Genomic DNA, 115,343 nt, shown 5'->3' on the forward strand with positions numbered 1-115,343 from the left:
CAGAATCGTCTAAAGGGGTCTATGGAATGCTAAGTGAGATTGACCCAGCAACATTACTGCAACTTGATGGTTATGTTGGTGTACCAGTTCTTAAAGGGCCAACAGGAGAGCGTGCATACAATGCAATGACGAACGGTCTTGGAAACTTAGGTATGTTTGTCTTAACAGATAAAGCGAAAAATCCAGAAGCAATGGTTCGCTGGATGGATTACTTTTATGGAGATGAAGGCAATAAGATGTTCTTCATGGGTTTCGAAGGTGTGACATATGAAGAAAATGCAGATGGTACAGTTAAGTATTTAGATAGCATTACAAATAACCCTGACGGCAAAAATTTAGACCAGGCAGTAAGTGAATACTTAACTTGGCCAGGTGGATACTACCCTGGAATCGTAAGGAAGCAATATTTCCAAGGAGCTGAAGGAAAAGAAGCTTCTGCAATAAATGCTGAGAAAGCGAGACCATATCGTATAAAAGATGAAGATATTCTTCCAGGACTAAACTATACATTGGAAGAAACAGACAAGATTAGTACTATTACCACTGATGTTCAAACATATGTAGACGAAATGACAGCCGGATTTATTACGGGTAAACAAAATTTTAGTAAATGGGAGGATTACAAGAAATCACTTGATAAAATGGGAGTACAAACTTATCTTGAGGTTTCTCAAGAAGCATACGAACGTATGAAAAAAGAAAAGTAATATGAAAGAGCGCATACGAAGTTATTCCTTTGTATGCGTTTTACTATGTAGTATTAAAAATGTTCAGATGGTATTGTAAAGTCATTTTTTTGAGTTCTCAGTACAATAATCATCCATTTTATTAAGGTCTAGTTATTAATTTTTCACTTTAAAATCTTTAAGAAAATACAGAACTAAATCATCATCATTTTCACATTTTGTATATTGTTCTAATTGTTCTTCCTTATACCAAACCCCGGAGCCATCAGGAATATACCCTCGTTTTACATACATGCGTTGAGCAGAACCATATCCATAATGCAATCCAACCGCAAGTGAAACAAAGTTAGTTTTCTCTTTGGCAAGTCCCTCTGCTACATCCATCATTTTGTTGCCTACACCTTTATTTTGAAATTTAATAAGGACATTTAGGTCAACGATTTCCGGTATGTTTTTATTTGCAAAAGGACCAATTTCAGTGTTTGGAAGTAATGTAACGTATCCAGCAACTTCATTGTTTACTTCAGCAACTATTACAGACCTTTCATTCTTCTCCTGCTGATTAAAATAGTTATTAAATAAATCAGAAGGTTTCTCCCAATTTTGCTCCGCGAACGCAGTGACAAACTTTTCTGCATCGCTTTTCAGCATTGAACGAATAAGCACATTATTATCTTTATGATATATCATCAGTATCCACCTTTCGCCAATTCTTGTTTTATATAAGTGATTGTTAATAGTTTATCTTGTTTTACTGAAAGTTTCTATTTATTAAAATATTACCAAAGGTGTGAGGTGATAAGATTTATTGAATAGGTTACAATAATATTATTGAAAAATTACCTTATTTATATATTGAAGGTACAATTAGGGTTTATTTTTGATGAAAAGGAGGGTGTTAAATGCCTGTTAGTGAAGATATTTTAAACAGAAAAGGTGCCAGAAAGGCTAGTGAAATCCCCAATGAAGTTCTAGAATTACTTAATCAAGGTGAAATAGAGAGTGTTAATTTAACTGAATGGCTTTCAATTGATCATAGGTCATTAGTAAAGAGTATTTTACCAGCGATTGGTTTAGAAGATAAAGTAGAATTTGTCATATCTGAATTAGAGCAACAAGAAGCCCACTCTGGCATGAAAGCTATACGTATGACAGGAGCTTTGTTAGATAAAGTGATGGAAGGGCAAATTGATAGAAAAAGGGAAGAAATCATTATGAAATGCTCCACACATATGTCAGATAGTGTAAGGTGTTGGGCAACATTTATGAATAAAACTTCTAATGACTCACTAGAATTTAAATTGAAATATATTGAGACATTCGCAGCAGATCCTCATTTTGGTGTTCGGGAAATTTCCTGGATGTCTATTCGAGAAAACCTTTCAGAGAACATAGAGCTGAGCGTGAATTTGTTAAAGGAATGGGCAAAAAGTGATGATGAGAATATACGCAGATTCTCAGTTGAATCTATTCGTCCACGTGGTGTATGGACGAAGCACATTGAAACACTAAAACAAGATCCTCACCAAGCCCTCCCTATTCTTAATATACTCAAATCAGATTCCTCTAAGTATGTTCAAGATTCTGTTGGAAACTGGTTAAATGATGCTAGCAAAACCCAACCAGAATGGGTAATAAATGTGTGTGAAAAGTGGGAGAAAGATTCAGATACTAGGGCAACGTGTAGAATTATTAAAAAAGCCAAGAGAACAATAATGAAGGATAATTAAATTGAAAATCATTTACTTTCAACTCAATATCCTAAAGACTAATTATTTGACCGGGTTAAATTACTTTCTTACTCAGAGTTGCCAAAAGTGGAATTAGCAAATATAGAGCGGATATTTACAGTAGAAAAGAAATACATAGTCTGACCATTTAGTGATTAAAAGCTAATTGGTTATTTTTTTATTTGAAATAAGAACAAATGTTCTGTATACTAATGAAAAAGGAGTGAACATAGTGAAAGAGCAGCTAATCAAAGCCATGCAGCGCAATCAAATTATTGATTTAATGTATATGTCGAAAGGTGGAGAGATAACTAAAAGGCGTGTAAAAATCATTAAAATGACCGATGGAATTTTCCAAGCTTATTGCTTTGTAAAACATGCTAAAAGAACTTTCATCATAGAAAATGTTCTTGCTACTAGTCCAGTAATTCGAAAAGAGAATGAAGTTGTATGATTCATCAAGATCCACAAATTCATATTCATAATGCAATTATATTAGAACTTACACTTCGCACATTAGAACGTGATAAAAAACATATGGATTCGTTAAAAACAAATTTTGCTTTTAAAGCGTGGATTGATCAAGAGTTAAAAAATTTAACGAGAGATCTAAGAGATGTGAGCCGAACATTGGGTATGCATGGCATGAAGGTATTGGAAGGTATAAAGGAAATTGACGAATATTTCGTCGCTTATACTGTTAAGACTCGAGGAAATGACAAGGAATTACGTTATTCTAAAGTAGCTTTAAGAAATCAAGTAAATGAAGAAGTAAAGAAAAGACTTGGATTGGAATATAGAGGGCAACAGAGTTAAATTACTTAACTCTGTTGAAATGTAATAATAAAAGTAACTATAAAATATAATTACAGAGTGAAATTCGGCATCCTTCGGGGTGCTTTTTTACTGTAGTAAAAAAAAGTATCTAACTAATACTTATTGAATGTTTAATATTCCTTTATTTGAGGGCGTAAATTGGCACCACCCCTACTATGTTCAATTATTAACAAAAGCCTGTTTTAGTATAGATTGTTGCTTTTTTGGAATAGTTGAGAGTGACGAAACCTTTTTTCGTGAGTCTATGAAAGGTCGAGAAATCACTCATAGAAAAGCCAATAAGCGTGGAGAAAAGGACAAGAAAAGGGGTATCTCAAACCTTAAAATTGCTGTTGTGGTGAATCAAGACCGCAATAGTAATAAGTTGCTCGTAAAGCAGGAACAGGGAGGTCAGTAATGGCTTTTGGTTAAGGTTCAACCATTTATAATTCTTACTTACTATCTTTTTTATCTTTTCTAACTTTTACAGCAACCATTATACAGACAAACGCTCCCATAAAACTCGAAAAAATTGCAACAAAAGTACCGTTATCTATTTCCAACACCCCCAACTCAAAGTTAAATCCAACATCTATAAAAAATTTTAGAGTTATTCTATCAAAATAGATAATTTTTAGAAATTTTATTCTACAAGCAAAAATCTTTTAGAAAACAGCCTAACAAAAAAACACCCTATATGGATGTTTTATTAATATTACTGTTGGTTATGGCAAGGTGGGAATCCATTGATATCTTGGACCATGTGCAAGTCGTATTGTTTGAGGGCGAATTGTGCTTGATATAGGTATTCTGTAACAAGAAGCTTTCCGCCTGATACACCACACAAAATACCTGAAGTCCCTTGACCATTTGTGAATGAGATTCCAACAGGTTGACCTATTAAGTACCCAATTTTAAAATGCCAATGCATAATTTTCAATCCTTTTTGCACAGTATATGTTTTTGAGTTACTAGGTGCCTGTACGTTTAAAGATTTTATAAAAGGGAGGCAATGGATGTTTGTTATGTAGCTATGTACTTATGCAAAGTCCTTTGATGTTGAAGAAACAAAAAGAGAGTGAAATTGGTTCTGTCTGTTTGTAAGCTAAAGAAAGCAATTGAAGAAACTGAGGATGAGAGATTTCAAATTATTTTGGATAAACATGAAGAGGTGCAGTAGAACAACTGAAAGTTTACGAAAATAAACAAGCATGTGGGGGAAAAGTTCCGCTATAATTCAACAGTTATAATCAAAAATAGAATTTAAAACTATCATTAAGCACCACGACTGCAAAGCACGTTATATAAAAATGAAACGAATTATTCTTTCAAATTTACACAACTGAATTTTTCATACTATTTCCTATAAGGCCTCTGTTTATTAACTTGATTCTTTAGTTTTTCTAATTCAGTGGTTAAATAATCAATCTGTTTTTGCATATTTCTATTACTTTCCTTATCTTTTTGCTCATTATTAATTTTTTGTCGTTCTGCCTCTAATGCAAGAAATGCTGAAATTGTGGATATTGACTCACCGATTGTAGTTATTGCTACCCCAAGAACGAGTAGCTCAGCGGCCTGAAGTGATAAGTCATTTCCATTATCTTGTCCTAAGCTTTTATTATTTCCCTTCAAACTATTAGCCTCCAGTAATCAATGTCATATCATAACTATTTTATGCTACATATATTTTTTTATGAAGGATTAGTAACGTATCTAATTCTCATTTTGAGAATTTATTGAAACATGGCAGTAATTATTAATAGTATCTTTTACATATGTTCATCACTACTAATTATCACAAATAAGCGTTCGTTATTGCCGTAGTTAAAAAACGCTTCTATTAACAGGTTAATTGAAGAAAAATGGGGAACCTCGACAAATGAAGGTTTCCCTAATTACTAAATAAAAACAAACATTTAAATTTAATAGAGTTTAAATAATCAAGTTATATCTAACTGAAAGAAGTGTGATTTACATCACAGACTTGAAGTCTTTTACAACTTATAATTGGTGTAGGAGGCGAATATTATGTTAGATATCGATTATTTAGAAGATGAAGCATTTGAGAGTGTCGAAGAAATTGTTAGTCAATTTATCGTGAAAATTGGTGATCAGAAGATTAAAATAAGAATTACTAAAGACGCTAATAAACATTTTCAATTTGTAAACAGTCATTACTATCAAGGAAGTAAGCAAGCAGATCCATATATTGCATATATAGCAAATTTTCCTTCTGAAAAAATAGCAATAATGAATGCAAAATTACAAATAGTTTCGTCTTATAATCCAGAAGATAAAAATGGTGTTTGGATAGAAAATGATTCGTTCTAAAATAGAAGCATCCTTAGGGGTGCTTTTTTTTTTTTTGAAAAAACTGAATATATAGAAAAGTGTGATATATTAATAATATCCAATCAGAGATGGGGAAAAGAAAAATGGGAGATCAAACGGTTAAACATAAGGAACAAACGATTTTTACACACATTGGAAACACAATTGTAACAGAAGATCGAGAAATCCAAATTATTTCAAGATTAGAAGAGCCTCTTATTGTCGTGTTAGCAAATGTATTAAGTGATGAAGAATGTGAAAAGTTAATTGAAATGTCTGAAAATAAAATGAAGCGTTCTAAAATTGGTGTTTCGCGCAAAATAAATAACATTCGGACGAGTAGTGGTACGTTTTTAGAAGAATGTGAGACAGTTACTAGAATCGAAAGAAGAATCGCTTCAATCATGAATGTTCCTGTTGAACATGGAGAAGGGTTACATATTTTAAAATACACAGTCGGCCAAGAATATAAAGCACATTATGATTTTTTTGCAGAAAACAGTGAAGCAGCGAATAATAATCGTATTAGTACCCTTGTCTTGTACCTAAATGATGTAGAAGAAGGAGGAGAGACTTTCTTTCCAAAACTCAACCTTTCTGTATCTCCGAAAAGAGGAATGGCGGTATATTTCGAATATTTTTATCAGGATAAATCATTAAATGAGCTCACTCTACATGGTAGTGAACCTGTTATTAAAGGTGAAAAATGGGTTGCGACGCAATGGATGAGAAGACGTTCGTATTAAGATAACAATTTATTGCGATTTTTTTATCGTTTTCGACTTCTTATGCCCAAGGTTTTAGCTACAGGTGCATTGCTAAATGAAGGTACAGCACTTCATGATTCATTCTTGAAAGAAGTTATCTCACGTTGTTCATATATGGGTGCAAGGGTCTTGATAAATACTAACTCGGAGAATCCCGCACATTCAGTTAAAACGGTTTACATTAATAAAAACGGACAGATTTTAGATAGTGGTCGTATAAATATTCGAGAATATCATTTCACATGTTTGATAACATTTATCTGAATCCAGAGTATGTCGAGAGTATTATCGTATCTACACCAACCTGAATGTTTACAGATAGATATATATACATGGTTAATGGGTATCTGCTGCAGGTGTTATTTATAAAGACTTCCGAAAAGATGTTCATTACATTACTGCAGAACAATTCAAGTAGGTTAATATCGTTAAATACTTGGAGGGCATTGACTGGGGTTACAATAAAGTTGTCAAATACGATTTACAATTTTTATAAAATCAGTATAAGCATTACATATAAGATATAATTTAAATAGTCTTTTTAAAGGTTTTGATAATTGAAGAATCAGTATTGTTAAATCGCATAAATACGCTGATAACTGTAGTTTTATATTGTTTTAACATTAAACAACCCCGGCATTTAAAGACTAGCTTAAAGATAAATTATGTTAATAAAGTAAATAAAAAATATATTGACAATTAATATTCAGGATTATATATTGTATTTAGTACCAATTTTCAGAATATAAAAAAGGTATTGATATTTTTTTAATTTAACTTGTACCTACAACCTGTTGACCTAATATAAAGTGAGTAAAAAATTTCCTATACTACTATAAAATATGTTGTATAATAATAGGAATTGAAAACGGTTGCAAGGGAATGAGGTACATAAAATGGTTAGATTAAAAGAAATAGCGGAACATGTTGGTGTTTCAATTACGACAGTTTCACGTGTCATTAAAAATGATCCCTCACGGAATGTGAACCCTGATACAAAGAAGAAAATATGGAAGGCAGTTAAAGAGCTAGGTTATATACCAAATGAATATGCAAGACAACTTGTATTATCTTCAGCGCAAGAGAAGAAACATACAAAGAGGATCGCATGGCTCGCAAGCTCGCGTTTAGCGGAGACTAACCCGTACTTTTCTAAAATTTATTCAGGCATTAACGAAACCTTAAATGATGCGGGCTATACTTTATTGTTAATAAGCAATGAAGATTTAGAAGATGATGTACTTTTTCATCAAATAATCCGAGAAAAAGAAGTAGATGGTGTATTACTGATTGATGAGGTTGACGATGAAAAACTCACTGAAATTAAGGATTTAATTCCAGTCGTTGGCGTTGATTTTAACTATAGTGATCATGCAATTTCTACTGTGGATTACGATAGGGAAGAAGCTGCGTATCAAGCTGTTGAACATTTAATTACAAGAGGTCATGAAAAAATTGGTTTCATCGGCGGTGGAATTGGAATTGAAATGACGAAAGAAAAACGTTTCAAAGGCTTTAAAAAGGCAATGAATGATTTTGAATTAGCAATTGAAAAGCACTGGATCATTAATTCTAATTGGTGCATGGAACAAAGCTACCTGGCAGCAAAAAAAATATTGAGTGAGACAAAAAATAACCGTCCAACCGCAATTTTTTGTGCAGGTGATTTACTTGCAATAGCAGCTATGCGGGCTGCTCATGAACTTGGACTTAATATTCCAAGTGATATTGCATTCATAGGAATTGATAATAACGAAATGGCCCAATACATTGTGCCTGCGTTAACAACTATATCAGTTCCACAATATGAAATGGGTGTAATAGCAGCAAAAACGTTAATGAGTCAAATCGAAGATAATCCGAATATGGCATTAAAAACTTTATTACCATTCGAATTATTAGTTCGCCAGTCTACATAATAAATCGTAAATTAATTTTTAAAACTCTTTGGGAAAACGTTTTCCGGAAATCAGGAAATATCCCCCCGTTATTTAAATAATTAAAAAATAGATGAGGTGTAAAAATGAAAAAAGTAAGAATTGGTGTCATTGGTGCAGGTTTACGTGGTGGACTAGCTCAGTATTGGCATAAACCAGATGGTGAATCAGAGGTTGTTGCACTTGCTGATTTATCTCAAGAACGATTAGATAAGTTTCAAGAAAAAATCGGCTCACCGTTATTTTTAACAAAAGACTACAAAGAATTATTGACTCGTGATGATATCGATGCAATTGCAGTATTGTCTCCAGATTATTTACATGAAGAACATGTAATTGCGGCTCTTGAAGCTGGAAAACATGTGTATTCTGAAAAACCACTTGCTATTACGGTCGAAGGTTGTGACCGAATTATTGAAGCTTGGGAAAAATCAGGAAAGCATTTAATGGTTGGTTTCAACATGCGTTATATGAGCATGTACCAAACTATGAAAGACATTATTGACTCAGGTGCTATCGGCGAATTGAAAACTATTTGGGTTCGTCACTTCGTAGGATTTGGTGGCTATTTCTACTACCACGATTGGCACGGGAATTCAAAAAATACAACGTCTCTTCTATTACAAAAAGGTTCACATGATCTTGACGTTATCCATTGGATTTCAGGAAAGTACGCGACAAAAGTTTCGGCATTTGGTTCACTTGATTACTATGGTGGGGACAAGCCAAACACTTTAACATGTCCTGAGTGTGATTTAAAGAATACATGTCCTGAATATGTTCCTCATACATTTACGGAATGTGCTTTCCGAGAAGAAATCGATGTAGAAGACAACAATATGCTTATTATGGAACTTGAAGGCGGCATTAAGGCATCGTATCTGCAATGTCACTTTACACCTGATTATAACCGTAACTATACATTCATCGGTACAGAAGGTCGTATAGAGAACGATGATGTAAACGACAAAATATACTTAAAAACGCGTAAAACTAACACTGTGAAAGAGTTTAGTAATGTAACGTACGAAATGAAACCAGAAGAAGGAAGTCATGGCGGTGCAGATCCGAAAATTGCACAAGATTTTGTTGAATTAATCTTACGCAATAAACAACCACTTACAACTCCATTTGCTGGAAGAATGAGCGTAGCAGTTGGATGTGCAGCTACTGAATCTATCCGTTCGGGTGGTAAAGTAGTCAACATTTCTCAAGAATCTACTATCGTACACAGTTAATAAGTTTGTAAGAAAAGGGGTGTGACCATGACTAAACTGGATGAAGGTGTAGGTTATGTAGATGAAATAGAGAAAAGTGAAATAAAGAAGCCATTAAAAAATAGACCGAAAGTGAAGAAAAGTGCTCGAATTGAATGGAAAAAATCATTCAAGAAAAACTGGGAGCTTTATCTATTACTTACACCTGTTATTTTATACTTTGTTGTATTTCATTACTTTCCTCTTTATGGTCTGCAGATCGCATTTAAAGATTTTATCGCGACAAAAGGGATTACAGGGAGTCCTTGGGTAGGATTTAAACACTTTGAGAGATTCTTTGATAGTTACTATTTCTGGAGACTTATTAAAAACACTATAGGAATTGGAGTATTCACGCTTTTAGTTTCATTCCCAGTTCCTATCATTCTAGCTCTTATGCTAAATGAAGTGAAAAGCTTACGATATAAGAAATTTGTTCAAACAGTAATTTATGCTCCGCATTTCCTATCAACAGTTGTTGTCGTTGGGATGCTTCTATTGTTCTTAAAATCAGATGGTCTTGTCAATCAAGTGATTATGTTATTTGGAGGCAATTCAATTGATTTTATAACAGAACCAGGTTGGTTTAAAACGCTGTTTGTATTCTCTGATGTATGGCAAACAATGGGGTGGAGCTCAATTATTTATATTGCTGCACTCGCTGCGGTGGATCCTGCTCAACACGAAGCGGCAATGATTGATGGTGCTTCTAAGTTCCAAAGAATAATTCATATTAACATTCCGGCAATTATGCCAACAATTGTTATTTTGTTCATTTTGAATGCAGGATCAGTTATGGCTGTTGGATTTGAAAAAGTATTTCTTATGCAAAATGATTTAAATATGTCGACGTCTGATGTTATCTCAACTTTCGTATACCGAAGTGGTATCTTGGAAGCTCAATATAGTTTCTCAGCTGCAGTTGGTCTGTTCAACTCGCTCATTAACTTCATCATGCTCATCATGGTAAATCAAATTGCGAAAAAAGTGAGTGAGACAAGTCTATGGTAAGGGGTGACTAAATTGAGAGAAACGAAAACAGATCGCGCGTTTAATATATTCAACATTGTATTTCTTGCAATTGTCGCTTTACTAGTAATCTATCCATTGGTTTTTGTTCTCAGTGCATCGCTTAGTAACCCACAGTATGTATTATCAGGTGAACTGTGGTTATGGCCTAAAGAATTTACATTAGATGCATATGAAAAGGTATTCAAGAACGAGGATATTATTAATGGTTTTGTGAACACGTTGAAATATACAGTATTTGGTACTATCTTGAATGTTATTATGACCATTCTAGCTGCATATCCGTTGTCACGTAGAGATTTAAAGGGACGCGGATTCATTATGGCATTTATCGTTTTCACAATGTTCTTTAGTGGGGGGCTAATCCCTACATATTTACTTATTCGTGATTTAGGAATGTTAAATACGTTTTGGGTTATGATCATTCCGAATGCTGTTGCAGTTTGGAATATTATCATAATGCGTACATTCTTCCAGTCTATTCCTCATGAGTTAGAGGAGTCGGCAATGATTGATGGTGCAGGGAATTTCAAAATTCTTTGGAGTATTGTACTACCATTATCATTTCCTGTAATCGCAGTAATGGTACTTTTCTATTCAGTAGGCCATTGGAATTCATACTTCCAGGCATTGATTTATTTGCAAGATCAAGATAAGTTCCCACTTCAATTGATTCTTCGACAAATACTAATTCAAGGTCAAACTGATGACATGATTAAAGCAACTTCTGAAAGCTTTTTAGCTCAACAATTAAGTGTTGAAGGTTTGAAATATGCAGTATTAATTGTGGCAAACTTGCCGATGCTTATGCTTTATCCGTTTTTACAACGATATTTTGTAAAAGGCGTTATGATTGGTTCATTAAAGGGGTAACAAAGAAAACAGATATACGAGGGGGAGATTGTATTGAAGAAAAGGTACTTTGCTGGTATTGTAACAAGTCTATTATTAACATCTAGTATTTTAGGAGCATGCTCAAGTGATGAAGGAACAACTGGAAAAAGTGGAAATGTAGATAACGTTAATAAGACGGGTATGCCTATCGCTAAAGAAAAAATCGAAGTTGATGGTTTTGGAGCAAAATTCTTTGCATCACAAGATTGGAATAAACTTATGCTTTGGGATGAGTACGCGAAAAAGTCAAATATTGATGTTAACTGGAAAACAGTACAAGTTGAAGCATTAGCAGAGAAAAGAAATTTAATGCTTGCAGCTGGGGATTATCCAGAACTATTCTTTGCTTCAGCTTTTCCTAAAACAGATTTAGTTAAATACGGACAGCAAGGTGTGTTTCTACCATTAAACGACTATATTGATGAGTATGCGCCAAACTTTAAGAAGATTATGGAAGAATATCCATCAGTGAAACAAGGCGTTACAATGGCAGATGGCAATATTTACGGCTTCCCTACAATTTATGATCCGAAATTTGAATCACTTCGTGCTGGAACACCTTGGATTAACCAAGAGTGGTTAGATAAGTTAAACCTAAAAGCACCTGAAACAACGGATGAATTATATAAAGTATTGAAAGCATTCAAGGAAAAAGATCCGAATGGCAATGGTAAAGCGGATGAACAAGCTTGGGGTGGCGGATATGGTATTCTTGAATTCATTAATTATTTACGTGGTACGTTTGGCTTAAATAAGCAAGGAACGATGAATATTAACCTAGACTTTAAAGAAGGAACTGAAGAATTCCGTTTTGTTCCGTCTACGGATGAATATAAAGAGTTACTTACATTCTTGAACAAGCTATATACAGAAGGTTTAATTAACAAGGATGTTTTCACTACAGAACCGCAAACGTTTTCTGCTGAAGCATCTAAAGGTAACTTTGGTATGTTAAACGAAGTTGACCCTAAAGAATTGTTGAAACTTGATGGTTATGTTGGTATACCAGTTTTAGAAGGTCCTACTGGAGAACGTGCTTATAACGCAGTTACAAATGGACTTGGAAACCTTGGAATGTTTGTTTTAACTGATAAGGCAAAAGATCCAGAAGCATTAGTTCGCTGGATTGATTACCTTTACGGTGATGAAGGTACGAAAATGTTCTTCATGGGCTTCGAGGGCGTAACATATGAAGAAGATAAAGACGGAAACTTCAAATTCCTACCGGAGATTACTGATAATCCAGACGGTAAAAATATGGACCAAGCGATCAGTGAATTTTTAACTTGGCCAGGTGGATATTACCCTGGAATCGTAAAACAGAAATACTTCCAAGGTGCTGAAGCAAAAGAAAACACAATTAAAAACGCTGAGCAAGTTCGTCCATATCGTATTAAAGACGAAGATATTCTACCAGGACTGAACTATACACTTGAAGAAAGTGATAAAGTTAGTGCAATCATGACAGATATTCAGACATATATTGATGAAATGGCTGCAGGCTTTATTACTGGTAAACAAGACTTTAGCAAGTGGGATGACTACAAGAAGACTCTTGATAAAATGCAATTACAAGATTATCTTAAAACTGCTCAAGGAGCATACGATCGCACTAAAGGTGAAAAGTAAATTTATAATTGCTCATACAAGGACCCCCTTGTATGAGTTTTACCCTTTAAGGGAGGTAGTATAATTGAACATGAACGGATGGAAAGGGAAGCTTTATTGGTTTGTAGAATTTGTGACGATGCTAGCTGTGCTGCAATTAATGTGGATTGGATTAACTTTACTAGGTCTAATTATTTTTGGTATATCACCAGCTACTGTTGGTCTATTTTCAATAATGAGAAAAAGATTACATGGTCAGGATGATTTAAAAACACTTATCAAAAATTATTGGAAAGTTTACAAAGAAGAGTTTATTAACTCAAATAAGATTGGTGTTATTTTAATTGGTATTGGTTATTTTTTAATAATCAATTTGAAAATTGTTTTAAATATGAGTGGTAGTTATAGTTTATTAATGTTGACGTTGGTTGTCATGATTGCGATTTTGTATGCTGTAATGGTAATGAATATATTCCAAGTGTTTGCACATTACGACCTGCCATTCTCTCGTTATTTTTCGACATCTCTTCTATTAAGTATCTCATTTCCACTCCAAATGCTTGGTTCTATTATCGGTCTCTATGTGTTGTATCGAATTTTCTTATTCATACCAGGGTTACTGCCGTTTTTCGGAATAAGTGTAACGATATTATTTCTTACATGGATGTCATCACAAATTTTCAAGTTAAAAGGGGAATCGGATGGTTCTATACTGAAAGAAGATAAAAATACTAAACAGAAATTTGAAGAAGGAACTATATCATGAAAAATATACTATTAATTAACGCAACAGTTGTTCTTGAAAAAACAATTGTTCAAAATGGATATGTTTATATAAAAGGGGAAAAGATTGAGTCAGTTGGAGAAATGGTAGATTGTCCGGTATATAGCGAAGTGGACCAAGTATTTGATTGTACCGGAAAACAATATGTTATTCCAGGTATGATCGATATACATATACATGGTGCTGCCGGATATGATTTTATGGATTCGACTAAAGAATCTTTTGAAGAAATAGCCCATGCACTTGCCAAGGAAGGAACAACTTCTTTCCTTGCAACAACGATGACAAATCCAATATTACATATAAATGAGGTTATTGAAAATCTTGCAAGCTATATGAAAGATCATAATCTTTCAGGAGTGGCTGAGATGCTAGGTATTCATGTTGAGGGACCATTTATTAATAAGGTACAAAAAGGGGCCCAACCGGAAGATGCTATTCTAGTACCTAATGTTAGTTTGTTTAAAGAATGGCAAACGCTATCTGGAGACAATATTAAAGTTTTAACTTTTGCTCCTGAATTAGATAACCATTTTGAGCTGCTAAAGGAACTTAAAAGTAACGGTGTTATTCCATCAATGGGGCATACAGATGGTTCATACGATGAATGTTTGCAAGCTATAGATCATGGAGTTGAACATGCTACGCATCTCTTTAATGGGATGAGAGGATTGCATCATCGTGATCCGGGTGTCGTAGGAAGTTCACTTTTAAATGATAATGTTTATGTTGAAGTCATTCCTGATGGCATTCATTTTCATCCAGACTTATTAAAAATGGTTGTAAAAATGAAAGGGCTTGAAAGAATGCTCGTTATTACTGACGGAATTCGAGCAAAGGGAATGTCCGATGGGGTTTATGATCTAGGTGGTCAAAGTGTGAAGGTTAATGATGGAAAATGCGTTTTAACTTCTACAGGATCACTTGCAGGTAGTATAGTAACGATGAATAATGCACGTAAGAATCTTATTAAATGGCTTGGACTTACTATTCATGAACAATTACAGGTCACTTCTGCTAACCAAGCTAAACGTCTAGGTTTATACGATCGAAAAGGATCTATTCAAGCTGGTAAAGATGCTGATATCGTAGTCCTAGGAGAAAATGATGAAGTGGAATTGACAATTTGTAGAGGATTAGTTGCTTTTCAACAGAAAGATGCATTCAAATAATGTCAATCTTTGTGAAATGATGATATATTGAATTTATGAAGAAGTAAGAAGAGGATGAGTAACGTATGAAACCGTTAGATCAAAAAAGTATTATTCCATTATATCATCAACTAAAGCAACGTTTAGATGCGCGCATTAGAGGAGGTGAATGGAAGCCAGGTGATAAAATCGATTCTGAAAATCGTTTAATGGAGTTGTTCCAAGTAAGTAGAAATACTGCGAAAAAAGCGATTGAAGAATTAGTTCAAGAAGGTACATTGTATCGTGTACAAGGAAAAGGAACTTTTGTTTCGAAACCTAAATTTGAACAATCACTAGGTGGTTTTTATAGTTTTAGTCGAGTTTTACAAGAACAAGGTCTACATCCAAAAGATCATGTGCTTGAAGTGAAGGAAGTCGAGCCATCAGCGACTGTAAGGCAAGGACTACAGCTTCCAGAAGGTGAAATGGTCGTTGAAATAAAACGACTACGCTGTGCAGAAGACGAACCTATTATTCTTGAATCATCATTTTTGCCAAAATCAGTTATTCAAGATATGTCCGTTTTGCATGAAGTTGGCACGTTTTCCCTTTATGATTTATTAGCTGAACGTTATAACGTGATAGTTGTTCGAGCAAAAGAGGCTTTTGAACCGGTTCTAATTCGAGAGGAAGAAAGTATACTGTTAGAGACAGAAGTCGGAAAGCCTGCTTTACTATTGGAACGAACAGCTTATGACACAAATAATCGCCCAGTAGAATTTTGTATTTCAATTGTACGTGGCGATCGTTGTAGATTTTACACTGAGCTTCATTAATACTCATAGAATTTTCTATGAGTTTTTAAATAATTTAAGTTAACCCAACAACCCATCTATAGGAGGAGAAAATTATGTCATTAGTTACAACGAAAGAAATGTTAAAAGACGCTTACGATAATCATTATGCAATCGGTGCATTCGGTGCACACAATTTAGAAATTATTAAAGCAGTAATTGCAGGAGCTGAAGCAACAGGTTCACCAGTTATACTGCAAACTACTGCAAGCACATATAAATATGTAGAAATGCCATATATGATTGCAATGGCAAAAGCAGCAGCCGAACAAGCAAAAGTACCAGTAGCACTACATTTGGACCACGGTGAATCATATGACGTTGTGATGGAATGTTTACGCGCAGGTTATACATCTATTATGATCGATGGATCAAGACTACCATTAGAAGAAAATATTGCGCTTGTCCGTAAAGTAACGGATGCAGCAAATGCTATCAATGTACCAGTAGAAGCAGAATTAGGAACTATTGGTGGCGTAGAGGATGATCTTGAACTTGAAGAGTCTAAAGCATTTTTCACTGATCCGATAATTGCTGAACGATTTGTACGAGAAACTGGAATCTATTCATTTGCCCCTGCATTTGGAACAGCACACGGAAATTATAAAAAAGAGCCTAAGTTACAATTTGATTTACTAGAAGAAATTCAAAAATTAACAAATATCCCTCTAGTAATGCACGGAGCATCGGGTGTACCGGATGCTAGTCTAAAAAAAGCATTAGATTATGGTGTTGCAAAAGTGAACTTCTCAACTGAATTGAAAGACATGTTCGCAGAAGAAGTTCGAGCATTTTTCAAAGAAAATCCTAATGAAAACGACCCACGCAAATATTTCATGCCTGCACGTGAAGCACTTATTGACTTAGTAAAAGCAAAGATTGTTACTCTACAAAAATGATAACAACGATCACGTTAAATGCAGCAATTGATCAAGTGTATGAGGTTGATTCGTTAGCTGTTGGAGGTACGAATCGAGTTTCAACCATAATTCAAGAAGCGGGCGGTAAAGGGATTAATGTTGCAAAGGTTCTTAAGCGTTCTGGAGCTGACGTTACTGTCGGTGGGTTTGCAGGTGGTATTAATGGTGAGAGAATTCGTCAGTTACTTTTGAAGAAAAGTATTCCAAGTGAGTTAATTCAAGTAGAGGGTGAAAGCCGTGTCTGCTTAACAGTGCTAGATTCAAAGAAAAGTAAAGTAACAGAATTACTTGAAAGTGGTCCCCAGATTACAAAGCAAGAATGGCAATCAATGCTCAATTGGATAGAAGATCAATCTCAAAGTGTGAAGTGGTTCGCATTATCAGGTAGCTTACCAAAAGGTTTACCAACAACGGCGTATGCTGAACTTATTGATATTATCAATGCAAACGGAGCAAAAGCGATTCTTGATTCAAGTGGAGATGCTTTGCAAAATGGCATTAAAGCAAAACCCTATGCTATCAAACCGAATGAGTTTGAAATTGCGACAATTCTCGGTAAAGCAACTGTAAATGAAACGGATCTACTTGATGTAGGAAAACGATTTGTAGATGATGGAGTTGAGCATGTCTGCTTTAGTTTAGGAGAAAAAGGTGCGATTTTTGTCAATCAAGAGGGTTATTTCAAAGCAGATGCACCAAAAGTAGAGGTCATTAACACAGTAGGAAGTGGAGATGCCTTTGTAGGTGGTTTGTTATATGGATTAGCTAATGGTGAAGAACCTTTAATAGCTTATAAAAGAGCATTAGCATGTGGTTCAGTTAACGCAATGTATAGCAAAATTGGTTTCATTGATTCGCAACAAGTTGAAGAATTAATGGCACAAATTACAATCATAAAATTATAGATTGGGGAAAAGAAATATGTATACTTATAAAGAAATAACTGGTCAAGGTGAACAACTTCAAAAGACTCTTGAGATTGTTGAGAATTTAAATCTTGAAATCGGAAATGTAGATCAAGTTTTATTTACAGGTTGCGGAACATCATATTACATAGCAGCTTCTGCAGCTAAATATTTCCAAACTGTGACAGGCGTTTTTGCTTCAGCAATCCCTGCATCAGAATTATTCCTTCATACATCTTCATGTATAGTACCAGGAAAAAAATATCTTATCGTTGCAATTTCAAGATCAGGAACTACTTCAGAAATACTTATTGCACTTGATCATTTAAAAGGCCATGCTGACCTTAGCACAATGGCAATTACATGTAACGGTGATACGCCGATGGCAACTGCAGCAGATAAAGTAATCGCTCTTGATCATATTTCTGAAAAAAGCGTCGTAATGACACAATCATTCTCGAATATGTTATATGGCCTACAAGTATTTGCTGCAACACAAGCAAATTCAACACACAATTTAAATGAGTTAAAACAAATACCACAATTAGTTGCAGAAGCGTTAACAAATGAAGACCTAACAAAAGTTGTTGCTGAGGATCTTTCTAAAACACGCATTATCTTCTTAGGATCTGGTTCATATAACGGAATAGCAAAAGAGGCGACATTAAAATTAAAAGAGATGACGCAAACAGAATGTGAAAGCTATTCTAATTTAGAATTTAGACACGGACCTATTTCAATTGTAGATGAAACAACAGTTGTAATCTTGATGACTCAACTAGAAACAGCTGATTATGATCAAGCACTAGTTAAAGATATTCAAAAACTTGGTGGTTGTGTTCTTACTATTGGTACAACACCTGAAGGATTTGAAGCGGACCATATTATTAAATTAACTGATGAAATTAGCGATTTAAATAGACATGGAATGTATGTTCCTTATCTACAATTGCTTGCGTATCAGCGTGCGATTCATCTTGGATATAATCCAGATAAGCCTCGTAACCTTACTCAAGTTGTTAAATTGGCGTAATTGGATGGTGAATGAAGATGGAATACATTTTAGCAGCTGATGTTGGAGGCACTAAATTAGCTACAGCTTTGTTTCGCAAAGATGGAACTGTAGTGGAAGAAATCGTAATACCAAGTGAAAAACATGACGGCGAAAAACTATTCCATTCACTAGTAGATTCTTTTAAGAATCTACTAGTGAATTCATGTGTTTACATGGATGATGTGATGGGAATTGCATTAGGAATTCCCGGAATTGTAGATTCTGAAAATGGGATAGCAGTTTTTCAAAATAATCTACCTTGGAGAGACTTCCCATTAGCAGATAGATTAGCTATTGAGTTTCCCGAAACACAGATTAAAATAGACAATGATGTGTATATGGCTACTTGGGGGGAATATACGAACCGTGGGTTTTCTAAAGAGTCTATGGTTTATGTGACACTGAGTACTGGCATTTCTTGTTGTTCGATTCACAGAGGAGAGTTTTTACGAGGCGCTGGCATGGCAGGGGAAATTGGATTTAGCCTAACAGACAATCCAGAGACAACGCTTGAACCTCTAGTTTCTGGTCCTGCATTGGAATCAAAAGGGCGAGAACATTTTAATAATCCTACATTGAAATTACATGAAATGATGGAATTATACTATCAAGGTGACGATGCAACAGTCTCTATAATAAATGAGGCAGTTACTTCGTTAGCTAAAGAAGTACATCATATTATGGTCTTTTTAGATCCGCACTGTATCGTTCTTGGAGGTGGTGTTTTCAATCATCATCCTGAGTTGATCAAGGCAGTTAAGAATGAGGTCAGAAAGTACCTTAGCCATCCATTATTAAAAGGCAAAGAAGAACGTATTGAAGCAAGCGTACATAAGGACGAAGCTGTATTACGTGGTGTTGCCTCAACAATAATAGAAGAAAAAAGATAAAAAATTAAGAGGTTGGGACAAAACAACTAACCTCAAAAATGAAAAGCCTAGAAAATTTTACGATTAGTAAAATCTTCTAGGCTTTGTTTTTTAGTCTACTTCGTAGCCGTTGTTCTCCGCTACGGCGGACGCTTTCCGCGGGCACGGCTCCAGCCTTCTCCCTCGCTTCGCTCAGTCCGGGTGCTTCTGCTCGTGCTGTTCCCTCAGGAGTCGCCGCCTTCGCTCCGAACATATAATGAACACTTCTATTTCAATTAAATCTATTCATAATTTCAGGCATGAAAAAAGACATCTTCGGATTAAATTTAAGTACCCTTACAAAAATTAACACAGAAAGTGAAACAAGTGTATGAGTGGATTACACGCAAACAAAAGAATGAAAGAGGTTTTGAGATTTTTGGCACACGTAATAGTTATTCAAAAACGGAAAATGATGCGACATCTATGCGCATGAAAGATGACTACATGCAAAACGGACAACTAAAGGCGGGATATAACGTGCAAGTTGCGACGGAAGGACAATTTACGTTGGCGTATGGCGTTTTTCCTAATCTAACAGACATGAAAACACTTATACCATTCCTTGAGCTGTAATTTATCGTAAACGTAAAATTGACATAGAACCAATTTTTGGATTTCTGAAGGCTAATTTAGGTTTCACGCGATTTTCTGTTAGTGGAAAATCGAAGGTTGATAACGATATTGGTCTCGCATTAATGGCCATAAACTTAAGAAAATAAGCGGTACGCGGATAACCTTCCATCACATATTGTCAAAATTAAACGTAAAAATCGAGATTGCATCATGCAATCTCGATTTTTTACGTGAACTGAAACTATTTATGTCCCAACCTCTTTTTTTATCTAATGCGACTCTTACTTTCTTTATCAAAGAAATGACTTTTTGAAAGATCGAATGCAAGCTTAATTTTTTGACCCGGTTGGATTAGTGAATCTGAAGATAATCGAGCAATATATTGTTGACTATCTAATGTAGAATAGACCATTAATTCGGCTCCTGTTAATTCAGATACTTCAATATTTGCCTCAACTGTAGACTCTGTATGTTGAGCTAGTACTAATGGATCTTCAGAAATATGTTCAGGTCTAACACCGAGAATAATTTCTTTACCGTTATAGCCTTGGCTAATTAAGATTGCTAGTTTATCTTGAGGGATTTTCAATAAGATACTTCCAGCTTTGAAGTAACCACTATCGATTGTGCCTTCAAAAAAGTTCATTGCAGGTGATCCAATAAAGCCGCCTACAAATACGTTTTCGGGATTCTCATATACATCTTTTGGTGTACCAATTTGTTGAATTAGACCGTCTTTCATAACAACAAGGCGTGAAGCCATTGTCATCGCTTCAGTTTGGTCATGTGTTACATAGATTGTTGTCGTTTTCAAACGCTTATGTAATTTTGCAATTTCAGCACGCATTTGAACACGTAATTTTGCATCCAAGTTTGATAATGGTTCATCCATTAAGAATACTTTTGCATCACGAACGATTGCGCGGCCTAGTGCAACACGTTGTCGTTGTCCACCTGATAATGCTTTTGGTTTACGATCTAAGTAGGGCTCAAGATCAAGAATACTCGCTGCATTTTTTACACGTTTCTCAATTTCTGCTTTTGAGAATTTTCTAAGCTTTAAGCCGAACGCCATATTGTCATATACACTCATATGAGGATATAGTGCATAGTTTTGGAATACCATTGCGATATCGCGTTCTTTTGGAGGAACATTATTCATAGATTTACCATCAATGCTAAATTCCCCTTCAGAAATTTCTTCAAGTCCAGCAATCATACGAAGTGTTGTCGATTTCCCACATCCAGAAGGACCAACAAGAACGATAAACTCTTCATCTTGGACACGCAAATTGAAATTAGAAACTGCCGTACTTCCGTCATCATAAACTTTAAAAATATCTTCAAGAACCATTTTCTCCATATTAAGCACCCCTTTAATATCAATATCTCTTTATATATTAAAGTTTAACAATCATAGGCGAAACATCATATGTATAATGTGCACAATTTTCTGACGTATTAATTGTGCGCTTTGTCTTCATCCTCACTAGCTATCAAACTAGCACAATATGAAACAAGTGCCCCATCAAAATACCTTACAGAAATACCGGTGATATCTTGGAACTTTGTAAGACGATATTGAAGGGTATTTCTATGAACATGCAATTTTTTAGCAGTGACTGAAGCATTAAATCCATTCTCAAAAAAGAGCTGAACTGTTTGAAGTAACTCCATATCAAATTCAATTGGCTCTAGTACTTCTTTCCGGATTACCTGTTTCATTTCGTCAGACATTTGTTCAATTAGATTAATAGGGAAAGTCTTTTCCATGGTATAGATTTGTTCAGCATGATTTCTTTCAAGACCTTTATTAAACCATTCTTTTTCTTTTATAAAATGACTAGAAAATAATGTAGCGGTCGAATGGAATTTTCCAATATATATCTTGACCTTTAAGAAAAAATCACTTTCAAGTGCAACGATAAAAGAAGAGAAGTCATCAAAAGTATGTATATAAGAAGCTTTCTGCTCAATAAGGACGGCTTCATGTGTAGAAATAAAAATAAGTTGCATAGCATCATTAAAATACGCTTGAACAGCTTGATTCAAGTCGGATTTTAAGATGTCGTCAGTTTTAAGATGCAGCTGAATAATACGGATATCACAATCCTCTTTTAAAGGAGAAGGACCACTTTTTAATAAAAATTGAATCCATTTCTCTGAGATAGAATCATTACTAAATAATGTAGGTTGAATCTCTTTAAAAAGTGAAGTTAACAGAGCATAGTCACGAGCTGTTAATTCTTTTCTCTCGACGGTCATCCAAGTATTGTTGAATTCATTATGGAATATATGAACATTTTCTTTAATATTGACAGGACATTCGGTAAGTAGATTGATAGAAGGAAAAAGAGCTGCTAAGTTAGTTGACATTATATGTAATCTCCTATCCTAAAGCCATTACAGCTTATGATATTAGTGAAGTAATTCGATACTAGGGAGTACCTATTTTCTATTATAAATCACAGAACTCTATTTAACATAACTGAACAGTTAAAATATTTGAAAGATAGATAATAGTTATTTTTATTTATTATTAAGCATATCTATTAGGGCTAGGGGTGTATTAAAAAAGCCGAATTTAACTTTTATAAAAAAGCGAAATATGGTAATTTAATAGATCAAATAATTTAAGCAAAAGTCAATAGATATTGGTTTATAGGAAGGGGAGAGAGTATTTGAAGAAGGGCATACTTAGTTTCTTATTATTTATAGCAACCATTGTGTTTCTTACACCTGTAGAAATTTTGGCAGCTACAAATGAATATTACATTTCAAAGGATAGTGAAAATGTTTCCAAAGGGATGTACTATGCAAAACCAAACGGAAAAGCAAAAATGGTTGTTAAATTTACTCGTTATAATACTAATAAAAAGGTGAAGAAATCACTTGGATTAAAGGATATGAAAGCACAGTATAAATTATCGACAAAATCTGGTGACCTAATTCATGATTTTGATCGTTCGATATATAAACTGCAAAAAGTTGGATCTAAACTCTACCTCCCAACGCCTGTCTATCGAACTGAAAGTATTTATGGACCAGCAGAAGGATACGCTCTAAAGTTATATGAAATGACAGCTAGCGGAAATAAAAAACGTGTGATAAAAGATTATATTCCATCGAATACTGTCACTCCATATATAATCGAGGGTTCTAGCCTGTTTTACGTTACTTATAACAATCAATCCATGAAGGAATATGATTTAAATGTATATGATCTGAAATCAAAAAAGAAAAAGACTCTGAAAAGATTGGTAGATAGTTTCTGGATACAATCTGGAACCATTTATTTCACGGAAAAAGGTAGTTTGTATTCGATGCAACAGAATGGAGAAAAAATAAAACAATACAAATCAATTGATTACTTATATAATGCTATTGGTTTTGAGGCTAGGAGTTATGGTGTTACGATAAATGATGTTCTCATTTATTATAGTGGTAGAGAAGGTAGGTATTATTATTTAGACACCAATACAGGTGAAAGTATTAAGTTGCCTAATATTAATATTTATGAAGGCAATCAGTATATTGACTATTCTTCACAACGCATTTTTTATACAGATAAAGAAGGTTTGAAAATGTATGATAGTAAAATTAGAAAGACTAAGTTGATTAAACGAACAAAAACCATTGTTTACATTCATCAAGTAAAAATGAATGCTAAAAAAATTCAATATATACAAGGTAATCGGTTGTATGAGGTTGGGTTTTAGATAAAAAACTTAATTGTCTTTAATAATGAGAAAGCCCTAAATGACTTTTAATTAAATCATTTGGGGCTTTTATTAATATATTTTGTATATTTTGCAATTGAAGAATCAAACATCGAGTTGTGTACTAAATAATAATTCAAATAATTAGTTGACATAAATGGAAAAAATCGATAAGCTAATATAAAGTTTCCTTTAGGAAAGAAAATTTCGCAAAGGAATTATTTTTTTACCTAAAAAGTTTCCTTCGGGAAAAATAATTAACACAGGGAAAAAGGGGAGAAGAAAATGAAAAAGGTAGTTATTTTTTTTGCTGCAATCTTAATATTAGTTGGATGTTCAACGAAAAAAGAAAATGATAAACCAGTTGTTGTAACAACGATTAGTCAAATTGCAGACGCTGTATCTGTTATTGCTGGAGATCGTGTAGAAGTAAAGGCGTTGATGGGACCTGGAGTAGATCCACACTTGTATAAGGCTACACAAGGAGATTTAAGTAAATTAGAAAGTGCGGATGTGATTTTTTATAGTGGCCTTCATCTTGAAGGGAAGATGCTAGATGTTTTTGAAAAGATGCAAGAAAATGATAAAACCGTTAAGGCAATAAGTGAATCAATTGAAGAAGAGAAATTGTTAGGAATTGAAATGGATGCAAAGTTATATGACCCTCACGTATGGTTTGATATCGATATTTGGAAAACTGCTGTTCATCAAATTACAGATACATTAAGTGAGAAATATCCAGAATATAAGAATGAGTTTAGTGAAAATGAAGCTATCTACTTTAAAGAATTGGATGATCTATCGACTTATGCAAAACAAAGAATTGACGAGATACCATTAAATCAGCGTGTACTGGTAACAGCACATGATGCTTTTAATTATTTTGGGCGTAGTTTGAATATAGAAGTACGTGGTTTACAAGGGTTAAGTACGGAGTCTGAATATGGTTTAAAAGATGTAAGAGACGTTGTTGACTTTTTAGTCGGAAACAATATTAAGGCTGTATTTATTGAATCAAGCGTGTCTGATAAAGCGATGAAAGCAGTAATTGATGGAGCTAAAGAAAAAGGACAAAATGTGAAAATTGGCGGGGAATTATATTCAGATGCTATGGGAAAAGAAGGAACAGAACAAGGAACTTATATTGGCATGTATAAACACAATGTAGATACAATTGTCAACTCATTGAAATAGGGGGCGGAAAATTTGAATGCAATTGAAGTAAGCCAATTATCAGTGGCATATGAAGATAATCTTGTTTTACATGATATTAATTTAAGTGTACCTGTTGGAAAATTAGTTGGAATTATTGGTCCGAATGGTGCTGGAAAATCTACATTGATAAAAGCTATTTTAAATCAGCTACCTAATAAAACTGGGGACGTGGAGATATTAGGACATTCTTTAGATCCTAAAAATCATCTTGTGGGTTATGTTCCACAACGAAATGCAGTAGATTGGGATTTTCCAACAAATGCATTGGATGTAGTTCTAATGGGACGTTATGGTCATATAGGATTATTTAATAGACCTAAAGCGAAAGATCGAGAGAAAGCTATGAAATGTTTGAAAAGTGTAGGTATGGGGGAGTTTGCAAATCGTTCCATTGGTCAACTATCAGGCGGGCAACAACAACGCGTTTTTTTAGCTCGAGCACTTGCTCAGGAAGCTGAAATTTATTTTATGGATGAACCATTTGTAGGTGTTGATGCAGCAACTGAACTTACAATTATTAATATTTTAAAGGAATTAAAAGCAAAAGGGAAAACAGTACTGGTTGTACACCATGATTTACAAACAGTAAATGATTATTTTGATTGGACCGTATTACTGAATAAAACAATCATTTCTTCTGGACCAACTAGGAAAATTTTTACAAAAGAAAATTTACAACAAGCGTATGGAGGAAAGCTATTCTTTATGAATGAAAAGCATAATGAGGTACTCGCTGAAAGGGGAGGATTGAATGCTATCAGGTAACTTATTGTGGGTTCTAGCTGGTGCATCTTTATTAGGAGTTGCCTCTGGATTAATCGGTTCATTCGCATTTCTTCAAAAGCAAAGCCTTGTTGGTGATGCTGCTGCTCATGCAGCACTACCAGGTATTGCAATTTCATTTCTAATATTTCAACAAAAGGATTTACCATTATTAATGCTAGGTGCAATAATAACGGCCACTATATCAGTATATTTGATTCAAGGTATTATAAATCGCTCCAAGTTGAAGTCCGATGCTGCCATTGGAATAGTATTATCAGTTTTCTTTGGAGCTGGTATTGTTTTACTAACAATTGTTAATCAAAGTAGTTCTGGTAATCAAAGTGGATTAAATGATTTTATATTTGGTAAAGCAGCCACTATGGCAAAAAGTGACTTAGTGTGGTTATCAGGAAGTGCTTTAATAATCATTTTGACTTGCTTAACTTTTTATAAAGAATGGAAATTAGTTATATTTGATACTACATTCGCTAAAGGAATTGGCTTACCTGTAAATCTTCTTAGATTTATACTTACTGCAATTACTGTTTTAACAATTGTAACAGGTATCCAGGCTGTAGGTGTTATATTAATGTCTGCCATGCTGATCATTCCTGCGGCTACAGCTAGAATATGGTCGGATAAATTAGTAACGATGATAATTATGAGTGCTTTGTTTGGTGCTTTTTCAGGAGCATGCGGAACTTTAATTAGTTCTTTAAAGACAGGGTTATCAACTGGACCAATCATTGTCATTACAGCATCTTCATTATTTATTTTTTCATATATTTTTGCTCCAAAACGAGGTCTTTTAGTGAAAATTCAACAAAGACGAAAAATAGCGAAGCGGGTTTTAAAACAGGAGGTGCAAGCCTCTTGAATGAATTTTGGGTTTTAGTAACTGGTTCATTAGTTGGGATTACTTGTGGTTTAACAGGTGTATTTTTAATATTACGTAAAATGGCTATGATAGCAGATGCGATAAGTCATACAGTATTATTTGGTATCGTCATGGCTTTCATTATTACACAGTCATTAAATGGTATATGGATGATGCTAGGAGCTGGAATTGCAGGGGTTATAACGGCTTATTTAGTGCAAGTTCTACAATCGAATGGATTACAAGAGGATGCTTCAATTGGAGTTGTTTTTACTACTTTATTTGCGGTAGGAGTATTACTGATTACACTTTTTGCTGGAAATGTACATTTAGATGTAGAACATGTATTAATGGGCGAAATAGCATTTGTTCCTTGGAATACGTGGACATTTATGAACTTAACAATGCCGAAAGCTGTCTGGATGTTACTGTTTGTGCTATTGATAAATATTCTATTTCTTTTAGGGTTTTATAAAGAAATAAAACTGTCAACATTTGATCCTATTTTTGCAATGAGTATTGGCCTACCTCTAGTTTTTCTACATTATGCATTTATGACGCTCGTATCGTTTACTACAGTTGCGGCATTTGACAGCGTAGGTGCTGTATTAGTTGTTGCGATGTTAATTGTACCAGCTTCTACGGCGTATTTACTTAGTAAATCTATAAAAAGAATGATTATCTTAAGTATGTTAATTGGAATGCTGTCTGCTATTGGAGGTTATTACTTCGCAAAATTCCTTGACGCATCTATAGCGGGTATGATGGCAACAACAGCTGGAGGGATATTCTTACTTGTCTTTTTATTTAGACCATATGAGGGTTTATTAATGAAAAAAAGGAAACTAGTTAACATGAACAATCTTACTATAAAATCGTAAGTAGGTTTTCCTATTTCTTAAAAGCTTTTCTAAGCTTAGTATAACTAGCTATATGCTATTCCATAAAGTAAATCTAAATCAAAAGTTGTAAAAAAACGTTAGTATCATCGAAATATGATACTAACGTTTTTCTCAAAAGAGATAGATTTCTTTAGAAATGTCTCAGAATAACTTTTATTAAAAATACTTACCTATGAAGAAAAATAAAAATAGTAAAACCAAATTTGTTATTTTACAGGAGCTAAAACTTTATATTCTTCGGGTATATGTAAAATTGTTTCGTAATATGCATGTTTCGTATATTCTTTAGAGATGTTTTTATTTATAAATTTATATGTTAAGTAAGGTTCTTTAATTGGTTCTTTTTTTATAGTAGTCTGAACAGATATTGTTTTAGAAGCATTATTTTTGTCTAGTATATCTAATTCAACCCAAATCGTTTTAACGCTATTATTTAAATAGATTGATTTAATTTTTTTGTTGTGATTTTTTTGTATTTCTAATATTTGTGTAAAATCTTGTACATATGTTTTGTTTTCAGGTAATGCAGTTATGTACGGCTTTAAATAATCATCTTTCCATTGTTTTTCATTCATTGAAAAATCAGCTTTCATAATATTAATAGATGATAATCCCACTAATGATAGTGTGAACAAAAAGAAAAATCCTCTCATTATAAAACCGGTAGATGATATTGTTTTTTTGTTTTTTATTATATCCATCAAGGAATATATACCTATTATTATCCATAATAGTTCAGCAGGAATTAAAACGAACGCAGAATGGGCTTGTGATATACTTTCTTGTACTTCAATTACTTTATCAATACTAGGCACTTTAAAATCCTCCAATTTTACTTCATGTATAATTTGTATGAAAAAAATAATTTTCATGCTTTACTTTTAAGCTATACAATATACTATCTCGAAGTTAATGTATATAATAATTTCCTTTTTTACTATATTTATAACGAAAATATATGATGGGAGATATGTATAGTTGAATATTAGGTGGAACACGCTGAACTAGATGCTGTGAATTTGCACTTTTAAACGTAATAAATAAAAAAACTAGTATTCCATGCAATATATACAATCATCTTTAAAAATAAGAATAAAAAGAAGCCAATATCACTCACTTGTCGTACTGAGGATATTGGCTTCTGAAATTTTATTAGTAGCCTCATTAGTAGGGTAGGAACATAAAATATAGTATTTTAAATTTTACCTAAAGGACTTCTACAAATACCTATGTCTATACCTTTTTCATTTATTCCCTCTTTTAAATTTACTAAAGCAGAACCTGTATAGATTTGTTCAATAATGCTTGATATTTCTATATTTTCTTGATCAGTTAAAGGTTGATTAGTTAACAATTTAATAAACCAATTTTTGATTTCATCAGGATATATATTTGCTGCAATTGAGGATAATCGATTAAACCCCATTTGTACTTTTTCTTCTAAATCTATTTCGCCACCGGCATAATAATAAAAGTCATCTTTAACTTGGCCATTCAATTTTATTATTTTATCTTTATGACCAGCTTCCTTTATACCTATTACTTTTTCGTTCTTACTTAAGAAAATGATATTATCTATAGATAGATCAAATCCTGTTCTTTTCGGATTATTATATATTATTGTTGGTTTGTTAGTTAGTTCAATAATCTTTTCAGAATATCTCAATGCTTCTTCTTGAGTTGGAAGAATATAAGGTGGATATCCAAGTAATATTCCTGCAATCTTTGTCTTACTAATCGCTTTCGCAAACTCCATAGCCTCCAGCTGTCTAATAGAAGAAACTCCAAATAATATTTCCATGTTATTTATGAGTTCTTCTTCTATTGAAACAGCGTTAAGTAAGTCCAACTTTTCTTTCAGATTTAAACTATGTTGCTCTCCAGTAGACCCACCTACAAGAACAGATTTTATCCCCTTATTATATAAATATTTAATATGGTCTATAGTACCCTGTATGTTTATCGATTCATTTTTTAAAAATGCTGTGGGTACAGCAATATGAAAGGATTCTTTTAACATTTAAATCATTCCTCGTTTCTAATTAAACTATTTTTAGTTTATTTAAAGTACAAAGATTAGATGATAAAGCCTAACTGATGAATGATAGTTTAAGACTTTTATATATAAAGGTACATGATAGTAGGGCTATTTTTAACGAAAAGTCATCTGACAGGAACTGAAATATTATATTTCTCTATTTTTCTGTATAGTGTACGTACACTTATGCCTAATTGCTCGGCAACTAACTTCTTACCTTCAAAATCATAGCCATAACGATTAAGTGCTTGAAGTATTCCATCCTTTTCCATATCCTTTAAATCATTTTGTTCCTTTAGTTTTTTAGGCGATTGAAGGAGTACGGGATGTAAGAAGTCGGGCAGTGAAGATTCTGTGAGTTGATGACTTCTTTCCATATTCATACTATACTCAATGACATTTTCAAGTTCGCGAATATTTCCTGGCCAGTGGTATTGTTGTAATCTTTTCAAAAAACCTTCTGAGCATGTCTGTATGAATTTACCTGTTCGATTTTGAAGACGATCTATCAAGATAGGGACTAATGTTTCTATATCTTCTTTTCTTTCTCTTAATGCTGGTAAGTGGATTGGGATAACATTTAATCTATAATACAAGTCTGAACGGAATTTTTTAGCTTCCATCATTTCCTCAAGGGGTTGATTTGTGGCAGCAATCACACGAATATTCACTTTTTTTGGATTGATTCCACCAACTCGATTTACCATGCCATCCTGTAGAACTTTTAGTAACTTAGGTTGTAAATGGACAGGCAAATCTGCAACTTCATCTAAAAATAATGTCCCTCGATCTGCAAGTTCAAAATAGCCTGGCTTGCCTTTTTTATTTGCCCCTGTAAATGCGCCCTCCTCATATCCGAATAATTCACTTTCAAATAATGTTTCAGGAATGCTAGCGCAGTTGATTTCAATAAATTCACCTTTCCTTAACATACTTTGCTCATGAATAAACTTTGCTAAAAGGCTTTTTCCAGTACCCGTTTCTCCTGTGATAACAATTGAAGATGTACTGTTAGCAATTCTAGAAAGAAGTTCTTTTAGTTTTTTTAGCTGAGTATGGTTCCCGATAATATAATTAATATTTTCCTTTGAATTTCTGCCTGTATATTTAAATTCTCCGGAACCGTCCAATATCGTTAAAATAATTTCGCTTAATTGTGTTAACCAGTATTTAAATTGATCTTGTTGTGCAATCAACTTTTCTTGTCCCTCTGAAGTGAAACTTACAAAGGAAAGAAAGCCATAATGGTTATCATTTTTTGTGATTTTAATTAGAATTTCAGCTTTTGAAGGGCAGTTCGATTGGAAGTGGCAACCTTTACACATTTTCATATGTCCGGGGTCTTTTACAAAACTAACAGCTTCTTTGTTTTGTTTTTGAAAAAATGGTAAATAGACTCGATCCTTTTTTTGAACTTGATATTCTTCAGTGGATGCTACTAATACACCTTCATAATTAAAGAAAGCAATTTCAACTTGTAAAAGTTCTGCAAATGTTCGAATAGTCTTTGCAATTGAGGAAATAGATGACATTCATACAACCTCCCACTTTCAATGTGTAATTATTTGTGAGTAGTAAGTTTAGACATAGAAATATCAATCAATCATTCTATTTTATTATTAGGATTTTTAATTATATGAATAATTTAGATGTCATAATTGTAGTTCAATAAAGTTAAAATTGTCAATTTTCAGTCAATTGTGACAAAAATAATATTTTATTTTGATCAAAAACTAGGAACCATCACGACCGAGAGTTGGCACACTATTTGCTTTATTTCTATTAAAACAGTTCAAGGGGGTTTTTAGATGAAAATGGATTATTTTAAGTTAACTAACAAAGTAGCTGTTGTAACAGGAGCGGCCTCTGGAATTGGATATGCTACAGCAGAACTATTAGCTGAAGTAGGATTGCAAGTCATTTTACTAGATATTGATGAAGTTAAAGGTGAGCAAGCTGCTAGTACAATTCTAGAGAATGGTTATCAGGCTCAATTTATGAAATGTGATGTAACAAGTGCAGCAAATTGCCAGGCAGTAAGTGAAGAGATTAAGCAAACATACGGCAATGTAGATGTACTTTTCAATAATGCAGGTATTATTAAGCGAAAAACTGTAGTGGATTTAGAGGAACATGAATGGGATGCCGTTATAGATGTTTCCTTAAAAGGTGTGTATCTTCTATCTAAATACATCATTCCTATAATGGCTGAAGGAACAGGTGGAAGTATTATTAATACCGGATCTGGTTGGGGACTAAAAGGTGGTGACAAAGCTGCGTCATATTGTGCGGCAAAGGCTGGTGTTGTCAATTTGACAAAAGCAATGGCCATTGACCATGGACCACAGAATATCCGTGTCAATTGTATCTGTCCAGGAGATACAGATACACCATTATTAAGAAGCGAGGCACAACAGTTAAATCTCGAAGAAGGCTCTTTCTTAAAAGATTCTGCAGTGGGCCGTCCATTGGCACGATTAGGAACACCTCAAGATATTGCTAAAGGAGTGCTATTCTTAGCAAGCGATTTATCTAGTTGGGTAACAGGAACGGAATTAGTCGTTGATGGTGGCGGCTTGGCATAACGATAACCAAAATATTAGGAGGTAATACTATGACAAAAAAGGTGCACCCATACATCCCAAATATGGTACCTAAAGTTAAAGAAGAAATGCTGAAAGTAATTGGGGTAGAGAACAGTATGGAATTATATTCATGTATCCCTGAAGAACTTCAGCTACAGGAAGAGATGAATATACCAAAAGCATTAACAGAATACGAATTACGAAGACATATTGAAGGTCTTTTGAAGAAAAATATTAGTACAAACGACTATATTAACTTTTTAGGTGCCGGATGTTGGCAACATTTTGTTCCAGCGGTTTGTGACGAAATCAATCAAAGGTCGGAATTTCTAACAGCTTATGCTGGAGAACCTTATGAAGACCATGGTAGATTTCAGTCTTTATTTGAATATCAAAGTCTATTAGCGGAGCTTGTAGATATGGATGTTGTGAATGTACCTACATTCGATTGGGGGCAGGCTGCAGCAACTTCAATTAGAATGGCAGCTCGCATTAATGGAAGAAAGAAAGTTTTGATAGCTGCAACAGTTGCTCCGGAAAGAACAAAGATTATTGCTAACTACGGTTCTCCAGAGCTCGAATTTAGCAATATTGCTTTCGATCTTGATACAGGTTTAATGGACTTAGATGACTTGAAAAGTAAAATTTCTAATGAAGTAGCGGCGATTTACTTTGAAAATCCATCTTATTTAGGATTTATAGAATCCCAAGGAAATGAGATTTCTGTAATCGCTAAAGAACATGATGTATTACTTGTAGTAGGGGTGGATCCAATCTCATTAGGTGTATTGGCACCACCAAGTCATTATGGTGCTGATATTGTTTGTGGAGATTTACAACCACTCGGTATGCATATGAATTACAGCGGTGGCCAAGCCGGTTTTATCGCTACTCGCGATGAAGAAACATTCATTAATGAATTCCCATCACGTTTATTTGGTATCGTGCCAACAATAAAAGAAGGGGAATATGGATTTGGTGACGTGGCGTATGAACGGACTTCTTTTGCCCAAAGAGAAAAAGGAAAAGAATCGGTTGGTACTCAAACGGCATTATGGGGTATTACAGCTGGCGTGTACTTATCTTTACTTGGGCCTGAGGGGATGTATGAATTAGGGCAAACCATTATGCAAAATAGTCAATACACAGTAAAGAAATTGAATAAAATTGCGGGTATACAAGGTTCAAGAATTGTTTCGCCATTCTTTAAAGAATTTATTGTGGACTTTAACGATACGGGAATCTCGGTTCAAACAATTAATGAAATGTTATTAGAAAAGAAGATTTTTGGTGGTAAGGATCTTTCTAAGGAGTTCCCAGAGTATGGACAATGTGCTCTATTTTGTGTGACAGAGGTGCATACGAAAGAAGATATGGATTGTTTGATAGAGGCTCTTGAAGATATTGTTACAAAATAAACGTCTACAAAAGGAGTTTTGAGAATGAAACCAATAATAAGAACTGAAGCTACTCGCGATTTTCATCAAGCGAAATGGAATGAACCTATTATTTTTGAACTTCATCAAGAAGGAGAAAAAGGTGTTGAAGTACCACTAGCAAATGAAGAAGTGGTATCTACTATTGGTGACGGTGTATCTACTATTCCTGCATCTATGTCTAGAAAAAATAGACCGAATCTTCCGGAAATTGGTCAAGCTCGTGTACTTCGCCATTACTTACGACTTTCTCAAGAAACATTGGGATCAGACTTTAATGTAGAAATCGGTCAAGGTACATGTACGATGAAATATATCCCGAAAATAAATGAATTATTAATTAGAAATCCCAAGATGATGGACCTTCACCCGCTTCAAGAAGAGAGCACTGTACAAGGTATGTTAGAAATTATTCATAATTTAGATTTGTGTATGCGTGAAATCTCAGGTATGGGCGCTTTTTCATTCCAGCCAGGTGGGGGAACACAAGCGCTATTTGCTATGGCTTCCATCGTAAGAAAATATCATGAGACACGTGGTGAAGGAGATCAGCGTGATGAAATCATCACAACTATTTTCTCGCATCCATCACAAGCAGCAACAGCTGTTGTGAAAGGATATAAAGTGATTACATTACATCCAGATGAAAATGGCTTCCCAGATATTGAGAAATTAAAAGGAGTTGTTTCTGAAAGAACGGCTGGGTTTGTTGTAGCAAATCCTGAAGATACAGGAATCTTTAATTCTAAAATTAAAGAGTTTACTAAGATTGTACATGAAGCGGGTGGTATTTGTTATTACGATCAAGCAAATGCAAATGGGTTATTAGGTATAACAAGAGCAAAAGAAGCGGGCTTTGATATGTGTTTCTTTAACCTTCATAAAACGTTCGCTGCACCTCATATGTGTGGGGGGCCAGCGACAGGAGCGCTAGGGGTTACTGAAGCATTAAAAGAATATTTACCAGGACCAATTGTAGAATATGATGGAGTAAAATATTCGTTAAATGATAATCTACAACATTCGATTGGCAAAGTACGTGCATTCCATGGCGTAGCCCAAACGATCTTAAGATCTTATGCATGGATACGGGCATTAGGTCCAGATGGCTTAAGAGAAGTAGCCCAAACGGCAGTATTGAATAATAATTACTTATATCATAAAGTACAAAAAATTCGTGGTGCAAGTGCTCCATACGTTAAAGGCCAGAGATTAGAACAAGTTCGATATAGTTGGGAACAGATGGCCAGTGAAACAGGAATTACTACAGAAGATGTACAAAGAAGGATGACTGATTTCGGTCTACATTACTGGACTAGTCACCACCCGTATATCGTTCCACAACCATTTACACTTGAACCAACTGAATCTTATTCAAAAACGGATTTAGATGAATACATTAATGCGCTTCAGCAAATTTCAGATGAAGCATATAACAATCCTGAAATTGTGAAAAATGCTCCGTACAATAGCACAATTCATCAACTAGTTGAAGAAGATTATTTAGATAATCCCGAAAAATGGTGTATTACTTGGAGGATGTATCAAAAGAAAGTATTAAAACCAGTACTTATTAAGTAAAAGCAGCGGCAATCAATTGATAAGAATTGATTGCCTTTGTTTCCTAGAAAAGAGTGGAGGGTGGAAATACTGAAGTTTTTCGAGTACAGTCCAGCTGGTTTTTTTAATAAAAATAAGGAGTGGATGAATAATGAAGAAGAATAAAAATGCTTTATTATCTCTTTTTGTTGGAATACTAGTTATTTTTGTTTTAAGTGCTTGTAACAGTAATACTTCTAGCAATTCTAAAGGAAACGAAAAGACTGATAATAAAGTGAAAATGGATCTTGTAAATGAGGGGAAATTGACTTTTGCAATGAGCGGTCTATTAAAACCTCTAAACTATAAAGAAAATGAAAAATTAGTAGGGTTTGATGTTGAAATTGGGACCGAGATTGCAAAACGAATTGGATTAGAGGCTAATCCAGTAACAAACCCATGGGAAACGATTATACAAGGGTTAAAAGGGAAAAAATATGATGCGATTATTGGCAGTATGACAGCTACCGAAGACCGCTCTAAACAAGTAGATTTCTCAGATCCATACTACACTTCTGGAGCACAAGTATTTGTAGCAGAAGGAAATAATGAAATAAAGGCTAAAGAGGATTTAAAGGATAAAACGATTGGTGTAATGCAAGCGAGTACTTATACAGATGATGCAAAAAAATATACAACTAAAATTAAGAGCTTTCCAAGTGATATATATGCATTGCAAGATTTGCCTCCAGGTCGTGTAGGTGCAGTAATTACGGACAGAATTGTAGGTGTTTCTGCAATTAAAGAATCAGGATTGAAAATTAAACCAATCGATGATGTTATCAAAACTGAAGAAATTGCCGTTGCAATAAATAAAGGAAATCCAGAGTTATTAAAAGCAATTAATGAAGCAATCGCATCTATGGTTGAAGACGGAACATATGAAAAAATCAGCACTAAGTGGTTTGGAGTAAATCTTCTTGAAAAAAAATAGAGTTTTAAATTAATAGTACAAGATTTAGAAAGGAGGAAATTGTTATTGAACTTCTTAACCAATATTGCTTCTATATTTCAAACACATGGAATTGAATTTTTAAAAGCGACATTAATAACAGTAGAACTTACCTTCGTATCATTAATAATTGCTACTATAATTGGTTTAGTATTCGCTTTCTTTAAAGTCTCAAATATTAAAATACTAGGAAAAATAGCAGATATATATATCTTCTTAATTCGAGGAATGCCGTTAATTGTTCAATTAATGTTTTTATATTATGGTATTTCAAGTGTTTTTGTATTATCAGATTTTACGGCAGGAGCTTTAGCATTAGGAATACACTCAGGAGCTTATATAGCTGAAATTTTCCGTGGTTCTATCCAATCTATTGACCGAGGACAGGTGGAGGCAGCTCGCTCATTAGGTATGCCATATATGCTGGGAATGCGCCGTATTATACTCCCTCAAGCTTTTAAAAGAGCTATCCCAGCACTAGGGAATCAATTTATCATTGGTTTGAAGGATTCATCGTTGGTGGCTTATATTGCAGTTTCCGAACTATTTAATCATGCATTATCTGCTCAAGCGGCTAACTATATGCCATTTGAAACCTATTTTGTAGTCGGCATTTATTATTTAATCTTAGTTCTTATCTTCACACTTCTTTTCAATAAGCTGGAGAAAAAATTAGATGTTGGAGGGAGAGAGAAGAAAAATGATAAAACTGAAAAATTTGCGTAAATCATTTGGTGATTTAGAAGTACTAAAAGATATTTCTTTAGAAATACAGAAGTCAGAAGTTGTCGTATTAATTGGTGCAAGTGGTTCAGGGAAAAGTACTTTACTAAGATGTCTGAATTTTCTTGAAATTAATAATGGTGGTCAAATAGAGATTAACGGAAAATTAATCGATGCTGGAAAAGAGAATCTAAATAAAGTTCGTGAAAATATGGGAATGGTATTTCAACATTTTAATTTGTTCCCTCATTTATCGATTTTACAAAATGTTATAGAAGCACCTGTTCATGTGAAAAAACAAAGTAAGGAAGAAGCTACACGAAAGGCAAAGGAACTTTTACAAAAAGTAGGTTTAGCTGATAAAGCAAACTTTTATCCGGATCAACTGTCAGGTGGTCAAAAACAGAGAGTCGCGATAGCAAGAGCTCTTGCTATGGAGCCAGAAGTTATGTTATTTGATGAACCGACTTCTGCTCTAGACCCAGAGCTAGTAGGCGAAGTTTTAGAAACGATGAAAAATTTAGCAAGGGAAGGAATGACAATGGTCATAGTAACCCATGAAATGGGATTTGCTAGGGAAGTAGCTGATCGTGTCATCATGTTGGCTGATGGCAAAATTATTGAAGAAGGACCGCCGTCTGAATTTTTTAAAAATCCAAAAGAAGAAAAAACAATCCGTTTTTTACAGCAAGTTTTATAAAGGCGATTAATAAGTGCTTAGAATTAATTTTAGAGGAGTGCATTTAAATGTTGACTTGTTATGATGATGTCTTAAAAGTAACTGATGAATTAGTTGGCGTGGAAAGTATCGTAAATACTACGGGAGAGATTGAAGTTGCTAATAGATTATATGATTTAATCTTCTCACAAAGTTATTTCAAAAGTAACCCTACCCATGTATTCATGTCACGTACAGAAGACGATAAAGTCGAACGCTACAATGTCTTTGCTTTTGTCAAAGGTACAAAGGAAAAATCGAATAAGACGGTTATTTTAATGGGTCATACCGATACTGTAGGAATTGATGATTTTAGTCATTTGAAAGATAAAGCGTGTTCACCAAGTGAGTTAAAGAAAGCGCTTGCAAATGAGAAGCTTCCTGATTTAGTGAAAGAACATTTACAATCAGACGAATGGCATTTTGGACGTGGTGTTTTGGATATGAAGAGTGGCGTTGCAAGTCATTTCTACTTATTAAAGTACTATTCAGAACATCCTGAAGAGCTTATTGGTAATCTAGTATTCTTCGCAGAATGTGACGAAGAAGATAGTTCACATGGTGTTTTATCTGGTTTAAAGGATTTAAAACGATTAAAGGAAGAACATCTTTTTGATTATCAAGCATTAATCAATTCAGATTTCGTTGCCCCTCGCTACGAAGGTGACCCTAATCGATATATTTATAAAGGAACAGTTGGTAAGTTATTACCTTCTTTTTTTATCACTGGTGCTGAAACACATGCTGGATCTAGTTTTGAAGGATTAGATCCAAATTATATTGCAGCGGAGTTAACGAGACAGATTAGTTATAATCCCGATTTATGTGATCAATCATTAGGTGAAACCCCTATGCCACCAGTTTCGTTGAAACAAACTGATTTTAAGCCAACTTATACTATTCAAACAGCTTTATCAGCATACGTTTACTATAATTTTTTTATCCAATCATGGTCGCCGAAAGAAGTACTTTCATTGTTGAAAGAACAAGCGAAAATTGCCTTTGATAACGGAATTAATACAATGAAGGAAAGACATCGAAAATATTGCGAAATAAGTGGGCAACCATATTCAGAATTACCTTGGAAGACTAGAGTAATTGTTTATGAAGATATGCAAAAAAAGCTGGTTGAACTTCATGGAGATAAATACTTAGACCATATGAAACAATTTAAAGAAAATCTATTATTAGATGAAACACTTGATGTTCGGATGTTTTCTGCTCGAGTTGTTGAAGAAGAATGGAATTGGATGAAGGATAAAAGCCCAGCAATTATTCTATTTTACTCTTCACTCTACTCACCTCGTGTCGATTTGAGTGGGAAAAACGAGAAAGAGCAAAATTTGATAGAGGCATTGGACTATGCAATTGAAATTGTGCAACCTCATTATTCAAAACCAATCGTAACACGCAACTATTTCCCCTATGTATGTGATATGAGCTGTGTTGCATTAAGTGATGGGGAAGAGGATATAAAAGCGGTTATTGAAAATAATCCAAGTTGGGGCACAAAGCATTATGTAAACTATGATGCCATCCGTGAAATAAATGTTCCTACAATCAACATTGGTCCATATGGATACGACGCACATAATCGATATGAGCGTACGGAACTAGTTTACACGATGGAAGTAGTTCCGAATCTAACAAATCAAGTCATTAGAAAGTTATTAGGAATGGAAGAAGCTAAGTAGAAAGCGTATATAATTAATCGTTTTATTTAAAAATTGTACAGAGGGTGTGAAGTTTCATGGGATTCGGAAGATATTCAGATAGTCTCCAAAATAGACGTGTTGTAGTGACAGGAGGAGCTAGTGGTATTGGTCTAGCCACATCGCTTCGATTAGCTGCAGAAGGATCAATAGTAGCCGTATTTGATAACAATGAAGAACAATTAAAGAAAACTTTAGAAGAACATTCAGAAATTAAATACGGGATATTGGTTGATGTTAGTAATTCTGATGAAGTAAAAGATGCTTTTAAAGAAGTTGATGAGGTAATGGGTGGGGTCGATATCTTAATATCAAATGCAGGAATTAGTATTAGAAATAAATTTATTGATATCACTCCAGAACAATGGAAAAAAGTAATGGGTATCAATTTAGATGGTATTTTTTACACAGCACAAGAAGCAGCTAAACGAATGTTGATCCAAGGTAGCGGGGTTATTTTAATGACAGCCTCTACAAATGGATTAACAGGTCATCCATATTACGCCGATTATAATGCATCAAAAGCTGGTGTAAACCTTTTAGCAAAAACAATGGCTTTAGAACTTGCACCAACTATTCGTGTAAATACAGTATGTCCCGGTTATGTGTTAACTGCTATGCAAATCGCGGAATATTCGCCTGAAATGTTAGAGCAGGTTAATGAAAATATTCCACTTAAAAGACATGCTACTCCCGAAGAAATTGCAGGGGTTTATGCGTTCCTTGCTTCTGATGAGGGGGTATATATTACAGGTCAGAATATCCCCGTCGACGGAGGAGAATTAGCTTAACAACATTATTCTATGCTTACTTTATTTTCGCTTAATTCAAATACTCTATCAAATTTATTTAATAGAACCTAGATTGTTAAGTAGATTGAATAACAGACTATTAATAAGGCGTTTTGATAGTAATTGTAAAAGGGGTGTTGATTATGGAAATGCAAACAGAGAAAAAGGGTAGGTTCAAAGTTCCTCATGTGTATGTCATTTTATTTTCTTTCATTATAATTGGAGCTATTTGTACTTACATTATTCCAGCTGGAGAATTTGATCGTATCGAACAAGATGGTAGAACGATTGTGGTACCTGGAAGTTATCATGAAATACCAGAAAATCGAACGACAATATTAAATGTATTTGAGTCGATTCATAAAGGGATGATTGCCACAGCTCCTCTAATTTTTTATATTTTTATTGTAGGTGGAGCATTTGGGATATTGCGTGCTACTGGGGCTATAGAAGGGGCAGTTCATAGCATGGCGAAAAAGATTGCTGGCAGAGAGCAACTCTTAATCCCTGTATTAATGACTTTCTTTGCATTATCAGGTGCAATGTTAGGATTAGCCGAGGAGACTATTCCTTATATTACCATTCTAATCCCTTTAGCAGTTCTAATTGGATTTGACTCGATGGTAGGGACAGCTATTGTACTACTCGGAACATCTGCAGGATTCACGGCTGCATTTATGAATCCATTTACGGTTGGTATAGCACAAGGAATTGCAGAATTACCCATTTTCTCAGGTATGTATTTAAGAATTATCTTCTTTGTCATTTTTTTAACGGTAAGTATTTGGTATGTCATGCGTTACGCAAATAAAATAAAAAAGAATCCAAAGGCAAGTGTTATGTTCGGCGAAAAAAATGCACTCATAGATAGTTCAGATTCCGATCAAACATTTCCTTTTACTACACGACATAAACTCGCTTTCTTTGTATTATTAGGGACACTAGTTGGACTAGCTGTTGGTGTCATTAGGTTTGAGTGGGGATTAACACAAATGACAGGGCTGTTTTTAATAATGGGTATACTCATTGGTCTAGTCTCAAGAATGAATTTTAGTAGTATGGCTGAGTCGTTTATTAAAGGTTGTGAGGTTTTAATAATGGGTGCGTTAGTTGTCGGTATTGCGAATGCAATTCTAATTATTTTAAGAGAAGGTCTTATAATGGACACGATTTTATATGGCCTGGCTTCTGCTGTAGACTCATTACCACCGCAACTAGCTGCACTTGGCATGTATATAGTGCAATGTTTAGTAAATTATATTGTCCCATCGGGTAGTGGCCAAGCCGCTTTAACGATGCCAATAATGGTTCCATTATCAGATTTATTAGGGGTTACTCGTCAAACAGCAGTATTAGCTTTCCAATTTGGTGATGGTATTTCAAATATTTTCACACCTACTTCTGGTTATTTTATGGCCGGTTTAGCATTAGGAGGTATTTCGTGGATTAAATGGGTGAAGTGGATTTGGCCATTGATCGCTATTCATTATGTTCTCGGAGCTATTTTTGTGACCATTGCTCAATTAATCAATTATCAATAAACAGACAAAATAGTAGGAGGTGTTATGTTGAATATATCTAATTTACATCAAATCATGGTTGACTACCGTAGACATTTTCATCAATATCCAGAAGTATCTTATGATGAGGTCAATACTAGAAAATATATTATTAAAGAATTAGAGAATTTAGGATTAAAACCCTTCACATTCTCAGGGAAAGATGTTGCAGTCGAAATAGCAGGGCAACAACCTGGTAAGACTGTTATCATAAGAGCCGATATGGATGCTCTACCGGTATTTGAAGAAACGGGTTTACCCTTCGCTTCAAAAATAGATGGAGTTATGCATGCTTGTGGACATGATGGACATATGGCAATTTTATTAGGATTGATTCATTATTTTAAAGAACATTCTGATAAAATCGTAGGGAAAATACGATTTCTATTTCAACACGCCGAAGAAGATGTTCCAGCAGGCGCGATTGAAGTCGTAAATAGTGGTGGTTTAAAAGATGCAGACGCAATTTTTGGCTTTCATTTATGGGAGCCTTTAGAATTAGGTAAAATAGGTGTTCGTAGTGGCCAACAATGGCAGGGTGTGATAAATTTACTCTCACTATTTTTGGTAATGGAGGGCATGGGTCAATGCCAAATGAAACTGTGGACCCGACCATTATTGCTGCTCAGTTTATAACACAGATTCAAACTATTATTAGTAGGTCATTACATCCTCTTGAGCAGGCAGTTATAAGTATTGGTGAATTAAAATCTGGAACTAACTATAATGTTATTCCAGATACAGCGTATATAGCGGGAACTGTGCGACAATTCGGAAAAGAAATTGCTGAGAAAATCCATAATCGGATGGATAAAATAATAAGTGGATTATGTGAATCATTCGGTGCAAAATATCAATTGGAGTATTTACATGGGGACCCTACATTGGTGAATGATGACCGGCTATATAAAATGGTGAAGAAAAATGCTATTCATTTATTTGGTGAAAAAAGAGTAGAGGAGATTACTCCGATACTTGGAAGCGAGGATTTTTCTAATTATACGGAAGTGATTCCAGGTATGTATACTTATATTGGTATCGGTAGGCCAGGGGAAACTTTTGGGCATCATCATCCCAAATTTGATATCGACGAGTCAATGCTAGTTCCAGCAGCTACATTGATTTCACAATCGGTTATCCATTTTTTAGCGGGTGAAGAAAAATCAATTAATCTATATCAAGCTAATAATATTTAAAAAATCGTATAAAAGATGATAATGTTCTAATAAAGAAGAATTAATAATATTAGTAATAATTTATATCGGGGGAGGAAAATGAAAAATAGACTAATGGCAATGCTATTTATGCTGACGCTTTTACTTACAGCCTGCAACACTGACATAAATCCAAAAGAACATGCAAGTGAAATATATAGCATTGCTTTAAACGCGATTATGGAAACAGACGAATCATTGAATGATGATATGAAATTTATAGCGATTGATATGAGTAATTTTGATGCAGTAAATGAAAAACAGAAAAAATCTATTTTAGACTATTTCGAAGATAAATATAAAGTTAAAGTGATGGACGCTACTTTCGATGAATTAAAAGAAAAAGGATATTATAATGAAGATACCTCTGCTTTAGACGGAGTACTTCTCACTGTTCAAAAAGTTAATTTTAACGTAAAAAACAATATCTTCTTTAATGGTTCGAAATACAGATCAGCAAAAGGAGCTATTGGAGTAGAAAGTACAGTTCACTACAAAGGTGGTACTTGGCGAATAAAGAAACTAAAAGAATCTTGGGTAAGCTAAAAGAGTTGTTTATTATAAGCCTGCTATTTAAACATAAATTTGACAGCTAAACATCAAAAAACGCAGGGTGTAAAAACCTTGCGTTTTTAATTATTGAGAATTTCTTATCAAACTATAACCCATAGTCCCAATATGTCCCTTCGTCTGGTTTGCTGATATTTGTTAAGTGAACTAATAATCGGAATAGCTAATTGTACTTACTTTGGATTGAAATAGGTATAAATATAAAAATAAATTTCCTCACTGAATAGTGAACCAAAACAGAAATAGGAAATATATTATAATAAAGTTTCCTTAAGGAAATAAATTTTCTATAAGGAATAAAAAGAGGAGTTGATATGTCATGAAGTGGATGGAAATATATATGCCAAAAACTTATGGGTTAATATCGATATGTGGCAAGCTTCTACCTCATAAGTACAGGAAACAACATCGGTAATGGATTATCGATTCAAAAAGTTTCGTAATAATCAAATGATAATTTTTAAATATTAAACCCCGCTTTCACCGATTTTGATTGGTAGAAGTGGGGTTTTTGAGTTAATAAATTTTATTCAATAACAAATTTTGTTTAATGACTTGTAAACAAGTACATACTTTTTTTAATACTAATATCCACTTGAAAGGGGAATTCTAATTGAGCTTTTCAAAAAATAATAATTCAAATTCTCCTGAATCCAAAAAGAATAAAACTAAGGATCCGCTTCTTAAAAGCCTTGCTGAGAATGTGAAAATCATCAAGAAAGTAATGGGGAACAGTAACGATATTATTATTCGAGAAGTAGACATTCTTAAAACAGATAAACAACGGATTGCAATTATTTATGCTGATGGCCTTGCTGATAAAACTGCAATTACTGATTTTATTATGGAATCACTTATGCTAGATATAGATTCCACACCCGAAACACGCGAAGAAGATATCATCCAATATCTGAAGAATTTCTGCTTAACAGTAGGTGATGTGGAAGATGTAAATGATCTTCAGAGTGTATATCGTGCTGTTTTAAATGGAGAAACAGTCATTCTTTTAGAAGGCCAAACAAAAGGTATTGCTACAAGTACAAAAAGTTCAAAAGATCGAGCAATATCACAACCAAGTACGGAATCAGTAATTCGAGGACCTCAGGAATCATTTACAGAAACACTCCGTACGAATACAGCGTTAATTCGTAGAAAGATAAAAGACCCAAACCTTTGGATAAAATCAAGAGTTATTGGAGATATAACACAAACAGATGTTGCGATTATGTACATCAATGGAATAGCAAACGATAAAATCGTAAAAGAAGTTCTTGAAAGATTAGATCAAATTGAAATAGACGGCATACTGGATAGCGGCTATATAGAAGAGTTAATTCAAGATTCTCAATTCACCCCGTTCCCAACCGTTTTTAATTCAGAGCGACCAGATGTTATTGCAGCAGCATTGTTAGAAGGAAAAGTGGCTATCATTGTTGATGGCTCTCCTTTTGTTCTTATTGTTCCAGCATTGTTTCCTGCGTTTTTACAAGCAGCAGAGGATTATTACCAACGATCGATTATAAGCACATTAATTCGTATTTTACGATATGGCGGAATATTTGTTTCGTTAATGATTCCTTCTTTGTACATTTCAATCACTACATTCCATCAAGAAATGATACCAACGCCCATGTTGATTAGTATTGCACTTCAACGAGAAGGGGTTCCATTTCCAGCTTTTATCGAAGCAATTCTTATGGAAATAGCATTTGAAATATTAAGAGAAGCCGGCCTACGAATGCCAAGAGTCATAGGTCCAGCAGTATCCATAGTCGGGACATTGATCATTGGACAAGCTGCAGTAGAGGCAGGGATTGTTTCAGCAGTAATGGTTATTATTGTGTCAATAACAGCCATTTGTAGTTTTTTATCACCAGCGTATGCAATGTCAAATTCAATTCGAATGCTAAGATTCCCTTTAATGATTTTAGCTGCGATGTTTGGTTTGTTCGGGGTAATGATGGGTGCCTTTGCAATTATCCTTCATGTTTGTAGTTTAAGGTCTTTTGGTATACCGTATACAGCACCATTTGCACCATTGATACCATCTGACCAAAAGGATGCAATTGTACTATTTTCACGCGGTTCACTTTTAACAAGACCACGTCTAGTTAATCAAAAGAATGTAACAAGAGAACAGAAGCTAGTACGAAAAAAGGGTAGGAGTGATCTAGGTGAAAGTTAGAAAAAAAATAACGTTTATCCTATTTTTACTTTCAATTACGCTTTTATTAACAGGATGTTGGAGTAAACGTGAATTAAATGAACTAGCAATTGGAGTGGCGCTGGGTATAGATAGAGTAGACGATCAATTTGAAGTTACTGTTCAAATTGTCGATCCTTCTGAACTTTCAATTAAACAATCAAGTAGTAGAACATCAGTAGTAACATATACAACAAAGGGTAAAACAATTTTTGAAGCAATAAGAAAAATGACATTAATATCTTCAAGGGCAATCTATTTATCTCATCTTCAAATAATGGTAATCGGTGAGGGGATGGCAAATGATGGGATTAAACCGACGTTAGAACTCCTAGCTAGGGATCATGAAGTACGGAATAATTTTTATATAGTTGTTTCAAGTAAATCTACTGCAAGAGAAGTCTTAAATATTTTAACGCCTTTAGAAAAGATTCCAGCCAATAAATTGTTTTCTTCATTAGAGGTTTCTCAGAAAAAATGGGGTGTAACATCAAAGATGCGTTTAGATCAATTAATCAACCATCTAAGTAACGATATTAAAAGTGCTGCTTTAACAACCGTAGAAATAATCGGGGACCAAAAAATAGGGAATGACCAAACTAATATGGAAATTGTTAACACTCCTGCATTATTGCAGTACAGTGGTTTATCAATTTTCAAAGATGATAAGTTAGTTGGTATTTTAAATGAAGAAGAAAGTAAAAGTTATAATTACTTAAGAGATGAAATAGAAAGTACGATAGAAAGTGTCTCATGTCCAAAAAATGACGGGAATATTGCAACACAAGTAATTAATTCTAAAACAGAAATAAAAGTAAAATCAATAAAAGATATTCCTGAATTTGATGTCAATATTAATGTTGAACAAAATATAGGAGAAGTGGAATGTCAAATTGACCTAACAGATTCCAATACAATAAAGCAATTTAATGAAAAAGAAAGCAAACAGATTGAAAAGAGAATAAAAAGCTTAATTGAGAAATTACAAAACAAATACCAAGTTGATGTAGTAGGCTTTGGGGAAAAGATTTATCGTTCTCACCCAAAAGAATGGAAAAAGATAAAAGGTAAATGGGAAGAAGCGATTTTTCCTAAAGCAAAAATAAATGTAAAAGTAAATATTAAGACAAAGGGATTAGGAACCTTGAGAAATTCACAGCTATATGAACAAAAGGAGTAATGGAGAATGTTTAAAACAATTGGAATTTTAATCATCTTTACTGCCATCTTGTTATTTCAATTACCAAAACTAAAGCAGAATGGTGAAAAAAAAGAGATTTGGACCTTTTCAATATTACTATTCATCAGTACTACTTTATGTATAGCTGTAGCTTTAAAAGTAAAAGTACCAAATCCTTATGATTTAATCATTGTAATCTTTAAGCCAATGGGAGAATTTATTAAGATGGCATTTAAATAAAGCGGCATAATTTAACAGTAAAAGAGGAAATAGACTATGGGAAAAGAGATTATTAGTGTAAGACAATTCGCAATAATTGTAATGCTTTATTCTATAGGAGCAGCTATTTTAATTTTACCTGCAACCTTAACACAAGTTGTGAAGCAAGATGCATGGGTTGTAGCTGTATTAGGAGTATTGATCGGTTTATTACTAGTGAAATTTTATATCACTGTTGGAAATATTTCTCCTAAATTATCTTTAGTTCAATTGATTGAAAAAGTTCTTGGGAAATATGTTGGAAAGATAATTGTAATTTTTTTTCTAATATTTACGTATCTCTCTGGAACTGGACTTCTATATTTTTTAGGCGATTTCATGCGTACTGAAGTTATGCCTGAAACACCTCTCGTAGCATTTAGTGGGTTATTCATGATTGTGATCATGTTTGGTACTTATTTAGGAATAGAAACATTTGCACGATCTACGGAAATTCTCTTTCCCGTATTTTTTTTACTGTTTATATTCTTTGTGGTTTTTATTTCTCCACAAGTAGATATAGAGTATTTGGAGCCTGTTTTAAATTCTAATCCTAAATCAATAATCAACGGTATTTTGATTTTTATTAGTGAATTTGCATTTCCGTTGGTCGTAATGTTAATGGTATTCCCTGTTGCTATTAATGTTCCTAAATCTGGAACAAAAGGTTTTTATATAGGTGCTATAGCTGGGGGGATTATTTTAATAACCTTGATTACTTTATGTGTCTTAGTTCTTGGTCCTACTGATACGGCTCACCGGGTTTTCCCTAGTTATGCAATGGCACAAAGGATTTCTATAGGTAATTTTATTCAACGTATTGAAATCACTATGGCTCTCTTATGGATTATTACACTGTATGTTAGGATCTTTTTTTATTTTCATGTGTCAGTTGTAGGGATTGCACAGATACTCAAGCTAAAGAATTATAGATCTCTAATATTACCTTTAGGATTAAGTATGGTTGCTCTTTCTCAAATGATCCATCCTGATGTAATCCATCAACTAAAGTTTAATAAGGAAATCTGGATACCATATTCAGCTACATTTGCTTTATTACTACCTTTAGTATTATTAATTGTTGCTAAAATTAGAAAAATAAAAAGTGAGTAAAAAAACCTTATCCACTTAAAGAGTTTTTTGTAAATATTTTGTGAAAATATACCAGTTGCTCATTTAAATTCGATGAATAAGAATTAGTCCTAATTAGATATAATCACAGAATATAAGCTATTTCTAGAGATATTCTTCAAGAATTTTATATAAAATGAACGAAAATTTACAAAACAATTAAATAACATTAACTTTTAGAGGATATAATTATTAAAGCAAGACATCTTCCATGCATAGATTTTATTAAATGAAATAAAATAAGCACTAAGGAGGAGTAAACTTGGCTACTTTAATCGACATTATGATTACAAGTTTGATCAGTCTTTGCTTTTTAGCCTTAGGGTTATTTATCTATAAAAAAGAAGATGTTGAATTAGTTGCAGGATATAATGGTCAAAAATTCAAGGGCGATAAATCAAAATTTGCGAAAAACAACGGCTTATTCTGTATAGCCTTTGCATGTTTACTTTTTATCACCCCTTTTTTCAAATACTTTGGGCATGTATTTTTAAACTTAATCTCATTCATCATGGTGTTGTTATTAATCATTTTGGTACTTTATACAAGAAAGCAACATTATTAAATATTGTATAAAATCCGCTTGTTCATAGGAATGAGCGGATTTTAATTTATGAAGAATACATAGACTTATTATTACTGTTAAGCTTCCTATTACGAGTGGATTTATTATGAATAAGCTGTATAAAATAGGGGAATGTACAGGTAGTAAAAAGGAACTAAGATTAAGTAAAGATAAATTGTTTTCGAGAGACGAGTTCATGATAATAAGAAAATCAATGCAATGATATTCGCTTAAAGGTCTGAAGGAATAATATATTAACAAAAAAGAGTAATTTGCTTGTTACAACAGTATTCTTTATGAAATGTGCAACATTATAATGAGTTATTTTTAAGCTGGACTAATTTTTGTATTAGTTCAGCTTTTATATGTGATTAAAATCATATTTAAGAATATTTACTAAATAAAATTGCAGTAAAATTGAGATGTAAAATCGTACCTTTTTCAACTAACGGGGCAGGTTAGTTGGAGGTGTACAAAATAAAAAGACCAATTAGTGGTCTTTTTAAAGGGAAATATTTAAAGTTTTTAGCAACGCATCAATTTCTGTTTTAATGGTGAAAAAATGAGGCTTGCTTTCATCATCAAATATGAGTAAATAAGGCTTTTCATCTTCGGGGATAATAATGATAACTTCATCAATCAAAGTAGTCACCCATTTATTTTCTATTTGAAGAGATGGCGTTAAGGGGATTTTCACTATATAACCTTTGTCTGGAATAGGGTTGATTTTTTTTACAATATTATCAATTTCCTCAATAATTTTTTTAGTCTCTAATTGTATTTCGGGATTTGTTGGGATTGTTATGATCTTATTTTTTTGAATATCAAGAAGTTCAATATTTGTTGTGCTTTGTGCACTTACTATAAATAGATTAAATAGGAAAAGTATAGGAATTGACGTAAATAATATTTTACGAATCACATTTATCACCTCAGATTTAGCCTTACCAAAGATTATTTTGTTATACGTGGTACGTCACTGGAATGTCTTATTCAACGAGAAAATTAATCGTATTAATTCCTATAGAAGCTGAACGCTCTTTACGTTGTTGATGTATTTTTCAAGCCATGGGCAATAAAGCAAAATAAAAAACGTACACCACTAAAATTGAATTTAGTAATGTACATTTTTATAATATGTGCAACATTTTAAATAAGTTATGATGTAATAAATTATCATGTACATTTACTTGTCTTTAATATTACAGAGTATAGGATCGCTTTTTCCTTATTTATTTTTAGAGCCATCTTTTTTAGCAGCAATCATTAAAAACATTGGTCTACGGTTTTCGTCGTGCATTTCAGGTATATTCTTTAACATTTCTTCAGAAGGTGTAGATTCTCTTACTGCACTAATAATAAAACCTGCGTTAATCAAATCATTCATATAAGTAGAAATCGTACGATGATATTTTTGGACGCTTTCATTTAAAAAGGATGTTTCACGTAATCCTTCAAAATGATAATTGTCTACTGGCCAGTGTAAACGATTGCCTTTATCATCGACATACCAATCTTGTTCACTTCTTGAAGTAAAGATTGGGTGTTCGACAGAGAAGACAAATGACCCACCATCTTCTAAATAATCGTAGACCTTTTTGCAAATTGCATCAAATGACTGAATATAGTGAAAAGCTAGTGAGCTTATGACTACATCAAATTGTGCATCTGAGAATTGAATATCTTCAATCGATTCTTGAATATAGGTGATGCCAGGATCATCTGTTTTTTCACGCGCTTTTTCCAACATTTTTTTCGATAAATCTACGCCTATTACAGAACTCGCTTGTTGCTCACGAGCAAATCGACAATGCCAGCCAAACCCACAACCTAGATCTAGTACTCGCTTATTTTGTAGATCTGGTAGAAGTGTTTTTAAAATATGCCACTCACCAGCAGCTTCAAGTCCATCCACTGATCGAGGCATTTGTTTATAAGCAGAAAAGAAATTTGGTTCATCATATTTGTTTTGTTTTGTCATGTTATATCTAAACTCCTATCTATAGTATTAGAATATGGATTTTTGTATTAAAAATCAAATTATTCGAAGATTCCCTCTATTGATTTTTCGCCTTTACTATTATTGATTAATTGATTTTAGTTGTTGTTCGAACAGAACAGATCTTACAGGAAAAAGGGTAGTAACATAATTGTACATACTGATATTGAAACAAAGAAGTTGAATTGTACTTCCCATATTGTTTAAATAAAAACTCCTTCAAACAACGGTACAATAACGATTAAAATTCCTTTGTTAAAGAAAAATGGTGAAATTTTCGACCAAACCGTTTGACTTGATAGATAATACACCGATAAAAAAATGGTTATACCAATCAATCGATTTTTTCGGTAATCTTCATTTAAGAATAAAAAAATTATATGTAAATGACAACGTTTGTTACATATTTATTAATTTATACATGGATAAAGCTTAAATACCTAAGAAATAGAGTACAACCGGAATCGATACGATACTAATGATTGTAGTTACAAATGTAGTGAAGGATACTAAATCGGGTTCGGTATCAAACTGTAGTGCAATCATCGTTGTATTTGCAGCAGCGGGCATAGCAGATTGGATGATTAAAACGGTTTTAATAAGAGAGCTAAGGGGCATAAAAGATAAAATCACTGCTGCTAGGATCGGTGATAGAATTATACGGATAATAGATACAACCGAAACTAAGCGATAATCCACTTTTTTAGCTGAAATAGCAGCCAACTGCATCCCTAAAACGAGCATCACTGTTGGAATTGAAGCTTCAGCTACTAAACTAACACCATCCATTACTGTTTTAGGAATAGTAATATGGTAAAATTCTAAAGTAATACCCGCTAGTGCCGCGTAAATTAAGGGCATGCGTAAAACTTTTTGGATGGATTGTTGTATTGTTGCTTTTTGTGATCCACCTATTGAAGCAAAGAAAATGCCTAAACTATTCATTAGAAGTGATTGAAGAACCATTATAATTACGGCTATATCAAAACCAGCAGCACCTAAAGCAAATAACACTACTGGTGCTCCGTAATTGCCGCTATTCATGAATACGGCTCCGAGGATCATTGCAGAAAACTCTGATCGTGAAGCTTTGAGTAAAGTGGATATTGCCCAAGTACAAAGAAACAAAACAACCGTTAACGTAATTGCGAAAATCGCTATGTATAAAAAATCTTTAGTTAATGGGGTCGTATAAAATGTACGAAAAGCGAGGAATGGTGACATTAAGTATAGGGCAGCGGTAGAAATCGATTTAATATCAAAACCTATACATTTTTGGCCGATAAAACCTATAGAAAACACTATAAGAACGGGTAAAATAATTAGAAATAAAGACAAATAACCATCTCCGTTAGATTTATTAGATATTTCTTATTATTCCACTTTTGAAAATATAGACAATACTATTTTAAAAATAGTTTTATTTTTTCAAAGAAAAACACGTAGTAAGTATACTACGTGTTAACTGATGTTATTTCCAATTTGTATTGATAAATTCATCACGACCGGACTTTGCACGGTCTTCTTTATAGTGATTGGCACTTTTTTTGTAATAATCTTGATGGTAATCTTCAGCAGGATAGAATATACTTGCTTCACGAATCTCAGTGACAATCGGTTTATTGAATCTTCCACTTTCAGCTATCGCTTGTTTGGAAGCTTCCGCTAACTGTTGTTGCAACGTATCATGATAGAAAATTGCTGCTTTATAAGATTCACCACGGTCTTGGAATTGACCTCCGTCATCAGTTGGGTCGACTTGTGGCCAGTAGATTTCTAGTAATTTTTCGTATGAAAAGATCGCTGGATCAAATTCAATTTGGACGACTTCTAAATGACCTGATTGACCAGCTTTTACATCTTCATATGTCGGATTTTCTAAATGTCCACCCATGTAGCCTGAAGTTACTTTATGTATTCCGTCATATTCGGCAAATGGTTTGACCATGCACCAAAAACACCCACCAGCAAATGTAGCTATATTAGTAATTTGTTCCATGTTGTAACCTCCAATAGTATAAAGACGTCATTAATACGTGAAATCTTGTACATCTTTTAGTTTACAACATTGACTACTAGAAAAACATACTCACTTGAAAGGAGCATACATCATGCAAGAAAATCAACAAACACGAGTGCGTAAAAAAAGACGCAAACTTCGTAAAGGACGTGTGTTCTTTACTTTAATCCTACTTCTATTAGTAGGGGGAGGAGTATATGGATACACTGAATATAAAGCAGGTCTAGAACTTGCGAAAGGGCAAGAACAGATAAAAGAAAACTTTATTGGTGATAAAGCTTCATCAAAAAACATAGAAAATATTTTACTTTTAGGTGTCGATTCTCGCGGTGAGGCAAAATCGCGAACAGACTCTATGATTCTTGTTTCATGGAACAAAGATACAAATGACATTAAGATGGTATCATTCATGCGAGATATTTATGCAGATATCCCTGGCTATCAATCATATAAGTTGAATACGGCTTATTATTTAGAAGGTGTTCAATTATTAAAGGATACAATTAGCAATATGTTCGATGTAGAAATTAATCACTATGCATTAATTGATTTTAAAAGTTTTGAATCAATGGTAGATATACTTGCACCGAATGGGGTAGAAGTTAATGTCGACAAAGATATGTCGAAAAACATCGGAGTTAAACTGAAAAAAGGAACACAACAGTTGAATGGTAAAGAATTATTAGGCTTTGCTCGATTCCGTTCGGATGCACAAGGTGACTTTGGACGTGTAGATCGACAACAAAAAGCTCTAGAAGCATTGAAAAAAGAAGTTGTATCACCTGGCAATTATAAAAACTTCCCTAAATTATTAGGAGCACTTCAAGGTTATGTTCAAACTGATATGACAGCTAAAGATGAATTATCATTAATGGCATCAATCATAAAAGGTGGAGATTTAAATATCGAAAAACTGACAATCCCAGTTGAACATGGCTATACATTTGCCAATTATTCTCATGCAGGGTCTGTCATTGAAATCGATCGTGCTTTAAATAATAAAGCTTTAGAGGAATTTCTTGATTTCGAACAGTAATATAGGGGTATAATAATATTATTAGCGCAAATTGAATGCTTCCTGTAAACTATTCATATAGCATTTTTGTCATAAAGGGGGGATTGGATGGAACCAGAAAAACCATCATTTTTTTCAACGAGATTTATTCGTTTCTTAGGGGGTAAAAATTTACTTTTTGGATTAATAACCTTATTAATTTTAGGTTGTATTATATTCATCTATGATAAAGTATCTTTTATTTTTTATCCCATTATTGTTTTTTTACAAACAGTAGTACTCCCGGTTATTTTAGCCGCGATTGCTTATTATCTATTAAGACCGATTCTGCGTATACTTGAGAAATGGAAAATTCCGAGAGTATGGGGGATTCTGATTATTTATCTTGGGTTAGCAGGTATAATTACTTTGTTAGTTATTCTAGTATTCCCATTTTTAAAAGGTCAGTTTACAAATTTAATTAATGAATTCCCACAATACTTTATGGAAATGCTTCATCAAATTCAATCTTTCGTACAAGGATCGACTTTCAATTCCTTCTTAGCTAAATACAATTTTGACTTAGATCAAGTAATGTCAAATATAACGACAGATTTAAGTGATACAGTTAAGGATACAGCGGGAAAACTGGGTAGTGGTATTGCAACAGGTATTACAGGCTTGATTTCTACACTAACTGGAATTCTTTTAGCAATCGTAACTGTTCCATTCATCTTATTCTACTTATTAAAAGATGGAGAAAAGCTTCCAAAATTTATTTTGAAAATGTTTCCTCCTCGTATGAGAGATGACGCTGCTCACCTTTTCCATAAAGCAGATCGCCAAATTAGCTCATATATTCAAGGGCAAATTATTGTTGCATTTTGTATCGGTGTCATGATTACAATTGGCTTCTTAATCATCGATATGGATTATGCAATCGTGCTAGGCTTCTTAGCGATGATAACAAGTGTTGTGCCTTACTTAGGACCTATTATAGCCATAACACCTGCTGCGATTATTGCTATCGTAACGTCACCAATTATGCTGGTCAAACTGGCAGTGGTATGGACTATAGTACAATTAGTGGAAGGGAAATTTATCTCACCACAAGTTATGGGAAAATCGTTACATGTACATCCCATTACTATCATATTTGTATTACTAACTGCAGGTTCATTATTCGGTGTACCAGGTGTTGTTCTAGGTATACCAGGTTACGCAGTGCTGAAGGTGTTAGTAACACATTTGTTCTATCTATATAAGAAACGCTATAATAGACAAGAACCAGATCCTACTATGGAGTATGAAGTAGAGAACTGGAAAGACGAATAATCGGTAGCATTTGCTACCGATTTTTTTATTATCAATGAAAAATGTATGATTTGTTTAAATAAAAGTTGCGATTTATTAAAGAAGAACAGCTATTCTTTCGATTTTATATTGAAGGAATTGCTGTTTTTTTATGTATAAAAATACTGTTTATTTTGAAAAATCTCTTTTGAAAAAATATTTTCACAATATTAAATGCTTTAGTACCAATGATGAAAGCGTGAACATTTCCAAGATAACGAAATGCAAATAAAAATACAATTGACTTTATATTTATACATACTTATAATAATTTGTAACATACAAGTGAGGTGATTCAGTTGAAGATTGGAATTATTGGTGCAACAGGATATGGCGGGTTAGAACTAATAAGATTATTACATAATCATCAAGAAGTCGAAAAAATTAAATTATTCACTTCTTCTGATGAAGGAGCCATTTTTTCACAAAAATATAGTCATCTAAAAAAACTATACGATCAACCTTTAGAGAAAATTGATATAGATACTTTAGCTGAATTAGATGTTGTATTTACAAGTACTCCATCAGGGGTTTCAAGCAAGTTACTACCACCTCTATTAAATGGCAAAACTAAATTCATAGATTTATCTGGTGATTTCCGACTTAAAAATTTAGAAGATTATGAAAAATGGTACAAAAAAGAGCCAGCTCCTAGTGATGCTGTTGAGCAAAGTATATATGGATTGTCTGAATGGAACAAAGAGGCCATTAAAGAAGCAAATCTTATTGCCAATCCAGGATGTTATCCAACGGCAGTTTTGCTTTCTCTTTTACCATTACTAAAAGAAGATCTAATTCATTCAGATGGCTTAGTCATTGATGCAAAGAGCGGAATTTCAGGGGCGGGGAATAAGCCTAGTATGATGACTCACTTCAGTGAAACAAATGAAAATACAGCAATCTATAAAATACATGAACACCAACATATTCCTGAAATTGAACAGGCTATGAAAATGTTCGCAAATAGTAATTCACCAATTACATTTACAACAACATTAGTACCGATGACGAGAGGGATTTTGGCAACAAGCTATGCGCAAATCACTTCAGAGATAACTGAAGAACAACTATATAACTGTTTAGTTAAACAATATCAAAGCAATCCTTTTGTTCGAATTATAAAAGAAACAGCAAAATTTGGAACGAACCAAGTTTATGGTTCTAATTTCTGTGATATCCATGTGAAAGTCGATGCAAGGACTGGTAAAGCTACGATTGTTTCTGTTATTGATAATTTAGTCAAAGGGGCAGCAGGGCAAGCCATTCAAAATATGAATATACAGTTTGGTTTTGATGAAACAGCGGGTCTTATGCAAGTGCCATTATACATTTAAAAAGGGAGTGTTTTTATGATAACAACATTTGAGAGTTTAAAAAGAATTTCAAGTAAAAATATCGTTTCACCTAAGGGGTTTACTGCAACAGGTATACATTGTGGCATCAAACATAAGAAAAAAGATTTAGCAATTTTAGTAAGTGAAGTACCTGCAAATGTAGCTGGTGTTTTTACAACAAACGTTATTAAAGCAGCTCCTCTTGTACTGACAAAGCAGGTTGTGAAAGAATACGGAAAAATGCAAGCACTTATCGTCAATTCTGGTAATGCAAATGCGTGTACAGGAACACAAGGCTATAAAGATGCTGAAACAATGCAACAGTTAACAGCAGAAAAATTAGGGATTGCAAAAGAACTAGTAGGAGTTTCATCGACAGGCGTAATCGGAGAAATCATGAACATGGAGCCGATTGCAAAAGGGATTGCTGAAATTACCCCAAACGCAACGTTAGAAGGGGCAATTGATTTTGCACAAGCGATACTAACTACTGATACGGTCACTAAAAATACAGCATATAGCGTAGTTATAGATGATAAAGAAGTTGTCATTGCGGGTGTGGCAAAAGGATCGGGTATGATCGAGCCAAATATGGCGACAATGCTTGCCTATGTCACAACTGATGCAGATATCGAGCAACAAGCATTGCAACAACTATTAAAAGAAGTAACAGATGTGACGTTTAATGCAATTACTGTAGATGGAGATACATCAACAAACGATACAGTTTTAGTATTAGCTAACGGATTAGCAGGCAATGCCACATTAACGCCAGCACACCCAGAATGGGAAACTTTTAAAGCCGCTTTCCATGCAGTATCTCAAGATCTTTCAAAAATGATTGCAAAAGATGGTGAAGGTGCAACTAAATTAATCGAAGTTAAAGTTGAAGGTGCTGTAACTGATGAAGAGGCACGTAAAATTGCCAAAACAGTTGTAGGATCTCCATTGGTGAAAACGGCGATATTTGGTTGTGATGCAAACTGGGGCCGCATTATTTGTGCCGTAGGATACAGTGGCGCAACAGTAGACCCGACCGATGTGAAAATTCAAATTGGCTCAACTTCAGTTGTTGAAAAAGGTGAACCAGTACCATTTTCTGAAGAAGAATTGATTGTCTATTTGAAACAAAATGAAGTGAAAATTGCAGTTTCCTTAAATCAAGGTGAAGGATACAGTACTGCTTGGGGATGTGACCTAACGTATGATTACGTGCAAATCAACGCAACATACAGATCATAAAACAATCGTTATTAAACTAGGTGGCAGTATGCTAGAGGGTTTAACGACTGATTTTTTCGAAAACTTCAAAAAGATGCAGCAAGAGGGTATAGACATTATTATCGTTCATGGTGGTGGACCTGCTATTAATCAAGCATTAACCAGAGCTAATATAGTTACTACTACTAAAAATGGAATTCGAATTACATCAAGTGATGCGATTGAAATCGTACAATCGACATTAATTGGTAAAGTAAATCCAGCACTAACTCATCAATTGAATGGAGCTGGTATTAAAGCAATCGGTTTAAGTGGTTATGATGGAGGTTTATTTAACTGTTCATTCTTAGACAAAAAAGAATATGGCTACGTAGGAAATATTGAAGCAGTTAACACGGCACTTCTAAAAACATTACTAGCTGAAAAAATCATTCCAGTAGTATCTTGCTTTGGGGCGTCTTCTGATGGAATACCGCTTAATATTAATGGTGATACAGTTGCAAGTAATGTAGCTTTAGCAATGAGTGCTGATAGCTTGTTACTCGTGACGGATACACCAGGGGTGAAAATTGACGATGAAGTTCAAAATCGTGTAAATCCAGAACAAATCAAAGATTGGATTCAATCTGGTGATATTTATGGTGGTATGATTCCAAAAGTTCAAGCTGCCATCGACTGTTTAAATGAAGGGATACCAACTGTTCAAATCGTTGGTTCAAAATTAGTCGGTACTACGATCCAAAGAAAGGGAGTTATCGCATGAGTGCATTATTTGGGAATTATAGCAGACGTCCAATTCATTTAGTAAAAGGGCAAGGAACGAAAGTCTATGATGAAGCGGGAAAAGAGTATTTGGATTTTACTAGTGGTATTGCAGTACTAAGTCTAGGTCATGCAAATCCTATTTTAGTAGAGGCCATTAAAGAGCAAAGTGAAAAATTATGGCATATTTCCAATCTGTTTGAAAGTCCTGAACAAGAGCAATTAGCAGCCACTCTTGTAAAAGATACGCATCTGGCACACGGATTTTTCTGTAATAGTGGAGCAGAAGCGAATGAAGCAGCGATCAAACTAGCTCGTAAGCATACGGGTAAACATACAATCATCACTTTTGAAAATTCATTCCACGGAAGAACATTCGGTGCGATTTCAGCTACAGGTCAAGCAAAAGTACAACAAGGTTTTGGTCCTTTAGTAGAAAAATTCATCCATGTTCCATTTAACGATGTCAAAGCTCTAGAAGCAGTAGTAAATGATGAAGTAGCAGCTATTATGCTAGAAGTCGTGCAAGGTGAAGGTGGCGTAAATTCTGTTTCCGAAGAATTTGGCGAAGCCATTTCTAATATCTGTAAAGAGCAAGGCATATTACTCATTATTGATGAAGTACAAACAGGTATCGCTCGCACAGGTACACGTTATGCTTATGAACAAACTGCATTGAAACCAGATATTTTAACACTTGCTAAAGGACTTGGTGGGGGCTTCCCAATCGGTGCGATGCTTGGTACAGCTGAAATGTTTGGCACATTCAGCCCAGGAACGCACGGTACAACATTTGGTGGTAACCCATTAGCAGTAGCCGTTGCACAAACAGTTCTTAATCATGTGTTTGAAGAGTCATTTTTAGGGGAAGTACTAAAAAAATCAGAGTACTTCACTGAGCAATTAGAAAAAATTCTACCAGCAGAGAATTTTACAGTAAAAGGAATGGGCTTACTGTTAGGTGTAAACTGCGTCAAAGCAGTAGCTCCATTGATTACAAAAGCTGAAGATGCAGGCTTACTATTAGTTGGTGCGGGTGAAGAAGTGATTCGTTTACTGCCACCACTTACGGTAACTTATGAAGAAATTGATGCAGCTATCGCAATCTTAGCAGATATACTAAACGATTAATAAGCTTGAATTAATGCGTTCAGAGAATCGCAATTCAATACTCTATACCTCTTTCAAAAGTGTTTTATATAAGCGAATGGGTTCACGGACCTGTTCGCTTATTGTTAAACACGAAACTTCCATGTATGTAATTCGTCAAAAGTAAAAAAGGGGGTATTAACATGTCTAACTATATACATTTCAAAGGCATACTCACTGAACTCAACGAAACATCATCTCATTTCGCCTTAACTTGTCAAAAACAAGAGGACAACTCTACATTTATACTTAATTTAACGAAAGAAACGCTCCTTTTTCATAGCACATCATATGAACCCCTTCTAGTAAGTGAATTAAAGCGTGGCCATTTTATTCATGCCTATGTCCATGAGCTTCAACCTGCTACGATGATCTTCCCACCACAATTCTCTCCAACACTCGTACTAATAAATGAGGAAGATTTATTCTACGGCAACAAAGTTGGTACATACAATGCGGAAACATCTTTAGTCGAAGCTGATTTACAGATAAACATTAGTCCAAATTCGAAAATATTAAATGCTGTAGGAGAGAGTATAGCGGCTGAAATGCTTGATGGACATGATATAGCTGTATTCTTTAAAATGAGTACACGAAGTATTCCACCACAAACTACACCGCAAAAGATAATATTGTTGGGAGATTAAGTACTTGTAAAAAAGAATCCATTTTAATAGAGTGGATTCTTTTTTACTTTATGTATTGGTTTATTTTTGAACTAAACTACATTGTTTTCATTTATAAGAAACAATATTATAGAGTAATATTGTTTGACTATTTTGTATATAAGGTGGTATGAATAAAGGTGTGGTAGTTTAGGGGGGTTAGCCTATATTCATTAAGCGACAAGTACCAAGTGAAATGTATGCACATAAGCGACTCATTAAACGACTCTCCCCAGATCATCAAAAAATCGAAGCCATCATTCGCCAACTTGAAAATGTAACAGCTGGTTTTAATGGCGAATGTCGTGTAGATCAAATGGTACAAGAAGTACTGTTTAACAAACATTTTTATTACTTCCCAAACTTCGAGTGTCAACTCTCTCCAACTCGTATTGCCCAAATAGATTCGGTTTTACTCACACAAAGCTATATTCTATTAATAGAAATCAAAAATATGCGAGGAACCTTACATTTCCAAGAACAGCCCTACCAACTCATACAAGAACTTGATGGGCAATCCATTGCATATCATTGTCCACAAATGCAATTACTTCGTGCATCAGACACATTTGAGCGCTGGTTAAAAAACATGAAGTTTCAGCAATTACCTATTTATAAAACAATTATTATGCCGAATAACCGTACAGTAATTAAAACTGCGCCTACAACTGTACCGCTAATCATGTCGAAAGAAATCGCACTATTTATTCAAAAGATAAATGAACTCCCTGTAGTAATAAGCGAAGCTCAATTAGAAGCATTGATTCATTCAATTAATGTGAATAATAAATCGTACAAACACAGACCTTTATGTGAAAAATACAACATACCAATTGAGCAAATAAAAAAAGGGATCATTTGTCATTGCGGAACGAGTGGCATCCGTATCTCTGAACGAACATGGCATTGTCCAAAATGCCAAGCAGTTATTCCCAATGCAATCAAGCAAACTCTATACGATTGGTTCAGTATTTGTGCTGAAGAAATTACAATAACCGAATGCATCGATTTTCTAAGCTGTAATAGTAGAACGCTAATTTCAAGAGTATTGAACAACAATAACTATATAGCTATAGGAAAGACTAGATCTAGAAGATTTAAGTTAAATAATGAAGAAACATTTTATCAATAGTTAATACTTTAGCCCAGAAACTTCGTATTATATGAAGTTTCTGGGTTTTTGATTTGAAAAGTAGTGAATAGTTTGAAAGGAAGCCCGAGTAGGTTAAAAAAGAGCTCGAGTAGAACAAAAGGACGTCCAAAAAGAGCGAGTAGATTAAAAGAAAGCTCGAATAGGTTAAAAGGATTGCTGAGTAGGTTAAAAGAGTGCTCGAGTAGAACAAAAGGAAGTCCGAAAAGAGCGAGTAGGTTAAAGAGAACCCGAGTAGGTTATAAAAGGAGAGCTGAGTAGGTTAAATGAGAGCTCGAGTAGAACAAAAGGAAGCCCGAAAAAAGTGAGTAGATTAAAAGAAAGCCCGAATAGGTTAAAAGGAGAGCTGAGTAGGTTAAAAGAGAGCTCGAGTAGAACAAAAAGAAGCCCGAAAAAAGTGAGTAGATTAAAAGAAAGCCCGAATAGGTTAAAAGGAGAGCTGAATAGGTTAAATGAGAGCTCGAGTAGAACAAAAAGAAGCCCGAAAAAAGTGAGTAGATTAAAAGTAAGCCCGAGTAGGTTAAAAGGAGAGACGAGTAGGTTAAAAGAGAGCTCGAGTAGAACAAAAGGAAGTCCGAAAAAAGTGAGTAGATTAAAAGAAAGCCCGAGTAGGTTAAAAGGAGAGCTGAGTAGGTTAAAAGAGAGCTCGAGTAGAACAAAAAGAAGCCACAAAAGAGTGAGTAGGTTAAAATTAAGCCCGAGTAGGTTAAAAGGAGAGCTGAGTAGGTTAAAAGGAGAGCTGAGTAGGTTAAAAGAGTGCTCGAGTAGAACAAAAGGAAGCTCGAGTAGAACAAAAGGAAGCCCGAATAGGTTAAAAAAAAGCTCAAGTAGCAAAAATGAAGCTCAATAAGTCAAATAAACTCGCATGGAAGATTCCACATCACTTTCGCCACAAAAAAACCGCAAAAGGAATCACCCTATTGCGGTTTAAATATATTAAGCGTGCACTACAGATAATGTAGCTAGTCGCTGAACAGCTTCAGCAATTAATTCTTCTTTTTGAACAAGTGCTAAGCGTACATAACCAGCTCCAGCATCACCGAAGATGATACCAGGTACCATTACTACGCCTGTTTCTTTAATTGCGTGATATACAAAGTCGATATCGTTCATTTCTTGATTTGGATATTTTGCCCAGACGAACATACCACCCTTAGAAGGTGTTACGTTCCAGCCAATTTTAGTTAAACCATCCATTAAAATATGGTGTCGTTTTGAGAATGTAGCACGGAGACGATCTGTTATTTCTTCAGCATTGTCTAAAGCAACAATACCAGCTTCTTGGATTGGCTCAAAAGTTCCGTAATCCAAATTAGATTTTAATTCTTGGATAATTGAGATCATCTCAGCATTTCCTGCTATGTACGCAATACGTGCACCTGCTAAACTAAAGCTTTTAGAAAGAGAGTTGATTTCCATGCCGACTTCTTTTGCTCCTGGTGTAGCAAGAAAGCTTGATGGACGGTCGCCTTCAAAGTAGAATTCTGAATAGGCAGCGTCATGTAAAATAATGACATTATATTTACGGCCAAATGCAACTGCTTTTGCGAAAAACTCTTCGTTAGGCATTGCAGGAACTGGATTTCCTGGTAAGTTTAGAATCATCAGTTTTGCTTTTTCAGCAATCTCTACTGGAATTGCATCGAAATCTGGTAAGAAATTATTTTCTTCTAATAAAGGCATATAGTAAGGAATAGCTTCTGCAAGATGAATACCGGCATCAAAGGCTACGTAGGCTGGGTTCGTCGTTAGTACATAGTCACCATTATTACAGAAGGCCATCGGTAAATGGACAAGTCCTTCTTGTGAACCCATTGTTTGAATAATTTCCGTATTTGGATCTAGATCTACATTAGTACGACGTTTGTAATAACGGGCTACCGCTTCGTAGAATCGTTTCGTACCACTTAGTGTATAGCCATATGAGCTAGCTAATGCACTTCGTTCAGACAATACTTTACGTACCTTTTCGTCTGGTGGAAGATCCGGGCTTCCTAAGCTTAAATCGATTAATTTAATGCCTTCAGCTGCTTTCGCATTGGCCGCCGCTTTCAAATCACCGAATATTGCTTTTGGAAACATAGCCATTTTTTTTGATTTTTCGATTTTCACATGCAAGCACTCCTTAGTTGCAAAAGTAATTTTAAGAAATATTTTAACATACTAAAGCTATTATGTAACAGTTAAACTTTAGTAATTTCATATAATTTGATAAAACTTCACTGAATGCTCATGTTTTAAGTGTTTTTTAAACAAAAAAGCATTACTAGTTCATCTTTACTAGTGAAATATTTATAATTAGGTGATATTTATATTGACGACCCTTTAAAATAATACGGATATCCCTCAAATGCATCAAAGAAGTTGGAAAACATATACAATTTAATGTGGTAAACCAAATGTCTATAGTAGGCATTTGGTTTTTTTATGAAAAATCATAAGTGTTTTCTATTAAATACTAATATAAAATCGGTTTTTACTATGAAAATGTTGCAAACCTTATAAAAATTCAAAAAATATAACAAATGTCTTATTATTTGTGTTTTTCTATCATTGATATAGAAAAATTATAAAAATAAATATACTCAACTTAGATTTCATCATAAAAGAAGAGTAATGTTCATATATTTCTTAAAGATAAGACCCATTAAATAAGGTTTAAGAAGAACTTGACGTAATTTATATCATCATATGTAATAATTTCATTTCAAAAAAATGGTATTTGTTTTCTTAATGAACTAAATAAATTAATACTATTGTTATAGGGATAGTACATAATGAATGGTAAAAAAGGAGGTTTGATATGCAAGTGAACGTAATAGATAGACCTAGGTTTTACGCTAAATATGGAAAAAGACTATTAGATATATTCATTTCTAGTATTCTTTTGCCTATTATTGTACTTTTCATGCTAATGATAGCTATTTCATTACTAATTGTATCTGGAAGACCTATTTTCTTTACACAAGAGAGAACTGGATTAAATTACTCAAACTTTCAAATTTGGAAGTTCAGAACGATGCGTATTGATCAAATTCAGAAGAGCAAAGTGAATGACTGGGAAGGTGGGGTACCTGAACAGTTCGTCTTTAAGAATTCACAGGACACGCGGATGACTGGAATCGGGAAATTACTAAGAAAACTAAGCTTAGATGAACTCCCACAAATTATTAATGTTTTAAAAGGTGAAATGAGTTTAGTGGGACCAAGACCTGAAGTGCCTGAAATTACAGCTTATTATAATCTAGAACAGTCTAAAAGATTGTATATGAAACCAGGAATTACAGGATTGGCGCAAATAAATGGACGTTCTAATATTCCTCATGGAAGAAAAATAAATTATGACATTGATTATGTAGAGAATTGCTCATTTCTACTCGATATCAAAATATTAATGCGTACTATACGTGTAGTTTTTAGTAGAGAGGGAGCTTATTGACAAGTACTACAAGTCATATTTCATCCATAAATAGGGCGATTTATTGCCGTGTAAGTAGAAGAATAATGATGTTTGAACGTCATTAATTTTTTCATTACAGATCAAAAACAATCGGAAAGGCATTCAATAAGTTAGTTAAATCATACATGGAGTATAAAGAAAGAATGGCTTAATTAAACTTTTACATAATAGATTCTTAGAAGGTTTTTTAGTATTTGTAGCTGTATTACAGGTAGAACTGTTTACCTTAACAGCGACTATAACTCTAAAATAATACAAAGGTCTAAGAAAGGTGAGGTAATGAAAATTGTTCAAATAATCACGAAATTAGATACAACTGGTGGAGCACAAACACATGTAATAGCACTTACAAAACAACTAGCTCTAGATGGACATGAAATAACAATCCTCACTTCAAAAGGGGCACTTATTTATCAGCCGTTAAATGAAAAGAATATAAGCATTATACAACTTCAACATTTAAAATGGGCTATTAACTTTGTAGCTGATATTCGTGCATTTTTTGAAATACGTTCAATATTACGTCGTATCAATCCAGACGTTGTAGCTCTTCATTCATCAAAAGCGGGTGCAGTTGGAAGATTAGCAGCTTTTTCTTTAAAGTTACCGACTGTCTTTACAGCACATGGTTGGGCATTTACGGAAGGCGTCAAACCAATAAAACGTTGGATTTATCAACAAATTGAGAGAGCATTTGCCCGTAAAACATCCAAAATTATTACTGTATCAAATTATGATTATTTACTTGCTATAGAAAAAAAAGTTGTAAAAAAAGAAAAAATGACGACGATTCATAATGGTATTCAGAGTTATAGTAACAAACCAAGCTTTTCTCAAAATAAAATACCAAAAATCATAATGGTAGCGAGATTTGAGCAACCTAAGCGTCAAGATTTGTTAATCGAGGTACTTTCCTCAATGAATGAGCAAGAGTGGCAGCTAGTATTCATAGGTGATGGAAGAGAAATGGAAGCAGCAAAAGCGTTATCGCTACAACATGATATTGCTCACCGGGTTACATTTCTAGGTTCTCGTGATGATATCAAAACACAATTACAACAGGCTGATCTATTTGTCCTTTTGTCTAATTTTGAAGGACTACCTATTTCTATTTTGGAGGCAATGCGGGCTCAATTACCGGTTATCGCTTCAAATGTAGGGGGGGTACCAGAACTCATTATCGATAGTAAAACAGGGTATGTAGTAGATCATGATATTCAAGTTATTAAAGAGCGGTTGATTCAATTACTAGAGAATCGCGACTTAAGACTACAACTAGGTCATGCAGGATTCCGTTATTTTGAAGATAGATTCTCATTTAATTCTATGTATGATAAAACAGTGAGCCAGTATTTACAGGCTCACAATGAAAAGAAAGAAATAATTGATGTAACCATACTTGATCATCACTAACTATCTATAAATAATTCTTCTCTTGTTCTTTAATTAGACAAGTTACAAAAAGATTTGTAATAAAGGAGGTGATTATCCAAAAGATATTTCATACCAGAAGGAAGAATGAAATTAGTAATACAAAGAAGTTAAGAAATGGAGAGAAGCTTTGAACATACTAGTAACTGGTGGAGCAGGATATATTGGCTCACATATTTGTATCGAGTTAATACAAGCTGGACATGAAATCATTATTGTAGATAACTTTATTAACAGTAATATGGAAGTAATCAATCGTATGCAAGCGATCACTAAGAAAAAAATAACATGTCTCTCCGTAGATATTAGTCTTAAAGAAGATTTAGAAAAGGTGTTTCAAAACTATTCAATTGATAGTGTCATTCATTTAGCAGGCTCCAAATCTGTTCCAGAATCCCTCCTCAACCCAATTAAATACTACTTACAGAATTTAGTAAGCACAATCCAGTTAGTCGAATTGATGAATAAATATAAAGTGCGGCAATTTGTTTTCAGTTCATCAGCAACTGTCTATGGCACCCCAGAACAATGTCCTATCCCTGAAACTGCATCCTTAAATACAACGAATCCTTATGGTACAACGAAGCTAGCTGTTGAAAAATTTTTATATGAGTTTGCGCAATCTAATCAATCTTTTTCAATAGTTTCATTACGATATTTTAATCCAATTGGAGCACATGAAAGTGGCATGATAGGAGAAGATCCTTTTTCCATTCCGAATAATTTGATGCCTTATATAACACAAGTGGCAACAGGTAAATTACCTTATTTAAATATATATGGAAATGATTATCCGACGCTTGATGGAACCGGTATTCGCGATTATATTCATGTTGTTGATTTAGCAAAAGGTCATGTCAAAGCCTTAGAAAGTTTAAAAGGAAAGAATGGATGGAAAGTATTTAATCTAGGTACAGGCGAAGGATATAGCGTCTTACAAGTTGTAAAAACATTCGAATATGTCTCAGGTATTCCAATTAAATACCATATTAGCGACCGTCGTGAAGGTGATGTTGCCATTAGCTATGCAGATGCGACAAAAGCAAAGCAACAACTCGATTGGGTGGCAGAAAAAACACTAGAAGATATGTGTAGAGATGCTTGGAGATGGCAAAGGAATAATCCAAATGGTTATAAGGTAAGGAATTTAGAAGAAAATCAGTTGTTATATATAACTGATTTGTAATTGTTGCATAAAAATGGAATATGTTTTATACTATATTAAACATACTTAATTACTATGATTTAAAATACTTTTCTAAAGCCCTGTAGGAAAACTATGAGGGCTTATTTCCTGTGGTTGAATTGACAGAAATGTTTGCTTATCTGACAATTTAATGATAGGATTAAATCAATTAAATATTCTTATCAAGAGAAGCAGAGGGATAAGGCCCTGTGAAGCTTCAGCAACCTCTGATTTAATCAGAAAGGTGCTAAGTCCTACAAGACAAAAGTCTTGGAAGATAAGAAACGAGCGTGTTAAGTTAGCCCTCATTCTTATCCTGAGAATGAGGGCTTTTTATATACGTGTACATAATAAACAAAAGGAAAAAGGAGAGAAAAAGCAATGCCAATTAATATTCCGAAAAACCTTCCTGCAACGGAATTACTAAAAGAGGAAAAAATTTTCGTAATGGAAGAGGACCGTTCAAAAAGCCAAAATATTCGTCCTTTAAATATACTGATTTTGAATTTAATGCCAGAAAAAGAGAAAACCGAGCTTCAATTATTGCGTCTACTAGGTAATACACCACTACAAGTGAACGTAACGTTTTTAAATACGGCGACTTATGTTTCAAAAAATGTAAGCAAAACACATTTAGAATCATTTTATACGACGTTTGAACATGTTAAACACCGTCGCTTTGACGGTATGATTATAACTGGTGCACCGATTGAATTAATGGAGTTTGAAGATGTTGATTTCTGGGAAGAAATCGTCAGTATTATGGATTGGACCAAAACAAATGTCACATCTGTTTTACATATTTGTTGGGGTGCACAAGCAGCACTTTATCATCATTATGGTATTGGAAAATTCCCACTGGCGAAGAAATGCTCAGGAATTTATGATCATACAATTACAGATCCAACTGTGAAGCTTGTTCGTGGTTTCAATGATATATTTACTGCACCTCATTCACGGAATACATCAGTATCTATAGAAGAAGTTGAAGCTCATCCAAAGCTTAAACTATTGTCAGCCTCTGATGATGCTGGAGTATTTATTGTCATGTCAGAAGATGAAAAACACATTATGATTACTGGGCATTTAGAATACGACGCACATACGTTGGCAGATGAATATACTCGTGACGTTGCTAAAGGGTTGAATATAGAAGTTCCAAAGAATTATTTTCCAAATGATGATCCAGCAAAGCAACCATATAATACTTGGCGTTCACATACCCATTTATTGTTCTCCAACTGGTTGAACTACTATGTATACCAAGAAACACCATTTGAGTGGGAATGATAGAAAGAAATGATCTATTCTATTTGTTAAATGGAATAGAGCTTTTTCTGTTGAGTGTAGATACTCTTTATAAGTAAAGACCATTTTCTATTAAAATTAAAAGGTAAGCACCTTTGAAGCATACTTTATGCTATGATAAATGTAGTTTATCTCGAAGGGAAGACAATCAATGAACTCACCTTTTACTTTTATTCATACAGAACCAAAAAATATGGATCCAGCTAAAAAATACCCTGCTATTTTCTTATTACATGGGATGGGGAGTAATGAGCAAGATTTACCTGGATTAGTAGCTGATTTTAAAGATAGTTGTCATATCTTTAGTTTACGTGGTCCTATTACACAAAAACCTGGTTATGCTTTCTTTACAATTCAAGATATAGGGAAACCAGATCGTCCAGTTTTTGATAAAGTAGTGCATTTTATCCGAGAATTTATAGATGAAGCTTCTTTCATTTATAATATTGATGTAGAGAAAGTTGTATTAATGGGCTTTAGCCAAGGTGCTATTTTAGCACAATCACTAGCATTTATATTAGGTGATAAGTTAACAGCTGTTGTCGCTTTAAGTGGTTATATCCCTGATTTTGTGAAAAACGAGTATCATAAACAATCAGTAGAACATTTGCCAATTTTCATCTCACATGGTGAATATGATTATGTTATTCCTCATCAATGGGGAGTTGAAAGTAAAGACTCCTTTGAATCATTAGGTGCAGCAGTCACTTTTAAGAGCTATCCAGACGGACACGGTGTTACACCAGCTAATCACTTAGATTTAGTTACTTTTCTAAAAGAACAAATTTCTTAACTAAACTATAAAAGATACAAGCAAAATTATGCACTGACATATAAATATAAGACAAATAAAACACCTTTCGTTGAAAAAGGGTATCCTATCTTTATAAATCAACGTATCATGATTGGATATTCCCTTGGCTACCTATGCGTTTTATGGTAGATGGGCTAAGAGAGTTATTTTTCTTTAGTAAAACATTAAGTTGGAATCAACCAACCTCTGTTTTATGTTGGATAGGTTTAGGCAGTTTAGTAGTATTCTTTATGTCTATCCTCAAAGTGGAAAATAAAAATGAAAACACCACTTCAGAACATTCGGGAAACTAAATAGAAGAATATTCAACAAAGCCATGAGCAAAAAGTCGCTCATGGCTTTGTTTTTTTCTATATTAAGTGTAAATAGCAATAACATTATAAATAATATATGACTGAATATTGATTATATATAAACCTCGCTAGTCTATATAATAAAGATCAAAATCCAGCATCTAAGAGAAAATAAAAACCATACTAGCAAAAATCTAGTACGGTTTTAGAATAATAATTGTTACTTAACAGTTATGTCTGCCTTGAATTGCTGAAATAATTGCTCCCTATTTCGTGGAAAAGGGGCATCAATTGCTAATATTCCGTTTTGTTGTAATTGCTCTACCGTTTCAAATATCCAAGGCTTCTCAAGATGAGCTTTTGAAAGTAAGTTAGGTTGTTTGAAAACGGAAACTGGATCACCATGATATAGAATTTGTCCTGCACTCATTACAATGATCTCATCAGCCCATTCATAAGCAAAATGCACATCATGTGTCGATAATATAATGGTTTTATGCGGTTTATGAATCGTATTTAAAAGTGACATGATTTGTTTAGAATAATATGCATCAAGACCTGCAGATGGCTCATCTAAGATAAAGACATCGGGATCCATAGCTAAAACTCCAGCAATAGCGACACGTTTTTTCTGTCCTAAACTTAAAAAATGAATTGGTTTTTGTTGTAGGGGGTTAACTTCAGTTTCTTGCATCGCCCAGTTAACTTGTTCAACTACTTTTTCTTTAGACCAGCCAAGATTTATAGGTCCAAACGAGATATCTTGTTTGACAGTACCAGAAAATAACTGAGAATCCGGATCTTGAAAGACAATACCAACTTGCTCTCGTAACTTTAATAAAGATTTGCGTCCATATTCCATCCGATACCCTTTAAAATATATCTCACCTGAAGAAGGTTGCAATATCCCATTTAAATGCTGAAATAATGTAGATTTACCAGCACCGTTATTACCGAGTAATGCAATTTTCTTGCCCTTTTTTATAGAAAGAGATAGGTCGTTTAATGCAATTGTGCCATCTTGATAGCTATGAGTAAGGTGTTGTATGTCAAAAAATAGCTCATCCATTTAGGCTTCCTCCAAACTGAATATAAACAGAGACAATGCTAACAAAAATAAGTGTAATTACTATCCAATTTTTATTAGAAAATGAATAGTCATTCTCTAATAATGTTATATCGTCCGTATAGCATCGAGAATTCATCGCAATAATTAACTCTTTTGAACGTTGAAACACATGAACAAATAAAGATGAAACAAGTAACCCTAAAGAGTGAATACTTTGTTTCACAGTTAAATAACCAAGACGAGAATTTTGAGCTTGATGAATTTTAAGTGATGTTTCTAAAAAAACGAAAATAAAGCGATATGTGATTTCAGTTAATTCAATTAATAAAGCGGGAACTCTCAGTCTACGTAAGACATGTAAAATATCATGAACAGGTGTAGTCAACGTTAAGAAGTATAAGCAACTAATACTACTTAGTACTGTGAAAAATAATTGAATTGCCGTCTCAACACTACTTTCCGTAATAAAAATATACAATCCTAACAATTTAGTTGTCCAAAGTGCTGAAGTGATTAAGGAATCATTACTTGAAAATGAAATCAATATGGTCAGCATACTCGATAATAGGAAAAAACTAGGGACTAATAATAACTTTAAATAATATTTAAAAGGAATTTTCGCACCTAAAATTGTAAAAACACTCATCACAGTGAATGTGATGAGTGATACAAGTGTATCTTTCACAGTTAACGAAAATAACATCAGAAAAAAGGTGAATACCATTTTTTCTATTGGATGAATATGCTGCCAACGATTCATATAAGCATATTTATCAATAAGAAGCATCTTATATTTGACCCTCTTTGTTATTAACGTTATCTTTGCGTTTGTATTTACCTCTTGTTAGACCAACAAAGTAACCGATAAAACCAGCACCAATGGCTGCTTGGAGGCAGAATAGTAGACTTTCAATTTCACCACTTGGTGGTTCCCAAATACTTGAGAACCAAGGTTCATATGAAGCATTTATTTCACCAATGGCAGCTTCAGCTTCACCATCAGCTCCTCCAAATTCAGCCCCTTTTTGAATGAAAAGAGGGAAGATAGCAAGAATGACAACGACTGAGATTAGTATTACATTTTTTTTCATCGTTGTTCAGCCCCTTTCGAGAATACGCGCAGCGCTTTTAACTCAGCTACGTTGTATTTTTTTAAAAAGTTCATAATGACCACAGTTAAAATACCTTCAGAAATAGCTAATGGAATTTGCGTTAATGCGAAAATAGTACTGAATTTCGTGAAAGAAGCAAAGAATCCACCTACTTCAGAAGGGAATGCAAGTGCTAATTGGATAGAAGTGACTAGGTAAGTGCCAAGATCACCTAAAGTTGCAGCCAAAAATACAGCAAATGCAAAAGTTAAGCCTGCTTTAGAAGCCCCTTTGTAAACACCGTAAGCAATTAGAGGACCAACGACTGCCATTGAAAAGGCATTTGCACCAAGTGTTGTTAAGCCACCGTGAGCTAAAAGCAATGATTGAAATAAAAGAACAATAAAACCTACAATACTCATTGCAAATGGTCCAAATAATACAGTTCCTAAACCTACACCAGTAGGGTGAGAACAACTACCTGTTACAGATGGGATTTTAAGTGCAGATAAAACAAAAGCAAAAGCCCCAGATAAGCCAAGCATCATTTTAGTATCTGGATTTTCCTTAATTGTTTTACGTATTGATCGGAATCCAAGAATCAAAAATGGAATTGTTACTGCCCACCAAAAGATAGCCCATTCTACAGGTAAGAACCCCTCCATAATATGCATGGCAAATGCTTGTTTTGGAACAATCATGACAAATGCTAGAAAATAGATCATTTTCCAGTTAAATATTGATTTTAACTTATTCATATTATTCTCCCTTTTGTTTATGTATTTTTTCTAGATATACAGTTATATACAAATAACACCTCCTATGAAATACCTCTCAGGGTAGGGCGTATAGCGATTTTTCAAATAAAAAGCACCTCTTTCATAGAAAGAAGTGCGTGAAGGAAAAGTCATCAAAAAATAAGACTTACTCACTTTCACACCCATCCTCGTAGGTTGAAACAGTTCCTCTCTTTATGGCAGGTCTCCTGGCTTAGAATCATCATTTTGCTACAGCCTTCCCGTCTATTGACAGTGACATAATGTAGCAAAACTCCTCAACACAGTGGCGGGACCGCGTCGGATTAACACCGACTTCCCTTTTAAGTTAAACGCTAATTTAACACCATAAAGTTTATTGAATTGTTTGATTTCAGAATATAGTGTATCATGAGAATTTTCTTTCTACTAGAAGTTTATTATAGAATTTTCAAAAATATTGAAATTGAGTAGTAAAGTAGATATAACCGTTTTGAACTACTTTATATATGCTAAAATGCTAGTTCTAAATTATGTCAAGATAATATTCATAAAAAAATCTATTTGAATCTAGTAAAATTTAGTATATGATAGTTACAGATTTAGAATTTACTGAATAATACAATTGAATATCAAATTTAAAAGTGCCGACATGTTTGGATTATTAAGCATGTTGGATAATAGGGAAATCGGTTAGAATCCGATGCAGCCCCCGCTACTGTAACGCAGATGAAATGATAATACTCACTGGTGAAATACTGGGAAGAGATCAAAGTAAAGTGACGCGTAAGCCAGGAAACCTGCTTTTATAATTATGAACGATACTTTTCGGAGGGAAAGGTGAAGGCTACAGTGGATGACGCTTATTTTTTTTGTGTTGTCTGAATAATCTAGTTTTTAAACCTTAATTCTTTGAATTAAGGTTTTTTTATTTGCCAAAATAAATAACTAGTTGCCAATTTACCCTATTTCCATAGATTTTTCTTGAAAAATGATGAACACCATATGGGAGGATCACTATGACAACTTGGAATTTAGAAAGTATGAAAAGCCATTTACTTATATGCAATGGAAGTAGTTGTTTGAAGAAAGGCGGGGAGGAGGTAACGCTGGCAGTGAGAGATGAGATTGCTAGGCTTGGGATTGACGAACAAATACATACTACTCGAACTCGCTGTAATGGGCGTTGCAAAGATGCCTGTGTCGTAATTGCATATCCACAAGGTACTTGGTATAAAGCAGAATCTCCTGAAATTGGCCGTCAAATTGTTCGTGATTGTATGGATCAGCAAGTTGCACCGCATGTCGTTTACCAAACGATTAAGGGCAACATGACGAAAAACCCGACATCAGGAGCGATTAAAGGTATTTTGAAAAACAAATAGTTAGATGTAGCGAAAAGGAGATGTTTGAATGTCGCAACTTGGCAAACTTTATGTAGTCGGTTTTGGTCCAGGAGATTTTAAACATATAACAACTAGAGCAGTTGAAGCATTGCAAGAAAGTGATTTCATTATCGGTTATAAAACGTACGTTGAACTCATTCAAGATTTAATTGATAGTAATACATCAGTCATCAGTACAGGTATGACTGAAGAAGTTTCTCGGGCTCAAGAAGCTGTAAGACAAGCTGAAAACGGAAAAAAAGTGGCAGTTATTTCAAGTGGAGATTCCGGTGTCTACGGTATGGCCGGATTAGTTTATGAAGTTTTAATAGAAAAGGGCTGGACAGAAGCAACTGGTGTTGAAATTGAAGTTATTCCTGGTATTTCGGCAATTAACTCTTGTGCTTCTTTACTTGGCGCACCAGTCATGCATGATTCATGTACGATCAGCTTAAGCGACCATCTAACTCCATGGGATTTAATAGCAAAACGTGTGGAAGCTGCGGCAATGGCGGATTTTGTAATAGCTCTTTACAATCCACGTAGTGGCCGTCGTACACGCCAAATTGTTGAAACACAACGTATTTTACTACAGTATCGTTCACCCGACACACCAGTAGGGTTAGTAAAAAGCGCCTATCGTGATAGACAAAATATCATCATCACGAATTTAAAAGATATGTTGAATCATGATATTGGCATGTTAACGACCGTTGTCATCGGCAATTCATCGACATTTTTGTATGACAATAAAATGATTACACCCCGTGGTTACCAAAGAAAGTACACATTGAATGCCGAAAAACAACCACTTAAACCACATCAACGCTTGAAGGAAGAGGCAGAGCCGTGGGCAATGGACCAAGAAACTGGCATTCAGCGTAGTCAAAACATTGATAGTGCACCTGCTTTAGTAAGAGCTAAGCAACCGTCAGTTGTAAATACAGAACCAAAACCAAAAATTAGCTCATTTGAAATGGCATTAGATGCATTAACTCGTGTAACGGGTCAACAAGTGGAAACTCAAACTACTTTTGTACAACAAGAAATGGAATCTATTTTCGAATTAGCCGTAAGCCCTGGAGTTGCCAATAAACGATTTACACCAAAACAAATGATGACATTAGCTGAAGTAGTTGGAGAAAAAGGGACTATGGAATATACACCAAATCATAATATTCTTTTGAAAATCCCAACAACAACACCAGATATCATTACAACTAAACTGCAAGAAGCAAACTTTATTCTGTCACCAGTTGGTGATGTTGTCACAATTAAAGCATGTGATTTTTGTGATGGTGAGAAAACTGGCGGTATTCCATACGCAGAGGAACTTCAAGAAAAACTTGGCGGTCTGAACATGCCTAAAGAATTTAATATCGGTTTTAATGGCTGTGGTATGGCATGTTACAAAGCTGTAATGGAGGACGTCGGAATCGTCTATCGAAAAGGTAAATTTGATCTTTTTGTCGGTGCGAAACCAGTTGGTAGAACGGCTCATCCAGGACAACCGGTAGCAGAGGGCATTGAGCCCGAGAAAATTGTAGAAGTTGTCAGCAATATTGTTGAAGAATATCGTCAAAACGCACATCCGAACGAGCGCTTGTTCAAATACTTCAAACGTGTTAAGCGAATTCAAGGATTTAACTATCAGGATATGTCACCAAAAATTGAAATTGAACCTGCACCTTGCGGGGATTAAAACTAAGGGGGAATTGTATTTATGAAAGCAATATTATTCGTAGGTCATGGTAGTCGTTTAGCAGAAGGTAATGCAGAGGTTAACAAGTTTGTAGAGCAATTAAAGCCAACTTTAGATGATCAACTACTAGTCGAATCTTGTTTTTTAGAATTCGCATCACCAAACATTGCACAGGGAATTGATAATTGTGTCGCTAAAGGTGCAACAGACATCCATGTTATTCCGATTATTTTATTACAAGCGGGACATTCGAAAATTCATATTCCAGCAGCGATTGATGAAGGTAAAGCAAAATATCCTACTGTAGAAATTACATATGGTCGTCCACTAGGTGTACATGAATCCATTTTCTCAATTTTAAAAGAGCGTTTAACAGAAGCTGGTTTCAATCATGAAGAGGAAAATAAAGATACAGCTATTTTATTAATCGCACGTGGTGGTAGTGACCCAGATGCTAACAGCGACTTTTATAAAATTGCCCGTATGCTTTGGGAACAGTTAAATGTTCGTACAGTAGAATGTGCATTTATGGGTGTAACTTACCCGACAGTTGAGGAAGGTATTGAAAGATGTCAGCAACTCGGAGCGAAAAAAGTAATTATGCTTCCTTACTTCCTATTCACAGGTATTCTGATGGAGCGTATGGAAAAAATGGTTTTAAGTTATCAAACTACTTACCCTGAATTAGAAGTGAAATTAGCGGCTTACTTCGGTTATCATGCTGAACTAAAAACAGTATTAGCAGATCGAGTTGAAGAATCACTTCAAGGTGATGTGAAAATGAACTGTGATACTTGCCAATACCGTATCAATGCAATGGAATTTGTAGAGCATCATCACCATCATGACCATGATCACGACCACGATCACGACCATCACCACCATGAACACGATCACGAACATGCAGGTACAGCAAAATGATTTTGTTTTTAGCAGGTACGAGCGATGCCCGAGCATTGGCAATAGAGTTACAACAAACTGGATACCCAGTTTTAGCAACTGTTGTCACTGAATCAGCAGCAAAAAGTTTAATTGAAGCAAATATAGAAACGCATATTGGACGTCTAACAGCTGAAGATATGGCTCAATTTATTCAATCAAAAAACCTACAAGCTGTAGTTGATGCATCTCATCCATTTGCAGAAGAGGCATCAAATAACGCGCTAGAGGGTGCAAGATTAGCAAGTGTGCCATATATCCGTTATGAACGTGAAAGTCAGCAATTCGAAAATGACAAATTAATCTTAGTAAGAGACTACGAGGAAGCAGCGAATTTGGCGGCCGAAAAACGGGGTGTCATCATGCTAACAACTGGTAGTAAAACACTTGGTACATTTACTGAAAAGTTACTAGATTTAGAAGGTACAAGAGTCATTGCCCGTATGCTACCACGTTTAGACAATATGGAAAAATGCGCAGAGCTTGGTGTAGAACAAAAGAATATTGTTGCTATTCAAGGCCCATTTTCAAAAGAGCTTAATATAGCTCTTTATAAGCAATACGGTGTCACTTTAATGATTACAAAAGAAAGTGGCAAAGTAGGTTCAGTTGATGAGAAATTAACAGCAGCTCTGGAATGTGGTATTGAAACAATTATGATTGCAAGACCGAAAGTGGCTTATGAAAATGTGCATTCTACTTTTATTGATGTTATTCAAGCATTACAAACTCAACTTTCCCAAATTTAGGAGGTAACAAGTATGGATTTCAGAACAGATTTTAAACCTTTAACAGTTGATCCAGATAAAATTTATGAACATAGTTTTGCTACTATTTTAGAGGAATATGGTCCACATGATTTTACAGAAGATGAATGGAAAATCATTCGTCGTATTATACATGCTTCAGCCGATTTTGATTTAGGTCGTTCAGTAATTATTCATTCAGATGCGATTGAAGCAGGTATTAGAGCTATTCGTTCTGGTAAAGCAGTTATCGCTGATGTGCAAATGATTGAAAGTGGCACAGGGCATAAACGTTTTCAAAAACACGGTGGAGATGTATATTGCTACATTTCTGATGAAGATGTTTCGAAAGCAGCAAAAGAAGCAGGTGCTACACGTGCTATTATGTCAATGCAAAAAGCTGCTCATTTACATGAGGGTGGTATTTACGCAATTGGAAATGCACCAACTGCATTATTAGAATTGATTCGCTTAATTAAAGAAGGAGTAGTAAAACCTGATTTAATTATCGGAATGCCTGTAGGTTTTGTATCTGCTGCAGAATCGAAAGAAGAATTAGCTAAAATCACAGAAGTACCGTTTATTACAAACCTTGGACGTAAAGGTGGTAGTACCGTAACTGTTGCGGCACTTAATGCAATCTCTCTATTAGCTGACCAGGCTTAACGATGCAAAAGAAAGAGAAAAAAGATCCATCGCAAATGCGTCATGGCTATACAACAGGCGCTTGTGCAACGGCCGTAACGAAAGCAGCTTTAACGGCGCTTATTACTGGTGAAGCACAAGAAACAGCAACGATCCATTTGCCGGTGGGCCGAGATGCGACATTTACTATAGAAAAAAATACCTTTGAAGAAAATTCAGTAAGTTGCGAGACGATAAAGGATGCTGGAGATGATCCAGATGCAACACATAAAGCATTGATTATTTCTACTGTCAGTTGGGGAAATCAACCTGGAATTATTTTAGACGGAGGAGTCGGCGTGGGACGAGTGACCAAGCCGGGTCTTCCTGTTCCTGTTGGAGAAGCAGCTATCAATCCTGTACCAAGGAAAATGTTGAACACTACTGTACAAGAAACGCTAGATGAATTTCAAATTGATCGCGGCGTTAAAGTTGTCATTTCTGTTCCAGATGGAGAAGAAATTGCTAAAAAAACGTTAAACGGTCGATTGGGAATTATCGGGGGAATTTCGATATTAGGTACTAGAGGAACTGTTGTACCATTTTCTAGCTCTGCCTATATGGCAAGTATAGTACAGGCGATTAGTGTAGCAGTAGCCATGGGTTGTGAACATGTCGTGTTAACAACAGGGGGGCGAAGTGAAAAATATGGCATGCAACAATATGAAGGACTTTCTGAGGAAGCCTTCATTGAGATGGGTGATTTTGTCGGTTTTGCACTAAAGCATTGTAAACGATTAGGTATTAAAAGAGTGTCATTAGTAGGCATGATGGGGAAATTTTCGAAAGTGGCCCAAGGTGTCATGATGGTGCACTCGAAAAGTGCTGCTATCAATTTTGAATTCATGGCACAACTTGCAAAAGACGTAGGAGCACCTGACGACCTAGTTCAAGAAGTGGTAGGAGCAAATACAGCTTCTCAAGTAGGTGAGCTGATGATGGAAGCAGGTTACGATCAATTCTTCAATCATTTATGTGAAGCTTGTTGTACAGCTTCTCTCAATCATGTACGGGGTGGACTTATCATGGACACTGCAATTTATTCCATGAAAGGACAATTATTAGGGAGGGCTGATGGCATTGACTCAATCAATTAAATTGATCGGAATAGGTGATAACGGACAAGAGAGTTTATTACCTCAATACATATCGTGGATTGAAGAAAGTGAAGTATTGGTAGGTGGAGAAAGATTACTTGAATTCTTTCCTTATTATATAGGAGAAAAAATTGTTGTAAAAGGTGGGTTACAACCTCTAGTAGAACAATTAAAAAATGAAAAGCGCAAAACGGTCATTTTAGCATCAGGAGATCCTTTGTTTTACGGTCTAGGTGGTTATTTAGCAAGCAAAATAGATGTCGAAGTTTATCCCTATTTTAGTTCTATTCAATTAGCTTTCTCAAAAATGGGAGAGAGTTGGCAAGATGCGTATTTATTAAGTGTTCATGGACGAAGTATGAAGGGCTTAGCGCAAAAAATCGATGGCAAGTCGAAAATCGCATTATTAACAGATACAGATAATAGCCCGAGCAAGATTGCTGAATATTTATTATCCTTTGGCATGACAGAATACCGCGCTTTTGTTGCAGAAAACATACAAGGTGAAAGCGAAAAATACGGTTGGTATGAATTAGAGGACATGAAAAGTCTCGAATTCTCTCCATTAAATGTTGTCATTCTAAAAAAAGTTGGAGAAAGCTCAAAATGGACATTAGGCATTGATGACGAAGAATTTTCACAACGTAAACCCGATAAAGGGTTGATTACAAAAAAAGAAATTCGTGTTCTAAGTTTATATGCCATGCAATTAACGAGTAGCAGTATCGTTTGGGATATCGGTACATGTACGGGTTCAATGGCTATTGAATCTGCGAAGTTGGCACCAGAGGGACAAGTATTTGCGATTGAAAAAAATGAAGGTGATCTAGAAAATTGCCTACAAAATCAACGGAAATTCCGTACAGATATAACAGCGATTCACGGCAAAGCGCCTGAAGGACTTGAAATATTCCCGAATCCAGATGCCATTTTCATTGGTGGTACAGGTGGTAACATGAAGGATCTATTGAAAGTAAGTTGTGAGCGTTTAACTCAAAGTGGAAGAATTGTTTTAAATGCTGCGACCATTGAAAATTTATACCGCGCGAATGAAGCATTTGAGGAGTTTGGTTTTGAAACATCTATTATGCATGCCCAAATTTCTAGAAGTAAACCAATTTTAGGTATGAAACGATTCGTACCATTGAATCCAATCTTTATAATTACGGCTAAACGAAAGGAAGAAATCCATGAGTAATTTAGGTACTTTATACGGTCTAGGAGTAGGTCCTGGAGATCCTGAACTAATAACAGTTAAAGCATTCCGTGTGATTCAGGAATCGCCAGTTATCGCTTATCCGCGAAAACGCAAAGGAAGTAAAAGCTATGCACAACGCATTGTTGATGTATATATCCGTCCAGGTGAAAAAGATATGCTTGGTCTTGTTTTCCCAATGACGAAGGACCAAGCGATTCTGGATAGAGAGTGGAATAAAGCAGTAGAACTAGTATATGAAAAATTACAAGAGGGAAAAGATGTTGCTTTTGTAACTGAAGGTGATCCATTACTCTATAGTACATTCATCCATATGATGAAGTTGATGCAAGAATTGCACCCAGAAATAGAGATTAAAACAGTTCCGGGTATATCATCTTTCAACGGTTCAGCATCACGTTTAGGTATTGCACTTGCTGATGGAGATGACCATGTTGCGATTATTCCAGCTACCGATGATTATGCTGCTATGAAAAAAGCACTTGAAGATCATGATGCTGTCGTATTCATTAAAGTGGCAAAGGTAATGGATCTAATGATTCAAATTTTAAAAGAGTTAAACCTATATGACAAGGCTTCTGTCGTAACAAAAGTTACTTCTGATGAGGAAGTCATTTGGACAATGGATGAATTAGAAGATGCAGAGCTAGAATACTTAACATTAATGGTGGTGCGTAAATAATGAAGAAAATATACATAGTTGGGGCAGGTCCTGGAGATCCAGATTTAATCACAGTGAAAGGCTTAACCATTTTACAAACGGCAGATGTTGTGATGTATACAGATTCACTAGTAAATGATGAGCTTATTGCTAAAGCAAAGCCAGAAGCTGAAGTAATTAAAACTGCAGGTATGCATTTAGAAGAAATGGTCGGTGTTATCGTTGATCGAGTAAATGCTGGTAAAACTGTAGCACGCATCCATACAGGTGACCCTGCAATGTACGGTGCGACAATGGAACAACTAGCATTACTTAAGAAGGAAGACATTCATGCAGAAGTCATACCAGGTGTTAGTTCGGTTTTCGCTTCAGCTGCTGCTATTGGTGCTGAGCTAACAATTCCAGATTTAACACAAACACTTATTCTAACTCGAGCAGAAGGCCGTACTCCAGTACCTGAATTTGAAAAACTTCGTGATTTAGCAAGTCACCATTGTACAATTGCATTATTTTTGAGCGCTACTTTAACAAAGAAAATTGTCAAAGAACTACAAGCAGCAGGTTGGAGCGATGATACGCCAATAGCCGTAATTCAAAGAGCTTCTTGGCCAGATCAAAAAATCGTTCGTACGACATTGATAAATTTAGATGAAGATATGCGTAAAAATGGTATTCGTAAGCATGCAATGATTTTAGCAGGCTGGGCGCTTGATCCTAATATTCATGACAAAGATGAATACCGTTCAAAATTATATGATGCAACATTCACTCATGGATTCCGAAAAGGTGTGAAACCGCAATGATTGAATTACAAGAAGGTATTGAACCAGTTGTAGATCAACATAATCAATATGCCATAGTCGCTATAACGAAACATGGTGTACAAACAGCACGTAATTTGCATCGTTCATTTGTACACTCAGACGTTTACTATATGAGTAAATTTGAACAAGGTGATGAACAACAAAAGCATATTCAACTATTTACAGGAAGTGTGCGTATGTTGTTACCGACACTGTTCAAACAGTATAAAGGTATCATCATGATTATTTCACTTGGTGCTGTAGTACGTATGATTGCACCTATTTTAGTAGATAAAAAGACAGATCCTGCAGTGGTTGTCATTGATGACCGTGCGGAAAACGTCATTAGCGTTCTGTCAGGTCATTTAGGTGGTGCAAATGAATTAACACACGAAGTAGCTTCTGCTTTAAATGCTCGTGCGATTATTACAACTGCATCAGATGTCCAAAAAACAATTCCAGTAGACCTTTTCGGTTCTCGCTTTGGCTGGGTTTGGGACTCTTCAGATAAGTTAACACCTGTAAGTGCCTCCGTAGTAAATGAAGAACCTGTTGCAATCGTACAAGAGTCAGGTGAAAAAAACTGGTGGCATCTGAAAACACCATTACCAGAAAATATCAAACAATATCCGAGTATTTCAAAGGCTCTAGAGGCAAAGCCAAAAGGGGCATTAATCATTACGCATCGTTTGTTAACAAAAGCTGAAGAAGCCATTTTAGAAAATGGTGTTGTGTATCGTCCTCAAAATGTCGTAATCGGTATGGGTTGTAATCGCGGTACATCTGCAGATGAGATTGAACAAGTTATTCTGGATACACTGCAAGAACTTCAAATTTCGATTAAAAGTGTCAAGGCACTATGTACAATCGATTTAAAAAAAGATGAACAAGGTTTTCTCCAAACTGTTGCGAAATACGGGTGGGATTTTAAGTACTACACACCATCTGAATTGAATATAGCCACAATTGAAGCACCATCTGATACTGTATTTAAATATACAGGGGCTTATGGTGTAAGTGAACCAGCAGCTCGCTTATATACTGGTTCAGATGATTTAGCTTTAGTTAAGAAAAAATCAGGTAACACAACTATTTCAGTTGCCGTTATTTCACATAATGAATAGTATAAATTGCTAATTAAAACCGGTTGTTTGTGCCGGTTTTAATTGTAATCTCGGGGGGATAAGTGATGAGTACAAGAAGACTAGTAATTGCTGGTACAGGAAGTGGCGTTGGTAAAACGACTTTTACAATAGGCATAATGGCTGCATTGCAAAAGAAAGGTTATCAAGTACAAGGATTCAAATGCGGTCCGGATTATATTGACCCCTCTTACCATACAGCGGTAACTGGCCGTGTTTCTCGTAATCTAGATAGCTGGATGTTTGAACATGAAACGGTGAAAGAATTGCTAGTCCGTGCGAGTACAGGAGCAGATATCTCTATTATTGAAGGAGTAATGGGATTCTATGATGGTAAAAGCCCTCTAAATGATGCAGGTTCTACAGCTGAAATCAGTGTTATAACGGATAGTCCTGTATTACTTATCGTCAATTGTGCTAGCATGGCCCGTAGTGTAGCGGCCATCGTTAAAGGATTCCAAATACTTTCTGATAAACCAAATATTATTGGAGTTATTGCCAATCAAGTTGGTAGTGTAAATCACTATAAAATAGTTAAGGCAGCTATTGAACAAGAGTGTGGAATTCCTGTATTAGGATATTTAAAACGTGAAAATGGTATTGATATTCCTAGTCGACAATTAGGTTTAATTCCTGCTATTGAACGTGGTGAATTGAATCCATTCTTTGACCAGCTTGCATCGCTCATTTCAGAAACAGTCGATATAGATCACATTTATGAATTGGCAAAAACCTCTGAAATTGCGCATTTCTCTAGTGGATTATTTAATCTACGACCTGATAGAGGCGTAACAATTGCTGTGGCAAAGGATGCTGCTTTTAATTTTTATTATGAAGAAAATCTAGAGTTATTAAGAGCATACGGTGCATCACTAGTTTTCTTCTCACCACTAAATGGTGAGGCAGTACCAGAAAATGTAGATGGTCTATACATTGGAGGGGGATTCCCCGAAGAATTTGCGGCTGAGCTTTCAAAACAAGAAGCTGTCAAACAATCAATACGACATGCAGTGAAAAGTGGTATGCCAACCTTAGCAGAATGTGGTGGATTTATGTATTTAACAGATTCTATTACAGATACAAAAGGCAAGACATATGCAATGACTGGTATCATTCCTGGAGCTGTACGAATGCAAGAAAAGCTTGCTGCACTAGGATATCGTGATATTTCTGGCACTCCAAATAACTTCATAATTAATGAAAATCAAATGGCTAAAGGGCATGAGTTCCATTACTCCACTTTTACAGCTTCAGAGGAAATTCAATCCGCTTATGAAACAACGGGGCGTTTTGGTAAAAAGGCAGAAGGTTATTTAAACGGGAATTTAGTTGCTGGATATACGCATTTCCACTTCGCATCTAATCCTGAATTAGTAGAGCAGTGGGTGAATGCATGTGGGAGATATCAACAACAATGACAACATATTATCCAATCATGCTTCAGTTGAAAGGTAAATATTGTGTCATTATTGGTGGAGGCAAAGTGGCAAATCGGAAAGTAACGTCACTATTAAATGCCGGAGCCATTGTTACTGTCATTAGTCCAGTTCTACATGAGAAACTGCAAGAAAAATGGCGAAATCATCTCATTACATGGCTTGAAAAATCATTTGAGGCATCTGATGTAGAAGATGCTTTTTGCATAATTGCTGCAACGAATCTTCCAGATGTTAATGCAAAAATTAAGGAAAGTGCCATGTCACATCAACTTGTGAATATAGTCGATGACGCAAGTGGAAGTAATTTTATAGTACCTGCTACATTGAAACGCGGAGATTTAACAATTGCTGTTTCAACGTCAGGTACAAATCCCGGCTTAGCAAAGAAACTAAAAGACGATTTATCTCTACAATTTGATGACTATTACGGAGAGTATGTGGCATTTTTGCAAAACGCTCGTACGGAAGTATTAACGAATGTGATAGATGAAATAAGTAAGAAACAACTATTGGAAGCTCTACTACGTCCAGAATTTTTAACCTTAACAAAAGAAGGTAAAATAGCCGAACGCGAGGAGCTATTTCAACATTATTTAAAAAGGGGGATTGCGCCATGGCAGTAGGAAAAGTGTATTTAGTCGGTGCAGGTCCAGGCGATCCAAGACTAATAACAGTCTATGGGTTGGAATGTATTCAAAAAGCTGATGTTATTGCATACGATAGACTCGTTAATCCGAAATTACTTGAACATGCAAAAAAGGATGCCGAACTGATTTTCTGTGGAAAATCACCAGGGAAGCATCACCTAATTCAGGATCAAATTCATGAATTATTAGTTTTAAAAGCATCAGAGGGAAAAATGGTTACGAGATTAAAAGGTGGAGATCCATGTGTTTTTGGGCGAGGAGCAGAAGAAGCAGAAGTATTAGCTGAACACGGTATTGAATACGAGATTATACCAGGAATTACTGCTGGAATAGCAGCACCTGCCTATGCAGGTATACCGGTTACACATCGTGAATATGCATCAAGCTTTGCCATTGTCACTGGTCATGGTAGAGAAGATAAAGGACAAGATCATTTAAACTGGGATGCTTTGGCTAAAGGAATCGATACGATTGCCTTCTATATGAGCGTCGGTAATTTAGCTTATATAAGCGCTCAATTAATTGCCCATGGGAAAGAGGCAAAAACTCCTGTGGCAGTTATAGAATGGGGAACAACAGAACATCAAAGAACATTAACTGGGACATTAGATAATATTCATGATTTAGTAGTTAGCGAAGGATATCATAACCCATCGATGGTATTAGTTGGTGAGGTTGTTCAAATGCGAGATAAAATTAAATGGTATGAAAAACAACTTTCTACTGTTCTGCAATAAGAGAAAGTGAACTGTTATTGATAATAAGGAAAAGGAGATAAATAAATGTCTATTTTAGAAGTATTAAAAGAGCGACGTGCGATACGTAACTATGAGGACAAGCCTGTTGAAAAAGAGAAAATTGAACAATTGCTAGAAGCTGCAACATTTGCGCCAAATGATCGTTTACGCGAACCTTGGAATTTTTATGTTATCCAAGGTGAAGCAATGACTCGCTACGAAGCAATGGCAGAAGCTTATTTACAAGAACGTTTCCCTACAAAACCTCATTTAGTTGAGAGCTCTTTAAAAGTCGTTACAACAACACCTGTTGCCATAGTTGTTACAGCGGATCAAATACCAGGTAAACCTGATGATTCAGAGGATAATATTTTTGCCGTGTGCTGTGCTATTCATTCGATGTGGTTAGCTGCAAAAGAATTAGGGCTCGGATTTGTATGGCGTACACGAGGTGTGGGGTTAGTACATGATGAACGTATGTTAAATTTTATCGGTTCTCCTGAAAATGAAAAAGTGATTGGTACAGTTTTCATTGGTTACCCAGAAGAAGGTCGTGAAGTCGCACCAACTAAACGTACTTCTTTTGAAGAAAAAACTACGTGGTTATAAAAGAATGTTAGGGGGAATTTAAATGGCACGACATGGTCTATTTTTGGTGTATACTGGGGATGGTAAAGGTAAAACAACTGCATCACTAGGTGTTACATTACGAGCGGTAGGTAGGGGTTTAAACGTTAGGTACATGCAATTTATAAAATCTCCAGAACGTACTTATGGAGAGGCTTTGGCCCTTCGTAAATTGGGTGTTGAAATGGAGCAGATGGGTATTGGTTTTACATGGACTAAAACACCCGATGAACATAGAGCAGCGTTACAATTAGCTTGGACAAAAGCAAAAGAAGCTCTTGCGGATCCAACAATTGATTTACTCGTGTTAGATGAGCTCAATAATGCATTAGCAATAACGAAATTCCCAATCGACGATGTATTACCGATTCAAGAAGTGGTTGAAGCGATTCAAAATCGACCAAAAACAATGCATCTTGTTGTAACAGGACGAAGTGCAAAAGATGAATTAATCCAACTAGCGGACTTAGTTTCTACAATTGAAGCCACTAAACATTATTACGAAGAAGGTATACCTGCAGTAAAAGGTTTAGAATTTTAAGGAAAGAGGGAATGGAATTGACCGCAAAGGCGTTAATGATACAAGGAACAGCATCTGACGTTGGAAAAAGTATGATTTGTACTGCTTTTTGTCGTATTTTTTCAGATGAAGGATACAAAGTTGTTCCATTTAAATCGCAGAATATGGCGCTGAATTCTTTTGTCACAATTGATGGAGGAGAAATTGGTCGAGCACAAGGCGTGCAGGCTGAGGCAGCAAGAGTCATTGCAACGACAGATATGAATCCAATTTTATTAAAACCAAAGCAAGATATGGTATCTGAGGTTATTGTACATGGTAAGCATTTACTAGACATGACAGCTACTTCATATCGCAACGACTTTGTTCAAGAAGCAATGCCAATCGTTGAAAAATCAGTGCGTAAACTTCAAGACAAATACGAAATAATCGTTTTAGAAGGAGCGGGTAGCCCAGCTGAGATTAATCTAAAAGATCGAGACATTGCTAATATGCGTATGGCCCATCTAGCAGACGCAGCTGTTATTCTTGTTGCTGATATTGATCGTGGTGGTGTATTTGCATCCATTATAGGCACACTCACATTATTAGATGAAGATGAGCGCAAACGTGTAAAAGGGATTATTATTAATAAATTTAGAGGCATGCGCGAGTTATTAGATGATGGGATTGAATGGTTAGAAAAAGCAACTGGTATTCCAGTATTAGCAGTGGTGCCTTACATAGAAATTAATATTGAAGCAGAGGATTCGTTGGCTTTATCATCGCTGCGGTTTAAAAAACCAAAACAACAAGAGTTTGCTATCGATGTAGCGATGATTCGTTTACCAAGGATTTCAAACTTCACCGATGTAGACCCATTTTTTGATGAACCCGAAGTAGGCGTTCGTTTAGTTCGTTCTATAAGTGAATTAGGAACACCAGATTTACTTATTTTACCGGGCACGAAAAATACTGTAGATGATTTACAATGGCTTCGAGATGAAGGTTTTGTAGAAGAAATTCAAAAGCTTCGTACAAAAGGAACACGTATTTTCGGTATTTGTGGTGGATTCCAAATGTTAGGGAATCAATTATTAGATCCTGAAGCTGTTGAAGGTGATGGACGTAATTCGGAAGGACTTGGATTATTACCGGTCACAACGGTTTTCAATACTTCAAAGAAAACAGAACAAATGACTGGCAATTTATTGTCTAATGGTCAAGAGCTCACAGGCTTTGAAATACATCTAGGTCAAACTGAAATACAAGATTCCAATACAAAAGCCTTTTTAAAACTACATGATGGTCGTTTAGATGGGGCAGTAACATCGGATGGCCGTGTTATAGGCACATATTTCCATGGGATTTTTAATAACCGAGAATTTACTCGTGAAATAGTAAATGTCTTAAGAATTGAAAAGGGTTTACCTGCTATTTCAGATGCAGTAAAAACCGATGCACAACGTCGTGAAGATGCTTATCAGTTACTTGCGGAACATGTGAAAAAGCATACCGATATGGAAAAAGTATATGAAATTATGAACCTTACGTCATCTGAAAATATATAAATGATCAATTCCGGGTACAGTCTCAAATGAATTAGATGAGACTGCCGGAATTTTTTTTGACTTCTTTAGAAAAACAAAGGGATTTAGAAATCGATAGCGAATCAATAATTATTAAGTAAACTATGAAATTACAATGTATAAAAGAAATTGTAGATATTTAACTGTCTTATTAATATCGAGATAATCTATTAAGGGAGTTGATCAAATGCGCTTAGAAGGAAAAGTAGCCATTGTTACTGGTGGTGCGAATGGAATTGGTTATGCAACAGTAACACGGTTTCTTGAAGAAGGTGCATCGGTCGTAATAGCAGATTATGCTAAAGAGGCTGGTGAAGAAGCGGTAAAAATGCTGGATCCAGAGCGAGTACTATTTATAGAAGTTGATGTTAGTGATCGAGAGAGTGTAAAGGCAATGGTTCAAAAAACGGTAGATCAATTTGGCCGTATAGATATCTTAATAAATAATGCAGGAATCACGAGAGATGCGATGCTGACAAAAATGACTGAAACCGATTTCCAAGAAGTATTAAATGTAAATTTAAATGGCGTGTTTCATTGTACGCAGGAAGTAGCATTGCATATGGTAGAGAATCAGTATGGGAAAATTATTAATACGACTTCCGTTAGTGGTGTGTATGGCAATGTTGGACAAACGAATTATGCAGCTGCTAAAGCAGGTATTATCGGCATGACGAAATCTTGGGCAAAGGAACTTGGACGTAAAGGTATAAACGTCAATGCTGTCGCTCCAGGTTTTACATTAACTGAAATGGTGAAAAAAATGCCTAAAGAAATCATTGAAAAAATGACAGCAACTATACCTTTGCAAAGGATGGGGAAGCCTGAGGATATTGCAAATGCTTATCTATTTTTAGCATCAGAGGAAGCATCTTATGTTCATGGACATGTACTTCATGTAGATGGAGCAATCATGATGTAAGGGAAATATACGTTTAGAGTAAGGACCAAGGGCATATAATCGCCCTTGGTCTTATTTTTTTCTATATAAATATTAGATATAACATTTTTAGTTAATTTTATTCGGTCATTAACACTATAAATACATACCTCGCTAGTCTAGTAGAAAAAAATCAAAAGAAAGCCTCTAAGGAACATTGACTAATAACAAACAATATATTATTATGTTTGTTATAAGTTAAACAAATTATATTTTAGTTTGTTTATTAACAAACGTAATTAGAAGATTTTTATAGAAATATATTCGTTGGATAAACACAAAAAAGAGGAGGCTTGAATATAGAACGCCTTAATAAAAGAAATATTTATAATTAGTTGGAACTCTAGTAAAAGAATCCTAGTTAAGGAGGGGTAAGTGAGTACTTTAAGATTTGAAAAAATGAAGAAGAATATTTTGGTGGAACAAATCAGTACTTTAAAAAGTGAATTTCATCATTATGTTTCTCTTTAATTAAGGAGTTAGTATTATATGAATCAACTTAATAAAAATAAAACAATATCAAAGTCAATGATTGCTTTTCTTATTCCAGTGATTTTTGCAAGTGTTATTCAATCATTAGGCCAAGTTTTCGGGATAATTGTCGTAGGGCAAACACTTGGAGTGGATTCTCTTGCGGCACTTTCTGCCTTCTTTCCACTACTCTTTTTCCTTATCACTTTTGCGGTCGGTATTGGAACAGGAAGTTCGATTTTAATCGGGCAATCGTATGGTGGAGCAAATATGGCGAAAATGAAGGAAATCGTTGGAGTCACTTTAGCTTTTACGATGGTCATTTCTGTTGTTGGCGCCATTTTTGGAAGTGTCTTTACAGGTGATATTCTTAAATGGATGGGAACACCTAAAAATATTCTTGATGAAAGTGTAGAATATGCTCAAATTTTATTTATTACATTACCTATCACTTTCTTAAATATGGTGTATACAACATTTATGAGAGGTGTTGGTGATTCCAAAACACCATTCTATTTTTTAATTATTAGTGTAATAATAAATATTCTTTTGCTACCAATACTTATTTTTGGCTGGTTGGGGTTACCTGAATACGGTTTAAATGGTGCGGCGTATGCTGCTGTAATATCAAGTCTAATCTCTTTATTACTTCTTTTAGGTTACCTGAATAAACGTAATCACATTCTTAAATTAGATCGAACGATTCTTAGTCATTTTCACTTAAAAGGCGCCGTTTTAAAAGCGTTGTTAAAATTAGCGCTACCATCCAGCATTAGTATGGTAGCTATGGCTATGTCTGAAATTGCGGTAATCACATTTGTAAATAGTTATGGATCAAATGCAACAGCAGCATACGGAGTAGCCAATCAAATAGCGAGCTATGTACAAATACCTGCAATTAGCATTTCAATTGCGATATCTGTATTTGTAGCACAGTCTGTAGGATCAGGGGATATTTCTAAAATAAAGGAAATAGAAAAATTAGGTATTAAACTGAATTATCTTCTTGGTGGATTGTTAATATTAATTGTCTATTTGCTTTTAAATCCAATTTTAAGAATATTTATAGATAATGGTGAGGCAATTGATATCGCACATAGCCTAATTTTCATTTCATTTTGGAGCTATGTTATTTTGGGGCATACGCAGTCTATCTCAGCAACTATGAGAGCAACCGGTACAGTTTTATGGCCGACTATATTTACAATCTCTAGTATTTGGCTAATTGAAGTACCTGTAGCTTATTTCCTTTCATACCACACAAAATTGCAATTAAATGGTGTATGGATAGGTTATCCTATGGCGTTTATCTTCAATTTCATAGCTCAATCTATATATCAACATTTCTTTTGGAAAAAGAAAGCACTAAACACCCTATTGCATTAAATTTGAATATTTATCAAATCGATTAAAGGAGCAGGGGCAAAAATTCGCTCTTGGTCCTTTAATTTTCTATATAGATAATATAAGATTCTTTAACTTGCTAGTTATATATTATAATTTATTGATAATATATAGACCTCTCTAGTCTATATATTAAAATCAAAAACTGGCCACTAAGAAAAAAATAAATAATAAAGTAAGAAAATCTATTGATGCTTTAATGATAATACTAACAAGATCTAGTTTCTTAAATATTCATTATTTTTTAGACATTCGCATGGATTGAATTGAGTATGAAAAAACAACTTATATCAATACATTTCTTTCCCTTAAAATTATAATAAATGCAGGAGTGGAGGGAAATACGGGGTTTTAAATTTTGGTAGGATACTAGTATTAGGCAATTAGATGATAATCTGAAACGTACCCTAGGATCGTTTTAATTTTGACATTATATAACAATGGCATCTTAAGATAACTATATATTATGAATATTAAGAATATTTTTAGTGAACTCATAATAAATTACAGTTATACAGTAATTATTCCACTGTTAAGAGAAAGGAATTAAATTATGGAAGAAATTTTTCAAAAAATAAAGCAATTAAGATTTGAACAAGGTATGACTTTAAAGGAATTGAGTGAAAAGACGGATTTGTCTGTTAGTTTCTTATCCCAAATTGAAAGAGGAACATCATCACTAGCTATCACATCATTAAAAAAAATTGCTGACGCGTTTGGAGTGAAGATGATTCATTTCTTCGAAGAGACAGGAAATCTAAATTACGCAGTGAAAAAGCAAGATCAAAAACCTTTTAAAATAGAAAGTTCTGATTCTACTTATGTTAGGTTAAGCAATAATTTTATAGATAGAAAAATAGAGCCTTTTCTCGTAACAATAAAACCTCATCAAAAAGAAAACGAACCATTTAAACATCCGGGTGAAGAGTTTTATTACGTTCTAAAAGGGGCAGTATTATTCACTATTGACCAGACGGAATATTATTTGCGTGAAGGAGAAGCAATACATTTCCCTTCAAGTCTTCCTCATATATGGGAAAATCCTATAAATCAAGAAACTATATTACTTTCCATAATCACTCCAGTAATTTTTAATTAAACAAATAAATTTCATAATTTAAACATATAGAACCTTAAGATTTCCGTGAACAAATAAAAGGAAGATAGTGTGCAATAGTTAAAAGGATGTTCATGAAAGACAAATTTCGTGTTATAGATTAGTATGTTAAATTTTCTGAATAATGAGTCTATTTATCCCTTTAGTATATCTATTCTTTAGCAATCATTTTTAACAATACTTTTGAAAGAGGTGAAACTAATGACATTACTCAAAGTGGAGGATTTGACGATTAAATTCAAGTCACGCCAGGGTGTTGTAAAAGCAGTAGATAATTTAAACTTTGAACTAGCGCAAGGTAGTTCATTAGGAATAGTTGGTGAAAGTGGAAGCGGTAAAAGTGTTACCTCCCTTACAATAATGGGACTTTTACAAAATGCTAATACTGAAATTACTGGAAATATTGATTTTGATGGTTTAGATTTGTTAAAACTCTCGCCTAATGAAATGCGGAAGATTAGAGGGAATTCTATATCAATGATATTTCAAGAGCCGATGACCTCACTTAATCCTTTACATACTTGTGGAAAGCAAATTATGGAACCAATCTTGATTCACCAAAAAGAGGTAAGTAAACAAGAGGCAAAAAAGCATGCAATTGAATTACTAAGAATGGTAGGAATCCCTTCTCCTGAGCAGCGATTTCATGAATATCCACATCAAATGTCTGGTGGTATGCGACAAAGAATTATGATTGCCATCGCTTTAGCTTGTAATACCAAACTATTAATTGCCGATGAGCCTACTACTGCATTAGATGTTACTATTCAAGCGCAAATTCTAGATTTAATGAACAGTCTGAAGAAAAAGAGAGATATGAGTATTATTATGATCACCCATGATTTGGGTGTCGTTAAAGAAATGTGTGAGAAAGTAGTAGTCATGTACACTGGCCAAATTGTTGAGAAAAGTCCAACTGAGTTAGTATTTGCTGATCCTCTTCATCCGTATACAAAAGGACTGCTTAATGCCATACCCAAAATCTCTAATAAAGTGGAAAGACTTGAAGCGATTGAAGGCACTGTCCCTGATGCGTTGAATATGCCAAGTGGCTGTAGTTTTCATCCTCGTTGTAAGTATGCAACAGAGAAATGCACATTGGAAGTTCCAACATTATTTCAGCTTGAAGATGGTCGTGAAGTAAAATGCTTTATTTATGACGGATCCGAAAAGGGGGATGATGTAAATGCTGCAAAATAATACAAATAGTATAGCTACGGTATCAAACGACACTGGCACAGAGAACATTTTAGAGGTTTCACACTTAAAAAAGACCTTTCATATTAAAAGTCCAGATGGAAAAAAAGGCTTACTTAGAGCAGTAGATGATGTATCTTTTACGATAAAAAAGGGTGAAACATTTAGTCTTGTCGGTGAAAGTGGATGTGGTAAAAGTACACTAGGTAGGACGCTACTTGGTCTATATACACCTGATCAGGGATCTGAAATTTTATTTAATGGCGAGGATATTACAAATTTCTCAAAATCAAAACGGAAAAATTTTGCTAAAAAGGCTCAACTGATTTTTCAAGATCCATCTGCTTGCTTAAATCCACGTAGAACCATTAAGCAAATTTTATTAGAACCATTCAAAATTCATAAAATACAAAATGGTGAAGCAAAAATTAAGGAACTAATGGATATGGTTGGTCTAGCAAGTCGTTTCCTCGATAGATTTCCTCATGAAATGTCAGGGGGTCAGAAACAAAGGGTTGGAATTGCTAGAGCATTGGCACTAAATCCAGAACTTATTGTGTGTGACGAACCTGTATCAGCTTTAGATGTGTCAATTCAAGCACAGGTAATTAACTTACTAGAGGACTTACAGAAACAATTGAACCTTACTTATCTATTCATCTCACATGATCTAAGCGTGGTACATCATATTAGTGACCGAGTTGCAGTTATGTATTTAGGTAAAATTGTTGAATTGACTACTCGTGATGAACTATATGAAAAAACGCAACATCCGTACACAAAGTCGTTACTCTCCTCTGTTCCAGATATTAGTGATGAACATCGAGAGAAGATTATTCTTACAGGGGATGTTCCAAGTCCATCTAATCCGCCTGCCGGATGTCGGTTCCATACAAGATGCCCTGTAGCAATGGATATTTGCAAAACAAAAGAGCCTGACTTTATTCAAACAGGTAGTAAGCACTTTGCATCATGTCATTTGCATATAAAGTAAAACTATAAATTTTTTTATAAAAGGAGAACTTAGATGATGAAAAAAATTTCTTTACTGTCTATTTTATTGGTATTGGTGCTATCACTTTTCGCCTGTAGCAATAATGGAGAAAAAACAAATGAATCTGGAGGCACATCTAACACGGATACAATCGTTATTGGGGTTGCTTCCGACTGGAAAACCTTAGACCCAGCTCGTGCTTATGAAGTGTTCGGGAATTTATATTTCTATGCAACATATGAGAATTTATACACGTTAGAAGGGTCAGAACTTATACCAAAGCCAGCCCTTGCAAAAGAATATACGGTAGACGAATCTGGACTTGTGTATACATTTAAGCTAGAAGAGGGGCGTAAATTTTCGAGTGGTAATGCTGTAACTGCAGAGGATGTTGTATTTAGTTTTAATCGTACAATAAATTTAAAAGATAATGCTTCTGCTCTTGCAAAAGGAGTTGTCAAAGTGGAAGCACTAGATGACAAGACTGTTGTCGTCAATCTTAAGGAAAAGGATGCATCATTTCTTTCAAAACTTACAAGTAATGCCTTTGCAGTTGTAGATAGCAAAGTTGTGAAGGAACAAGGTGGTTCAGATGCAGAAGATGCAAGTACAACTGATGCAGCAACTACTCACCTTGATGGGACATCAGCAGGCAGCGGTCCATATGTATTGAAGAAGTGGACTCCAAATACAGAGATGGTTCTTGAAAAGAATCCGTATTATACGGGTACTGTGAATGCGAGTAAGATTATCATCAAAGAAATTCCGGATCCAAATACACAAATTCAAGCACTTGAAAAAGGTGAAATTGACGTGGCATTAAGTGTTGGACCTGACCAAGTGAAAAACATCAAAGAGGGTGGAAATTCGAAGGTTGTATCTTCTCCTACTTCAACTCTATCATTCTTACTAATGAATAATAGTACTGAAATAGGAAAAGAAATGTCGGATCCACTTGTTCAGCAAGCTGTTCGTTACGCACTTGATTATAAAGGCTTCCAGCAATTAGCAGGCGATGGTGCACTATTACCAATGTCATTTGTTCAAGATGGTTTTGTTGGTGCAAAATCTAGATCAGATAATTATCAAAACTTAGAAAAGGCAAAAGAATTGATGAAAAAGGCAGGGTATGAAAAAGGCTTTACAGTACCTCTAACAGCTGCTAATTACGATTCAGAAGGACTTTCATGGGTAACAATTGCTGAAAAAGTAAAAGAAGACCTTGCAAAAATTAATATTAATGTAGAAATTCAAACTGGAGATATTGGGGTTGTTATCGAAGACTATAGAAATGGGAAAACGCCATTCCTAGTTATGCACTGGTCTCCCGATTACTATGATCTAAGCAACCAATTAGCATTTATTCCAGGCGATATTGTAGGAAAACGTGCGAACTGGGAACCTTCAGCTAATGCTAAATTAGTAAGTTTATCTGAACAAGCGAAAGTGGAAATTGATGATACGAAACGTGCGGAAATTTCCGGGAAAATGCAGGAAATAATTGCTGAGAATAGTCCATATGCATTCTTAGTACAGCACCCTAAATCATTTGCTGTAGGTGTCAACCTTGAAGGTGTTACGTATAACGACCTTTATAAATTACGATTAAACGAATTAAAGCTTTCAAAATAATTTTTTACGATCAAACAGCTATTCGTAGGTAGGTAACTATCTACTGTAGCTATTTATTGAGATTTATTCGGGAGTTGTATTTCAGTTGGGAGTGTGATCCAAATTGCTTAGATTTATTGCTAGGCGTCTATTGTTTCTGCTTTTCTTATTATTTGGTGTGGCACTTTTCGTTTTTATTCTTTCGCATTTAGTGCCAAGTGATCCGGTTGCTGCGAATTTGAGCCAAAGTGCATTGAATAATCCTGAAATTGTTGCTGCTTTTAAAGAGAAATGGGGACTAGATCAGTCGCTTTTTAGTCAATTACTTCTGTACTTCCAACACTTACTGACAGGTGATTTGGGTACATCAATACGAACAGGTAGACCTGTGTTTGATGATTTAATGCAGTTCTTCCCGGCAACATTGGAATTATCGATAGTAGCGATGGTGATTGCCTTAGTATTAGGTATTCTATTTGGAACAATCTCTGCAATTTTCAGAAATAAGGCTATTGATCATATCATTCGTACTGTTTCTATTAGTGGGGTATCTATACCAAGCTTTTGGTTTGCTTTAATCATGCTCAATATTTTTTCTTCAGTTTTAGGCATTACGCCTGGACCTGGACGAATTGATACACGAACAACAACTCCTGAAGGGGGAACAGGATTACTTTTACTAGATTCATTTATTAGTGGGAATTTTCAATTATTCAGTGATGTTGCTATGCACTTGATTCTGCCAGGAACGGTGTTAGGATTCTTTACTATGGGATTAATTGCTCGTCAAACAAGATCCAATTTGCTTGAAGTGTTGTCAATGGATTACGTACGTACAGCTCGTTCTAAGGGTCTGAAGGAATCTGCAATTATCGTTAAACATGCGATTTCCAATGCAATGATACCGGTCATTACAGTAGCTGGAATAGGGTTTTGTAATTTACTAGGTGGAATGGTACTAGTTGAGAATATTTTTGCTTGGCCAGGAATTGGACAATATGCCTACCTATCTGCCGTTTCACTCGATTTCCCAGCTATATGCGGCGTCTCATTATTAATTGCTTTTATTTATGTTGTTATTAATCTACTAATTGATATCCTTTATGGGGTTATTGATCCGAGGGTGAGGTATGAATAATGAGAAAATTCAGCTCTTTTATCTCTCAAAAAGGATTTCTTTTTAAACTGGGATTATTCATTTGTGCATTTTGGATTATCGTTGTCATTTTTGCACCATTAATCGCTACGCATAGTACAACTGCACAAGAATTATCCATTCGATATCAGCAACCAAGCTTTTCACATTTCTTTGGTACCGATGAGTTGGGGCGTGATGTATTCTCACGTGTTATGTATGGCTCTAGAATTTCTTTATCGGCAGGTATTATTACCGTGATAATTGCCTTTTCTTTTGGTATTTTTTTTGGGGGAATAGCAGGATATAAAGGCGGGAAAGTGGACGAAGTTATGATGCGTTTCTCAGAGCTTATTATGGCATTTCCACCACTAATTTTAGCGATGGTAATCGCAGCAGCACTTGGTCCAAGTATCATAAACTCAGTAATTGCAATGGCCATTATATGGTGGCCAAATTATGCGAGATTAATGCGTTCATTGGTTATCTCCTTAAAAGAAAGCGAGTATGTTACTGCTTCTCGCGTGATGGGTGCTTCACATATTCGAGTTCTATTTTTAGAAATTTTACCGAATAGCTTTGGTCCATTATTAGTTATGGCAACACTTGACCTGGGGAATGCAATCTTGATGTTTTCTGGATTAAGCTTCCTTGGACTAGGAACACAGCCGCCTACACCTGAGTGGGGTTCAATGGTATCAGATGGGGCAAAGGTTATTCAAAATTGGTGGGTATCTACCTTTCCAGGGTTAGCAATTTTCTCAATTTCTATTGGTGCTAACTTCGTAGGGGATGGTCTACGAGACTTCCTGGATCCAAAACTCCAAAAAGAATAGGTGGTAAAATGGAATGGAAAAAATTAACATTAATCAAGTCGAGCCCATTGGCATGCCAATTTATGAAATGAAGAAACTTTTCACAAAACAGGGGAATTTTCAAGAAGTGAGCATGAGTGTAATTTCTCTAACACCTGGCGAACGAATTCCTACTGTTGGCATGAGCTGTCATGATGAAGATGAGTATTCTTATATTTTCCGAGGAGAAATAGAAACATACTGTAATGGTGAATACAGTGTGGAAAAGGCTGGAGATGCAACACTAATCCCCTCTGGCGAAGAGCACTGGTGCGTTAATAATAGCAGTGAACCATGTATGCTCGTTTGCTTTATGGTGAAAAAAGCTGAATGTTAATTTGCGCTTACAAATTTGTCCAATAAGATATGCAATAGTTTTTTTCTCAAATTTTAATGAAGCTCGAAGAAATAGATTGGCTTGCTACAGGTGATTTAAAATATTTTAAAGGCGCTAGTGATACAAAAAAATTAGCAAATGATATATTAAATCGATTAAAGTAAAATAATAAATATGGCTTTCATAAAAAACTCAACTAATTAGATTAGTTGAGTTTTTTTACTGAAAAAGATAATACGAATAAGATCTAGTTCCATAATTAATCATTATTCTTTAAGACATTCGCATCGATTCAATCTAGAATTAAAATAATAAGCAACCACAACTTATATCAAAACATCATTTTCCCTTTCAATTATAATAAAAGCATGAACGGAGGTTGAACAATTTGATGCAGGGGATGATAGACTGGATTGAGGAACATTTATTCGATGATTTTTCATTAAAGAACTTAGGTGAAAATATGGGTTATTCACCCTATTACTGTTCTTTTACGTTTCATCGAATGGCAGGAATAAGTATTAAAAGATATAGGGCACTTAGGAAGATATATCTGGCTGCAATTGAACTTGAAAAAACACAACAAAAAACAATTGATATTGCATTCAAATATGGGTTTTCATCTCAGGAAGCATTTTCAAGAGCTTTTAAAACTACATTTGGTATCAATCCAAATGCCTTTAGAAAAAATCCTTCACCACTACAATCTTATGTGAAACTTAATATAAATGGCGAAAAGGGAGGTTTTATGATGGATATTTCACAGAAGTTAAAGATAGAAAATTTACAAAATAAAATGAATGAGCAATTCGACAAAGATATTTTGAATATCTTAAATGGCCAGATGATGTATGAAGAATTTTCTAATCATGAGTTAATGGGGAAAAGTGATTATGTACCTTTTAATGAAGCCATGTGTTCAAATGATACATGTTATCCAATATTCAGTGATGAATTTAATCAGTTAAGAGCTTTAGGTCATGAAGTATCTTTACAAGATTATGAGAATATCACCATTAATTCTTTAAAACCTTTATTTGTAAAACAATACAAATGCATCGTTTTATGGTTTGGTGAGGACATGTTCTGTCAGATGAATTTGCTAACAATGCTGGCATATTTGGGCCAAATTAATTATAGTGGAAAAGTATTCTTCCATTTGGTTAATGAATTGACTTACGATGTAGAAGAGATTGAAGTAATGCCAGAAGGTTACAAAGAAATATATCAACAAGTATTGATTCAACATCAACTTCCAAATGTTCAAGTATTGCCTGTCACATATCAAGGTATTAAACTTTATTTGGAGTATTTAAAAGAAGAAAATGAAATCACGATTTACATAAAAAAGCATTTAAAAATGTCACAAGGGGAATTACTGAAAAACTTGTTTCATCTATTTCCTAATTATGGTTTAGGGGATACGCAATATTTAAAAATGATAAAAAAAATAAAAGAACAAAACAAGTTGATTTAAACCTAAAATAGGCTTGGCATATAATGAAATAGCGCTAAGCCTATAACGACTTTGTTGTTTGATACTATTCCCAAAAACAAACTTGTAATTTATTATTATCTAAATCATAAAATTCGAAAAAGTTGTTTACTCCATCGATTTGCAACTCACCTACATCCACTCCATGTTCCATTAGCTTCGTATGCGCTGCTTTAATATCTTTTGTGAAAAATATTGGATAAGTTCGATTATCGAGAGAAGTATTTCCTTCCTCAATCGTTAACGGTACACCACTATTCCCAACACTTAATACTCTGTAGCCTTCAGCTTTATAAACTTCTTTAAACCCTAATAATTCTTGATACCAATTGCTTGATTTTTCAATATTACTTACTTGTAAACATATAGTGTCAATTCTTTCAATCATATAACATATCACTCCTTATTAAAGCTAATAAAACTATTCTACATTTTATTTGTTACTCCTTCAAAAAAATGGAATCATTCTTTTAAATATCAATTGACATTTAAGAATTCAAAGTTTAATATAAAACTTAACAATTTTGTTCGGGATAGGTAGCAGGTTTCGGGAGCGAGACCACCTTTAGAACAGTTGAGATTAGCATAGCAGAGAAATTGAAGAGTAAGAGTAGTAGTATAGGTGTGGTAGTGTAGAGAGTCAGTGGCGGGTGAAAACTGATCTATCTCCTATATGAATGGACTTATGAGAGCTATTAAGAACAGAAGTTTCTTACTTCTAATTATTAATAGACGTCTAACCTACGTTATAGGTAGTATCTTTTTGATACGCTAAGTGGGAGCATATTTATAATGCTTCAACTTGAGGTGGCAACGCGGTGAATATCGTCCTCTTGAAAGGAATTTTCCTTTTGAGAGGACTTTTTTTATGCAAAATTTTTTCATAATGAGTTGAGCAGAGGAGAGAAATGGTTATGAGTAGAGAGAAATTGAGTTATAGAACGACAGTGAAGAAATTAGCAGGCGATACATTAACACCGATATTAATATTCAATCGATTGAAAGGGCAGCGGAAATTTTTGTTGGAAAGCTCAGCGAAATCCGAAGAATCAGGACGTTATTCGTTTATTGGAGAGAACCCTTTAAAATCTTATAGTGGTAGTGGGCAAAAGTTAATTGAAAAACAATTCACAACCGGTAAAAGCTATGAGTATATGGGCGATTTATTGACTCAATTAAAACGATTAATGCCTAGAATTACAGAACAATCTGCCTTTCCTTTTACTGGTGGTGCTGTTGGTTATATTGGGTACGGTGCAGCAAAGATGGATTCTATATTAGATGACGAGTTGGATCTACCAGATGTGAATTTTCAAATCTATGAAACAATTATCATTTTTGATCATTTAGAAGATGCCGTCACCATTATGCATACTGCTGTGAATCCAGAACAAGAGAAACCAAATTTAGAAGCTATTGCAGTGGAAATTTCGACTGGCAATGAATTGATTAATAAAGACTATCATTTAAGTGAATTTCAAAGCAATGTGACAAGAGAAAAATTTGAAAGCCAAGTTCAACAAGCGTTACAACATATACAAAATGGTGAGGTAGAGCAAGTAGTACTTTCACGTCAGCTAGCTGCTAATTTCACTGGAAATCCATTTTCAATTTACCGAAAATTGCGTAAACAGAACCCCTCACCTTATATGTACTATATGGAATTTGATCACCATATTTTAATCGGTGTCTCACCGGAAAGTGTAGTTAGCGTTACCAATCACATAGTGAAGGTAAATCCAATTGCGGGAACTGTTAGTCGCGGTCAAACAATAGATGAAGATGAACATCAAGCAAGAAAGTTATTAAATGATCCGAAAGAAATTGCAGAGCATAATATGTTACTTGACGAGGCTAGACAGGAATTAACCCATATATGTGCACCTGCTACAGTACGTGTGAAAAACTACATGGAAATTGTACGATTCGAACACGTCATGCACCTAATGTCAAATATCGAAGGTAAATTATCACCAGTACTTCATGCTATAGATGCCCTTTCAGCAACATTCCCAACAGGAACTGTGACGGGAAAACCAAAGCACTTGGCAATGGCTATTATTGATGAAATTGAAACAACTCATCGAAGCACATATGGTGGAGCCATTGGTTATATCGGTTTTAACGGAAATATAGATTTTGCTATTACGATTCGATCTATGCTTGTGAAAAACAATAAAGCGTTTATTCAAGCGGGAGCAGGAATTGTTAAAGATTCAATTCCTTCTAATGAGTTTGACGAGACGGAAGCAAAGGCAAAGTCATTAATCTCTTTCCAAGGTGAATGAACTTACATGAGGAGTGTGCATGATGAAACAATTTATAAAAATGGTAGAGAACAATCAACATTTATTATTTGATGAAATGCTTCAAGCATCAACGCTGATGTTTCAAGATGAAACAGCTTTGCATGATATTCAGGCATTTTTAATCGCATTAGCGAAAAAAGGCGAGACTGCTCATGAAGTAGCTGCACTTGCAACCGTTATGAAATCTTTTGCTCTAGAGGTAGCTGCTCCGCCTGCAAGATATATGGATAATTGCGGTACAGGTGGAGATGGTGTGAACAGTTTTAACATCAGTACAACTGCAGCATTCGTGATGGCTGGTGCAGGAGCCAAGATTGCAAAACATGGTAATCGAAAAATCTCCAGTGCTGCAGGTAGCTCTGATGTACTTGAAGCACTAGGTATTCATACGGATTTATCAGTTGATGAAACAGTTGAACTATTAAATACACATGGAATAGCCTTTCTATATGCACCAAATGTCCATCCGAAACTAAAAAGAATTGGTCAAGTGAGACGCCAAATTGGTAAACCAACGATTTTCAACTTAGTAGGTCCATTAACAAATCCAGTCACATTAGATACGCAGTTTACAGGCATTAATAGACCTGAATTCACTATGGAGTATGCAGCTGTCATGAAGATGATCGGTCGAGATCGCGGAATTGTCGTATGTGGAGCTGGAGGTATGGATGAAGCATCGCTTGCTGGCCAAAATGATTTTGTTTTAGTAGATCATGAAGATTTAATACCATTTTCATTAACACCTGAAGATGTTGGTTTAAAATCTGCACCGCTTGAAGCAATTCGTGGAGGTAATGCAGATGAAAATGCGGTCATTATGCGCACAATACTAAGTGGTAAACAGGATGCATATTTTGATACGGTTGTTTTCAATGCAACTATTGGCTTATTTGCATACGGATTAGTGAATCGAGTTAAGGACGGAGTAGATCTAGCAATTGACACTATTTTAACAGGCAAAGCTTTAGAAAAGTTAGATGCTGTAGTGGCATATAGTGAAGCTCGTAAAAAACAGGAGGTTATAAAATGACGATTTTAGATCAAATTTTAAGAGAAAAAGAAAATGAGGTTCTAAAATTACTACAAAACCCTCCAGAAAAAATCAATAAACCAATTAAAAGACCATCTCTTTTTGATGCACTGTATCAAAATAAACGACTACAAGTCATTGCTGAGATGAAACGTGCCTCTCCTTCTAAAGGGTTAATAAATGAAGGTGCCAATCCAGTGGAGCAAGCTAGTATTTATGAGCGAGCTGGGGCAGCTTGTATATCGGTGTTAACTGACAGTCCTTTTTTCAATGGAACATTCGAAGATTTGAAAGCAGTATCTAAAGCTGTTGAAATACCGCTTTTATGTAAAGACTTTATCATTCATGAAGTACAGATTGATCAGGCAAAAGCTTCAGGTGCTTCAGTAATCTTATTAATCGTGGCAGCTTTACAACAGGAGAGATTAGAAACGCTCTTTGAATATGCAAAAAAAGCTAAATTAGAGATTCTTGTAGAAGTACATAATACGGATGAACTTCAACAAGCACTTAAGTTGGATGCTAGATTGATAGGTGTCAATAATCGTGATTTAAAAACATTCGAAGTAGATTTAGCACGTACCGCTGAGATTGCAGACATTTTCCCCTTCCATGAAAAACGAGTATTGATCAGTGAGAGTGGAATACAATCATCACAGGATGCAGATATTGTAGCAAATCTTGGAGCGAGTGCCATTTTAGTCGGAGAAACATTAATGCGAAGTGGCGAAGTTGCACAAACTTTAGCATCTTTCAAAGTGGAGAAAGGTGTGGAAATACAATGACGAAAGTAAAAATTTGTGGTCTACAAGAGCCTGAGCATATACAAACAGCAGTTTTAGCAGGAGCTGATGCCATTGGCTTTGTATTTGCACCGAGTAAACGCCAAATATCAATTGAAAAAGCTAAAGAGCTTGCCAAATTTGTTCCTGAAGGTGTTCTTAAAATCGGTGTTTTTGTTGATCCAACAATTGAAGAGTTAGAGCAAATTGTAAATGTAGTACCTCTTGACTATGTGCAGTTTCATGGACATGAAACACCTGAATATATTGAGACTTGTCAGTTTCCTTCTATTAAAGCTTTAGCAGTTAAAACGGTTAGTGATGTAGAAAATGGCTCTAAGTATAATACCGACTATTTATTATTCGATGCCCCAGGAACTGATTTCAAAGGGGGGAGTGGTATGTCATTCGATTGGAAGCTCCTACAAGGACATGGCATTTCAGAAAATCGACTCATTTTAGCAGGCGGTCTCAATCCTTCAAATGTAGGTGATGCCATTAATCGCGTTAAACCATATATGGTAGATGTCTCAAGTGGTGTAGAAGTGAATGGACGAAAAAGTAATGAGTTAATCAAGGCATTTATTCAAGCTGTAAAAGATGAGGAGAGATCTTAATGGTAAAAGCAATTGAGCAAGAGCAAACAGGACGTTACGGTAAATTCGGTGGTCAATATGTTCCCGAAACATTGATGACTGCATTAATCGAATTAGAAGATGCCTATAAGGAAGCTCAACAAGATCCAGCTTTCTATGAAGAATTAAATTACTATTTAAAAGATTATGTAGGGCGTGAAAATCCACTTTATTTTGCAGGACGCTTAACTAAGAAGCTTGGCGGTGCAAAAATCTATTTAAAACGTGAAGACCTTAACCATACAGGTGCTCATAAAATTAATAATGCATTAGGTCAAGCACTACTTGCTATGAGAATGGGGAAAAAGAAAATTGTTGCTGAAACAGGTGCAGGTCAACACGGTGTAGCTACAGCAACTGTATGTGCCCTATTTGACTTAGAGTGTATTATTTTCATGGGAAAAGAAGATGTCAGACGACAAGCGTTAAATGTTTTCCGTATGGAATTACTTGGTGCAAAAGTAGTTTCTGTCGACCAAGGAGCTGGTACGTTAAAAGATGCAGTAAATGAAGCACTTCGTTACTGGGTAGCAAATGTAGAAGATACCCATTATATTTTAGGTTCTGCTCTCGGACCGCATCCTTTCCCTCAAATTGTAAGTGATTTTCAACGTATTATTGGACTTGAAACACGAAAACAAATTGTTGAAAAAGAAGGTAGATTGCCAGATGCTATCGTCGCGTGTATAGGTGGCGGTAGTAATGCAATCGGTATGTTCCATCCATTTGTAGAAGATGAAGATGTTAAACTTTACGGAGTAGAGGCGGCTGGAAGTGGACTCGACACAGGCTTACACGCAGCTGCTATTGCAGATCAAAAAGAAGGCGTATTGCACGGAGCATACATGTATGTGCTACAAGATGATAATGGCTTTATTCAAGAAGCACATTCTATATCTGCTGGCTTAGACTATCCAGCTGTTGGACCGGAACATTGCCATTTACATGATATCGGTAGAGTGAAGTACGAGGCTGTAACAGATCAAGAAGCATTAGAAGGTTTACAATTATTATCCCGAACAGAAGGAATTATACCAGCACTTGAAAGTTCACATGCCATTTTTTACGCAGCCAATCTTGCAAAGGAAATGAATAAGGACGATATTTTAGTCATCTGCTTATCAGGTCGTGGAGACAAAGACGTACAAACTGTTCGAGATGCATTAGGAGGGAATAATAATGGCAATTAAAACATTACAAAAAGTAATGGAAGCAAAAGTAGCAGAAGGTGAAAAAGCGTTTGTTGCTTACATTATGGCAGGGGATGGGGGACTAGATTCCCTTCGCGAACAGATATTGTTTTTACAAGATAGTGGTGTAACTGCTATAGAGCTAGGTATTCCATTTACAGATCCGGTTGCAGATGGACCAGTCATCCAAGAGGCAGGACTTCGTGCACTAGAAGCCGGTGCTAACCTACGTAATATATTAAAAACTATTTCTACATTTAAAGAAGAAATTCACACTCCGCTTGTAGTAATGACTTATTTGAACCCAATCATTGCATATGGAATTCAGAATTTCATCAAAGCATGTAAACAAAGTGGAATAAGTGGCCTAATCATTCCTGATTTACCATTAGAAGAATCTACTATAATCACAAGTGAATTACAAGGTACAGATATAGCACTTGTTCAGCTCGTATCATTAACAAGTCCACAACAACGTATTGAAAAAATTGCCAAAACTGCAGAAGGATTTATTTATGCTGTAACTGTTAATGGTACCACAGGTGTGCGACAAGAATTTACAGAACAACTAGAACAGCATTTAGCTAATTTGAAAATAGCAAGTAAAGTACCAGTACTTGCAGGGTTTGGTATTTCAAATGCCCAGCAAGTGAAGGAAATCGGTGCTATGGCAGATGGTGTCATTGTAGGTAGTGCGATTGTTCAAGCTTTCCATGATGGTAATAATAAACAAATAACAGAGTTGTTACGTAAACAGCCTGTGTAAAATGCAAAACCCCTTACAGAAATATGTAAGGGGTTTTTTGTTCATGAAGAAAAGTTGTTTCAGGATACACCTAAATTAAAGAAGGCTATAAGTCGAAATGAATTTAGTCTGTATTATTCCACCACTTTTCTATTATTGAGAGATTGAACAGGTCTGCTGTTATTTGGGATAATAGCTTTAAATGCGTCAATTTGTTCTTTCGACATTTCAATGGGTTGTTGCATAATTGACCATTTAACACCTTCTGAACAAGGAGGCGTAGTTAAAGAACCACTGTATTGATATACTTTTTTGTCAGTAGGTAATAATTTAGCAAGGTTTATAGTATTGCTTAAAGGAATGTCTGCTTCTGTAATATTAGATGGTAGTTTTGACCAAAAATCGGTTAGTAATTTATTTTCTTTACCAGCATTGATGAGTAATCCGAGAACCGCCTTCTCTCCTTTGCTATTTTCATGAACAAGATGAGCCTCCATTGCAAAATGTTGGCCATTAATTTGATGTTCGCTCGGTGTATGGAAGTGTATTCTTAAAAATGTGTATTTTTCACCGTCTATTACTATCGAGTTTTTTCCTGAATCATCAGTAGCTTGTATATTGTGTCCGTCATTTCTCAGTTTAAAAAGTGTCGGCTGGTAGTTTATTTTAATATCACCTAAAGATTTGTCCAATACTACGTCTTCAAGATCAATGTTGATTGGAGATTGCTCTTTTCCATTACCACACATTGAAAATGAGGCATCTAAACTTCCCCATTTATTTGGGCCAGTATCACCTTCATAAGACCACTCTATTGGTTGCGCTGTTGTTGCAACTTTTTCTTCTTCTAGCTTTTTTTCTGGTGCATAAGTTAAAGAACCATAAACGGCTACCGAGATACAAGCAGATGCTACAAATATTCCAATAAATTTTTTGATTTCCATGAAACTTCACTCCTTTTTGCAGAAGCTAATATTTTTACTAAGTTGCTTCTTACAAATAAGGTAACCATAAATTGTTGTTATTAATTGAAAGTTTGATAAAAAGTGAAAAAATTTTTTAAACACCACTCAAATAAGTGAAATATGTTATTGATTGTGCAGATTTTTGTTTTGATATCGTTTTAATACAAGCGTCAGAAATGGTGGAATAAGTATATAGATATAAAGCATACGGAACACTTGATATATAGTGATTGTAGAGACATCCGCTCCAACTTCGTGCGCGATAATACCCATTTGATCCATACCTCCTGGAGCTAAACTTAAAAATCCAGTCATGATAGATGTATTCTCTAAACTCACCATTACAAAAACGCTTAATAAAAAAGTAACAGCAATTAATAATAAGCTGCTTGCAAATGCTAATGTAAACATCTGCTTCTTATGATGTAAATTTTCTAGCTTTAACAATAAACCAATATGAGTTCCTACAAGTAATTGACAAGTGTTAAGTACACCATTCGGCAGAGGAGAAGCTTGTAAAAATGTTACATTGCAAAGAAGTGTAACAATTATTGGTCCTAGTATATAGGGCGCAGGAACATGTAGCTTTTTCGATGCTTTCATTCCTAGGAAGCAAAGTATGGCAAATAGTGATAATGTACCATAGTTAATATCACTAACTGTTTCTGTAACAAAATGATTAGAGGATTCGGATTGTATCCAGGGCAAATGAAGAACAATTGGCACTAAAAAAACAACCATAATTACACGAATAGTATGAAAGAAAGTAACGGTCGTCATATCTATACCATCCATTTCTTCTGCATAGATAAGAATTTGCGAAAGGCCACCTGGCACACTACTTGTTAAAGCTGTAGGATAATCCATATGACCAACTTTGGCGACGATAAACGCAAAAATAATGCTAATAATAAAAGTAACAGTCGTTATCCCAAACATCACCGGAATATGTCTTGCCATTTCAACTAAGATCTCTGTTGTAAAAGTACTTCCAAGTGAATACCCAATTACTAGTAAACCTGCATTCCGAAAAGTCTTAGGCCACTTAAGATGCAAGTGAAATATCTTAGTAGCAATTAATACAGAAGTCATCGGACCAAGTAAATAGGGAACCGGGGCATGTATAAATTGAAAGAGTAATACGCCAAAAATGGCGATAACTGCAGTCAGTATAACTTGAGTTGTTGTATTGTTCATAATCATAATCCTTTTCGATTAATATGTGCTCTATTTATTATGACAGATACTAGTGATTATAATAAATCTTTCTATCGAAAACTATTGTAGTAACTCAATATATAAGATGAAAAATAAATTAAGGGAGTGAAAGTTACAGTACCATAGTATTTATTTTTTTAGGTAAAATATATCTTCCTGAAGAGTAAATAATCTTAATAGATAAATTAAATACGAAATAGTCGTTAACGTTACATAAGATAGAAGACATTTTAAAATTATATATCTAGCAACAAAAAACAAAAAAACTGCTACTAGCAAGCTAGTAAGCAGTTTTTCGTAAGTTGAAAGTCGAAAGATAGATTATTTCATGCCAGTGTTTGCTTTAACTGTAACCTCAGCATATTTACGAGCATCAGATTTAGCACCAACTAATGAACCAATCCAGCCTGCAAGGAAACCAGCAGGAACAGAAATGATTGCAGGGTTAGTTAATGGGAATAGAGCAGTACCAGTAAATATAGCAGTACCTTCTGGATTCCAAAGGTTAGGGCTTACTACTACAAGTACTAGAGCAGTAACAAGACCAGTAATCATTGCAGCCATTGCACCAGTAGTATTGAACTTTTTGTAGTAGATTGTGTAAATGATAACAGGTAAGTTCGCACTTGCTGCGATACAGAATGCTAAAGATACTAAGAACGCTACGTTCATTGTTTGAGCACCTAAAGCTAAGATAATAGAGAATACTGCTACACCGATAGAAGCAAGGCGAGCTGCTTTCATTTGCTCTTTTTCTGTTACTTTACCTTTTTTGATGATTTGTCCATAAATATCATGAGCGAATGCAGATGCACCAGATAATACAAGACCTGCTACTACCGCTAAGATTGTTGCAAATGCAACTGCACAGATGAATGACATTAACATGTCGCCACCAAGTGCTTGAGCTAGCAGTGGTGCAGCCATGTTACCAGCAGCGTTTGCACCGATAATCTTCTCAGAACCAACGAATGCAGCAGCACCGAAGCCTAAGAAAATAGTTAAGATGTAGAAAATACCAACGATCCAAGTTGCATAAACAACTGAACTACGAGCAGTTTTTGCATCTTTTACTGTGAAGAAACGCATTAAGATATGTGGTAAACCAGCTGTACCAAGAACTAGGGCAATCATCATTGACATAGTATCTACGCCGTTCGAATATTTTGCACCTGCTACTAAGTAACCTTCTCCATGTGGAGTTGCTGTTTTCATTGTATTGAACATTTCAATAATATTGAAGTTAAATTTCATTAGAACCATTACCGAAATAATAACTGTACCAATCATCAATAAAACAGCTTTAATGATTTGAACCCAACTTGTTGCAGCCATCCCGCCCCAAAGAACGTAGATTGTCATCATAACACCAACAAGAAGTACAGCAACCCAATAATCAATACCTAATAATAATTGAATAAGTCCGCCTGCACCAACTAGCTGTGCAATCATGTAGAATAGTACAATTACAATTGTGCTTACTGCAGCAGTTCCACGAACTTTCTTTTGATCAAAGCGAGCAGTGATCATATCTGCTAAAGTATAGCGACCAAGATTTCGTAATGGCTCAGCTACGATATATAACACAACTAAATAAGCTACTAAGTAACCAATACTATAGAAGAAACCGTCAAATCCGAATAAAGCAATTGCACCAGCGATTCCTAAGAATGATGCAGCTGATAAGTAGTCACCAGCAATCGCGATACCATTTTGCCAACCGGTTAAACCTCCACCCGCAGTATAGAATTCACTAGCAGAGTTTGTTTGCTTCGATGCAAGGTATGTAACAAATAGTGTTAAACCTACGATTGCTACAAAGAAAAATATACCGATCATACTCATACCCATTAGTAATCACCATCCTTTACTTTCTCAATAATCGATTCTGCTTCTTGGTCAAATTTGTTTGCTTTACTCACATAAGTCATACATAAAATCCATGTCATGATAAATTGTGCTAAAGCAAAAATCCAAACCAATGTAATGTCACCAATCACTTTGACATTTAAGACAGTAGTGAAAGACGTTAAGACTGGTAAAGTGAAATAGAAGAGTAAGAAGAAGATTGAGACCGGAACGATAAATGAATTCTTCTTTTTCACCAATGACTTAAACTCTTGACTATTAGCAATTGCTACATAACCATCAGCAGTAATCTCTTTTTTACGTTTCTTAGAAGACTTATCAGAAGAGTCTGAATTCTCAACACCTTCGAGAACGCTTTCAAGTTTGTGATCCATTGAATTTCCCCCTTTATAAATAGTAAGAGTTAGCAGTGATTACCAAAACCCTTGAGATAATCATATTCAAATTTGTCTAAAATAGCAATCTTTTTCTATGAAAAAATTAAAAACTTTCTATATTATGATGGTTTTTTTCTGTATAAATCAAAAAAATCCTAATTTCAACATCGAATTTAGATGAGGAAATTAGGATACTTACTAAAAAAACGCAATATTATTATTAAAAATCACTATAAATCAACATGCATATTAATTTGATAGTTCAATTGTAGTGTTAAATTAGAAAATATGTGTATTTGCGAGTAATTATATATATTTAATTACGAAATAATGGGTTTTTCTCCCTCGTTTCCCAATTCCTTTTCCGGTAACACATTACGGAAAAGTCTTTTAACTATTAATAGAGCAATTATTGTGAGTCCTTCAGCTAATGGAAAAGCTAACCAAATATATTTCGCTCCAAAATAGTTAGGCAAAAGCCAAAGTAATGGTAAAAATAATACTAGACTTCTCGCCATGATGATAAACATAGATAATCGGATTCGCTTGATCGATTGATAGTATTCAGCCATGATTAAGTTGAAACTTAAAAATAAATAGCCGATGAAGAAATAGAAAATCCCTTCTTTTGTAAAAGCAGTAATCTCTGGGTCTTTCACTCCGAATAACGTAATCATTTGATCTGCGAATAACCAACCAATCAGTAAGACAGCTGCACCAAAACCAACACCTGTTAATAAACCAAGTTTTAAAAATGATTGTAAGCGTCTATATAGCTTGGCACCAAAATGAAAACTTACGATAGGTTGTAGGGCGGCACCTATTCCAAGGAAAACCATTAAGAAAACTACATGTAAGTAATTGACTACAGCATATGCAGTTACACCGATTTCACCAACGAAATGGCTAAATGTAATATTATAAGCCACGACTATAATTGCTGCAGACCCTTCAACAACAAAACTTGGTGAGCCTATTTTTAGTATTTCAGCCATTGATTTATAATCAATTGTGAATTTAACAAATCGAAGGACACTTTCTTTGCGAACAAAATGATAGATTAAGACAATGACACCCACAACTGTAGAAAGTACAGTTGCATAAGCAGCTCCAGCTACTCCCATATCCATCATGAAGATGAAAATATAGTTGAAAACGATGTTTAGTACTGAAGTAGTGATTAATCCAATCATAGCTAGTTTTGGGTTACCATCATTACGGATGAAAATACTTAGAATATTCTCTAATACATAAACAATACCAAACAGTAAAATGACATGTAAATAATCTTCTACATAAGGAAGGATTTCATCACTAGCACCAAATAAATAAGCAATTTCTTGTTGCTTCCATAAGCTGAAAACAACTAAAACACCGACAATTGAAATAGCTAAAATAAATGACTGTGTAAAAATTGAACGAGCTTTAGCTGCATTTCCTTGACCAATAGAAATGGAATATAACGTAGCTCCTCCCATGCCGATCCATAAAGAAATCGACAAGAGAATAGAGAAAATAGGTACAGCAATGTTAACGCCAGCAAGTGCTTCTGGACCAATTCCATTACTAACAAATATGCCATCCACTAAAATATTGATAGACATTAATAGCATCCCTAAAAGAGAAGGGAATAAATATGATGCAAAAACCTTAGGCACCGAATTATTTTGTAACTTAAAAGTTGACTCTGACATTAATAATACTCCTTAACATGGAGAAGCACACATTTCCGTTTATAATGTGGGGTTAAACTATACCGCTTTAACCATAACCTTCTCGTTGTGAACATCTAGTTCACCATTAAATTCAAAACCAAATTTCTTATATAAATAAATTGCTCCAGGATTATCTTCATATACACTTAAATATATTTTTTGACAATTAAATTCATTTTTTAATTTCTCGATTAATGCTTTAAGCATAATCTTTCCTAAACCTTGCCCTTGGAATTTAGCATCTATAAGGAAACGATCTAACCAAACTTGATCTCCATCCTCATTTGGGAAATATCCATACATCGCAAAGCCAACTAACTTGCTATCTGCGAATAATCCAACAGGGTGGTAATGTAAATCTTCTTTTGCTTCTTGCAAACATTCTTGAGGTGTTTCAATAAAACCTTTTTGCTCTTTAGCCACACTTAATTTCAAGATGGCACTTTCATTTTCTTGCGTTACGTCATGAATCTCTATACTCATGACTATCAGTTCCCTTCAATAGAAAAAAATTCTTTTTACTTACCATTGCACATGGTATATTAGCATGATAAGGTATACGGTAACCGTATAGTCAAGGGAGAAGACTTAAATGAGCGAAAATTTACGTAAATACTTCACAACAGGTGAATTTGCAAAAATCTGTCATGTTAAAAAACAAACGCTTTTTCATTATGATGACATTGGATTATTAACACCCGAAATCAAAACAGCAAAAGGATATCGATATTATTCTTATCAACAATATGAAGTTTTTGCAGTCATTGAGCTATTAAAAGAGCTGAAAATGCCTTTAAAAGAAATAAGAGCTTTTTTACAAAACAAAACGCCAATTGAATCAATTGAATTATTAGAAGAGCAAACACAATTGATTGAGAAAAAAATTGAAAACCTTACTCATCTAAGAGAAATACTTGATACTAAGATAGCCATAACAAAAAACGCATTACAAACAGACTTTGAAACTATTTCATTAGTGTATTATGAAGAAGAATTGCTATTAAGAAGTGAAAGCACACTCGACACTACAGACAAGGAATTTCTAAAATCGGTTTCCAACTTTATCAACTATAGTGACAACTATGAGTTATATAGTGGACATCCAATCGGTGCAATCCTTCACAAAGATAAAATGATGGAAAGGGATTTTGAGAATTATTCATATTTATACACTAAAATGAAGAAAGGTTGGCAAGGGGAGAATGTTTGGACGAAACCATCTGGCTTTTATATCGTCGGATACCATATAGGCGATGAAGTCAATATTTTTGAAACTTATGATAGGTTGATTGCGTATAGTATAGAGCATCAGTTACAATTAAAAGGATATTCATATGAAGAATATATTTTAGATGCTGTATCTGTTAATGGTATTGATAATTACGTTACTAAAATAATGATAGAAGTTGAAAAAAGTTGATATCCATTTGCGCAATAGGGGATACATCAGATGACTGTACAAATTCAGCGACCATCGGATTTACCATTACTAGCAGTATTTAAGCATTGAGAAATTCTATTGAAAACCATACTAATGTAGAAACATCTGAAATACAATAAAATGTCGATCCTTTTCATTTATCGCTTTGTAAGTTCTTGCAAAGCGAAGGAAAACAATGGCTAAAGATCACATCTACTCTAAATGAGTACCAAAAGATATTTTTTTACTTAGATGAAGTACGAAACATTTCGGGGTATACATATGTAAGAGTTGAACCAATGCACTATTTAGGAGAAATTCACCATTTTTACATTTCAAAGCTTACAGAAAGAAAAGTGTACTCAGTTATTAAGGAATTCATTAATGCATATCTTTTCCTATCATCCTTTTACGCAAACTGAGTTATTTATAGAAGTAGATGAACCGATTGATATTTTTACAGATACAGGTTATAGAGTAACTGATGAAATGATTTTTTCCAATTTATTAAAACGACTTAATAAGTCAGTTTAAGGTGGGCGGTTTTGTTGTCAAAGAAAATATTCGTATTAACAGGAGCACTATTAATTTTTGTACTAGTAGGGTATTATTTTTTAATTGTGCATTCCGATATAACAAGGCATGCAGAGCGAATGATTG

At 34.7% G+C, this 115,343-nt stretch carries 111 protein-coding genes, 5 pseudogenes, 3 riboswitches and 1 other annotated feature (2 of these 120 only partly in view); of the genes and pseudogenes, 92 read left to right on the forward strand and 24 right to left on the reverse strand.

All coding sequences use genetic code 11. The features are described 5' to 3' along the window. A protein-coding gene (locus AMD00_RS00885; RefSeq protein ID WP_245639413.1) for an extracellular solute-binding protein crosses the window boundary here: on the forward strand, positions 1-707 show its final stretch. It extends 907 nt beyond the left edge of the window; 707 of the gene's 1,614 nt are visible here — the last part of the coding sequence; its start codon lies off the left edge, out of view; it ends in the stop codon at positions 705-707. 135 nt (positions 708-842) lie between these two features. Here AMD00_RS00885 and AMD00_RS00890 read toward each other — a convergent pair whose 3' ends face one another. Further along, on the reverse strand, positions 843-1,376 hold the full coding sequence (locus AMD00_RS00890) for a GNAT family N-acetyltransferase (protein WP_053415219.1): 534 nt from the start codon (positions 1,374-1,376) through the stop codon (positions 843-845). 212 nt (positions 1,377-1,588) lie between these two features. Here AMD00_RS00890 and AMD00_RS00895 point away from each other — a divergent pair, with 212 nt between their 5' ends. The 4 genes and pseudogenes from AMD00_RS00895 to AMD00_RS00910 all read left to right on the forward strand — a co-directional run. Then, positions 1,589-2,416, forward strand: coding sequence for a DNA alkylation repair protein (locus tag AMD00_RS00895; RefSeq protein WP_053415220.1), 828 nt, complete (start codon positions 1,589-1,591; stop codon positions 2,414-2,416). 232 nt (positions 2,417-2,648) lie between these two features. Continuing rightward, a complete protein-coding gene (locus tag AMD00_RS00900) occupies positions 2,649-2,870 on the forward strand; it encodes a transcriptional regulator (protein WP_053415221.1) in 222 nt (73 codons plus the stop codon). Next, entirely contained in the window at positions 2,867-3,232 is a 366-nt protein-coding gene (locus AMD00_RS00905) for a hypothetical protein (protein ID WP_053415222.1), read from the forward strand. Before AMD00_RS00900 ends, AMD00_RS00905 begins: the two co-directional genes overlap by 4 nt. A 226-nt stretch (positions 3,233-3,458) precedes the next feature. Continuing rightward, a pseudogene (locus AMD00_RS00910) lies at positions 3,459-3,643 on the forward strand (IS1595 family transposase); the annotation flags it as partial. Positions 3,644-3,947: 304 nt separating this feature from the next. On the opposite strand, the gene AMD00_RS00915 reads toward AMD00_RS00910, so the two are convergent. Beyond that, positions 3,948-4,163 (reverse strand): hypothetical protein, encoded by a 216-nt coding sequence (locus tag AMD00_RS00915; RefSeq protein ID WP_053415223.1) that lies wholly within the window; start codon positions 4,161-4,163, stop codon positions 3,948-3,950. A gap of 425 nt (positions 4,164-4,588) precedes the next feature. Next, a complete protein-coding gene (locus AMD00_RS00920; RefSeq protein ID WP_053415224.1) occupies positions 4,589-4,867 on the reverse strand; it encodes a hypothetical protein in 279 nt (92 codons plus the stop codon). A gap of 396 nt (positions 4,868-5,263) precedes the next feature. Between AMD00_RS00920 and AMD00_RS00925 the strand changes: the two genes are divergently transcribed. The 17 genes and pseudogenes from AMD00_RS00925 to AMD00_RS24370 form a co-directional block, all read left to right on the forward strand. Next, positions 5,264-5,566, forward strand: a complete 303-nt coding sequence (locus AMD00_RS00925) for a hypothetical protein (protein ID WP_053415225.1) — start codon at positions 5,264-5,266, stop codon at positions 5,564-5,566. Between the two features lie 104 nt (positions 5,567-5,670). After that, positions 5,671-6,312, forward strand: coding sequence for a 2OG-Fe(II) oxygenase (locus AMD00_RS00930; RefSeq protein ID WP_053415226.1), 642 nt, complete (start codon positions 5,671-5,673; stop codon positions 6,310-6,312). Between the two features lie 57 nt (positions 6,313-6,369). After that, a pseudogene (locus AMD00_RS23775) lies at positions 6,370-6,748 on the forward strand (PBSX family phage terminase large subunit); the annotation flags it as partial. Between the two features lie 481 nt (positions 6,749-7,229). Further along, on the forward strand, positions 7,230-8,252 hold the full coding sequence (locus AMD00_RS00935) for a LacI family DNA-binding transcriptional regulator (protein ID WP_053415227.1): 1,023 nt from the start codon (positions 7,230-7,232) through the stop codon (positions 8,250-8,252). A gap of 104 nt (positions 8,253-8,356) precedes the next feature. Beyond that, entirely contained in the window at positions 8,357-9,508 is a 1,152-nt protein-coding gene (locus AMD00_RS00940; RefSeq protein WP_053415228.1) for a Gfo/Idh/MocA family protein, read from the forward strand. A 27-nt stretch (positions 9,509-9,535) separates the two neighbouring features. Then, complete coding sequence (locus AMD00_RS00945) at positions 9,536-10,537, forward strand: ABC transporter permease (RefSeq protein WP_053415229.1); 1,002 nt, start codon at positions 9,536-9,538, stop codon at positions 10,535-10,537. Positions 10,538-10,549: 12 nt separating this feature from the next. Further along, complete coding sequence (locus tag AMD00_RS00950; RefSeq protein ID WP_053415230.1) at positions 10,550-11,428, forward strand: carbohydrate ABC transporter permease; 879 nt, start codon at positions 10,550-10,552, stop codon at positions 11,426-11,428. A gap of 33 nt (positions 11,429-11,461) precedes the next feature. Then, positions 11,462-13,078 carry an extracellular solute-binding protein gene (locus AMD00_RS00955; RefSeq protein ID WP_053415231.1) on the forward strand — a complete coding sequence of 539 codons (1,617 nt, stop codon included), beginning with the start codon at positions 11,462-11,464 and terminating at the stop codon, positions 13,076-13,078. 70 nt (positions 13,079-13,148) lie between these two features. Continuing rightward, a complete protein-coding gene (locus tag AMD00_RS00960; RefSeq protein WP_245639472.1) occupies positions 13,149-13,823 on the forward strand; it encodes a YesL family protein in 675 nt (224 codons plus the stop codon). After that, the gene (gene nagA / locus AMD00_RS00965; RefSeq protein WP_053415233.1) at positions 13,820-15,013 is read left to right on the forward strand and encodes an N-acetylglucosamine-6-phosphate deacetylase; all 1,194 of its coding nucleotides are present in this window, start codon (positions 13,820-13,822) and stop codon (positions 15,011-15,013) included. The genes AMD00_RS00960 and nagA overlap by 4 nt, the downstream gene beginning before the upstream one ends. A 65-nt stretch (positions 15,014-15,078) precedes the next feature. Next, positions 15,079-15,810, forward strand: coding sequence for a GntR family transcriptional regulator (locus tag AMD00_RS00970; RefSeq protein ID WP_053415234.1), 732 nt, complete (start codon positions 15,079-15,081; stop codon positions 15,808-15,810). A gap of 74 nt (positions 15,811-15,884) precedes the next feature. Continuing rightward, positions 15,885-16,727 carry a class II fructose-bisphosphate aldolase gene (locus AMD00_RS00975; RefSeq protein WP_053415235.1) on the forward strand — a complete coding sequence of 281 codons (843 nt, stop codon included), beginning with the start codon at positions 15,885-15,887 and terminating at the stop codon, positions 16,725-16,727. Further along, on the forward strand, positions 16,724-17,653 hold the full coding sequence (pfkB, locus tag AMD00_RS00980) for a 1-phosphofructokinase (protein ID WP_053415236.1): 930 nt from the start codon (positions 16,724-16,726) through the stop codon (positions 17,651-17,653). Before AMD00_RS00975 ends, pfkB begins: the two co-directional genes overlap by 4 nt. Positions 17,654-17,669: 16 nt before the next feature. Next, a complete protein-coding gene (locus tag AMD00_RS00985) occupies positions 17,670-18,686 on the forward strand; it encodes an SIS domain-containing protein (RefSeq protein ID WP_053415237.1) in 1,017 nt (338 codons plus the stop codon). A gap of 17 nt (positions 18,687-18,703) precedes the next feature. Beyond that, entirely contained in the window at positions 18,704-19,597 is an 894-nt protein-coding gene (locus tag AMD00_RS00990; protein WP_053415238.1) for an ROK family protein, read from the forward strand. Positions 19,598-19,990: 393 nt separating this feature from the next. Then, positions 19,991-20,185: pseudogene (locus AMD00_RS24365) on the forward strand (IS5/IS1182 family transposase); the annotation flags it as partial. Between the two features lie 5 nt (positions 20,186-20,190). Then, positions 20,191-20,334: pseudogene (locus tag AMD00_RS24370) on the forward strand (transposase); the annotation flags it as partial. A 122-nt stretch (positions 20,335-20,456) separates the two neighbouring features. On the opposite strand, the gene AMD00_RS01000 reads toward AMD00_RS24370, so the two are convergent. Then, on the reverse strand, positions 20,457-21,554 hold the full coding sequence (locus AMD00_RS01000; RefSeq protein ID WP_053415240.1) for an ABC transporter ATP-binding protein: 1,098 nt from the start codon (positions 21,552-21,554) through the stop codon (positions 20,457-20,459). A 98-nt stretch (positions 21,555-21,652) separates the two neighbouring features. Further along, a complete protein-coding gene (locus tag AMD00_RS01005; RefSeq protein WP_053415241.1) occupies positions 21,653-22,567 on the reverse strand; it encodes a PucR family transcriptional regulator in 915 nt (304 codons plus the stop codon). Positions 22,568-22,872: 305 nt separating this feature from the next. On the opposite strand from AMD00_RS01005, the gene AMD00_RS01010 reads away from it, so the two are divergent. From AMD00_RS01010 to AMD00_RS01030, 5 genes are all read left to right on the forward strand, one after another. Then, complete coding sequence (locus AMD00_RS01010) at positions 22,873-23,910, forward strand: hypothetical protein (protein ID WP_053415242.1); 1,038 nt, start codon at positions 22,873-22,875, stop codon at positions 23,908-23,910. Between the two features lie 285 nt (positions 23,911-24,195). Further along, on the forward strand, positions 24,196-25,104 hold the full coding sequence (locus AMD00_RS01015; RefSeq protein WP_053415243.1) for a metal ABC transporter solute-binding protein, Zn/Mn family: 909 nt from the start codon (positions 24,196-24,198) through the stop codon (positions 25,102-25,104). A gap of 12 nt (positions 25,105-25,116) precedes the next feature. Beyond that, positions 25,117-25,890, forward strand: coding sequence for a metal ABC transporter ATP-binding protein (locus tag AMD00_RS01020; RefSeq protein ID WP_053415244.1), 774 nt, complete (start codon positions 25,117-25,119; stop codon positions 25,888-25,890). Beyond that, on the forward strand, positions 25,877-26,767 hold the full coding sequence (locus AMD00_RS01025) for a metal ABC transporter permease (RefSeq protein ID WP_053415245.1): 891 nt from the start codon (positions 25,877-25,879) through the stop codon (positions 26,765-26,767). Before AMD00_RS01020 ends, AMD00_RS01025 begins: the two co-directional genes overlap by 14 nt. Beyond that, on the forward strand, positions 26,764-27,648 hold the full coding sequence (locus AMD00_RS01030; protein ID WP_053415246.1) for a metal ABC transporter permease: 885 nt from the start codon (positions 26,764-26,766) through the stop codon (positions 27,646-27,648). Before AMD00_RS01025 ends, AMD00_RS01030 begins: the two co-directional genes overlap by 4 nt. A 227-nt stretch (positions 27,649-27,875) precedes the next feature. On the opposite strand, the gene AMD00_RS01035 is transcribed toward AMD00_RS01030, so the two are convergent. The 3 genes from AMD00_RS01035 to AMD00_RS01045 all read right to left on the reverse strand — a co-directional run bounded on the left by AMD00_RS01035 (position 27,876) and on the right by AMD00_RS01045 (position 31,239). Continuing rightward, a complete protein-coding gene (locus tag AMD00_RS01035; protein WP_053415247.1) occupies positions 27,876-28,484 on the reverse strand; it encodes a hypothetical protein in 609 nt (202 codons plus the stop codon). Positions 28,485-28,864: 380 nt separating this feature from the next. Then, entirely contained in the window at positions 28,865-29,689 is an 825-nt protein-coding gene (locus AMD00_RS01040) for a dihydrodipicolinate synthase family protein (protein WP_053415248.1), read from the reverse strand. A gap of 143 nt (positions 29,690-29,832) precedes the next feature. Continuing rightward, positions 29,833-31,239 carry a sigma-54 interaction domain-containing protein gene (locus tag AMD00_RS01045; RefSeq protein ID WP_053415249.1) on the reverse strand — a complete coding sequence of 469 codons (1,407 nt, stop codon included), beginning with the start codon at positions 31,237-31,239 and terminating at the stop codon, positions 29,833-29,835. Positions 31,240-31,515: 276 nt separating this feature from the next. Between AMD00_RS01045 and AMD00_RS01050 the strand changes: the two genes are divergently transcribed. The 16 genes and pseudogenes from AMD00_RS01050 to AMD00_RS01130 all read left to right on the forward strand — a co-directional run bounded on the left by AMD00_RS01050 (position 31,516) and on the right by AMD00_RS01130 (position 48,903). Then, positions 31,516-32,292 (forward strand): SDR family NAD(P)-dependent oxidoreductase, encoded by a 777-nt coding sequence (locus tag AMD00_RS01050; RefSeq protein ID WP_053415250.1) that lies wholly within the window; start codon positions 31,516-31,518, stop codon positions 32,290-32,292. Positions 32,293-32,321: 29 nt separating this feature from the next. Further along, positions 32,322-33,710, forward strand: a complete 1,389-nt coding sequence (gene gcvPA / locus AMD00_RS01055) for an aminomethyl-transferring glycine dehydrogenase subunit GcvPA (RefSeq protein WP_053415251.1) — start codon at positions 32,322-32,324, stop codon at positions 33,708-33,710. Between the two features lie 24 nt (positions 33,711-33,734). Further along, positions 33,735-35,309, forward strand: a complete 1,575-nt coding sequence (gene gcvPB, locus AMD00_RS01060) for an aminomethyl-transferring glycine dehydrogenase subunit GcvPB (protein ID WP_053415252.1) — start codon at positions 33,735-33,737, stop codon at positions 35,307-35,309. 130 nt (positions 35,310-35,439) lie between these two features. Then, entirely contained in the window at positions 35,440-36,261 is an 822-nt protein-coding gene (locus tag AMD00_RS01065) for an ABC transporter substrate-binding protein (RefSeq protein ID WP_053415253.1), read from the forward strand. A gap of 63 nt (positions 36,262-36,324) precedes the next feature. Beyond that, a complete protein-coding gene (locus tag AMD00_RS01070; RefSeq protein WP_370588348.1) occupies positions 36,325-37,005 on the forward strand; it encodes an amino acid ABC transporter permease in 681 nt (226 codons plus the stop codon). After that, entirely contained in the window at positions 36,980-37,702 is a 723-nt protein-coding gene (locus AMD00_RS01075) for an amino acid ABC transporter ATP-binding protein (RefSeq protein ID WP_053415255.1), read from the forward strand. Before AMD00_RS01070 ends, AMD00_RS01075 begins: the two co-directional genes overlap by 26 nt. A 47-nt stretch (positions 37,703-37,749) precedes the next feature. After that, a complete protein-coding gene (locus AMD00_RS01080) occupies positions 37,750-39,414 on the forward strand; it encodes a M20/M25/M40 family metallo-hydrolase (protein ID WP_053415256.1) in 1,665 nt (554 codons plus the stop codon). Between the two features lie 56 nt (positions 39,415-39,470). Further along, positions 39,471-40,223: an SDR family NAD(P)-dependent oxidoreductase gene (locus tag AMD00_RS01085; RefSeq protein WP_053415257.1), complete on the forward strand. Its 753-nt coding sequence runs from the start codon at positions 39,471-39,473 to the stop codon at positions 40,221-40,223. A gap of 143 nt (positions 40,224-40,366) precedes the next feature. Continuing rightward, a complete protein-coding gene (locus tag AMD00_RS01090) occupies positions 40,367-41,764 on the forward strand; it encodes a YfcC family protein (protein WP_053415258.1) in 1,398 nt (465 codons plus the stop codon). A gap of 54 nt (positions 41,765-41,818) precedes the next feature. Further along, positions 41,819-42,978 (forward strand): annotated as a pseudogene (locus tag AMD00_RS23780) (M20 metallopeptidase family protein). A gap of 78 nt (positions 42,979-43,056) precedes the next feature. Beyond that, positions 43,057-43,542, forward strand: coding sequence for a hypothetical protein (locus AMD00_RS01105; protein WP_053415261.1), 486 nt, complete (start codon positions 43,057-43,059; stop codon positions 43,540-43,542). Between the two features lie 637 nt (positions 43,543-44,179). Next, positions 44,180-45,751, forward strand: coding sequence for a spore germination protein (locus tag AMD00_RS01110; protein ID WP_053415262.1), 1,572 nt, complete (start codon positions 44,180-44,182; stop codon positions 45,749-45,751). Continuing rightward, entirely contained in the window at positions 45,741-46,949 is a 1,209-nt protein-coding gene (locus AMD00_RS01115; protein WP_053415263.1) for a Ger(x)C family spore germination protein, read from the forward strand. Before AMD00_RS01110 ends, AMD00_RS01115 begins: the two co-directional genes overlap by 11 nt. Positions 46,950-46,955: 6 nt before the next feature. Then, positions 46,956-47,189: a hypothetical protein gene (locus AMD00_RS01120; protein ID WP_053415264.1), complete on the forward strand. Its 234-nt coding sequence runs from the start codon at positions 46,956-46,958 to the stop codon at positions 47,187-47,189. Between the two features lie 36 nt (positions 47,190-47,225). Then, the gene (locus tag AMD00_RS01125) at positions 47,226-48,320 is read left to right on the forward strand and encodes a GerAB/ArcD/ProY family transporter (protein ID WP_053415265.1); all 1,095 of its coding nucleotides are present in this window, start codon (positions 47,226-47,228) and stop codon (positions 48,318-48,320) included. A gap of 280 nt (positions 48,321-48,600) precedes the next feature. Continuing rightward, positions 48,601-48,903, forward strand: a complete 303-nt coding sequence (locus AMD00_RS01130) for a DUF3784 domain-containing protein (protein ID WP_053415266.1) — start codon at positions 48,601-48,603, stop codon at positions 48,901-48,903. A gap of 502 nt (positions 48,904-49,405) precedes the next feature. Here AMD00_RS01130 and AMD00_RS01135 read toward each other — a convergent pair. The 4 genes from AMD00_RS01135 to msrA all read right to left on the reverse strand — a co-directional run bounded on the left by AMD00_RS01135 (position 49,406) and on the right by msrA (position 52,901). Beyond that, positions 49,406-49,825: a hypothetical protein gene (locus AMD00_RS01135; protein ID WP_053415267.1), complete on the reverse strand. Its 420-nt coding sequence runs from the start codon at positions 49,823-49,825 to the stop codon at positions 49,406-49,408. A gap of 306 nt (positions 49,826-50,131) precedes the next feature. Next, positions 50,132-50,884: a class I SAM-dependent methyltransferase gene (locus AMD00_RS01140; protein ID WP_053415268.1), complete on the reverse strand. Its 753-nt coding sequence runs from the start codon at positions 50,882-50,884 to the stop codon at positions 50,132-50,134. Positions 50,885-51,334: 450 nt separating this feature from the next. Further along, the gene (locus tag AMD00_RS01145) at positions 51,335-52,204 is read right to left on the reverse strand and encodes an AEC family transporter (RefSeq protein ID WP_407701113.1); all 870 of its coding nucleotides are present in this window, start codon (positions 52,202-52,204) and stop codon (positions 51,335-51,337) included. A gap of 169 nt (positions 52,205-52,373) precedes the next feature. Then, positions 52,374-52,901: a peptide-methionine (S)-S-oxide reductase MsrA gene (msrA, locus tag AMD00_RS01150; protein WP_053415270.1), complete on the reverse strand. Its 528-nt coding sequence runs from the start codon at positions 52,899-52,901 to the stop codon at positions 52,374-52,376. Positions 52,902-53,013: 112 nt separating this feature from the next. Here msrA and AMD00_RS01155 point away from each other — a divergent pair, with 112 nt between their 5' ends. The 9 genes from AMD00_RS01155 (at position 53,014) to AMD00_RS01195 (ending at position 62,400) form a co-directional block, all read left to right on the forward strand. Further along, positions 53,014-53,958 (forward strand): LCP family protein, encoded by a 945-nt coding sequence (locus AMD00_RS01155; protein ID WP_053415271.1) that lies wholly within the window; start codon positions 53,014-53,016, stop codon positions 53,956-53,958. Between the two features lie 87 nt (positions 53,959-54,045). Further along, positions 54,046-55,251 carry an AI-2E family transporter gene (locus AMD00_RS01160; protein ID WP_053415272.1) on the forward strand — a complete coding sequence of 402 codons (1,206 nt, stop codon included), beginning with the start codon at positions 54,046-54,048 and terminating at the stop codon, positions 55,249-55,251. Positions 55,252-55,568: 317 nt separating this feature from the next. Then, on the forward strand, positions 55,569-56,603 hold the full coding sequence (gene argC / locus AMD00_RS01165; protein ID WP_053415273.1) for an N-acetyl-gamma-glutamyl-phosphate reductase: 1,035 nt from the start codon (positions 55,569-55,571) through the stop codon (positions 56,601-56,603). A gap of 15 nt (positions 56,604-56,618) precedes the next feature. Beyond that, positions 56,619-57,845: a bifunctional glutamate N-acetyltransferase/amino-acid acetyltransferase ArgJ gene (gene argJ, locus AMD00_RS01170; protein ID WP_053415274.1), complete on the forward strand. Its 1,227-nt coding sequence runs from the start codon at positions 56,619-56,621 to the stop codon at positions 57,843-57,845. Then, positions 57,808-58,587: an acetylglutamate kinase gene (gene argB / locus AMD00_RS01175; RefSeq protein WP_053415275.1), complete on the forward strand. Its 780-nt coding sequence runs from the start codon at positions 57,808-57,810 to the stop codon at positions 58,585-58,587. Before argJ ends, argB begins: the two co-directional genes overlap by 38 nt. Then, positions 58,584-59,717: an acetylornithine transaminase gene (locus AMD00_RS01180; RefSeq protein ID WP_053415276.1), complete on the forward strand. Its 1,134-nt coding sequence runs from the start codon at positions 58,584-58,586 to the stop codon at positions 59,715-59,717. Before argB ends, AMD00_RS01180 begins: the two co-directional genes overlap by 4 nt. A gap of 161 nt (positions 59,718-59,878) precedes the next feature. After that, on the forward strand, positions 59,879-60,382 hold the full coding sequence (locus AMD00_RS01185; protein WP_053415277.1) for a hypothetical protein: 504 nt from the start codon (positions 59,879-59,881) through the stop codon (positions 60,380-60,382). A 214-nt stretch (positions 60,383-60,596) separates the two neighbouring features. After that, entirely contained in the window at positions 60,597-61,532 is a 936-nt protein-coding gene (locus AMD00_RS01190; protein WP_053415278.1) for a nuclease-related domain-containing protein, read from the forward strand. Positions 61,533-61,854: 322 nt separating this feature from the next. Further along, positions 61,855-62,400 carry a hypothetical protein gene (locus AMD00_RS01195; protein ID WP_053415279.1) on the forward strand — a complete coding sequence of 182 codons (546 nt, stop codon included), beginning with the start codon at positions 61,855-61,857 and terminating at the stop codon, positions 62,398-62,400. Positions 62,401-62,486: 86 nt separating this feature from the next. Here the strand turns inward: AMD00_RS01195 and AMD00_RS01200 are convergent, their stop codons facing one another. Further along, complete coding sequence (locus tag AMD00_RS01200) at positions 62,487-63,662, reverse strand: aminotransferase class I/II-fold pyridoxal phosphate-dependent enzyme (RefSeq protein ID WP_053415280.1); 1,176 nt, start codon at positions 63,660-63,662, stop codon at positions 62,487-62,489. A gap of 691 nt (positions 63,663-64,353) precedes the next feature. Between AMD00_RS01200 and AMD00_RS01205 the strand changes: the two genes are divergently transcribed. The 5 genes from AMD00_RS01205 (at position 64,354) to AMD00_RS01225 (ending at position 69,728) form a co-directional block, all read left to right on the forward strand. After that, on the forward strand, positions 64,354-64,989 hold the full coding sequence (locus tag AMD00_RS01205; RefSeq protein ID WP_053415281.1) for a sugar transferase: 636 nt from the start codon (positions 64,354-64,356) through the stop codon (positions 64,987-64,989). A 300-nt stretch (positions 64,990-65,289) separates the two neighbouring features. Next, positions 65,290-66,423 carry a glycosyltransferase family 4 protein gene (locus AMD00_RS01210; RefSeq protein ID WP_053415282.1) on the forward strand — a complete coding sequence of 378 codons (1,134 nt, stop codon included), beginning with the start codon at positions 65,290-65,292 and terminating at the stop codon, positions 66,421-66,423. Positions 66,424-66,571: 148 nt separating this feature from the next. Further along, positions 66,572-67,627, forward strand: a complete 1,056-nt coding sequence (gene galE / locus AMD00_RS01215; protein WP_053415283.1) for a UDP-glucose 4-epimerase GalE — start codon at positions 66,572-66,574, stop codon at positions 67,625-67,627. 176 nt (positions 67,628-67,803) lie between these two features. Continuing rightward, a riboswitch (SAM riboswitch) is annotated at positions 67,804-67,911 on the forward strand. Positions 67,912-68,008: 97 nt separating this feature from the next. Further along, positions 68,009-68,917, forward strand: a complete 909-nt coding sequence (gene metA / locus AMD00_RS01220; protein WP_053415284.1) for a homoserine O-acetyltransferase MetA — start codon at positions 68,009-68,011, stop codon at positions 68,915-68,917. 169 nt (positions 68,918-69,086) lie between these two features. Next, positions 69,087-69,728 (forward strand): alpha/beta hydrolase, encoded by a 642-nt coding sequence (locus AMD00_RS01225; protein ID WP_053415285.1) that lies wholly within the window; start codon positions 69,087-69,089, stop codon positions 69,726-69,728. 534 nt (positions 69,729-70,262) lie between these two features. On the opposite strand, the gene AMD00_RS01230 is transcribed toward AMD00_RS01225, so the two are convergent. From AMD00_RS01230 to AMD00_RS01245, 4 genes are read right to left on the reverse strand one after another with little or no spacing between them, the layout of a single operon-like run. Further along, complete coding sequence (locus tag AMD00_RS01230) at positions 70,263-71,111, reverse strand: energy-coupling factor ABC transporter ATP-binding protein (protein ID WP_053415286.1); 849 nt, start codon at positions 71,109-71,111, stop codon at positions 70,263-70,265. Continuing rightward, positions 71,104-71,898 (reverse strand): cobalt ECF transporter T component CbiQ, encoded by a 795-nt coding sequence (gene cbiQ, locus AMD00_RS01235; protein WP_053415287.1) that lies wholly within the window; start codon positions 71,896-71,898, stop codon positions 71,104-71,106. The genes AMD00_RS01230 and cbiQ overlap by 8 nt, the downstream gene beginning before the upstream one ends. 1 nt (position 71,899) lies before the next feature. Further along, a complete protein-coding gene (locus tag AMD00_RS01240; RefSeq protein ID WP_053415288.1) occupies positions 71,900-72,202 on the reverse strand; it encodes an energy-coupling factor ABC transporter substrate-binding protein in 303 nt (100 codons plus the stop codon). Continuing rightward, positions 72,199-72,960 (reverse strand): energy-coupling factor ABC transporter permease, encoded by a 762-nt coding sequence (locus AMD00_RS01245; RefSeq protein WP_053415289.1) that lies wholly within the window; start codon positions 72,958-72,960, stop codon positions 72,199-72,201. Before AMD00_RS01245 ends, AMD00_RS01240 begins: the two co-directional genes overlap by 4 nt. Positions 72,961-73,160: 200 nt before the next feature. Continuing rightward, a riboswitch (cobalamin riboswitch) is annotated at positions 73,161-73,344 on the reverse strand. A 238-nt stretch (positions 73,345-73,582) separates the two neighbouring features. Next, a riboswitch (cobalamin riboswitch) is annotated at positions 73,583-73,779 on the forward strand. 197 nt (positions 73,780-73,976) lie between these two features. On the opposite strand from AMD00_RS01245, the gene AMD00_RS01250 reads away from it, so the two are divergent. From AMD00_RS01250 to AMD00_RS01375, 26 genes are all read left to right on the forward strand, one after another. Continuing rightward, the gene (locus AMD00_RS01250; protein WP_053415290.1) at positions 73,977-74,342 is read left to right on the forward strand and encodes a (2Fe-2S) ferredoxin domain-containing protein; all 366 of its coding nucleotides are present in this window, start codon (positions 73,977-73,979) and stop codon (positions 74,340-74,342) included. Positions 74,343-74,370: 28 nt separating this feature from the next. Next, entirely contained in the window at positions 74,371-76,044 is a 1,674-nt protein-coding gene (cobJ, locus tag AMD00_RS01255; RefSeq protein WP_053415291.1) for a precorrin-3B C(17)-methyltransferase, read from the forward strand. A 21-nt stretch (positions 76,045-76,065) separates the two neighbouring features. Further along, complete coding sequence (locus tag AMD00_RS01260) at positions 76,066-76,965, forward strand: sirohydrochlorin chelatase (RefSeq protein ID WP_053415292.1); 900 nt, start codon at positions 76,066-76,068, stop codon at positions 76,963-76,965. After that, a complete protein-coding gene (cobK, locus tag AMD00_RS01265; protein ID WP_053415293.1) occupies positions 76,962-77,732 on the forward strand; it encodes a precorrin-6A reductase in 771 nt (256 codons plus the stop codon). The genes AMD00_RS01260 and cobK overlap by 4 nt, the downstream gene beginning before the upstream one ends. A gap of 12 nt (positions 77,733-77,744) precedes the next feature. Beyond that, entirely contained in the window at positions 77,745-78,395 is a 651-nt protein-coding gene (locus AMD00_RS01270) for a precorrin-8X methylmutase (RefSeq protein ID WP_053415294.1), read from the forward strand. Positions 78,396-78,397: 2 nt separating this feature from the next. Then, positions 78,398-79,510, forward strand: a complete 1,113-nt coding sequence (locus AMD00_RS01275) for a cobalt-precorrin-5B (C(1))-methyltransferase (RefSeq protein WP_053415295.1) — start codon at positions 78,398-78,400, stop codon at positions 79,508-79,510. Beyond that, positions 79,488-80,708: a precorrin-6y C5,15-methyltransferase (decarboxylating) subunit CbiE gene (gene cbiE / locus AMD00_RS01280; protein WP_083446060.1), complete on the forward strand. Its 1,221-nt coding sequence runs from the start codon at positions 79,488-79,490 to the stop codon at positions 80,706-80,708. Before AMD00_RS01275 ends, cbiE begins: the two co-directional genes overlap by 23 nt. After that, the gene (gene cobI, locus AMD00_RS01285; protein ID WP_053415296.1) at positions 80,701-81,408 is read left to right on the forward strand and encodes a precorrin-2 C(20)-methyltransferase; all 708 of its coding nucleotides are present in this window, start codon (positions 80,701-80,703) and stop codon (positions 81,406-81,408) included. The genes cbiE and cobI overlap by 8 nt, the downstream gene beginning before the upstream one ends. Further along, complete coding sequence (gene cobM / locus AMD00_RS01290) at positions 81,408-82,190, forward strand: precorrin-4 C(11)-methyltransferase (RefSeq protein ID WP_053415297.1); 783 nt, start codon at positions 81,408-81,410, stop codon at positions 82,188-82,190. The genes cobI and cobM overlap by 1 nt, the downstream gene beginning before the upstream one ends. Next, positions 82,187-83,314, forward strand: a complete 1,128-nt coding sequence (locus AMD00_RS01295) for a cobalt-precorrin 5A hydrolase (RefSeq protein ID WP_053415298.1) — start codon at positions 82,187-82,189, stop codon at positions 83,312-83,314. The genes cobM and AMD00_RS01295 overlap by 4 nt, the downstream gene beginning before the upstream one ends. Positions 83,315-83,379: 65 nt before the next feature. Further along, entirely contained in the window at positions 83,380-84,750 is a 1,371-nt protein-coding gene (locus AMD00_RS01300; RefSeq protein WP_053415299.1) for a cobyrinate a,c-diamide synthase, read from the forward strand. Beyond that, positions 84,747-85,394 carry a precorrin-2 dehydrogenase/sirohydrochlorin ferrochelatase family protein gene (locus AMD00_RS01305; protein ID WP_053415300.1) on the forward strand — a complete coding sequence of 216 codons (648 nt, stop codon included), beginning with the start codon at positions 84,747-84,749 and terminating at the stop codon, positions 85,392-85,394. Before AMD00_RS01300 ends, AMD00_RS01305 begins: the two co-directional genes overlap by 4 nt. Beyond that, complete coding sequence (gene cobA, locus AMD00_RS01310; protein ID WP_053415301.1) at positions 85,385-86,155, forward strand: uroporphyrinogen-III C-methyltransferase; 771 nt, start codon at positions 85,385-85,387, stop codon at positions 86,153-86,155. Before AMD00_RS01305 ends, cobA begins: the two co-directional genes overlap by 10 nt. 45 nt (positions 86,156-86,200) lie before the next feature. Further along, the gene (locus tag AMD00_RS01315) at positions 86,201-86,764 is read left to right on the forward strand and encodes a nitroreductase family protein (RefSeq protein ID WP_053415302.1); all 564 of its coding nucleotides are present in this window, start codon (positions 86,201-86,203) and stop codon (positions 86,762-86,764) included. Positions 86,765-86,786: 22 nt separating this feature from the next. Beyond that, positions 86,787-87,323 (forward strand): cob(I)yrinic acid a,c-diamide adenosyltransferase, encoded by a 537-nt coding sequence (locus AMD00_RS01320; RefSeq protein WP_053415303.1) that lies wholly within the window; start codon positions 86,787-86,789, stop codon positions 87,321-87,323. Positions 87,324-87,340: 17 nt separating this feature from the next. After that, positions 87,341-88,852: a cobyric acid synthase gene (locus tag AMD00_RS01325; protein ID WP_157059147.1), complete on the forward strand. Its 1,512-nt coding sequence runs from the start codon at positions 87,341-87,343 to the stop codon at positions 88,850-88,852. A 205-nt stretch (positions 88,853-89,057) separates the two neighbouring features. Further along, complete coding sequence (gene fabG / locus AMD00_RS01330; RefSeq protein ID WP_053415305.1) at positions 89,058-89,792, forward strand: 3-oxoacyl-ACP reductase FabG; 735 nt, start codon at positions 89,058-89,060, stop codon at positions 89,790-89,792. A gap of 507 nt (positions 89,793-90,299) precedes the next feature. Next, the gene (locus AMD00_RS01335; protein WP_053415306.1) at positions 90,300-91,667 is read left to right on the forward strand and encodes an MATE family efflux transporter; all 1,368 of its coding nucleotides are present in this window, start codon (positions 90,300-90,302) and stop codon (positions 91,665-91,667) included. A gap of 571 nt (positions 91,668-92,238) precedes the next feature. After that, positions 92,239-92,784 carry a helix-turn-helix domain-containing protein gene (locus AMD00_RS01340; RefSeq protein ID WP_053415307.1) on the forward strand — a complete coding sequence of 182 codons (546 nt, stop codon included), beginning with the start codon at positions 92,239-92,241 and terminating at the stop codon, positions 92,782-92,784. 219 nt (positions 92,785-93,003) lie between these two features. Continuing rightward, positions 93,004-94,002, forward strand: coding sequence for an ABC transporter ATP-binding protein (locus AMD00_RS01345; RefSeq protein ID WP_053415308.1), 999 nt, complete (start codon positions 93,004-93,006; stop codon positions 94,000-94,002). After that, complete coding sequence (locus AMD00_RS01350; RefSeq protein ID WP_053415309.1) at positions 93,989-94,993, forward strand: ABC transporter ATP-binding protein; 1,005 nt, start codon at positions 93,989-93,991, stop codon at positions 94,991-94,993. The genes AMD00_RS01345 and AMD00_RS01350 overlap by 14 nt, the downstream gene beginning before the upstream one ends. A gap of 33 nt (positions 94,994-95,026) precedes the next feature. Beyond that, a complete protein-coding gene (locus AMD00_RS01355) occupies positions 95,027-96,625 on the forward strand; it encodes an ABC transporter substrate-binding protein (protein ID WP_211258595.1) in 1,599 nt (532 codons plus the stop codon). A 103-nt stretch (positions 96,626-96,728) separates the two neighbouring features. Next, positions 96,729-97,742 (forward strand): ABC transporter permease, encoded by a 1,014-nt coding sequence (locus tag AMD00_RS01360; RefSeq protein WP_053415310.1) that lies wholly within the window; start codon positions 96,729-96,731, stop codon positions 97,740-97,742. After that, the gene (locus AMD00_RS01365) at positions 97,742-98,575 is read left to right on the forward strand and encodes an ABC transporter permease (protein WP_053415311.1); all 834 of its coding nucleotides are present in this window, start codon (positions 97,742-97,744) and stop codon (positions 98,573-98,575) included. Before AMD00_RS01360 ends, AMD00_RS01365 begins: the two co-directional genes overlap by 1 nt. 13 nt (positions 98,576-98,588) lie before the next feature. Beyond that, positions 98,589-98,930 (forward strand): cupin domain-containing protein, encoded by a 342-nt coding sequence (locus AMD00_RS01370; RefSeq protein WP_053415312.1) that lies wholly within the window; start codon positions 98,589-98,591, stop codon positions 98,928-98,930. A 379-nt stretch (positions 98,931-99,309) separates the two neighbouring features. Further along, positions 99,310-100,407: a helix-turn-helix transcriptional regulator gene (locus AMD00_RS01375; RefSeq protein WP_053415313.1), complete on the forward strand. Its 1,098-nt coding sequence runs from the start codon at positions 99,310-99,312 to the stop codon at positions 100,405-100,407. A gap of 64 nt (positions 100,408-100,471) precedes the next feature. Here AMD00_RS01375 and AMD00_RS01380 read toward each other — a convergent pair whose 3' ends face one another. Further along, entirely contained in the window at positions 100,472-100,813 is a 342-nt protein-coding gene (locus tag AMD00_RS01380) for a VOC family protein (RefSeq protein ID WP_053415314.1), read from the reverse strand. Between the two features lie 203 nt (positions 100,814-101,016). Further along, positions 101,017-101,261, forward strand: a binding site (T-box leader). 78 nt (positions 101,262-101,339) lie between these two features. Between AMD00_RS01380 and AMD00_RS01385 the strand changes: the two genes are divergently transcribed. The 6 genes from AMD00_RS01385 to trpA are packed head-to-tail and all read left to right on the forward strand — an operon-like array spanning position 101,340 to position 107,140. Then, positions 101,340-102,713 (forward strand): anthranilate synthase component I family protein, encoded by a 1,374-nt coding sequence (locus tag AMD00_RS01385; protein WP_245639414.1) that lies wholly within the window; start codon positions 101,340-101,342, stop codon positions 102,711-102,713. 22 nt (positions 102,714-102,735) lie between these two features. Then, a complete protein-coding gene (gene trpD, locus AMD00_RS01390; RefSeq protein ID WP_053415316.1) occupies positions 102,736-103,767 on the forward strand; it encodes an anthranilate phosphoribosyltransferase in 1,032 nt (343 codons plus the stop codon). Then, positions 103,764-104,552: an indole-3-glycerol phosphate synthase TrpC gene (gene trpC / locus AMD00_RS01395; RefSeq protein WP_053415317.1), complete on the forward strand. Its 789-nt coding sequence runs from the start codon at positions 103,764-103,766 to the stop codon at positions 104,550-104,552. Before trpD ends, trpC begins: the two co-directional genes overlap by 4 nt. Continuing rightward, positions 104,549-105,166 (forward strand): phosphoribosylanthranilate isomerase, encoded by a 618-nt coding sequence (locus AMD00_RS01400; RefSeq protein WP_053415318.1) that lies wholly within the window; start codon positions 104,549-104,551, stop codon positions 105,164-105,166. The genes trpC and AMD00_RS01400 overlap by 4 nt, the downstream gene beginning before the upstream one ends. Further along, positions 105,166-106,374, forward strand: a complete 1,209-nt coding sequence (trpB, locus tag AMD00_RS01405) for a tryptophan synthase subunit beta (RefSeq protein WP_053415319.1) — start codon at positions 105,166-105,168, stop codon at positions 106,372-106,374. Before AMD00_RS01400 ends, trpB begins: the two co-directional genes overlap by 1 nt. Beyond that, entirely contained in the window at positions 106,364-107,140 is a 777-nt protein-coding gene (gene trpA / locus AMD00_RS01410) for a tryptophan synthase subunit alpha (protein ID WP_053415320.1), read from the forward strand. The genes trpB and trpA overlap by 11 nt, the downstream gene beginning before the upstream one ends. A gap of 113 nt (positions 107,141-107,253) precedes the next feature. Here the strand turns inward: trpA and AMD00_RS01415 are convergent, their stop codons facing one another. The 6 genes from AMD00_RS01415 to AMD00_RS01440 all read right to left on the reverse strand — a co-directional run bounded on the left by AMD00_RS01415 (position 107,254) and on the right by AMD00_RS01440 (position 113,746). Beyond that, complete coding sequence (locus tag AMD00_RS01415) at positions 107,254-108,063, reverse strand: carbonic anhydrase (protein ID WP_053415321.1); 810 nt, start codon at positions 108,061-108,063, stop codon at positions 107,254-107,256. Between the two features lie 144 nt (positions 108,064-108,207). Then, positions 108,208-109,281, reverse strand: coding sequence for an AbrB family transcriptional regulator (locus AMD00_RS01420; RefSeq protein WP_053415322.1), 1,074 nt, complete (start codon positions 109,279-109,281; stop codon positions 108,208-108,210). A gap of 342 nt (positions 109,282-109,623) precedes the next feature. After that, complete coding sequence (locus tag AMD00_RS01425) at positions 109,624-111,147, reverse strand: solute symporter family protein (protein ID WP_053416743.1); 1,524 nt, start codon at positions 111,145-111,147, stop codon at positions 109,624-109,626. Between the two features lie 5 nt (positions 111,148-111,152). After that, positions 111,153-111,545, reverse strand: coding sequence for a DUF485 domain-containing protein (locus tag AMD00_RS01430; RefSeq protein WP_083446062.1), 393 nt, complete (start codon positions 111,543-111,545; stop codon positions 111,153-111,155). A 323-nt stretch (positions 111,546-111,868) separates the two neighbouring features. Then, the gene (locus AMD00_RS01435; protein WP_053415323.1) at positions 111,869-113,242 is read right to left on the reverse strand and encodes an MATE family efflux transporter; all 1,374 of its coding nucleotides are present in this window, start codon (positions 113,240-113,242) and stop codon (positions 111,869-111,871) included. A gap of 57 nt (positions 113,243-113,299) precedes the next feature. After that, a complete protein-coding gene (locus tag AMD00_RS01440) occupies positions 113,300-113,746 on the reverse strand; it encodes a GNAT family N-acetyltransferase (protein ID WP_053415324.1) in 447 nt (148 codons plus the stop codon). A 109-nt stretch (positions 113,747-113,855) separates the two neighbouring features. Between AMD00_RS01440 and AMD00_RS01445 the strand changes: the two genes are divergently transcribed. The 3 genes from AMD00_RS01445 to AMD00_RS01450 form a co-directional block, all read left to right on the forward strand. Next, positions 113,856-114,683 (forward strand): MerR family transcriptional regulator, encoded by an 828-nt coding sequence (locus AMD00_RS01445; protein ID WP_053415325.1) that lies wholly within the window; start codon positions 113,856-113,858, stop codon positions 114,681-114,683. A gap of 384 nt (positions 114,684-115,067) precedes the next feature. Further along, positions 115,068-115,217, forward strand: coding sequence for a hypothetical protein (locus AMD00_RS23070; RefSeq protein ID WP_157059148.1), 150 nt, complete (start codon positions 115,068-115,070; stop codon positions 115,215-115,217). A 14-nt stretch (positions 115,218-115,231) separates the two neighbouring features. Beyond that, positions 115,232-115,343, forward strand: the beginning of a protein-coding gene (locus AMD00_RS01450; RefSeq protein WP_053415326.1) for a hypothetical protein. It continues 365 nt past the right edge of the window; only the first 112 of its 477 coding nucleotides appear in the window; the start codon lies at positions 115,232-115,234; its stop codon lies beyond the right edge, outside the window.

Origin of the sequence: Viridibacillus arvi (genome assembly GCF_001274945.1) — a bacterium.
Taxonomy (GTDB): Bacteria; Bacillota; Bacilli; order Bacillales_A; family Planococcaceae; genus Viridibacillus; species Viridibacillus arvi.

Excerpts from the sequence above, each read along its gene's own strand:
- AMD00_RS00890 (WP_053415219.1), bottom strand. The coding sequence starts at position 1,376 with ATGATATATCATAAAGATAATAATGTGCTTATTCGTTCAATGCTGAAA.
- AMD00_RS00895 (WP_053415220.1), top strand. The coding sequence starts at position 1,589 with ATGCCTGTTAGTGAAGATATTTTAAACAGAAAAGGTGCCAGAAAGGCT.
- AMD00_RS00905 (WP_053415222.1), top strand. The coding sequence starts at position 2,867 with ATGATTCATCAAGATCCACAAATTCATATTCATAATGCAATTATATTA.
- AMD00_RS00915 (WP_053415223.1), bottom strand. The coding sequence starts at position 4,163 with ATGCATTGGCATTTTAAAATTGGGTACTTAATAGGTCAACCTGTTGGA.
- AMD00_RS00925 (WP_053415225.1), top strand. The coding sequence starts at position 5,264 with ATGTTAGATATCGATTATTTAGAAGATGAAGCATTTGAGAGTGTCGAA.
- AMD00_RS00930 (WP_053415226.1), top strand. The coding sequence starts at position 5,671 with ATGGGAGATCAAACGGTTAAACATAAGGAACAAACGATTTTTACACAC.
- AMD00_RS00935 (WP_053415227.1), top strand. The coding sequence starts at position 7,230 with ATGGTTAGATTAAAAGAAATAGCGGAACATGTTGGTGTTTCAATTACG.
- AMD00_RS00940 (WP_053415228.1), top strand. The coding sequence starts at position 8,357 with ATGAAAAAAGTAAGAATTGGTGTCATTGGTGCAGGTTTACGTGGTGGA.
- AMD00_RS00945 (WP_053415229.1), top strand. The coding sequence starts at position 9,536 with ATGACTAAACTGGATGAAGGTGTAGGTTATGTAGATGAAATAGAGAAA.
- AMD00_RS00960 (WP_245639472.1), top strand. The coding sequence starts at position 13,149 with ATGAACGGATGGAAAGGGAAGCTTTATTGGTTTGTAGAATTTGTGACG.
- nagA (WP_053415233.1), top strand. The coding sequence starts at position 13,820 with ATGAAAAATATACTATTAATTAACGCAACAGTTGTTCTTGAAAAAACA.
- AMD00_RS00970 (WP_053415234.1), top strand. The coding sequence starts at position 15,079 with ATGAAACCGTTAGATCAAAAAAGTATTATTCCATTATATCATCAACTA.
- AMD00_RS00975 (WP_053415235.1), top strand. The coding sequence starts at position 15,885 with ATGTCATTAGTTACAACGAAAGAAATGTTAAAAGACGCTTACGATAAT.
- pfkB (WP_053415236.1), top strand. The coding sequence starts at position 16,724 with ATGATAACAACGATCACGTTAAATGCAGCAATTGATCAAGTGTATGAG.
- AMD00_RS00985 (WP_053415237.1), top strand. The coding sequence starts at position 17,670 with ATGTATACTTATAAAGAAATAACTGGTCAAGGTGAACAACTTCAAAAG.
- AMD00_RS00990 (WP_053415238.1), top strand. The coding sequence starts at position 18,704 with ATGGAATACATTTTAGCAGCTGATGTTGGAGGCACTAAATTAGCTACA.
- AMD00_RS01000 (WP_053415240.1), bottom strand. The coding sequence starts at position 21,554 with ATGGAGAAAATGGTTCTTGAAGATATTTTTAAAGTTTATGATGACGGA.
- AMD00_RS01005 (WP_053415241.1), bottom strand. The coding sequence starts at position 22,567 with ATGTCAACTAACTTAGCAGCTCTTTTTCCTTCTATCAATCTACTTACC.
- AMD00_RS01015 (WP_053415243.1), top strand. The coding sequence starts at position 24,196 with ATGAAAAAGGTAGTTATTTTTTTTGCTGCAATCTTAATATTAGTTGGA.
- AMD00_RS01025 (WP_053415245.1), top strand. The coding sequence starts at position 25,877 with ATGCTATCAGGTAACTTATTGTGGGTTCTAGCTGGTGCATCTTTATTA.
- AMD00_RS01040 (WP_053415248.1), bottom strand. The coding sequence starts at position 29,689 with ATGTTAAAAGAATCCTTTCATATTGCTGTACCCACAGCATTTTTAAAA.
- AMD00_RS01045 (WP_053415249.1), bottom strand. The coding sequence starts at position 31,239 with ATGTCATCTATTTCCTCAATTGCAAAGACTATTCGAACATTTGCAGAA.
- AMD00_RS01050 (WP_053415250.1), top strand. The coding sequence starts at position 31,516 with ATGAAAATGGATTATTTTAAGTTAACTAACAAAGTAGCTGTTGTAACA.
- gcvPA (WP_053415251.1), top strand. The coding sequence starts at position 32,322 with ATGACAAAAAAGGTGCACCCATACATCCCAAATATGGTACCTAAAGTT.
- gcvPB (WP_053415252.1), top strand. The coding sequence starts at position 33,735 with ATGAAACCAATAATAAGAACTGAAGCTACTCGCGATTTTCATCAAGCG.
- AMD00_RS01065 (WP_053415253.1), top strand. The coding sequence starts at position 35,440 with ATGAAGAAGAATAAAAATGCTTTATTATCTCTTTTTGTTGGAATACTA.
- AMD00_RS01075 (WP_053415255.1), top strand. The coding sequence starts at position 36,980 with ATGATAAAACTGAAAAATTTGCGTAAATCATTTGGTGATTTAGAAGTA.
- AMD00_RS01080 (WP_053415256.1), top strand. The coding sequence starts at position 37,750 with ATGTTGACTTGTTATGATGATGTCTTAAAAGTAACTGATGAATTAGTT.
- AMD00_RS01085 (WP_053415257.1), top strand. The coding sequence starts at position 39,471 with ATGGGATTCGGAAGATATTCAGATAGTCTCCAAAATAGACGTGTTGTA.
- AMD00_RS01090 (WP_053415258.1), top strand. The coding sequence starts at position 40,367 with ATGGAAATGCAAACAGAGAAAAAGGGTAGGTTCAAAGTTCCTCATGTG.
- AMD00_RS01105 (WP_053415261.1), top strand. The coding sequence starts at position 43,057 with ATGAAAAATAGACTAATGGCAATGCTATTTATGCTGACGCTTTTACTT.
- AMD00_RS01120 (WP_053415264.1), top strand. The coding sequence starts at position 46,956 with ATGTTTAAAACAATTGGAATTTTAATCATCTTTACTGCCATCTTGTTA.
- AMD00_RS01125 (WP_053415265.1), top strand. The coding sequence starts at position 47,226 with ATGGGAAAAGAGATTATTAGTGTAAGACAATTCGCAATAATTGTAATG.
- AMD00_RS01140 (WP_053415268.1), bottom strand. The coding sequence starts at position 50,884 with ATGACAAAACAAAACAAATATGATGAACCAAATTTCTTTTCTGCTTAT.
- msrA (WP_053415270.1), bottom strand. The coding sequence starts at position 52,901 with ATGGAACAAATTACTAATATAGCTACATTTGCTGGTGGGTGTTTTTGG.
- AMD00_RS01155 (WP_053415271.1), top strand. The coding sequence starts at position 53,014 with ATGCAAGAAAATCAACAAACACGAGTGCGTAAAAAAAGACGCAAACTT.
- AMD00_RS01160 (WP_053415272.1), top strand. The coding sequence starts at position 54,046 with ATGGAACCAGAAAAACCATCATTTTTTTCAACGAGATTTATTCGTTTC.
- argJ (WP_053415274.1), top strand. The coding sequence starts at position 56,619 with ATGATAACAACATTTGAGAGTTTAAAAAGAATTTCAAGTAAAAATATC.
- argB (WP_053415275.1), top strand. The coding sequence starts at position 57,808 with ATGATTACGTGCAAATCAACGCAACATACAGATCATAAAACAATCGTT.
- AMD00_RS01180 (WP_053415276.1), top strand. The coding sequence starts at position 58,584 with ATGAGTGCATTATTTGGGAATTATAGCAGACGTCCAATTCATTTAGTA.
- AMD00_RS01185 (WP_053415277.1), top strand. The coding sequence starts at position 59,879 with ATGTCTAACTATATACATTTCAAAGGCATACTCACTGAACTCAACGAA.
- AMD00_RS01190 (WP_053415278.1), top strand. The coding sequence starts at position 60,597 with ATGTATGCACATAAGCGACTCATTAAACGACTCTCCCCAGATCATCAA.
- AMD00_RS01205 (WP_053415281.1), top strand. The coding sequence starts at position 64,354 with ATGCAAGTGAACGTAATAGATAGACCTAGGTTTTACGCTAAATATGGA.
- AMD00_RS01210 (WP_053415282.1), top strand. The coding sequence starts at position 65,290 with ATGAAAATTGTTCAAATAATCACGAAATTAGATACAACTGGTGGAGCA.
- metA (WP_053415284.1), top strand. The coding sequence starts at position 68,009 with ATGCCAATTAATATTCCGAAAAACCTTCCTGCAACGGAATTACTAAAA.
- AMD00_RS01225 (WP_053415285.1), top strand. The coding sequence starts at position 69,087 with ATGAACTCACCTTTTACTTTTATTCATACAGAACCAAAAAATATGGAT.
- AMD00_RS01230 (WP_053415286.1), bottom strand. The coding sequence starts at position 71,111 with ATGGATGAGCTATTTTTTGACATACAACACCTTACTCATAGCTATCAA.
- cbiQ (WP_053415287.1), bottom strand. The coding sequence starts at position 71,898 with ATGCTTCTTATTGATAAATATGCTTATATGAATCGTTGGCAGCATATT.
- AMD00_RS01240 (WP_053415288.1), bottom strand. The coding sequence starts at position 72,202 with ATGAAAAAAAATGTAATACTAATCTCAGTCGTTGTCATTCTTGCTATC.
- AMD00_RS01245 (WP_053415289.1), bottom strand. The coding sequence starts at position 72,960 with ATGAATAAGTTAAAATCAATATTTAACTGGAAAATGATCTATTTTCTA.
- AMD00_RS01250 (WP_053415290.1), top strand. The coding sequence starts at position 73,977 with ATGACAACTTGGAATTTAGAAAGTATGAAAAGCCATTTACTTATATGC.
- cobJ (WP_053415291.1), top strand. The coding sequence starts at position 74,371 with ATGTCGCAACTTGGCAAACTTTATGTAGTCGGTTTTGGTCCAGGAGAT.
- AMD00_RS01260 (WP_053415292.1), top strand. The coding sequence starts at position 76,066 with ATGAAAGCAATATTATTCGTAGGTCATGGTAGTCGTTTAGCAGAAGGT.
- cobK (WP_053415293.1), top strand. The coding sequence starts at position 76,962 with ATGATTTTGTTTTTAGCAGGTACGAGCGATGCCCGAGCATTGGCAATA.
- AMD00_RS01270 (WP_053415294.1), top strand. The coding sequence starts at position 77,745 with ATGGATTTCAGAACAGATTTTAAACCTTTAACAGTTGATCCAGATAAA.
- AMD00_RS01275 (WP_053415295.1), top strand. The coding sequence starts at position 78,398 with ATGCAAAAGAAAGAGAAAAAAGATCCATCGCAAATGCGTCATGGCTAT.
- cbiE (WP_083446060.1), top strand. The coding sequence starts at position 79,488 with ATGGCATTGACTCAATCAATTAAATTGATCGGAATAGGTGATAACGGA.
- cobI (WP_053415296.1), top strand. The coding sequence starts at position 80,701 with ATGAGTAATTTAGGTACTTTATACGGTCTAGGAGTAGGTCCTGGAGAT.
- cobM (WP_053415297.1), top strand. The coding sequence starts at position 81,408 with ATGAAGAAAATATACATAGTTGGGGCAGGTCCTGGAGATCCAGATTTA.
- AMD00_RS01295 (WP_053415298.1), top strand. The coding sequence starts at position 82,187 with ATGATTGAATTACAAGAAGGTATTGAACCAGTTGTAGATCAACATAAT.
- AMD00_RS01300 (WP_053415299.1), top strand. The coding sequence starts at position 83,380 with ATGAGTACAAGAAGACTAGTAATTGCTGGTACAGGAAGTGGCGTTGGT.
- AMD00_RS01305 (WP_053415300.1), top strand. The coding sequence starts at position 84,747 with ATGACAACATATTATCCAATCATGCTTCAGTTGAAAGGTAAATATTGT.
- cobA (WP_053415301.1), top strand. The coding sequence starts at position 85,385 with ATGGCAGTAGGAAAAGTGTATTTAGTCGGTGCAGGTCCAGGCGATCCA.
- AMD00_RS01315 (WP_053415302.1), top strand. The coding sequence starts at position 86,201 with ATGTCTATTTTAGAAGTATTAAAAGAGCGACGTGCGATACGTAACTAT.
- AMD00_RS01320 (WP_053415303.1), top strand. The coding sequence starts at position 86,787 with ATGGCACGACATGGTCTATTTTTGGTGTATACTGGGGATGGTAAAGGT.
- fabG (WP_053415305.1), top strand. The coding sequence starts at position 89,058 with ATGCGCTTAGAAGGAAAAGTAGCCATTGTTACTGGTGGTGCGAATGGA.
- AMD00_RS01335 (WP_053415306.1), top strand. The coding sequence starts at position 90,300 with ATGAATCAACTTAATAAAAATAAAACAATATCAAAGTCAATGATTGCT.
- AMD00_RS01340 (WP_053415307.1), top strand. The coding sequence starts at position 92,239 with ATGGAAGAAATTTTTCAAAAAATAAAGCAATTAAGATTTGAACAAGGT.
- AMD00_RS01345 (WP_053415308.1), top strand. The coding sequence starts at position 93,004 with ATGACATTACTCAAAGTGGAGGATTTGACGATTAAATTCAAGTCACGC.
- AMD00_RS01350 (WP_053415309.1), top strand. The coding sequence starts at position 93,989 with ATGCTGCAAAATAATACAAATAGTATAGCTACGGTATCAAACGACACT.
- AMD00_RS01355 (WP_211258595.1), top strand. The coding sequence starts at position 95,027 with ATGATGAAAAAAATTTCTTTACTGTCTATTTTATTGGTATTGGTGCTA.
- AMD00_RS01365 (WP_053415311.1), top strand. The coding sequence starts at position 97,742 with ATGAGAAAATTCAGCTCTTTTATCTCTCAAAAAGGATTTCTTTTTAAA.
- AMD00_RS01370 (WP_053415312.1), top strand. The coding sequence starts at position 98,589 with ATGGAAAAAATTAACATTAATCAAGTCGAGCCCATTGGCATGCCAATT.
- AMD00_RS01380 (WP_053415314.1), bottom strand. The coding sequence starts at position 100,813 with ATGATTGAAAGAATTGACACTATATGTTTACAAGTAAGTAATATTGAA.
- AMD00_RS01385 (WP_245639414.1), top strand. The coding sequence starts at position 101,340 with ATGAGTAGAGAGAAATTGAGTTATAGAACGACAGTGAAGAAATTAGCA.
- trpD (WP_053415316.1), top strand. The coding sequence starts at position 102,736 with ATGAAACAATTTATAAAAATGGTAGAGAACAATCAACATTTATTATTT.
- trpC (WP_053415317.1), top strand. The coding sequence starts at position 103,764 with ATGACGATTTTAGATCAAATTTTAAGAGAAAAAGAAAATGAGGTTCTA.
- AMD00_RS01400 (WP_053415318.1), top strand. The coding sequence starts at position 104,549 with ATGACGAAAGTAAAAATTTGTGGTCTACAAGAGCCTGAGCATATACAA.
- trpB (WP_053415319.1), top strand. The coding sequence starts at position 105,166 with ATGGTAAAAGCAATTGAGCAAGAGCAAACAGGACGTTACGGTAAATTC.
- trpA (WP_053415320.1), top strand. The coding sequence starts at position 106,364 with ATGGCAATTAAAACATTACAAAAAGTAATGGAAGCAAAAGTAGCAGAA.
- AMD00_RS01415 (WP_053415321.1), bottom strand. The coding sequence starts at position 108,063 with ATGGAAATCAAAAAATTTATTGGAATATTTGTAGCATCTGCTTGTATC.
- AMD00_RS01420 (WP_053415322.1), bottom strand. The coding sequence starts at position 109,281 with ATGAACAATACAACAACTCAAGTTATACTGACTGCAGTTATCGCCATT.
- AMD00_RS01425 (WP_053416743.1), bottom strand. The coding sequence starts at position 111,147 with ATGAGTATGATCGGTATATTTTTCTTTGTAGCAATCGTAGGTTTAACA.
- AMD00_RS01430 (WP_083446062.1), bottom strand. The coding sequence starts at position 111,545 with ATGGATCACAAACTTGAAAGCGTTCTCGAAGGTGTTGAGAATTCAGAC.
- AMD00_RS01435 (WP_053415323.1), bottom strand. The coding sequence starts at position 113,242 with ATGTCAGAGTCAACTTTTAAGTTACAAAATAATTCGGTGCCTAAGGTT.
- AMD00_RS01440 (WP_053415324.1), bottom strand. The coding sequence starts at position 113,746 with ATGAGTATAGAGATTCATGACGTAACGCAAGAAAATGAAAGTGCCATC.
- AMD00_RS01445 (WP_053415325.1), top strand. The coding sequence starts at position 113,856 with ATGAGCGAAAATTTACGTAAATACTTCACAACAGGTGAATTTGCAAAA.
- AMD00_RS23070 (WP_157059148.1), top strand. The coding sequence starts at position 115,068 with ATGCATATCTTTTCCTATCATCCTTTTACGCAAACTGAGTTATTTATA.